General features: G+C 71.6%; 75 protein-coding genes and 1 tRNA gene. 40 read left to right on the top strand and 36 right to left on the bottom strand.

Annotated features, from left to right (window positions below; genetic code table 11):
* Positions 1-50 precede the first annotated feature (50 nt).
* Positions 51-818 (top strand): transposase, encoded by a 768-nt coding sequence (locus GT045_RS19355; RefSeq protein WP_161295462.1) that lies wholly within the window; start codon positions 51-53, stop codon positions 816-818.
* A 429-nt stretch (positions 819-1,247) separates the two neighbouring features.
* On the opposite strand, the gene GT045_RS19350 is transcribed toward GT045_RS19355, so the two are convergent.
* Positions 1,248-1,709, bottom strand: coding sequence for a hypothetical protein (locus tag GT045_RS19350; RefSeq protein WP_161334917.1), 462 nt, complete (start codon positions 1,707-1,709; stop codon positions 1,248-1,250).
* Between the two features lie 181 nt (positions 1,710-1,890).
* Here GT045_RS19350 and GT045_RS19345 point away from each other — a divergent pair, with 181 nt between their 5' ends.
* Positions 1,891-2,349 (top strand): SMI1/KNR4 family protein, encoded by a 459-nt coding sequence (locus GT045_RS19345; protein ID WP_161334916.1) that lies wholly within the window; start codon positions 1,891-1,893, stop codon positions 2,347-2,349.
* Between the two features lie 32 nt (positions 2,350-2,381).
* Here GT045_RS19345 and GT045_RS19340 read toward each other — a convergent pair whose 3' ends face one another.
* From GT045_RS19340 to GT045_RS19325, 4 genes are read right to left on the bottom strand one after another with little or no spacing between them, the layout of a single operon-like run.
* A complete protein-coding gene (locus tag GT045_RS19340; protein ID WP_161334915.1) occupies positions 2,382-3,803 on the bottom strand; it encodes an FAD-dependent monooxygenase in 1,422 nt (473 codons plus the stop codon).
* Positions 3,796-4,986: an MAB_1171c family putative transporter gene (locus tag GT045_RS19335; protein WP_161334914.1), complete on the bottom strand. Its 1,191-nt coding sequence runs from the start codon at positions 4,984-4,986 to the stop codon at positions 3,796-3,798. The genes GT045_RS19340 and GT045_RS19335 overlap by 8 nt, the downstream gene beginning before the upstream one ends.
* 42 nt (positions 4,987-5,028) lie before the next feature.
* Positions 5,029-5,637 (bottom strand): toxin-antitoxin system, toxin component, encoded by a 609-nt coding sequence (locus GT045_RS19330; RefSeq protein ID WP_161296882.1) that lies wholly within the window; start codon positions 5,635-5,637, stop codon positions 5,029-5,031.
* Positions 5,637-6,263 carry a hypothetical protein gene (locus GT045_RS19325; RefSeq protein ID WP_345942695.1) on the bottom strand — a complete coding sequence of 209 codons (627 nt, stop codon included), beginning with the start codon at positions 6,261-6,263 and terminating at the stop codon, positions 5,637-5,639. The genes GT045_RS19330 and GT045_RS19325 overlap by 1 nt, the downstream gene beginning before the upstream one ends.
* A gap of 331 nt (positions 6,264-6,594) precedes the next feature.
* Here GT045_RS19325 and GT045_RS19320 point away from each other — a divergent pair, with 331 nt between their 5' ends.
* Positions 6,595-6,918, top strand: coding sequence for a hypothetical protein (locus GT045_RS19320; RefSeq protein WP_237538712.1), 324 nt, complete (start codon positions 6,595-6,597; stop codon positions 6,916-6,918).
* A gap of 236 nt (positions 6,919-7,154) precedes the next feature.
* Here GT045_RS19320 and GT045_RS19315 read toward each other — a convergent pair whose 3' ends face one another.
* Complete coding sequence (locus GT045_RS19315) at positions 7,155-8,432, bottom strand: M6 family metalloprotease domain-containing protein (RefSeq protein WP_161290435.1); 1,278 nt, start codon at positions 8,430-8,432, stop codon at positions 7,155-7,157.
* A gap of 284 nt (positions 8,433-8,716) precedes the next feature.
* On the opposite strand from GT045_RS19315, the gene GT045_RS19310 reads away from it, so the two are divergent.
* The gene (locus GT045_RS19310; protein ID WP_161290437.1) at positions 8,717-9,364 is read left to right on the top strand and encodes a TetR/AcrR family transcriptional regulator; all 648 of its coding nucleotides are present in this window, start codon (positions 8,717-8,719) and stop codon (positions 9,362-9,364) included.
* 351 nt (positions 9,365-9,715) lie between these two features.
* Positions 9,716-11,251 (top strand): MFS transporter, encoded by a 1,536-nt coding sequence (locus GT045_RS19305; RefSeq protein ID WP_161334913.1) that lies wholly within the window; start codon positions 9,716-9,718, stop codon positions 11,249-11,251.
* A gap of 106 nt (positions 11,252-11,357) precedes the next feature.
* On the opposite strand, the gene GT045_RS19300 is transcribed toward GT045_RS19305, so the two are convergent.
* Entirely contained in the window at positions 11,358-11,867 is a 510-nt protein-coding gene (locus GT045_RS19300) for a MarR family transcriptional regulator (RefSeq protein WP_161334912.1), read from the bottom strand.
* A gap of 107 nt (positions 11,868-11,974) precedes the next feature.
* Between GT045_RS19300 and GT045_RS19295 the strand changes: the two genes are divergently transcribed.
* The gene (locus tag GT045_RS19295; RefSeq protein WP_161334911.1) at positions 11,975-12,766 is read left to right on the top strand and encodes a class III extradiol ring-cleavage dioxygenase; all 792 of its coding nucleotides are present in this window, start codon (positions 11,975-11,977) and stop codon (positions 12,764-12,766) included.
* Between the two features lie 222 nt (positions 12,767-12,988).
* On the opposite strand, the gene GT045_RS19290 is transcribed toward GT045_RS19295, so the two are convergent.
* Complete coding sequence (locus GT045_RS19290) at positions 12,989-13,528, bottom strand: GNAT family N-acetyltransferase (protein WP_161334910.1); 540 nt, start codon at positions 13,526-13,528, stop codon at positions 12,989-12,991.
* Between the two features lie 193 nt (positions 13,529-13,721).
* Between GT045_RS19290 and GT045_RS19285 the strand changes: the two genes are divergently transcribed.
* Positions 13,722-14,720, top strand: coding sequence for a sigma-70 family RNA polymerase sigma factor (locus GT045_RS19285; protein ID WP_161289972.1), 999 nt, complete (start codon positions 13,722-13,724; stop codon positions 14,718-14,720).
* 1,143 nt (positions 14,721-15,863) lie between these two features.
* Positions 15,864-16,577 (top strand): TetR family transcriptional regulator, encoded by a 714-nt coding sequence (locus GT045_RS19280; RefSeq protein ID WP_161334924.1) that lies wholly within the window; start codon positions 15,864-15,866, stop codon positions 16,575-16,577.
* Positions 16,578-16,777: 200 nt separating this feature from the next.
* On the opposite strand, the gene GT045_RS19275 is transcribed toward GT045_RS19280, so the two are convergent.
* The gene (locus tag GT045_RS19275) at positions 16,778-17,791 is read right to left on the bottom strand and encodes a YafY family protein (RefSeq protein ID WP_202528463.1); all 1,014 of its coding nucleotides are present in this window, start codon (positions 17,789-17,791) and stop codon (positions 16,778-16,780) included.
* 209 nt (positions 17,792-18,000) lie between these two features.
* On the opposite strand from GT045_RS19275, the gene GT045_RS19270 reads away from it, so the two are divergent.
* The 5 genes from GT045_RS19270 to GT045_RS19250 all read left to right on the top strand — a co-directional run bounded on the left by GT045_RS19270 (position 18,001) and on the right by GT045_RS19250 (position 24,451).
* Complete coding sequence (locus GT045_RS19270) at positions 18,001-19,437, top strand: MFS transporter (protein ID WP_237538715.1); 1,437 nt, start codon at positions 18,001-18,003, stop codon at positions 19,435-19,437.
* 508 nt (positions 19,438-19,945) lie between these two features.
* Positions 19,946-20,707 carry a DeoR/GlpR family DNA-binding transcription regulator gene (locus tag GT045_RS19265; RefSeq protein WP_161334908.1) on the top strand — a complete coding sequence of 254 codons (762 nt, stop codon included), beginning with the start codon at positions 19,946-19,948 and terminating at the stop codon, positions 20,705-20,707.
* Positions 20,704-21,651, top strand: coding sequence for a 1-phosphofructokinase (pfkB, locus tag GT045_RS19260; protein ID WP_161334907.1), 948 nt, complete (start codon positions 20,704-20,706; stop codon positions 21,649-21,651). Before GT045_RS19265 ends, pfkB begins: the two co-directional genes overlap by 4 nt.
* An 82-nt stretch (positions 21,652-21,733) precedes the next feature.
* Positions 21,734-24,037, top strand: a complete 2,304-nt coding sequence (locus GT045_RS19255) for a fructose-specific PTS transporter subunit EIIC (RefSeq protein WP_161334906.1) — start codon at positions 21,734-21,736, stop codon at positions 24,035-24,037.
* 162 nt (positions 24,038-24,199) lie between these two features.
* Complete coding sequence (locus GT045_RS19250; protein ID WP_161334905.1) at positions 24,200-24,451, top strand: hypothetical protein; 252 nt, start codon at positions 24,200-24,202, stop codon at positions 24,449-24,451.
* A 238-nt stretch (positions 24,452-24,689) separates the two neighbouring features.
* Here the strand turns inward: GT045_RS19250 and GT045_RS19245 are convergent, their stop codons facing one another.
* The 4 genes from GT045_RS19245 to GT045_RS19230 form a co-directional block, all read right to left on the bottom strand.
* Positions 24,690-25,436: a DUF6227 family protein gene (locus tag GT045_RS19245; RefSeq protein WP_161334904.1), complete on the bottom strand. Its 747-nt coding sequence runs from the start codon at positions 25,434-25,436 to the stop codon at positions 24,690-24,692.
* Between the two features lie 157 nt (positions 25,437-25,593).
* Entirely contained in the window at positions 25,594-26,814 is a 1,221-nt protein-coding gene (locus GT045_RS19240) for an Ig-like domain-containing protein (protein WP_345942694.1), read from the bottom strand.
* Between the two features lie 160 nt (positions 26,815-26,974).
* Positions 26,975-27,997 (bottom strand): P1 family peptidase, encoded by a 1,023-nt coding sequence (locus GT045_RS19235; protein ID WP_161334903.1) that lies wholly within the window; start codon positions 27,995-27,997, stop codon positions 26,975-26,977.
* A gap of 40 nt (positions 27,998-28,037) precedes the next feature.
* Complete coding sequence (locus tag GT045_RS19230) at positions 28,038-29,276, bottom strand: low temperature requirement protein A (RefSeq protein ID WP_161334902.1); 1,239 nt, start codon at positions 29,274-29,276, stop codon at positions 28,038-28,040.
* A 106-nt stretch (positions 29,277-29,382) separates the two neighbouring features.
* On the opposite strand from GT045_RS19230, the gene GT045_RS38960 reads away from it, so the two are divergent.
* The gene (locus tag GT045_RS38960) at positions 29,383-29,559 is read left to right on the top strand and encodes a hypothetical protein (RefSeq protein ID WP_202515082.1); all 177 of its coding nucleotides are present in this window, start codon (positions 29,383-29,385) and stop codon (positions 29,557-29,559) included.
* Positions 29,560-29,623: 64 nt separating this feature from the next.
* On the opposite strand, the gene mscL is transcribed toward GT045_RS38960, so the two are convergent.
* The 6 genes from mscL to GT045_RS19200 form a co-directional block, all read right to left on the bottom strand.
* Positions 29,624-30,091: a large conductance mechanosensitive channel protein MscL gene (gene mscL, locus GT045_RS19225; RefSeq protein ID WP_161287577.1), complete on the bottom strand. Its 468-nt coding sequence runs from the start codon at positions 30,089-30,091 to the stop codon at positions 29,624-29,626.
* A 138-nt stretch (positions 30,092-30,229) separates the two neighbouring features.
* The gene (locus GT045_RS19220; RefSeq protein ID WP_237538711.1) at positions 30,230-30,871 is read right to left on the bottom strand and encodes a hypothetical protein; all 642 of its coding nucleotides are present in this window, start codon (positions 30,869-30,871) and stop codon (positions 30,230-30,232) included.
* Between the two features lie 350 nt (positions 30,872-31,221).
* Entirely contained in the window at positions 31,222-32,055 is an 834-nt protein-coding gene (locus GT045_RS19215) for an S-methyl-5'-thioadenosine phosphorylase (RefSeq protein ID WP_161334901.1), read from the bottom strand.
* Positions 32,056-32,195: 140 nt separating this feature from the next.
* Positions 32,196-32,522: an FmdB family zinc ribbon protein gene (locus GT045_RS19210; RefSeq protein WP_161290449.1), complete on the bottom strand. Its 327-nt coding sequence runs from the start codon at positions 32,520-32,522 to the stop codon at positions 32,196-32,198.
* 67 nt (positions 32,523-32,589) lie between these two features.
* On the bottom strand, positions 32,590-33,885 hold the full coding sequence (locus GT045_RS19205) for an MFS transporter (RefSeq protein WP_161334900.1): 1,296 nt from the start codon (positions 33,883-33,885) through the stop codon (positions 32,590-32,592).
* Between the two features lie 426 nt (positions 33,886-34,311).
* A complete protein-coding gene (locus tag GT045_RS19200) occupies positions 34,312-35,850 on the bottom strand; it encodes a potassium/proton antiporter (RefSeq protein ID WP_161334920.1) in 1,539 nt (512 codons plus the stop codon).
* Between the two features lie 192 nt (positions 35,851-36,042).
* Between GT045_RS19200 and GT045_RS19195 the strand changes: the two genes are divergently transcribed.
* Positions 36,043-38,910 (top strand): penicillin acylase family protein, encoded by a 2,868-nt coding sequence (locus tag GT045_RS19195; protein ID WP_161334899.1) that lies wholly within the window; start codon positions 36,043-36,045, stop codon positions 38,908-38,910.
* A gap of 134 nt (positions 38,911-39,044) precedes the next feature.
* Here the strand turns inward: GT045_RS19195 and GT045_RS19190 are convergent, their stop codons facing one another.
* Positions 39,045-39,647 (bottom strand): 5-formyltetrahydrofolate cyclo-ligase, encoded by a 603-nt coding sequence (locus tag GT045_RS19190; RefSeq protein ID WP_161334898.1) that lies wholly within the window; start codon positions 39,645-39,647, stop codon positions 39,045-39,047.
* A gap of 113 nt (positions 39,648-39,760) precedes the next feature.
* Between GT045_RS19190 and galU the strand changes: the two genes are divergently transcribed.
* From galU to GT045_RS19155, 7 genes are all read left to right on the top strand, one after another.
* The gene (galU, locus tag GT045_RS19185) at positions 39,761-40,672 is read left to right on the top strand and encodes a UTP--glucose-1-phosphate uridylyltransferase GalU (protein ID WP_161334897.1); all 912 of its coding nucleotides are present in this window, start codon (positions 39,761-39,763) and stop codon (positions 40,670-40,672) included.
* Positions 40,669-41,991, top strand: a complete 1,323-nt coding sequence (glp, locus tag GT045_RS19180; RefSeq protein WP_161334896.1) for a gephyrin-like molybdotransferase Glp — start codon at positions 40,669-40,671, stop codon at positions 41,989-41,991. Before galU ends, glp begins: the two co-directional genes overlap by 4 nt.
* Before the next feature lie 129 nt (positions 41,992-42,120).
* Positions 42,121-42,633: a cyclic pyranopterin monophosphate synthase MoaC gene (moaC, locus tag GT045_RS19175; RefSeq protein ID WP_161295135.1), complete on the top strand. Its 513-nt coding sequence runs from the start codon at positions 42,121-42,123 to the stop codon at positions 42,631-42,633.
* Positions 42,630-43,166 carry a molybdenum cofactor synthesis domain-containing protein gene (locus tag GT045_RS19170; protein ID WP_161295133.1) on the top strand — a complete coding sequence of 179 codons (537 nt, stop codon included), beginning with the start codon at positions 42,630-42,632 and terminating at the stop codon, positions 43,164-43,166. Before moaC ends, GT045_RS19170 begins: the two co-directional genes overlap by 4 nt.
* A 20-nt stretch (positions 43,167-43,186) precedes the next feature.
* Positions 43,187-43,882 carry a GNAT family protein gene (locus tag GT045_RS19165; protein ID WP_161295131.1) on the top strand — a complete coding sequence of 232 codons (696 nt, stop codon included), beginning with the start codon at positions 43,187-43,189 and terminating at the stop codon, positions 43,880-43,882.
* Positions 43,883-44,059: 177 nt separating this feature from the next.
* The gene (gene glpR / locus GT045_RS19160) at positions 44,060-45,292 is read left to right on the top strand and encodes a gephyrin-like molybdotransferase receptor GlpR (protein ID WP_345942693.1); all 1,233 of its coding nucleotides are present in this window, start codon (positions 44,060-44,062) and stop codon (positions 45,290-45,292) included.
* An 86-nt stretch (positions 45,293-45,378) separates the two neighbouring features.
* Positions 45,379-45,452 (top strand) — tRNA-Ala (locus GT045_RS19155).
* Between the two features lie 168 nt (positions 45,453-45,620).
* Here the strand turns inward: GT045_RS19155 and GT045_RS19150 are convergent.
* Positions 45,621-46,097 carry a GNAT family N-acetyltransferase gene (locus GT045_RS19150; RefSeq protein ID WP_202528462.1) on the bottom strand — a complete coding sequence of 159 codons (477 nt, stop codon included), beginning with the start codon at positions 46,095-46,097 and terminating at the stop codon, positions 45,621-45,623.
* Between the two features lie 95 nt (positions 46,098-46,192).
* On the opposite strand from GT045_RS19150, the gene GT045_RS19145 reads away from it, so the two are divergent.
* Together GT045_RS19145 and GT045_RS19140 are read left to right on the top strand one after the other, a co-directional pair.
* A complete protein-coding gene (locus GT045_RS19145; RefSeq protein WP_161334894.1) occupies positions 46,193-46,996 on the top strand; it encodes an exodeoxyribonuclease III in 804 nt (267 codons plus the stop codon).
* A 179-nt stretch (positions 46,997-47,175) separates the two neighbouring features.
* Positions 47,176-48,852: a hypothetical protein gene (locus tag GT045_RS19140; RefSeq protein ID WP_161334893.1), complete on the top strand. Its 1,677-nt coding sequence runs from the start codon at positions 47,176-47,178 to the stop codon at positions 48,850-48,852.
* Here GT045_RS19140 and GT045_RS19135 read toward each other — a convergent pair.
* Positions 48,849-49,487: a MerR family transcriptional regulator gene (locus tag GT045_RS19135; protein ID WP_161334918.1), complete on the bottom strand. Its 639-nt coding sequence runs from the start codon at positions 49,485-49,487 to the stop codon at positions 48,849-48,851. The genes GT045_RS19140 and GT045_RS19135 overlap by 4 nt on opposite strands.
* A gap of 205 nt (positions 49,488-49,692) precedes the next feature.
* On the opposite strand from GT045_RS19135, the gene GT045_RS19130 reads away from it, so the two are divergent.
* The 4 genes from GT045_RS19130 (at position 49,693) to GT045_RS19115 (ending at position 53,463) form a co-directional block, all read left to right on the top strand.
* Positions 49,693-51,276, top strand: coding sequence for an NAD(P)/FAD-dependent oxidoreductase (locus GT045_RS19130; protein ID WP_161334892.1), 1,584 nt, complete (start codon positions 49,693-49,695; stop codon positions 51,274-51,276).
* Positions 51,273-52,265, top strand: coding sequence for an alpha/beta hydrolase (locus tag GT045_RS19125; RefSeq protein ID WP_161297166.1), 993 nt, complete (start codon positions 51,273-51,275; stop codon positions 52,263-52,265). Before GT045_RS19130 ends, GT045_RS19125 begins: the two co-directional genes overlap by 4 nt.
* On the top strand, positions 52,262-53,146 hold the full coding sequence (locus GT045_RS19120; protein WP_161334891.1) for an SDR family oxidoreductase: 885 nt from the start codon (positions 52,262-52,264) through the stop codon (positions 53,144-53,146). Before GT045_RS19125 ends, GT045_RS19120 begins: the two co-directional genes overlap by 4 nt.
* Positions 53,147-53,235: 89 nt before the next feature.
* The gene (locus GT045_RS19115) at positions 53,236-53,463 is read left to right on the top strand and encodes a hypothetical protein (protein ID WP_161334890.1); all 228 of its coding nucleotides are present in this window, start codon (positions 53,236-53,238) and stop codon (positions 53,461-53,463) included.
* 140 nt (positions 53,464-53,603) lie between these two features.
* Here the strand turns inward: GT045_RS19115 and GT045_RS19110 are convergent, their stop codons facing one another.
* Positions 53,604-56,927 carry a S41 family peptidase gene (locus GT045_RS19110; RefSeq protein ID WP_161334889.1) on the bottom strand — a complete coding sequence of 1,108 codons (3,324 nt, stop codon included), beginning with the start codon at positions 56,925-56,927 and terminating at the stop codon, positions 53,604-53,606.
* Positions 56,928-57,117: 190 nt separating this feature from the next.
* Here GT045_RS19110 and GT045_RS19105 point away from each other — a divergent pair, with 190 nt between their 5' ends.
* Both GT045_RS19105 and GT045_RS19100 read left to right on the top strand, forming a co-directional pair.
* Positions 57,118-57,720 (top strand): TetR/AcrR family transcriptional regulator, encoded by a 603-nt coding sequence (locus GT045_RS19105; RefSeq protein ID WP_161297158.1) that lies wholly within the window; start codon positions 57,118-57,120, stop codon positions 57,718-57,720.
* A gap of 105 nt (positions 57,721-57,825) precedes the next feature.
* Positions 57,826-60,030, top strand: coding sequence for an MMPL family transporter (locus GT045_RS19100; RefSeq protein ID WP_161297156.1), 2,205 nt, complete (start codon positions 57,826-57,828; stop codon positions 60,028-60,030).
* A gap of 85 nt (positions 60,031-60,115) precedes the next feature.
* Here the strand turns inward: GT045_RS19100 and GT045_RS19095 are convergent, their stop codons facing one another.
* Genes GT045_RS19095 through GT045_RS19085 form a run of 3 tightly spaced genes read right to left on the bottom strand, consistent with a single transcriptional unit; the run spans position 60,116 to position 62,305 of the window.
* The gene (locus tag GT045_RS19095; RefSeq protein WP_161333933.1) at positions 60,116-60,616 is read right to left on the bottom strand and encodes a hypothetical protein; all 501 of its coding nucleotides are present in this window, start codon (positions 60,614-60,616) and stop codon (positions 60,116-60,118) included.
* Positions 60,617-60,620: 4 nt separating this feature from the next.
* Positions 60,621-61,760, bottom strand: coding sequence for a hypothetical protein (locus tag GT045_RS19090; RefSeq protein WP_161333934.1), 1,140 nt, complete (start codon positions 61,758-61,760; stop codon positions 60,621-60,623).
* Entirely contained in the window at positions 61,760-62,305 is a 546-nt protein-coding gene (locus GT045_RS19085) for a hypothetical protein (protein WP_161333935.1), read from the bottom strand. The genes GT045_RS19090 and GT045_RS19085 overlap by 1 nt, the downstream gene beginning before the upstream one ends.
* 309 nt (positions 62,306-62,614) lie before the next feature.
* Here GT045_RS19085 and GT045_RS19080 point away from each other — a divergent pair, with 309 nt between their 5' ends.
* Complete coding sequence (locus tag GT045_RS19080) at positions 62,615-63,460, top strand: EamA family transporter (RefSeq protein ID WP_161333936.1); 846 nt, start codon at positions 62,615-62,617, stop codon at positions 63,458-63,460.
* A gap of 106 nt (positions 63,461-63,566) precedes the next feature.
* Positions 63,567-63,842, top strand: coding sequence for a DUF1876 domain-containing protein (locus GT045_RS19075; RefSeq protein ID WP_161297146.1), 276 nt, complete (start codon positions 63,567-63,569; stop codon positions 63,840-63,842).
* 31 nt (positions 63,843-63,873) lie between these two features.
* On the opposite strand, the gene GT045_RS19070 is transcribed toward GT045_RS19075, so the two are convergent.
* The 4 genes from GT045_RS19070 to GT045_RS19055 all read right to left on the bottom strand — a co-directional run bounded on the left by GT045_RS19070 (position 63,874) and on the right by GT045_RS19055 (position 68,000).
* Entirely contained in the window at positions 63,874-65,034 is a 1,161-nt protein-coding gene (locus GT045_RS19070; RefSeq protein ID WP_161333937.1) for a serine hydrolase domain-containing protein, read from the bottom strand.
* Positions 65,035-65,405: 371 nt separating this feature from the next.
* Positions 65,406-66,197 carry an ABC transporter ATP-binding protein gene (locus tag GT045_RS19065; RefSeq protein WP_161333938.1) on the bottom strand — a complete coding sequence of 264 codons (792 nt, stop codon included), beginning with the start codon at positions 66,195-66,197 and terminating at the stop codon, positions 65,406-65,408.
* Positions 66,185-66,946 (bottom strand): cobalt ECF transporter T component CbiQ, encoded by a 762-nt coding sequence (gene cbiQ, locus GT045_RS19060; protein ID WP_161333939.1) that lies wholly within the window; start codon positions 66,944-66,946, stop codon positions 66,185-66,187. Before cbiQ ends, GT045_RS19065 begins: the two co-directional genes overlap by 13 nt.
* Position 66,947: 1 nt before the next feature.
* A complete protein-coding gene (locus GT045_RS19055; RefSeq protein WP_161297137.1) occupies positions 66,948-68,000 on the bottom strand; it encodes an energy-coupling factor ABC transporter permease in 1,053 nt (350 codons plus the stop codon).
* 148 nt (positions 68,001-68,148) lie between these two features.
* Here GT045_RS19055 and GT045_RS19050 point away from each other — a divergent pair, with 148 nt between their 5' ends.
* Entirely contained in the window at positions 68,149-68,487 is a 339-nt protein-coding gene (locus GT045_RS19050) for an SsgA family sporulation/cell division regulator (RefSeq protein WP_161297135.1), read from the top strand.
* Here GT045_RS19050 and GT045_RS19045 read toward each other — a convergent pair whose 3' ends face one another.
* The 6 genes from GT045_RS19045 to GT045_RS19020 form a co-directional block, all read right to left on the bottom strand.
* On the bottom strand, positions 68,488-70,149 hold the full coding sequence (locus GT045_RS19045) for a penicillin-binding transpeptidase domain-containing protein (protein WP_161297133.1): 1,662 nt from the start codon (positions 70,147-70,149) through the stop codon (positions 68,488-68,490).
* 96 nt (positions 70,150-70,245) lie between these two features.
* The gene (locus tag GT045_RS19040) at positions 70,246-71,877 is read right to left on the bottom strand and encodes a penicillin-binding transpeptidase domain-containing protein (protein WP_161333940.1); all 1,632 of its coding nucleotides are present in this window, start codon (positions 71,875-71,877) and stop codon (positions 70,246-70,248) included.
* Positions 71,878-72,059: 182 nt separating this feature from the next.
* Positions 72,060-74,075 carry a SpoIIE family protein phosphatase gene (locus tag GT045_RS19035; protein WP_161333941.1) on the bottom strand — a complete coding sequence of 672 codons (2,016 nt, stop codon included), beginning with the start codon at positions 74,073-74,075 and terminating at the stop codon, positions 72,060-72,062.
* Positions 74,076-74,840: 765 nt separating this feature from the next.
* Positions 74,841-75,212 (bottom strand): hypothetical protein, encoded by a 372-nt coding sequence (locus GT045_RS19030; protein WP_161333942.1) that lies wholly within the window; start codon positions 75,210-75,212, stop codon positions 74,841-74,843.
* A 15-nt stretch (positions 75,213-75,227) separates the two neighbouring features.
* Entirely contained in the window at positions 75,228-75,749 is a 522-nt protein-coding gene (locus tag GT045_RS19025) for a hypothetical protein (protein ID WP_161333943.1), read from the bottom strand.
* An 880-nt stretch (positions 75,750-76,629) separates the two neighbouring features.
* Complete coding sequence (locus tag GT045_RS19020) at positions 76,630-78,387, bottom strand: phospholipid carrier-dependent glycosyltransferase (RefSeq protein WP_161290595.1); 1,758 nt, start codon at positions 78,385-78,387, stop codon at positions 76,630-76,632.
* Positions 78,388-78,513: 126 nt separating this feature from the next.
* On the opposite strand from GT045_RS19020, the gene rsmI reads away from it, so the two are divergent.
* The 7 genes from rsmI (at position 78,514) to GT045_RS18985 (ending at position 87,105) form a co-directional block, all read left to right on the top strand.
* Positions 78,514-79,362 carry a 16S rRNA (cytidine(1402)-2'-O)-methyltransferase gene (rsmI, locus tag GT045_RS19015; RefSeq protein ID WP_161290593.1) on the top strand — a complete coding sequence of 283 codons (849 nt, stop codon included), beginning with the start codon at positions 78,514-78,516 and terminating at the stop codon, positions 79,360-79,362.
* Positions 79,363-79,827: 465 nt separating this feature from the next.
* Positions 79,828-80,259: a hypothetical protein gene (locus tag GT045_RS19010; protein WP_161333944.1), complete on the top strand. Its 432-nt coding sequence runs from the start codon at positions 79,828-79,830 to the stop codon at positions 80,257-80,259.
* A 47-nt stretch (positions 80,260-80,306) separates the two neighbouring features.
* Entirely contained in the window at positions 80,307-81,206 is a 900-nt protein-coding gene (locus GT045_RS19005) for a TatD family hydrolase (RefSeq protein WP_161333945.1), read from the top strand.
* Between the two features lie 163 nt (positions 81,207-81,369).
* Positions 81,370-82,995 (top strand): ubiquitin-like domain-containing protein, encoded by a 1,626-nt coding sequence (locus tag GT045_RS19000; protein ID WP_345942600.1) that lies wholly within the window; start codon positions 81,370-81,372, stop codon positions 82,993-82,995.
* A gap of 256 nt (positions 82,996-83,251) precedes the next feature.
* On the top strand, positions 83,252-84,133 hold the full coding sequence (gene rsmA / locus GT045_RS18995; RefSeq protein ID WP_161333946.1) for a 16S rRNA (adenine(1518)-N(6)/adenine(1519)-N(6))-dimethyltransferase RsmA: 882 nt from the start codon (positions 83,252-83,254) through the stop codon (positions 84,131-84,133).
* Positions 84,130-85,023: a 4-(cytidine 5'-diphospho)-2-C-methyl-D-erythritol kinase gene (locus tag GT045_RS18990; protein ID WP_161333947.1), complete on the top strand. Its 894-nt coding sequence runs from the start codon at positions 84,130-84,132 to the stop codon at positions 85,021-85,023. The genes rsmA and GT045_RS18990 overlap by 4 nt, the downstream gene beginning before the upstream one ends.
* A 273-nt stretch (positions 85,024-85,296) precedes the next feature.
* Positions 85,297-87,105, top strand: a complete 1,809-nt coding sequence (locus tag GT045_RS18985) for an ABC-F family ATP-binding cassette domain-containing protein (protein WP_161288458.1) — start codon at positions 85,297-85,299, stop codon at positions 87,103-87,105.
* The last annotated feature ends 472 nt before the right edge of the window (positions 87,106-87,577 follow it).

Genomic DNA, 87,577 nt, shown 5'->3' with positions numbered 1-87,577 from the left:
GCCTAAAGGTTGTCCCGTAACCGGTGGGGCGGTTGGTGCGTTGGCTGGGTATGGGTGGGGTGATCTCAGCAGATGATCCGAAGTGGATCGAGCCGTTCTCGGGGCTGACCGAGGTGCAGTTCGCCAGGCTGGTGGCACTGGTGCGGCGTCGAGGCGGTGACGTGCAGCGGGGCCGGCCGTGGCGGCTGTCGCTGGAGGACCGGGTGCTGCTGGTGGCGACATACTGGCGCACGAACCTCACGTTGCGGCAGGTGGCGCCGTTGTTCGGCATCTCGAAGTCGGCCGCCGACCGCGTCCTCGATCACCTGGCACCTCTACTGGCCCTCTCGCCGGCACGCCGTCCGCGCAAGGACACCGTCTACATCGTGGACGGCACCCTGGTGCCCACCCGCGACCGCAGCATCGCCGCATCCAGCAAGAACTACCGCTACTCGACCAACCTTCAGGTCGTCATCGACGCCAACAGCCGCCTGGTGGTGGCGATCGGCCTGCCGCTGCCCGGCAGCCGCAACGACTGCCGGGCGTTCACGGAGTCCGGCGTCGACCGGGCCTGCCGCGGCACCCCGACCATCGCCGACGGCGGCTACCAGGGAACCGGCCTGCTCATCCCGCACCGAAGACGACGAGGCCAGAGGCACCTCAGTCCGGAGCAGGAAGCGGAGAATGCTGTCCACCGCCGGGCGCGAGCACGTGTGGAACACGCCCTGTCACGGCTGAAGAACTGGAAGATCCTGCGCGACTGCCGACTCAAGGGCACCGGCGTACACCACGCCATGCTCGGCATCGCCCGACTCCACAACATGGCCCTCACCGGATAACCCAGACCCCATACGGGACAACCTCTAGGTGCACCCGATGTAGATGAGCAGAGCGCCGTCGGCTCCGTACGCGGGGATCCGTCGGCGGCGGTGTGTCCTATCCAGGGTGGAGAATTCGGATTCGCTGTCCTGGCGGCACCCGCTGAGGCGTTCTCCGGCTTCGGTGCCTGGCGGAACGATTCGGAGGTGCTCGGTCCTGTCGAACCTCATGCGCTTCGTCCTTGTATTCCGCGATCTGTCTTCTTGACCGGTGGCTGTCATGTCGCCCAGATCGAACCCGCTGGCCTAGCCCTGGCCGGGCCGTACGGTGGACCGCACGGTGATCACCGGATGCAGATCTCTTGCTCGGGATGAAGATGTCGACGTGGTTCCCGTCTGCCTGGTCGACGATGAACTGATACTTTGTGGTCGGTGATCCCGGTTGACTCCTCAGCCCACGTCTCCCCAAACGGCTCGCAGGTCCTTGCAGCGGACGGTGATCGACGCGTCGGTGAGTGCGATCTCGTGCACGCAACCCCCGTCCTCGCCCGGGAGGATCTCGTCGAGTAGCACGGTGTCGACCAGCATCCAGTCAATGGAGTGCTCATAGTCGATGGAGAAGTGCGTCACGCCTGAGTAGCTGATGCGCAGCCCGGCGTCGTGCTTCCACTGATTCGGGGCGAATTCCAGGGTGAGCCCTCCGCTTTTGTCGATAGCCATTTGGATACCGGACAATTCCAGATCCTTCACGCAGCGGCCATTGCCGTGCCCGAGAGCATAATGCGCCGGATCCGACGCGAATTCCCTTGCCCCGGCCGGCAGCTGATCGCGAAACTTGGGGAGTTCGGCCAGATAGGCCCTCGGATCGACATGGAATCCGCCATCGTCCCAAACGGCCGTCACGTACTTCATTTGCAACCTTCCGCGGCGAGAGGCGGTCGCCTCCACGTGTTTCCCGAAATGTCTTCGGTATCCTTCGGGCCGATGCGGCTGGGCGGGGCTCGTGTCATGATCCGGTCTCATGAGTGACCGTTCACTTTCACTCGCCTGGCTGGCTTCGTGGACAGGCAGAGTCTCCGTGACGCTCAGGGCAATGACGGACGAGTTCGAGTGTCGACACGGCTTTCCCCCCGGCATCAACGAGGTCCGGCCGGCCAACCACGACGATCTAGTCGCGGCTCGCGCGCTTGCCCAAGAGGCTCTCATACCGGCTGATCTGGTCACCTTCTACGACAGCATCGGCGACGTCACGTGGGCGGACGTGGGGAACGGCTACTTCCTCGGTCCGGCAAGTGACGCCCTTCTGCGACTCCAGGAGTACGGCGCTGTCGACGTCGGCGCGAACCAGAAGGGTCCTGGTCTGGTCATCGGCTCGAATGGCGGCGGCCTGTCCTACGTCGCGAGCCCTGATGGGTCGGTTCATCGGACACGGACGGCGTCGCTCGACGAACCAGAACTCGACAAGGTAGGCCAAGACCTGCGGCAGTTTGCAGAACTGCTGGAGCAATCCCTGACGCGGTTCGTCGCCGACGGGGAGCCAGGATCTTTCTGAGCCAGCCCGCGGGCCCATTCTGTTGGCTGTTGTCAGCCCGGAAACTCGTCGGGCCCGGTGGCGCGGTTCAGCAGGTCGCGCTCGGTCTGCGTGAAGGGGGGCCGGTCGAGTGGCGTGCGGAGGGGGCCGAGGAGTGCCGTCAGCAGCACGCCGGGTTTGACGAGTGTCGTGGGCGACGCCTGAAGGGCGAGTACGTCGGTCAGGGCCGTGGCCGCGTGGAAGGAGCCTGTTGCGGTGCGGGACAGGCGGCTGACGTAGCGGTGCAGGAGGCGATCCGCGATGGTCGGGCGCTTGCCCTTCGTGGTGGGGAAGTGGATGTCCTGTCCCGTTGCGAGAGCCCACGCATGGTCGATGGGGCGGGCGATGGCGCGCTGGGCGTTGCGGGCGAACCCCGTGGTGAGGCCCTTGGCGAGCTGGTCGCGGAGGGCGACTGCTCCTTGCGCGGCCACTGATATGCCCTGCGCGTAGACGGGGTTGAAGGTGGCGGCCGCGTCTCCCAGCGCGACAAGGCCCTCGGGCCAGTGGGCGAGCCGTTCGTAGTAGTAGCGCCGGTTGGCGGTGCTGTGGGTGAGAGCGACGTCGGTGAGCGGTTCGGCATGTGCCAGGAGGTCGGCCAGGAGGGGGTGGCGCAGGGTGCGGGCGAAGGGTTCGAACGCGTCCGCGTCCCGGGTGGGGTGCCCGCCGGGGGCGCCCATCAGGCTGACGTGCCAGCGGTCACCCTCGATCGGGAGGATGCCCCCCGCGCTGCCGGGCCCGGGCAGGCGCGGGTCGGCTTGCACACCCACCATGGGCCAGTCGCGGGTGGGGACGGGAGCGCGATAGATCCGGCTGGCATAGACCAGACCGGAGTCGATCTCGTCCTGTGCGAGGCCGGTGATGCCGAGCCGGGCGAGCCAGCGGGGAGTGCGGGTGGACCGCCCGGAGGCGTCGATGACCAGGTCGGCGTGCAGATCGTCTTCCACGCCGTCGGTGGTGCGGACGCGCACCCCCGTCACGGCGCGGTGGTCGCCGAGCAGCCCGACGGCCCTGGTGTGCGTGCGCACGGCGACCCGGGGGTCTTTGAGCACCTGTGCGCGGACGACGTGGTCGGTCAGGTCCCGGCTTGCGGTGATCAGGTAATGGGTGGTGCGCCGCCAGCGGCGGTACCAGCCCTCGGGCGAGCAGATGACCATGTTCGTGGTGACGGGTATGCGGTGAGCACCTGCGGCCAGGAGGAGGCCGGTGCTGCCGGGCAGGAGGGTCTCGATCGCCTCGGCGCCGCCGGTCTGCAGCATGTGGATGTGAACGGCCTGGGGGACACCGGTGCGCGGCTCGGGCCCTTCGGGCAGCTCGTGGGCCTCGATGATTTCGACGGCACCGACGTGGTCCTTGACGGCGGCTGCGGCGAGCATGCCTGCCATGCTGCCTCCGACGACGACAACGCGGACGGGGTTGTGGCGCGAGGCCTCACTCATGATGTGCTGCTTCCTTGGGGACGCCGAGTTGATCCAGGAGATTCGGCAGTACGGGCGAGGTGAGCGCCGAGGACAGGGGGAGCAGATCCTGCACGTGCCGTGCCGGTGCGCGCGTCACGTCGTGCGGCTGTCCGGGGTGGGTGCGCTGCTGGTCGCGTGCGACGAGGATCATGGCCGCGTCAGCGGTGGCCGCGGCGCGGGCCTCGTCGTCACCGCCTCGGAGTGCCGCTCGGTAGGCAAAATCGCGGACGGCGGGGTCGCAGTAGGGTGTCAGCGCCAGGAGGGCGTCGTACAGGGCCGTCTTACGGCCGGTGAGGAGCACGGCCGGCGGCGTACCCCACCATGGCTGCGGCGCACGGATCGCGCCGGGGGTGGGCACATGCCGAAGAGCCCGCCACAAGGGTGTGAGCTGCCGCAATTGCTGCACCGCCCGGGCCGTTCGTGCCATGCGTGGGCCGACGAGGGGAAGCGCGAACCCGATGGCGCCGAGAACAGCGACGGGAGCGGCCAGCAGTACGGAAACCCTGTCCACGAGGAAGTCCAGGTTGTGGTCCGTCCACCGGGCAGCCACGGCCACGAGCCTGATGACGTCGTAACACACGATGGTCAGGTAGGCGGGTGCGAGGATGCGCAGACCTGCCCGGAGCGAACCGTGGACGTCGTTGGACCATCGCCAGCACAGTGCGCTGGCAGCCGTCATGGCCACGCCCTGGGCCACCAGATACGTGAGGATCAACTCGCGAATGTAGGGCGTTTCAGCGTAGTAGACGTCGAAAAGGGTGACCTGCTCCACGGGAGCGTTTCCTGCCCAGAACAGAACGATGATGGCCACGATGACGACGCTGTAGGCGGAAACGCATATTCGTGAGAATCGCCGCGTCTGCTCTGGTGGCCCTGGCCGCCAGTTGATGATCAGCAGGAGACTGGCGCCGGCGAATGCGGTCGTCACCGTGTAGACCGTGGGGGCGGCCACATTGGGCACTCCGGTGAGCCGGTTGAGCGTGGTGATGGAGTCCGGGGCGGCCAGGAGCATCTGGCATCCTCCGGCGAACAGCAACACGCAGGCAGCGCGTAACAGCGTGTCGCCCCTTCTGCGGAGCAGCGCGGGAATCTTCAGGGCGCAGACCAGAAGAAGGATGGTCCCGCAGACGTAGAAGCCGAGATCGCCGGGGCCGGACGTCACCGTGCTGCTTCCCTTCTCGGTGAGTGGGTGGGGCGAGCCGGATCAGAGCCGGCGGAAGGGGTGCGCCATGGAGGCATGGATGCGCCCGGCAAGGTTGTGGGGGTCGACCGGCACGCGCGTCTCCGCCAGGACGGTCTGCACGTCGGTGGCGAACCGGAAACCGAAGTGTTCCGCCTCGACCTCTTCGTCGATGTCGCGGGCGTCGGCGCGGGCGGCGAAGTGGAGCGCGGCATCCATGGGCGCGTCGGGAGAAAGGTCGGTGTCAGTCGCCGCGGAGACACGGGCCACGAGTTCCGCCAGCGCACCTGCGGTCTCGTTCTTTCCCGCGCGTGACGCGGCGACGCCGTGGCCGGCGCCGTTGCCACCATGACCCTGGAACATGTGCCACGCCTCGTGACCGATGATCACAAGCTGGTGCTCAGGATCGGTGTTCTTCTCGTAGACGATCAGGTCGTGGCTGGTGCGGTCCACCCATAACCCGCTGGCTGTCGCCGGTGGGAATTCCGCTACGCGCAACCGGACCGGGCGGCCACGCACCTGGCTGAGCGCCTGTCCTATGGAGAGGACGACATCCTCTTTTCCGACCAGCGGCCTGATGGTCCCGACGAGTCGGGCGCTGAGCTTCCGCATCGCTTTCGGTCCCGTGTTCATCAGTGTCCTTCGTCGTCGAGATCCAGCAGGGCCTTCAGCGTCGCGTTGAGCACCTTCCAGCGCTCCGGAGGGAGATCGCGCGCCTGCCGCAGGGCGATGCCGCGCACGTCGTCGTACTCCCACAGGACTTCGGTCAGTGGATCACCCGCGGCTTGCGGTCTGTCCGGCGTCGGCTGCGCCGCGGCGAGCATGGGCAGCAGCGCCTGGTTCAGAGCCTCGGAGGCCGGGGCCGTGAAGAACGCCTCGCCTCCTTTGACCCCGAAGAAGTCCACCAGGCCGTGCAGGAGTTCCACGCTGGGGACCTTTTCGCCGGAGCACACCTTCCGCGCCCAGAACGCGGAGATGCCCAACTGCTGCGAAATGCTGCCGGCGAGGTCCGACATGCGCTTGCCGGTCCTCGTCAGGTAGGCGTCGGCGAGCGCCTTGATGCGGGTGCGAACCCGGTCGTTGACGGTATCGGCCGTCGGTTCACCGCCCCGCAGCAAGGTGCGAACGGTGTCTTCGGACAGGGCTGTTCTGTCTGCCAGCTCCGCGGGGTCGAGCAGCTCCGCGGGATCCGTCCCTCGCTCTCGGATCAGTGCCTGAAGACGCTCGACCGTCGCTGACAGAGGCGGGGCAGGGTCCACCAGCGGCCTCCAGGGTGCGCGGGCGCTCAGGTCAGTGTGCAGGGCACCCTATCGACGCCTCCCCCGGGTATCAACGATCGTTTATGGCCGAGCTGTCGATCGCTGACGTGCCGTGCCGTGCCGTCGGCCCGTGACGGCTCCCCATGTGCCGGCGCGATGTGCCGGCGAGCGAGCACTCAACGATCGATAGCTAGACGAAAACTATCGTTGACAGCATGTGTTCGGGCGTAGCACGATCCTGTGCCGGAGCCGTCGGTGGCCGCATGGTGCTGGGGTTCCCGCCGCGCGTCGCGAAGCCAGTCATCCGTTTGCAATTCGACTATCAGATTGGATGCTTGGCATGCATGTGCCAGCTCTGCAGCCTGTCCGTCAGTTGACCGACAGTGACTTCACCAAGGAGGACGTGGCGGAATTCCATCGCCTCATGACGGCGCTTCTCGCCACGTGCGAAACGGTCGTCGATCGCTATGCGGTGGAAGGCGTATGGGCTCCGTCCGCCTCCGGACTCCTGGGGCAGTTCGGTGAGACCATGCAGGTGGCCGCGGAGATCTCCCAGCGGCTCAACCAGACGCGCAGTGGCATCCGCAGGATCGCCGGCAGGGCCCGTGAGCGCCTCCACGCCTGCGACGCGCGACTCGACGCCCCTTCCGTGTAGCCCCGAGCGCCGCGCCTCCACGCCTGCGACGCGCGACTGGACGCCTCTTCCGCGTGGCCCCGAGCGCCGTCCGACGACAGCTGACGCAATGGACCGGGCTGCTTAAAGCTCCGCTGCGGCCGCCCCGGTCGGCTCCTCGTTCCCCGGGAACACTCCTCGTTCCCCGGGAACACTCCTCGTTCCCCGGGAGTACTCCTCATTCCCCGGTAATCGAACTTCGCCCCCTTGCCTCAGCCTTAGCCCCGAGTGATCCGGATCCGGTAGTTGCCGTCGTCGTCCGTGCTCACCACCTGTACCGCGATGCCGTGCCGGGGGTCCTTGAAGGTCTCGCCCGGGGTGAAGGGGGCGTCGGAGAGTTCCGTGTGGACGTTGGGGCTGCGGGTGCAGCCGCCGCTGGCGCGGTGGCTGTCGAAGACGGTGATCGGGCCGCGGCCGGTGTCGACCGTGGAGTCGATCCGGTAGATGAGGACACCCGGGCGGCACACGGCCTCGTCGTTGCCGCCCTGTGCGCGGACCTCCAGCGCGTAGGTGGTGCGCGAGGTGACCGGCACCAGGACCAGCTTCCCGCCGCCCGGCCTGTACAGCGGGGACAGGGTGAACTCCACTTTGCCCCGTGCCGACGCGCAGCCGACCTGGCCGCCGTCCAGCCAGCCCAGCTTCCACTTGTGCCAGCCGAGCAGATCGTTGTTGGCGCCCCAGTCCTCGCTCATGATGTCCCAGTGCCCGACCGCGCCCCCGCCGTCCTGCGTGTACAGGTCGGGCAGGCCGAAGGTGTGGCCGTTCTCGTGGGGGAGGACCCGGTAGCCGGTGCGGTCGTAGGAGCCGGAGCCGTCGTCCTGGCGGGAGTAGACGAAGGAGGCGTTGGATATGCGTATGCCGTCGGCGACCGGTGCGTCGTCGTTGCCGGCGAACGTCACGGACAGCACGGTGTCCAGGGCGGAGGGTCCGGCGTTCGGGGTGACGAGCACGTTGAGCAGGTCGTAGCTGCGGAAGTCCACGGTCGGGTCGGCGGCGGCCACTATGTCCTGGACCAGGTTCCGGTAGCCGGGGTCGAAGGGTGCGCCGCGCTCTATGCCGTAGTCCCGGAAACGCTTCGGCATGCGCAGCCAGTCGGTGACGGGGGTCTCGGGGCGGTAGTCGAGACGGCCGTACGACGCGGCGCGGAACCAGTCCTGGGTCTGCGGGAAGAACTCGTGGAAGCGGTCCATGGCGCTGCCCTGGCCGGGCGCGTCGGCGAAGTCGACCATCAGGGTCAGGGCGCGGACCGTGCCCGTGGAGCGGGAGTACCCGGGCGGAGTGGGCAGACCCTCGGTCATCTGCACGTCCATCGCGCTGTGGATCATGCAGGGTACGAGTGCGGAGGAGCGGGCCAGGCCGATGGGGCCGGCGGTGGTGGGCGCCGTCAGATGTCCGGTCCCGGCCGAGGTGCTGACCGCGAGGGTCAGTACGGTCACCAGGGCGAGGGCGGCTATCCGGCGCCGGCGTATGCGGCGGGGCGGCGGCTGCGGCTGCATGCAGGGACCTTTCGCGCCACGGCAGCCGCCGATCTCCGGCTGCACCCATGCGCTCACCCTGTGTCGGCGGCGCGGCGGCCGCGCGCTGGAGGAGACCGAAGGTGGGAATGCGCGCCCGCGTAGGGGTGAAAGCCGGCGGACGGTGATTGTGTCTCAGGTCACATGCATTCTTTCCGCGGCCGGGAAATAACCGGGGACGCCTTCCCCGTTTAGCCCAGTGTCCGAGCGAAACGGGGACCTGCTCCCCGGATCGCCCCAGCAGTCTCGTCCTTCAAGGAGTGCCCGTGCCGACCGCGACCCTCCCCGCCGTGCGCAAGGTGTCCCGGCCTCGCGCCGACGCCCTGCGCAACCGGGAGCGGATCGTCACCGCCGCCCGCGAGATGTTCGTCGAGCACGGCCCGGATGTGCCGCTCGACGAGATCGCCCGACGGGCCGGCGTCGGAAACGCCACGGTGTACCGCAACTTCCCCGACCGTGACGCCCTCGTCCGCGAGGTCGTCTGTTCCGTCATGGACCGTACGGCCGGGGCGGCCGAACTGGCTCTCGCGGAGACCGGGGACGCCTTCGCCGCCCTGGAGCACTTCGTGCACGCCGCCGCCGACGAGCGGATCAGCGCGCTGTGCCCCATGGTGTCCAGCACCTTCGACCAGAACCATCCCGACCTGGTGGCCTCCCGGGAGCGCATCGAGCGGCTCGTGGAGGAGCTCATGGGACGGGCCGAAGAGGCCGGTCAGCTCCGGCCGGACGTCGGCGTGGGCGATCTGCTGATCGTCGTGAGCCAGTTGAGCCGGCCCCCGGCCGGCACGGACTGCCTCCGCGGCGACCGCTTCGTCCACCGCCACCTGCAGCTGTTCCTCGACGGTCTGCGCGCCCCCGCCCGCTCCGCCCTTCCCGGCAGGGCCGTCAGCATCAAGGAGCTGCGCGACTCCTGACCGATCAGTTCAGCGCCCGTCATCAGTCCACCCACCCAGGCAACAGGCCGGTCCCGCCACCCCGGCCTCTCCGTCTCTCCCGGCTCCACGTTCTCTCCCGGCTCCACGTTCTTCCGTCTCTCCGCCTTACTCCGTTTTCTCGCCTTTCTCGCCGTTTTTCGTCACCGCCGTCCGACACGACTTCCTTCACGCCGTACGGCACGTCTTCCGTAGCGCCGTCCGGCACGTCTTCCGTCGCGTCGGCCAACACGTCTTCCGCCACGCCGTAGACGCGTCTTGCGTCCCGCCGTCCGACACGCCTTCCGTACGTCTTCCGTCACGAAGTCACGAAGTCCCGAAGTGGGTACCTCCATGTCCGAAACAGCCCTCAAGGCTCCCCGCGCCGCCGCTCCCAGCGGCGACGCCAACCGCTGGAAAGCGCTCGTCTTCATCGCGCTCGCCCAGCTGATGGTCGTCCTGGACGCCACCATCGTGAACATCGCTCTGCCCTCCGCCCAGACCGATCTCGGCATATCCGACGGCAACCGGCAGTGGGTCGTCACCGCCTACGCCCTCGCCTTCGGCGGTCTGCTGCTCTTCGGCGGCCGGATCGCCGACCTGTGGGGCCGCAAGCGTGCCTTCGTGCTGGGGCTGGGCGGTTTCGCCGCCGCCTCCGCGCTCGGCGGTGCCGCCACCACCGGCGCGATGATGTTCGGTGCCCGCGCCCTCCAGGGCGTCTTCGGCGCACTGCTCGCCCCGGCCGCGCTGTCCCTGCTCGCCGTGATGTTCACCGACGCCAAGGAGCGCGCCAAGGCGTTCGGCATCTACGGCGCCATCGCGGGCGGCGGCGGTGCCGTCGGCCTGATCCTCGGCGGTTTCCTCACCGAGTACCTGGACTGGCGCTGGACCTTCTTCGTGAACATCCCGTTCGCCGTGGTCGCCGCGGCCGGTGCCTACTTCGTCATCCGCGAGCCGGAGGGCGGACGCAACCGCTCCCCGCTCGACATCCCGGGCGTGATCCTGTCCACCCTCGGCCTGGTCGCCCTCGTGTACGGCTTCACCCGCGCCGAGTCCGACGGCTGGGGTGACACGGTGACCGTGTCGATGTTCGTCGCGTCCGTGGTGCTGCTCCTCGCCTTCGTGGTGGTGGAGTCCAAGGTCAAGGCCCCGCTGCTGCCGCTGCGCGTGGTGACCGACCGCAACCGCGGCGGCATCTACCTCTCCCTCGGTCTCGCGATCATCGGCATGTTCGGCCTGTTCCTCTTCCTGACCTACTACCTCCAGGTCGTGAAGGGCTACTCGCCGGTCAAGACCGGGTTCGCGTTCCTGCCGATGGTGGCCGGCATGATCACCGGTTCCACCCAGATCGGTGCCCGCCTGATGACGCGGGTCCCGGCCCGGCTGCTGATGGGCCCCGGCTTCCTCCTCGCCGCGCTCGGCATGCTGCTGCTGACCCAGCTGGAGATCGACTCCTCGTACGCCGCGCTGCTGCTGCCCGCGATGCTGCTGCTCGGTCTCGGCATGGGTACGGCGTTCATGCCGGCGATGTCCCTGGCCACGCAGGGTGTCCAGCCCCGGGATGCCGGTGTCGCCTCCGCGATGGTCAACACCTCGCAGCAGGTGGGCGGCGCGATCGGCACCGCCCTGCTGAACACGATCGCCGCCTCGGCGACCACGTCCTACATCAAGGACCACATCGCCGCTGCCAGCGCCAAGCCGCAGCAGCTGGTCAAGCTGGAGGGCATGGTGCACGGCTACACGGCCGCGATCTGGGTCGCCGTCGGCATCCTGGCGCTCGCCTCGCTGATCGCGTTCACCTTCGTCAACGCCGGCCGTCCCGACACCACGGCCGTGACCTCCGGCGATGGCGTCGAGGACGAACTGCCCGTGCCTGTGGTGGCCCACTGAGCACGCGTACGGTGATCCGCCCCCGTGCCTGTGGTGGCCCACTGAGCACGTACGGTGATCCACCCCCGGTCCGCTCGGTGACCCGGCCGGCGGACCGGCGGGCGGTCTAGCGGAGCCAGGGCAGGTCCGCACCCGCTTCCTCGGGCTGGAGGCCCTCGGCGACGATCTCCATGATCTCGCCGAGGGCCTTCTGCTGTTCGGGGCTGAGCCGCTCGAACAGCGCCTGCCGTACGGCGGTCACATGGCCGGGCGCGGTATGCCGCAGGACCTCGAAGCCCGCCTCGGTGAGGACGGCGAACTGGCCGCGCTTGTCGGAGGAGCAGTCCTCGCGGCGCACCCAGCCGTTCTTCTCCAGCCGGGCGACGGCGTGCGAGAGCCGGGAGCGGGTGATCTTCGCCTTCATGGCCAGCTCGGTCATCCGCAGCCGACGGCGCGGCGCCTCGGCGAGGCTGACGAGAAGGCCGTAGTAGATGTGCGGCATGCCCGCGTCCCGCTGCAGCTGCCGGTCGAGGTGGTCCTCCAGCAGGGTGGTGGCGTGCAGGTAGGAGCGCCAGACGCGCTGTTCCTCGTCGGTGAGCCAGCGGTGCCCCGCGGCGGAGTCCGGTGCCGTGTTCATATGTCCCACTGTACGAGCCATCTCCTTGAAACTTGAACAAGTGAGGGGTAGGGTTTCGCGGTAGAACTTGAGAGTTAAAGCATCTGGGATCGTCAGGAGCCGCCGCGATGACCGTCACCCCCCAGGAGCGCATGCCCGCGCTGTACCTCAGCCATGGCGCACCGCCCCTCGCCGACGACCCGGTGTGGCCCGGCCAGCTCGCCGCCTGGTCTGCCGACCTGCCCCGCCCCACCGCGATCCTCATGGTCTCCGCGCACTGGGAGGAGGCGCCGCTCGCCCTCGGCGCGGTCGAGACCGTCCCGCTCGTCCACGACTTCTGGGGCTTCCCCGAGCGCTACTACCGGGTCCGGTACGCCGCTCCCGGCGCCCCCGCGCTCGCCGACTCCGTCCGCAAGCTGCTGCGCGCCCCCGGCACCCCCGTCCAGGACATTCCCGACCGGGGTCTCGACCACGGCGCCTATGTCCCCCTCGTCGAGATGTACCCGGACGCCGACATCCCCGTCCTTCAGATCTCCCTGCCCACCCTCGACCCGGTCCGCCTCATGGGCATCGGCCGCAGGCTGGCCCCGCTGCGCGACGAGGGCGTACTGATCGTGGGCTCCGGCTTCTTCACCCACAACCTGGCCGCACTGCGGCACACCGGAGGCGGCGTGCCCTCCTGGTCGTCCGAGTTCGACGACTGGGGCCGGCGCGCCCTGGAGTCCCGCGACTGGGACGCCCTGCTCGACTTCCTGGACAAAGCCCCCGCCGGCCGCTACGCCCATCCGCGCACCGAACACTTCGCCCCGCTCTTCGTGACCATGGGCGCGGCGGAGGCGGGCGGCGAGCCGGACGCGCAGAAATCGGTGATCGACGGGTTCTGGATGGGGATGGCGAAGCGGTCGGTGCAGTTCGGGTGAGAGGCCGCCCGCCCCCCGGCTTAGGTGGGCGGCCGAGGGGCCGGGGGAGGGGCCGGTGCGAGGCGGAGTGCCTGCGGGGCCGGTTCCGGCTGTGGCGCATGCGGGGTCTGTTCCCGGTGTGGCGCCTGCGAGGAAGGTTCCGGCTGTGGCGCCTGCGGGGCCGGTTTCGGGTGTGGCGCATGCGGGGCCGTCGTCCTGCGGCGGGGCGCACGGGCGCCCGGCTCAGCCGAGGTCCTTCTCGTACCAGGCCACGTCCCAGTAGCGGCCGAACTTGCGGCCGACCTCGCGGTGCGTGCCCACATGACGGAAGCCGAAGCGGACGTGAAGCCGGGTGGACGCCTCGTTGGGCTGGGCGATCCCGGCGTAGGCGCGGTGCACGTCCTGTCCGGCCAGTGCCTCGAACAGGGCGGCGTAGAGTGCCGTGCCGATCCCGCGCCGGCCGGTGGTGGCTCCTGTGCGTGAGTCCGGGGCGACGTACACGGATGTCTCCACGGATGTCGCGTACGCCGGCTTCGGCCGGTAAGGGCCGGCTGTGGCGTACCCGAGAATCTCCTGTGAGGTCGTGTCCGTGGCAACCATCAGCCGGTGCGGGCCGTCTTCCGGGTGGGAGAGCAGCCAGGGGCGCCGCTCCGCCGGAGTGAAGATCGCGGTGTCGAATGTGATGGCCGTCTCACGAACGTAGTGGTTGTAGATCGCTGTGAGGGCGCTGAGGTCACCCTCGACTCCCGCCCTGACCTGCACCTCAGCACGTTCCGACGGCATCTTGCCTCCCAGGGTGGCCGACAGGGTACTGCATGATCAGAAAAATTGGGGGGTGGGTTGGGAATTCTGTCCGGATTCCAGTCGTTGTTTCCCACGGATGCCGGGCACTCGGAGAGAGTCCCAGAGACGATCCCCAGCAGAGCCGAGCGTTCACCAGGACCACCCGCCAGCCCACCATCGCAAGGGAGCACGCATGGCAACCCGTGCCGTCGCCCGTCGTAAGTCCGCCACCGGCGAGACGGCCGACTCGGCAAGCAGTGTTCGCGCTCATGGCGGCGAGATCGCAGACCGCGACCTGGTCGGCATGTACCTCGACGAGATCGCGCGTACGCCGCTTCTCGACGCCGCGAAGGAGGTCGAGCTGTCCCAGACCATCGAGGCGGGCGTCTTCGCGACGCAGGTCCTCGAGGGTGAGGAGGAGTCCAGGTCGGACGCCTCCCGGGCGGAGCTCGAGGCCCTCGTCGACGCCGGTGAGCGGGCCAAGGACGTCTTCATCCGCTCCAACCTGCGCCTGGTCGTCGCGGTCGCCCGCCGGTACCCGCGCAGCGGTCTGCCCCTGCTGGACCTGATCCAGGAGGGCAACGCGGGCCTGGTGCGCGCCGTCGAGAAGTTCGACTACCGCAAGGGCTTCAAGTTCTCGACGTACGCCACCTGGTGGATCCGGCAGGCCATCACCCGGTCCATCGCCGACCAGTCCCGCACGATCCGGCTGCCCGTCCACCTGGTGGAGGAGCTCGGCCGAATCCGCCGCGTCCAGCGCGAGTTCAACCGCGAGCACGGCCGCGACCCGGAGCCCGCGGAGATCGCCGGTGAGCTGGGCTCCACACCGGAGCGCGTCATCGACGTCCTCGACTGGGCCCGCGATCCGGTCTCCCTGAACATGTCGGTGGACGACGAGGGTGAGACCCAGTTCGGCGACCTGCTGGAGGACACGTCCGCGGTGTCGCCGGAGCAGTCGGTGCTGACGCTGCTGCGCAGCGAGGAACTGGACGACCTGATCGGCCGCCTGGATCAGCGCACGGCCTCCATCATCAAGATGCGGTACGGCATCGAGGACGGACGGGAGCGCACCCTGACCGAGGTCGGCAAGGAGCACGGTCTGACCCGCGAGCGCATCCGCCAGATCGAGAAGCACGCCCTCCTCGAACTGAAGAAGCTGGCCCGCGACACCGGCTTCGACGCGGCGGCGTAGCGCACACGAGGCTCCGTGAGCCGCCCGCCGGAGGACGGCGGGCGGCGGGTGCCGGGGGTGTGTGTGCGGGCGGCGGATGCCCGAGGGATGTCCAGGGCCGCGGGCGCCTGAGGGGTGTTCAGGGCCGCGGGCGCGAGGGGTGTCCGGGCGGCGGGTGTCCGAGAGGCAAGCGGGCGACCGGGATCCTGTCCCTCTCGTGCGGGTACGGTCGGATACGACCCACCCGCGCGGTGCGTACGCCCGGTGGCGAAAGACGGCGCAAACATGGCGCTGTCCCGTCGCTTCAACCACTGGGCCCGAGGGAACAACCCTTCCGAGCCCGGAAAAGGGCCCCGCGAAACGGACCGCACTCCCCAAGTGCACACCCGCACAGCCCCCACATCGCACAGCCCCATACAGCACGGTCCCCCACAGCACAGCCTCATACAGCGCATACCGGCCGACGGCCGGCAGTGGCTGACCCCACGTGAGCCATGTCCCGACGCAATCCCCCCCCGGCGCCGGGACTTCCCGAGCCGGACTTCGGCGCCCACCCCCCCCGGGCGCCGGAGTCCGGCTGTTTTTCTCATGCCGAGAGTGGCGTGGGCCTTGGGGTTCGGATTCCGACGGCTTGGTGTCCGGTGACTCGGCGCTCGGCGCTCGGCAGCTCTGTGCCCGGTGACTCGGCGTTCGGCGCTCGGCAGCTCTGTGTCCGGTGGCTCGGCGTTCGGCGCTCGGCAGCTCTGTGCCCGGTGGCTCGGCGGCTGGGTGTCCGGGGTTCGCCAGCTGGGAGGCGGGCCGTCAGGGAGCCAACCGCCGGGGCTCGGGGGTTCGGGCCGTCGGGGGCTCGGGGCGTCCTGAGAGAGTCGGGCGTAGGAGGCCGGGGCGTAGGAGGCCGGGGCGTCGGAGGGCCGGCCCTCGGGTTCGTACGCGGGGAAGCGGATCGGGTCCCGGTACGGCTGCGCGGCCCCGAGGCGGGAGGCCGGATCCCGCTTGGATCGGCGGCCCACCCCGTACCTGAACCCCGGGGTGGACCACCGGATGGCAGATTCTGTCACACGGGCATAGCCTGCCGAGATGAGCACCACCCCCAACGCCGCCCACCAGCTGTTTTCCGCCCCCGCACCGGTCTCCCTCACCGAGCGCCGGAAGGCCGAGACCCGTATGGAGATCGCCAGGGCGGCGGCAGCCCTCTTCGTCCAGCAGGGCCTGCGGGCGACCCGCGCCGAGGACATCGCCCAGGCCGCGGGCATCGCACCCCGCACGTTCTACCGCTACTTCGCCACCAAGGAGGAGGCGGTGGCCCCCCTCTACGCGGCCGGTGCCCAGCGGTGGATCGAGGCGGTCCGCACGGCCCCTGCCGACCTGTCTGTCCCGCAGGCTCTGGAACACGCCATCCGTCACACGCTCACTCCCGGCCTCGGCGTCTCAGCCGCGTCCTGGGAATGGCTGCGCACCCTGATCCGCCTGGCCGACACCAGCCCGGCCCTGCGCAAGGTGTGGGCCGAGGTGTGCCAGGCGTCGGAGGGTGCGTTGTCGGAGATCCTGTCGGCGAGGGAGGAGGCACCGGCAGAGAACGCTCCTGCGGAGTCCACGCCCGGAGAACCGACTCCTGCCGAGCCGGCCCCCGCAGAGCCGGCCCCCGCAGAGCCGGCTCCCGCTGAACCGACCCCTGCCGAGCTCACCCCGCACCTCCGTTTCGCCGCGGCCGTGGCCGGTGCCGCCGTGCGGGTGGCCGTGGAGTCATGGGCCGCCACGACCACCCGGCCCACCGGCCCCGAGGGCCCGGCGGCCCTGGCCGTACGCAACCTGCGCGCCTTGCGGGACTTCGAGTGGAGCACACCGGAGAACACTCGCGAGCGCGAGCCCCGGGAGTAGCTCTCTCCGGGCAGGTCCCCGACCGTCTGTCCGAGGCCGGTGCCCCCGACCGTGTGTCCGGGGCCGGTGCCCGACCGTCTGGCCTGGCCGGTGCCGTTCGCGCGCCGACTCCCTCGGGGCATGCCCTTAACCCCCTCTCAAGCCATGCCCTTCACCCCCCTCAGGCCACGCCCTCCTCCCTCGGGTCATGCCCTCCTCCCTCAGGCCATGCCCTCCGTCGCCCTCGGGTCATGTCCGCCGTCCCCGGGTTCTCCGCCCGCCGCCCTGCTGAGGCGTCCGCCCAACTCTCCGACGCTCGCGACCAGTTCCGTCGGGGCGTGGACCGTGAACTCGTATCCCGCCATCGCCAGCCGGACCGCCAGCCACTCCATGGGATCTCCAGTGGTGCCCCGTAGGACGCAGCCGCCCGTGCCGTCGTCCTCAGGTGTTCCCAGCACGCTGGGCATGCGCACGGAGACCTGTTCGGCGGACGCGGCGAACCGCACCTCGAACGTGTAGGTCTCCTGCCGCCGGTGGATCGACTGCCGCAGATACTCGGCGGCGCTACCCGTCGGCAACTCCCGCGGCGCGAACCGGACACCGGTGGCGAACGGCTCGCTCACCCGGTCCACCCGGAAGGTGCGCCAGTCGTCCCGGTCGAGGTCGTACGCCACCAGGTACCAGCGCCGTCCCGTCGACACCAGCCGGTGCGGTTCGGTCTGCCGCCGGGACGCGCTGCCGTCCTTGTCGCGGTAGGCGAACCGCAACCGCTCCTGTCCCGCGACCGTCGACGCCATCACGGTCAGCGTCTCCGGGGCGATGCTCGGCCCGTCCCCGCTGGTCAGCGGCGTGGTGGCGGCCTGCAGCGTGGAGACCCGGTGGCGCAGCCGGGAGGGCAGCACCTGCTCCAGCTTGGCCAGGGCCCGGACGGACGCCTCGTCCACCCCTTCCACCGCGTGCCCGGCACCGGCGCGCAGCCCTACCGCGATGGCGACCGCCTCCTCGTCGTCCAGCACCAGCGGTGGCATGGCCTTGCCCGCCACCAGCCGGTACCCACCGTCAGCGCCCTTCGTGGCCTGCACCGGATAGCCCAGCTCCCGCAGCCGGTCGATGTCCCGCCGCACGGTACGGCGGGACACACCGAGCCGTCCGGCCAGCTCGCCGCCGGGCCACTCGCGGGGCGTCTGGAGAAGGGAGAGAAGCTGGAGCAGCCGGGCCGGGGTGTCCGTCGTCATGCGTACGAGGATGCCGCAGATATAGGACACGATCTGACCTAGTGGGGTCCTAGCCTCCTCGCATGACTCCGAACGACCGCACCGACTCCCAGGAACGCCGGGAACCGCACGACCAGCCGAAGGGGACGGACCCCCGGCGTCCCGGCGCCCCCGCGGCGCTCACCGAACCGGTTCCGGACCGAGCCCGCTGGCTGGCTCTGGCCATCGTGATGGCCGCGGCCTTCATGGACCTGGTGGACGTCACGATCGTCAACATCGCCATCCCGTCCATCGAGCGGACCGCCCACGCCTCGGTCAGCCAGATCCAGTGGATAACCGCCGGCTATGCCCTCGCCTTCGCCGCCGGTCTGATCACCGGTGGACGACTCGGTGACATCCACGGCCGCAAGCGGCTGTTCCTCATCGGTGTCGGTGGCTTCACCCTCGCCTCCGCTCTGTGCGGTTTCGCCGCGAACCCGGAGATGCTGGTCGCCTCCCGCCTGCTGCAGGGAGGTATGGCCGCGCTGATGGTGCCGCAGGTGCTGTCGATCGTGCACGCCACCTTCCCCGCCCACGAACGCGGCAAGGTGTTCGGTCTGTTCGGTGCGATCGTGGGTCTCGGCGCGGTCTCCGGTCCGCTGCTGGGCGCACTGCTGACGGAGTGGAACCTGTTCGGCCTCGAATGGCGCCCCATCTTCCTCATCAACCTCCCTGTCGGCGTCCTGGCCCTGATCCTGGGCCGCCGCTTCATCACCGAGTCGAAGGCCCCCAAGGCGCTGAAGCTGGACCTCGTCGGTGTCACCCTGGTCTCGCTGGGCCTGCTGATGCTGCTCTATCCGCTCACCCGTGGACGCGAGCTGGGCTGGCCGCTGTGGGGTCACGTCTGCATGGCCGGTGCGCTCGTCGTCTTCGCGGTTCTGGTGTCGTACGAAAAACGGAAGGCGGCCAGGGACGGTTCCCCGCTCATCGAACTGTCCCTCTTCCGAGTGAAGAGCTTCGCTGCGGGCATCGCCGTGCAGACCGTCTTCGGTGTCGCGCTCGGCATCTTCTTCCTGGTCTGGACGCTGTACATGCAGATCGGTCTGGGCTGGAGCCCGCTGCGGGCCGGGCTGACCGGGGTGCCGTTCTCGATCGCGGTGTCCGTGGCGGCGGGGCTGTCGGTGCAGCAGCTGGTCCCGCGGTTCGGCCGGAAGGTGCTCCAGGCGGGCGCGCTGGTGATGGGCGTGGGTGTGCTGATCTACCTGTGGGAGGCCCACCGCTACGGCCTCGCCATCGCCTCCTGGCAGATGGCCCTGCCGCTGGTCGTGATGGGTCTCGGGATGGGGCTGATCGTCGCGCCGCTGACCGACGCCGTGCTCTCCGAGGTGCCGCGGGAGCACGCCGGTTCCGCGTCCGGGCTGATCAACACGGTGCAGCAGATGGGCAACGCGCTCGGTCTGGGCCTGGTGTCGGTGGTCTTCTTCGGGCAGATCGGTGACCGGCTGGCCCTCGCCGAGGTCGGCCCGGCCTTCGTGCACGCCTTCCAGCACGCGCTGTGGTACGTCGCCGGGGTCATGGGCGTGATCTTCCTGCTGATGTCCGCCCTGCCGAAGCGGCCGGCACAGCACGTGGAGGGCGCCGAACAGGAGACGCCGGAGGCGACGAAGGAGCCCGCGCTGGTCCACTGACCGGGTACCGGCCGGCCCTCGGGCCGGGGCCCGTCCGGTCCACGGAGCAGGCCGCCGTTCGGTTCCGTGGACCGGGTACGACGAGGACGGACGGGTGAGCCCGGCACCGGATGGTGCCGGGCTCACCGGCGTCCGGGAGACCGGCGCGCCGCATGGCCGGGTGCCGCGCCTGATCGGGTGCCCTCGCCATGCCACGCGTGCGGGGAGGTTGCCGCTTGGCCTGCCGATCAGCCGCCGGAAGTCCGTTCGTGCCCGATCTGGATCCGAGTCTGTTTACTTTGGGAGAGGTGCGGCGTAACCTGCCGCTGAAACCACACGTTCGGGCATTCCCGGAAGCGATCGGGCATCCGGCCGACGGAACCCACGGAACCCACGGGACAAAAGGAACCGACGGAACCGACGGAACTCACGGAACTCACGGAACCGAAGGACCGACGGAACCGAAGGACCGACGGAACCGCAGGACCCGACGGAACGACGGAACGACGGCACGCGGAGGCGAGCGGACATGTACGCACCGGAACGGCAGCAGGAGATCCTCCGGCTCGCCCGTGACGGCGGCCGGGTGGACGTGCTGTCCCTGGCCGAGGAGTTCCAGGTCACCGCGGAGACGATCCGCCGCGATCTGAAGGCCCTCGACCGCGCCGGCCTCGTCCGCCGGGTGCACGGCGGTGCCATCCCGGCCGGCCGCCTGGACTTCGAGCCGGACCTCACGGAACGCGAGTCCACCGCCGCCGACGAGAAGGACCGCATCGCCAAGGTGGCCCTCGCCGAACTGCCGTCCGAAGGCACGATGATCCTCGACGCCGGTACGACGGTGGCCCGCCTCGCCGCCGCCATCCCGCTGGAGGCGTCCCTCACCGTCGTCACGCACAGCCTGCCCATCGCCGCCCGCCTCGCCGACCACCCGGGCATCCAGCTCCACCTGGTCGGAGGGCGCGTGCGGCATCGCACGCGCGCCGCCGTGGACGCCTGGGCGCTCCGCGCGTACGGCGAGATCCGCGCCGACGTCCTGTTCGTCGCGGCCAACGGCTTCTCCGGCGAGCACGGTCTGACCACCCCCGACCTCGCCGAGGCCGCGGTCAAGCGGGCCGCGGTCGCCGCCGCCCGCCGGGTGGTGCTGCTGGCCGACTCCGCCAAGCACGGCCAGGAGCACTTCGCCCGCTTCGGCGACCTGAGCGATGTCGACCTGCTGATCACCGACAGCGGGCTGGGCCCGGAAGACGCCGCCGCCATCGAGCGCGGCGGCACGGAAGTGGTACGCGCATGATCCTCACCGTCACCCCCAACCCCTCCCTCGACCGCACCTACGAGGTCCCCGCCCTGGAGCGCGGCGAGGTCGTCCGTGCCACCGGCGAGCGCATGGATCCCGGCGGCAAGGGCGTGAACGTCTCGCGTGCCGTGGCCGCCGCCGGCCGGCGTACCGTCGCCGTCCTCCCCCTGGGCGGGGCACCGGGGGCGCTCGTCGCCGCCCTGCTCGACGCGCAGGGCATCGAGGTCGCGCCCGTGCCGGTCGCCGGAGCCACCCGCTCCAACATCGCTCTCGCGGAGCCCGACGGGGTGCTCACGAAGATCAACGCGCCGGGTCCGGAACTGTCCGCGCAGGAGCAGGAACTCCTGCTGGACACGGTCCGCGCGCAGTCGCGTGAGGCCGACTGGATCGCGTGCTGCGGCAGCCTGCCCCGGGGGCTCGCACCCTCCTGGTACGCCGACCTCGTCACGCGGGCGCATGCCGCAGGCGCGCGCATCGCCCTGGACACCTCGGGGCGCGCGCTGTCGGAGGCGCTGCGCGCGCGGCCCGACGTGGTGAAGCCGAACGCCGAGGAACTGTCGGCGGCCGTCGCCCGCCCCCTGGCGACCGTCGGCGACGCGCTCCAGGCGGCCGAGGAGGTGCGCGCGCTGGGCGCACGTGCCGTCCTCGCCAGCCTGGGCGCCGACGGCCAGTTGCTGGTGTCGGAGGCCGGCGCCTGGTTCGGCAGCGCCCGCGTGTCCGCCGTCCGCAGCAACGTCGGCGCCGGCGACGCGTCCCTGGCCGGCTTCCTCATCGCGGGCGGCACCGGCCCCGAGGCCCTCGCCTCCGCCGTCGCCCACGGTGCCACCGCCGTCACACTGCCCGGCAGCGTGATGCCGGCCCCCGCCGACCTGGACCCCGCGGCCGTGACCGTCACGGCGGACATCCCCCTGGACCGCGTACTGACGGAGCCGACACCATGACGGCCCCCACGACGCCCGGCACCCCCGCCCCCATCTCCGCCCTCCCCACTCCCCGGGCCATACATGCGCAGAGGAGCCCGCGATGAGCGACATGATCACCGCGGACCTGGTCGACCTCGACCTGTCCGCCGACACCAAGGAAGCGGCGGCCCGTGCCCTCGCCGAGCGCATGGTGGCCCAGGGCCGGGTGACCGACCTGGAGGGCTTCCTCGCCGACGTGGCCGCCCGCGAGGCGCAGATGCCGACCGGCCTCGACGGCGGCATCGGCATCCCGCACTGCCGTAGCGCGCACGTCACCGAACCGACTCTCGCCTTCGGCCGCAGCGCCGCCGGTGTCGACTTCGGCGCCGCGGACGGCCCGGCCGACCTGATCTTCCTGATCGCCGCACCCGCCGGCGCCGACGACGCCCACCTCACGATCCTCTCCGCGCTCGCCCGCCGGCTGATGGACACCGGATTCACCACCACGCTGCGGGCACTGGGTGACGCGGACACGGCGGCGGCACTGATCCGGGGGGACGAGGACCCGGCCCGGGGCGTGCCGAGTGCCTCCGCCGACGGGGGTGGGGAACCGCAGGCGGAGAGCGCGACCGGACCCCTGGGCGCCGAGGGTGCCTCGACCGGCGGGGGCGCGAAGGAACGTACCGGCGCCGCAGCGGACACCGAGGCCACCGCCGCCGAGAGCCCCGAGCCGGCCGAGCAGTCCGAAAGTCCCGCGCCCGCCGCGCAGGCTGCCCGGACCGACCGCCCCGCGCAAGCCGAGCAGTCCGGCAGCCCGGTCGCCGAGCAGGCCGAAAGCCCTGTGCAAGCCGCGCAGTCCGGCAGTCCCGCGCCCGCCGAGCAGGCCGAAAACCCCGCGCACGCGACGCAGTCCGGACGGCCCTTCCGTATCGTCGCCGTCACCTCCTGTCCGACCGGTATCGCGCACACCTACATGGCGGCCGAGTCCCTGGAGAACGCCGGCCGCGAGGCGGGCGTGGAGGTGGTCGTCGAGACGCAGGGCTCGGCCGGGTACACCCGGTTGGACCCGGCCGTGATCGCGGCGGCGGACGGCGTGGTCTTCGCGCACGACGTCGCGGTGCGCGACAAGGACCGTTTCGCGGGCAAGCCGACCGTCGACGTGGGCGTGAAGGCGGGCATCGGCCGGCCCGCCGAACTCATCGCGGAGGTCCGCGAGAAGGCGGCGCGAGGTGAGACGAGCGCCCCGGCGCACCCGGTGGCCGGCACGCCGGTGCAGCGCGCGGGCGACTCCGGCGAGGGCTACGGCACCAGGCTGCGCAAGTGGCTGATGTCCGGCGTCAGCTACATGGTTCCGTTCGTCGCCGCGGGCGGACTCCTCATCGCCCTGGGCTTCGCGATCGGTGGCTGGCGGGTGAACAAGGCACCGTCGGTCATGGACCACTTCCTGTGGACCCAAGCCGACAGCTGGGGCGCCCTGCTCTTCCAGATCGGCGGCGTCGCCTTCACGTTCCTCGTGCCGGTCCTGGCCGGTTACATCGCGTACGGCATGGCCGACCGGCCCGGACTCGTCCCCGGTTTCGTGGGCGGCGCCATCGCGCTGGACATCGACGCGGGCTTCCTCGGCGGTCTCGCGGCCGGGCTGATCGCCGGTGGCGTGGTGCTGGGGATCCAACGGGTGCGGATCCCCACGGCGCTGCGCGGCATCATGCCGGTGGTGGTGATCCCCTTGGTCTCCTCGGCGATCGTCGGCTTCCTGATGTTCGTCGTGATCGGCAAGCCCATCGCCTCCGCGCAGAAGGGCCTCACGGACTGGCTGACCGGCCTCACCGGCGCCAACGCCGTCCTGCTGGGCGCCCTGCTCGGCCTGATGATGTGCTTCGACCTGGGCGGCCCGGTCAACAAGGTCGCCTACACCTTCGCCACCGCCGGCATCGCCGTCGCCGATCCCAGCGACTCCGCCATGAAGATCATGGCCGCGGTGATGGCGACCGGCATGGTCCCGCCGCTGGCGATGGCGCTGGCCACCACCGTGCGCGGAAGGCTGTTCACCCCGGCCGAGCGGGAGAACGGCAAGGCCGCCTGGGTGCTGGGCGCGTCCTTCATCTCCGAAGGCGCGATCCCGTTCGCGGCGGCCGACCCCCTGCGCGTCATCCCGTCCTCCATGGTGGGCGGCGCGCTCACCGGAGCCCTGTCGATGGCCTTCGGCGCCACCCTGCGCGCCCCGCACGGCGGCGTCTTCGTGGTCCCGCTGATCGGCAACCCCTTCCTGTACCTGGTGGCCATCGCGGCCGGCGTCTGTACCACCACGGTCCTCGTGGTGCTCCTCAAGGGGATGCGCCGCCGGAACCCCGCACCCACGGCCACCGATCCGGCCACGCCCGCGGCCGGGACACCGAAGGAGTCCGAGGAGCCGGTGGCGGCCTGACCGCCACCGCCCCGCTGCCGCCGCACCAGTGCCGCACCATGGCCCTGGCTGCCGCCACTCCGGCGCCTTGTCCCTTTAGTTCGCTGTGAGTTGTTCACGGCACCTGCGAGATACGTCACGGTCCGGGCCCAAAGTCCCGGGCCGTGGTGTGTACTGGGGTGCATGCCCGAACACGCCCCGACCCTCCAGCTGATCGGCGTGGCCGTACTCGCCGTGACGGCGGTCGCGTGGACCGGCGTCCTGCTGCGTCTGCTGCGCCGGACGAATCTCCGGGCCGCCCCCCGGCGCCGTGCGACGCCGCTCCCGGCCCTGCCGCGGCAGGCCCGCGGCGGTCCCCCGCAGGAGTCCGTCGAGCTGACGCCCGCCGAACGGGACGCCTTCGCGGGCCTCGTACGACGACTCGCGGGCGGCTGACCCCGGGGGCGGCTGAAGCCGGTGCCGTACGGCCCGCACCGGCGGGACCGCCCGGACCGGTGAGGACCGCCGCCAGCCGCTGGGATCCGTCTGCGCCGACCGGAAACGTCTGCACGCGCTGGGGGCAGCCTGCGTACCCGTACACCTGCGCACCTTTACACCTGCGCACCTGTACACAACCGGTGTCTTCGGGAACGGCCGGTACCGCAGAAGTCCAGGAACCGGCAGTCCCCGGCGTTCAGCCCTGCCGCGCCGCGCGTCGCTCCATCGCGTCCCGGGCCGCCTCCTCCGACATGTACACCTCGCACATGTGCCGGCCGTCCGGCGTCGCCGTGTGCTCGACCTCCCACAGGGAGACCTCGGTGTCGTCGGGCAGCAGGAAGGCGTGCTCGTACAGCGCGTAGCTCAGGCCCGTCCGCCCGGCCCGCCCGGGCCGGCCGAACGCCTGCGTGATCTGGTGCGCGGTGGCCGTCGCCAGCAGGGCCGCCGTCTTCGCGTCGGGCCGGTCGGCGTTCTCCGCGCGGCGCAGGAGCCGGCGCGCGTGGTCCGCGGAGTCCTCGGAGGCGAACGCGTGCCGCGGCTCGGGGATCGCCCACAGCCGCATGACCGAGGGCAGTTCGAAATCCTGTGTGTCCGGCGGCAGCCCGAGCCGAGCCGTGGCGGTCTGCAGCTCCTCCTCGTCGACGTACACCTCGTGCTCGGGGGCGCTGCCGGGCGCGTGGTTGCGCACGAGCTCCCACAGGGTGACCGCCGAGCCGTCGGCCAGCAGCCAGGTGTGCCGGTACGTCTCACGGTGCAGCCCCGCGCTGTGGTAGGCGGAGTGCAGTGAACTGTCGTGCGCCAGCGCGCAGTCGAGCTGCCTTATCACCTCGTCCGGCAACTCGAAGGAGTTCAGGGCACGGCCGAGGAGTCGCGCGAGATGCTCCTCCGGAGACTCGGGCGACTCGGCTGGTTCGTACGCTGCGGTCTCGTACGGAACGCTCAAGGCATCTCCCGGCGTTGCTGCATGTCACCTTGTGGGTGCATACCGTAGCCCCTCGGTCGGACATCATGTCCGGGAACCGAGAAAACGTACGCCGGGAAAACGCGGGGGCCGCGCGAAAAGTTCCCGCGCGGCCCCTCGTAGCGTCAGAATCCGCCGGTCAGGCGGCACTTCCGGCGGTCCAGGCGCTCCACGTCATGTTCCATCCGTTGAGGCCGTTGTCGGGAGCGACGGTCTTGTCGGGGGAGTTCTTGACGATCACGACGTCCCCGATGAGCGAGTTGTCGTAGAACCACTTGGCGGACGTGTCGCCCTGCGCCCCCTGCACGTCGGCGAGGCCGACGCAGCCGTGGCTGGTGCCCTCCCGGCCGAACGGCGGGTTGCCCTGGTTGTACCAGTAGTTGCCGTGGATGAAGGTGCCCGACGACGTCAGCCGCATGGCGTGCGGCACGTCCGCGATGTCGTACTCCCCGCCGAAGCCGACCGTCGAGCCGTTCATGCGGGTCTGCACGAACTTCTCCGAGATCACCATCTGCCCGTTGTAGGTGGTGTGCTGCGGGCTGCCCGCCGAGATCGGCACCGTCTTGATGGTCTTGCCGTCCCGCACGACCGTCATGGTCTGCGTGTTGACGTCGACCGTGGAGACCTGCGACCGGCCGATGGTGAAGGAGACGGACTTCTTCTGGACCCCGTAGACGCCCTTGGCGCCCTCGACCCCGTCCAGGTCGATGTTCATGGTGACCTTGGAGCCGGCCTTCCAGTAGTCCTGCGGCCGGAAGTCCAGCCGCTGGTCACCGAACCAGTGCCCGACCACCTGCTGGCCACTGCTGGAGTTGACCGTGATGTGGGACTGCACGGTCTTCTTGTCGGTGATCGCCTTGTCGAAGGTGAACGACACCGGCATGCCCGCACCGACCGTGGAGCCGCTGTCGGGCGTGTAGGTGCCGATGAAGCTGTTGGACGAGCTGACGGTGGTGAAGATGGCGTTGGCCGCCGCCGTGCGCCCCGCGGAGTCCTTCGCGGTCGCGGCTATCTGGTACTTCGTGCCGCGCTCCAGCTGCTCCTTCGGCTTCCAGACGCTGCCGTCCGCGGATATCGCCCCGGGCACGGCCTGGCCCGACCCCGCCACGGTCATCTTCACGTCGGTCAGCTTGCCGTCGCTGACCTTCACCCCGGTGGCGTTGATGGACGCCCCGGTCGAACCGTCCTTGGCCGAGATCGCGATCTTCGCCGTCGACGTCTTCGGGGAGTCCTTGCCGCCCTTCCCGTCGTCGTTGTTCGCGTTGGCGCTGCCGCCGCAGGCGGTCAGGGTGAGGGCGCCGACCATCAGGGCGGCACAGGCCCCGAGTACGCGCCGCGCTGCAATGTCCGGCGTTGTCACGGGCTGCTCCAGGTTCGTGTGAAGGGGTGATCCGTTCGGCGTGGAGAAAGAGGGTGCGGACGGCGGGGAAGGTTCCCGCCGAGTCCGATGAACGCCATCACGTGACAGAACCGCGACAATCCAGGGCCCGCGGCCCCCTGACCACCCCTCCAGGCCGCGGTCAACTCTTGCCGTACAGCTCCTCGTACGACGGCCAGATCCCGGCCGGTCCGTCGACCGACTCCGCGGCGCGTACCGCCCGTACGATCGCCCGCGTCACCAGATCCGCGCCGGCGGCCAGGATGTCGTTGAGCGCCAGGGGGTGCGGGTCGAGCGGGCGGGTCCCGGTGGCCAGCGCGAACACCGTGTCCCCGTCGTGCAGGAGGTGCACCGGCCGCACCGCGCGCGCGATGCCGTCGTGGGCCGTGCCCGCGAGCTTCTGCGCCTGCGCCTTGGAGAGGGCGGCGTCCGTCGCGACCACCGCCAGCGTCGTGTTGAGCGGCGGCGGGGTGTTGCCGGCGGCCGTCTCGGCGAGGCGCCGGCACGCCGCCTCGTGCACACCGTCCTCCGGGTACGCGATCCGTCCCTGGAACAACTCCCCGTACAGCACGCCCGTCCCGGGGTCCAGCGCCGCGCCCGCGGCGTTCGCGACCACCAGCGCGGCCACCGTGATCCCCGAGTCGAGGACCGTACTCGCCGTGCCCACCCCGCCCTTGAGCCGCCCGACGACGGCGCCGGTGCCGGCGCCCACGCACCCTTCGGTCACCCGCGTGCCCGCCGCACCCGCCGCCGCCTCCACCGCGGCACGCCCCGTCGCCGCGTCCGGGCGCGCCCGGAAGTCGCCGCCGCGCCCCAGGTCGAAGACGCACGCGGCAGGCACCACCGGTACGACGTGCGCCGGATCGGTCCCCACCGGTACGCCCCGCCCGTGCTCCTCCAGCCAGGCCATCACCCCGGATGCCGCGTCGAGCCCGTACGCGCTGCCCCCGGTCAGCACGACCGCGTCGATCCTCTGTACGACGTTGCGCGGGTCGAGCGCGTCGGTCTCCTTGGTGCCGGGGCCGCCGCCGCGTACGTCCACGGCGGCCACGGCACCGCCCTCGGGCGCGAGGACGACCGTGGTGCCGGTGAGCCGGCCGTCGCCGGTCAGGGTGGCGTGCCCCACCCGCAGTCCGGCGACATCCGTCAATGCGTCAGCTGTCATGGACGCCAGTGTGCCCCGGCCGGCGCGCCGCTCGAAGGGATCAGCCGGCCACGCCGGCGGGGTTCGCCGCGCGTTCCCGTCCGGCCGTGCGCGCCGTCAGCACCACCCCGGTCACCACCGCGGCCGAGCAGACGAGCCCCGCCGCGAGCACCGCCCAGTCGCCGAGGGCGGTGCAGCAGATCACCAGCAGAGCCGTGACCGGCAGGACCAGCTGCTGGGCGAGACCCACCTTGAAGTGACGCGAGTGCAGGGCCCATACGGTCAGCAGGTACAGGGCCGTCGGCAGGGTGACGGCGGCCGAGGCGGCCAGGGTGGACAGGTGCGCGGCGCCGACCGCCTGTTCCACGGCCACTTCCAGCCCCGCTCCGATCGCGGCCGCCGACGTGAAGACGAGGTAGTGCCCGTAACCCCAGACGAACGCCCGCCCCCGGGAGCGCAGGTGACCGTGGATGGGGACCACGAAGTAGATCCACCACGCGGAGAAGACGATGAGCAGCCCGCCGGCCGCGATGGGCAACAGCTCGGTCAGCGCGTCGTGGTCGTCCACGGCCGACTTCACGGCGACCGTGGCCGCGGCGATCGTCTCGCCGAGCACGATGATCGTGAACAGGCCGTAGCGTTCGGCGATGTGGTGCGGATGCCAGGAGGTCTGGTGGTGCATCTCGGCGAAGACCGGCACGCACAGTTCCACGACCACCATGACGAGGAAGAGCCAGGGCCGGGCCGGCTCGGGCAGCAGCACCAGGCCGAGCCAGCCCACCTGGCACGTCAGCACGCCGCACGCGTACCGCAGTGCGGTGGTCCGCTCCTCGCCCGAGGCCGACGCCGCGGCTCTCAGCCACTGCCCGGCCATCGCCAGCCGCATGATCACGTAGCCGAGCCAGACCAGCAGGAAATCGTGTTCCGTGAAGGCCCGGGCGATGCCGGCTGCCAGGACCAGGACACCGGCGATCTGCACCAGGGTGACGACCCGGTAGAGCGCGTCGTCGTTGTCGTACGCCGACGCGAACCAGGTGAAGTTCATCCAGGCCCACCAGATGGCGAAGAACACCATCGCGTAGTTGAGGACCCCGTCGGCCGCGTGCCCTTCCGCGACGGCGTGCACCAGCTGCACGCCTGCCTGCGCCACCGCGACGACGAAGCACAGGTCGAAGAGGAGCTCCAGCGGAGAGGCGACGCGGTGTGACTCGTCGCGCCCGCGCGCGGTGAGCCGTCGCAGGAGGGCTGGGGGCCGCGGCTTGGCGGAGGGGGCGGGCGTCTGGCCGGAACTCGACGTCATGGTTCCCAGCACAGCAGAAATCCGCCGCGAAATCCTGTGGGCCGGTACATAAGTGAACGAAGGGGACTCCATCGGGCCGCCGGTACGGGAGCCGTACCCTTGAGGCATGAGTACCGCCCCCGAACCCGAGCCGCGCGCCCCGAAGCCCGCGCTGGTCTTCGACGACCCGCTGGACCAGCAGACCTCGGACGACACCGACCGCGGATGGGGCGAGCGCACGGAGGGCGACAGCGCCGCCGACCTGAAGCGCTTCCTCGACGAGAAGCCGCCCCACCACCTCTGAGCCGTCCGCGCCGGTGCCGTCCGCGCCGGTGCCGTCTGCGCCGGTGTCGTCGGCGCCGGTGCCGTCAGCGCTCGGCTTGCCCGGAGCCGCGCTGCGCGACCAGCGCGTCGCGGATCTCCTTGAGCACCTCCAGTTCGCTCACCTCGATGATCTCCTTGGTGCCCTCCCGCGCCGCCTTCCGGGCCGCCTGCCGGGCCAGGTACTTCGACATCGGCAGGACCATGAGGAAGTACACCACCGCCGCGGTGATCAGGAAGGTGAGCGTGGCTCCCAGGACGGAGCCCCACATGATGCGCACGCTGCCGTCCGTGGCCTTCGCGCACGGCCCCTTCAGGCAGGAGCTGTAGCTGTCGAGGTTCTGGGTGCCGATCGCTCCGACCAGCGGGTTGATGATCCCCTTCACCACGGAGTTGACGATGTTCGTGAAGGCCGCGCCGATGACGACCGCGACGGCCAGATCGACGACGTTGCCGCGCATCAGGAAGGCCTTGAAGCCGTGCCAGATGCTGCCCGCTTCCTTCTTCGCGCTCACCTCGGGGACTCTCCTCGCATGCACAGGGTGTGGAACGAAACGCTCCGCAACCTACGGCACGGTGCGGCGGGTCTGTCCAATTCCGCTGCCGGAGCGAGGCACTTGACGGCGAGCCGACGACAGTGTGTACGAGTCGGTTCAGCACAACGTCACCGCCAGGCGGGCGGTGGCCCCGGCGCCGACCAGACGTGCCGCCGTCGCCCGTGGCACCGACAGTACGACCAGGGCGCCGCCGTCGGCCGCGCCGGCCGGCTGCGGCGGCACCTGCGTCACCCGTGCCCCGCGCACGAGCACCCGGGCGCCGACCCCGGCGGACGGTTCCTGCGCCGCGATCACGTCGACGCGGTCACCGGGCCGTAGCAACCGCACCGTGGCTGCGTCGGCGATCCGCACCGGCGCCGTCACCGGGTCCGTCGCGGGGGGCCGCCGCACCGGCTGCGCCGTCCGGTGACCCGGGGGCCGCTCCACGCCGTGCGGTTCCGTCCCGCTCCCGGGCCCCACGGCCACGAGGGCCGCCGCGGTCACCACGAGGCCGACCGCGAGGGTCCGCCTGCGATGTCGTAGGAGTCCCCGCAGTCCGTACCGGCCGCCACGCACCCGGACCGGATCGAACGAGGGCACCTCCCGGGTGGCCGGGGCGTCCGTGCCCAGCGGGCCCGGCAGCCGGAAGGGAGGCGAGGGCGAGGGCGCGGACGAGAGTGAGGGGGAGGCGGAGGGGAAGGGCGAGGGGGAGGCGGAAGGGAAGGGCGAGGGGGAGGCGGAAGGGAAGGGCGTGGGCATGATGGGGATCACCGCCTGCGGCGAGGAAATCGGCTGGCGATGCCACGATGACGGCTCGCGCCGGATCCCGCCGCGGCCGGTGGACGGTGAACGGGCTGTGGACAACTCGCTCACCCGAACGAGAGGTTCAGCTTTCGCCCGCCGGATGCCGTCCGCGGTTACCGTCCGCCGCATGCCGCCCGCCGGATGCCGTCCGCCGCCCGCCGGATGCCGTCTGCCGCCCGCCGTCGACCGGATGCCATCCGCCGGATGCCGTCTGCCGCCCGCCGTCGACCGGATGCCGTCCGCCGGATGCGGTCCGCCGCCCGCCGCATGCCGTCCGCCGGATGCCCGTCCGCCGTCCCGCCGCCCTACGGCAGCCGGAACCCCGGATCCATCCCGCCGAGCGCGTTCGCGCACAGGCAGTCCCGTGCCGCGGTCTCCGGCAGGGACGCCACCGCGTCGAACAGCACACCGCGCAGCCGGTCCACATTGGCCGCGAACACCCGCAGCACCTCTTCGTGGGAGACGCCCTCACCGGTCTCGGCGCCCGCGTCGAGGTCGGTGACCAGGGTCAGCGACGAGTAACACAGCTCCAGCTCCCGGGCCAGCGCCGCCTCCGGGTGGCCCGTCATGCCCACGACCGACCAGCCCTGTGCCTGGTGCCACAGCGATTCGGCGCGCGTCGAGAACCGCGGCCCCTCGACCACGACCAGCGTGCCGCCGTCCACCGGTTCCCAGTCCCGTCCCCGTGCCGCCTTCAGCGCGGCGGCCCGCCCGGTGGGGCAGTAGGGGTCGGCCACGGACACGTGCACGACGTTCGGCACGGTGCCGTCGGGCAGCGGCAGCCCGTCGAAGTACGTCTGCGCCCTGGACTTCGTACGGTCCACGATCTGGTCCGGTACGAGCAGGGTGCCCGGGCCGTACTCGGGGCGCAGGCCGCCCACCGCGCACGGGCCCAGCACCTGCCGGACCCCGACCGAGCGCAGGGCCCACAGGTTGGCGCGGTAGTTGATGCGGTGCGGCGGAAGGTGGTGGCCGCGGCCGTGCCGGGGCAGGAAGGCGACCCGCCGGCCGGCGATCTCACCGAGGAAGAGGGAGTCGCTGGGCGCCCCGTAGGGGGTGTCCACCTGGACCTCGGTCACGTCGTCCAGGAAGGAGTAGAAACCCGAACCGCCGATTACGCCGATCTCTGCGTTCGCCATGACCAGCACATTAGCGGGCCGCCGAACCGCGGGGCACCGGGTGCCGGGAACGCCGAGAACCCCGCCGTCGCTACGACGGCAGGGTCCGGGTGGGAGAGAACCCCGCCGTCGCTACGACGGCAGGGTCCGGGTGAGAGATCTCAGGCGGCGGAGCTGCTGCTGGCGGAACCCGACGAGGACGACGCCGAGGAAGCCGACGACGTCGAAGCCGAGGACGACGCCGCCGAGGACGTCTTCGAGTCGGACGACGAGCCGGCCGGCTTCGACGCCGGGGTGCTGCTCGACGAGGAACCGCGGGAATCGTTGCGGTAGAACCCCGAGCCCTTGAAGACGATGCCGACCGCGGAGAACACCTTCTTCAGGCGGCCTTCGCAGTTGGGGCACTCGGTCAGGGCGTCGTCGGTGAACTTCTGCACCGCCTCGAGGCCCTCGCCGCACTCGGTGCACTGGTACTGGTAGGTCGGCACTGTCTTCCTCCTGGCACTCTCACTCAATGAGTGCTAACGACGATCCATAGTGACGTATTCCCGGGGATCAGTCCACCGTGACCGGGACGCGGTGACCGACGCCACGCGCGACCGTACGGTTCCGGTGCTGCGCGACGAGCCGTGAACGCAGGGCCACCAGGGTCACCAGCGCGAGCACGGTACCGGCCATCGGCACCAGGAATCCGGCACCGTCCCACAGCCGGTCCTCCAGCTGTCCGGAGACCGTGACGGCGGCGGCCTGGCCGAGCGCGACCGCGCCGGTCAGCCAGGTGAAGGCCTCGGTGCGGGCACCGGCCGGGACCAGGCTCTCGACCAGCGTGTAGCCGGTGATCAGCGACGGCGCGATGCACATGCCGACCAGCAGGCCGAGTGCGGCGAGCAGCAGCACGGAGTGCGCCGTCCACAGGGCGGACGCCGCCAGCGCGAGCGCCGCGTAGCCCACGACCAGGCGCCTCTGGGGGGCCACCTTCCAGGCGATCGCGCCGCAGATGACGCCGGACAGCATGTTCCCGGCGGCGAAGACGCCGTACAGGACGCCGTTCAGACCGGGCTCGCCGATCGACTCCGTGAAGGCCGCGAGGGACACCTGCATGCCGCCGAAGACCGAGCCGATGCCCAGGAAGGTCGCCACCAGGACACGCACGCCCGGGACGCTCAGGGCCGAGGCGTGCTTCACGCGCGCGTGCCCGCTCTCCGCGCTCACCGACGGCTGCGTGCTCTTCTGCGCGGCGAACAGCAGGCCGCCGACGAGGGTCAGCGCGGCCTCCGTGACCAGGCCCGCGGCCGGCGTCACGGCGGTGCACAACGCGGTCGCCAGCAGCGGCCCGAAGACGAAGGTCAGCTCGTCGGTGACCGACTCGAACGCCGCCGCGGTGGTCATCAGGGGCGATCCCTGGAGCTTCACGCCCCAGCGCGCGCGCACCATCGGGCCGACCTGCGGCACCGAGGCGCCGGTGGGGACGGCCACGAGGAACAGCACCCACAGGGGCGCGTGCGCCAGCGCGAGAGCCGTCAGGGACAGCCCGGAGACCGTGTGGACGAGCACCCCGGGGATCAGTACGGCGCGCTGGCCGTAGCGGTCGGCGAGACGGCCGCTGTAGGGCGCGAACAGCGCCATGGAGACGCCGGTGGCGGCAGCGGCGGCGCCTGCCGCGCCGTAGGAGCCGGTGGTGTGCTGGACGAGCAGCACGATCGAGATGGTGAGCATCGCGAACGGCTGGCGTGCCGCGAAACCGGGGAGCAGGAACGTCCAGGCGCCGCGGGTGCGCAGCAGCTGTCCGTATCCAGGGCGGGGCGATGCCGACGGGTTCTCCGCCGGCTCGTCGGTGACCGTGGACACCACGGCCCGTGCCTTTCTTCCGCCTGGTAGCGCGCCCGTGCGGGGGCGCCGAGAGCTGTCCTCTTGCGCAGAACTGCGGTAGATACCGGTGCCAAAAGGGAGGTGCTCCGGCCGCCATACGGTCGCGCCAGCTCTGCATCAGGCAGAGTTGGTTCGATCAGGGTGCCTTAATACTACAGGGATCAAGGGCTTGTGCACCTGTGAAACCGCGCACCGTCGGGCGCGTCCGCCTGTGAATGGCGAGGGTGCGAATCGCCGGAAAACCTCCCGTGACGCGCGCTTTCCCAGCTCGCGCGCCTCACGGTGCCCCCGCCCCCCTTGGCCGACGACGGCACCGCCCGCGCCCTGCCCCACTCCGCCCGACGGCCCGGCAGCCGTCCGGCTCGAAGCAGGCCCACCGCCCGGCTGCACTCCGGCCTCCACACCGGCTCACCGCCCGGCCCCCGCCCCGTCGGAGCCCAGCCAGCCCGCCAGTTTGCCGCCGTGGGCGACCGCGCGCAGGCGCCGTTCCGCCGCGTCGCGCACCGGATCGGTGGCGACGACGAGCAGCTCGTCACCACGCCGCAGCACCGTCGTGGGCCCCGGCACAAACGATTCTTCCTCGCGGACCACCAGCGTGACGGCCGCACCGGGCGGCAGCCGCAGCTCCCCGACCTCCACGCCGTGCATCCGGGACCCCTCGGGGACGGAGACCGACAGCAGGTGGCCGCGCAGCCGCTCCAGGGGTGCCGACTCGATGCCCAGGTCGGACGCCTCGCCCTTCTCGCCCAGTCGCAGGGTGCGCGCCAGCCAGGGCAGGGTCGGCCCCTGGACCAGGGTGTAGACGACGACCAGGACGAAGACGATGTTGAAGATGCGACGGCTGCCGGTGACGCCGTTCACCATGGGGATGGTCGCCAGGATGATGGGCACGGCGCCGCGCAGTCCCGCCCACGACATCAGGGCCTGCTCCTGCCAGGGCACCCGGAACGGCGCCAGGCTGAACACCACGCTCAGCGGCCGGGCCACCATGGTCAGCACCAGCCCGATGACCAGCGCGGGCCAGACGTCGTCACCCAGTTCGTGCGGGGTGACCAGCAGACCGAGCACGACGAACATGCCGATCTGCGCGATCCAGCCGAGTCCCTCGGCGAAGCCCCGGGTGGCGGGCCAGTGGGGGAGCCGGGCGTTGCCCAGCACCATCGAGGCCAGGTAGACGGCCAGGAAGCCGCTGCCGTGCGCCAGGGCGCCGGCGGCGTACGCCGTGACGGCGATCGCGAGCACGGCGATGGGGTACAGGCCGGACGCGGGCAGTGCCACGTGCTTGAGTCCCCAGGAGCCGAACCAGCCCACGGCGATGCCCAGGGCCGCGCCGATGGCCAGTTCCAGGGCGATCTCGGCCAGCAGCACGTACCAGTGCTCGACCGGGCCGGCCGTGGAGAAGGCGACGACCAGGATGACCACGGGGGCGTCGTTGAAGCCCGACTCCGCCTCCAGCGTGCCCGTCACGCGCGCGGGCAGGGGGATCCTGCGGAGCACCGAGAAGACCGCCGCCGCGTCCGTCGAGGACACCACCGCGCCGATGATGAGCGCCTGCCGCCACTCCAGCCCGACCAGGAAGTGGGCACCCGCCGCCGTGACCCCCACGCTGATCGCGACCCCCGCGGTCGCCAGCACGGAGGCGGACGCCAGGACGGGCCGGACCTCTTTCCACTTCGTGCCCAGGCCACCCTCGGCGAGGATCACGACCAGGGCCGCGTAGCCCATGACCTGGGTCACCTCGGCGCTGTTGAAGTGGATGTCGCCGATGCCGTCCTGGCCCATGAGGACGCCGATCCCCAGGTACACGAGCAGGCTGGGGAGCCCGCTGCGCGAGGAGATCCGGACGGCCGCGACGGCGACGAGCAGGACGAGGGAGCAGACGAGCAGGAGCTGGTTGAGGTGGTGGACAGTCAGCGGTCGTTCCTCCTCGGATTCCGGGCCGGCGATCTCCGGTTACTTCGTTACCTTACCTAACTCTTGACGCTTTCTTGACGTTCGCCGAGGCAAGATCGAACGCTCGTGCACGCTGGTTCCCGACTCCGCGTCAAGCGGCACAGGGCCCTGCGCCTATGGTTGCTCCAGCGCTCATTCAAAGTCACAGCCCGACCTGCCGCTCGCGTTAGGACAGCAAGGACAGCGATGCCCCCCAACACCACCGCCACAACGGGTGACACCGCCACCACGGGTGCCACGTCCGTCAAGTCCGGCAGGAAGAAGGGGCGCAAAGCCCGACTGGTCGTGCTTGTACTGGTCCTGGCCCTCATCGCGGGCGTCGCCTACGGGGCGTACTGGTCGATCAGCACGGTCCGCGCCTCCTTCCCGCAGACCACCGGTTCGATCAAGCTCGACGGCCTGTCCGGGCCGGTCGACGTCAAGCGGGACGGCTACGGCATTCCGCAGATCTACGCCTCCTCGGACGAGGACCTGTTCATGGCGCAGGGCTACGTCCAGGCGCAGGACCGGTTCTACGAGATGGACGTGCGCCGGCACATGACCTCCGGGCGCCTGTCGGAGATGTTCGGCAAGAGCCAGGTCACGAACGACGAGTTCCTGCGCACCCTCGGCTGGGACCGCATCGCCCAGCAGGAGTACGACCACAAGCTGTCGCCCGCGACGAAGAAGTACCTCCAGGCGTACGCCAAGGGAGTCAACGCCTACCTCCAGGGCAAGGACGGCAAGGACATCTCCCTGGAGTACGCGGCCCTGGGCTTCACCAACGACTACAAGCCGGGCAAGTGGACCCCGGTCGACTCCGTGTCGTGGCTGAAGGCGATGGCCTGGGACCTGCGCGGCAACATGCAGGACGAGATCGACCGCGCCCTGATGGCGAGCCGGCTCGGCCCGCAGCAGATCCAGGACCTGTACCCGTCCTACCCGTACGGCCGCAACAAGCCGATCGTGCAGGAAGGCCAGTACGACGACCTGACCCAGGCCTTCCAGCAGGGCGACGGCACCGGCTCCTCCTCGTCGCAGGGCTCGGGCGACGGGACCGGTTCCTCGCAGGGCACGGCCGGCGGCACGACCGGTTCCTCGCAGGGCACGTCCGGCTCCTCGCAGGGCACGTCGGGTACGACCGGCTCCTCGGCCTCGGCCGGGACGTCCTCGGGCCTCACCGGCCAGCTGGGCGGCCTCTACGACGTCCTGGACGACCTCCCCGCGGCCGTCGGAGTGAACGGCCAGGGCATCGGCTCCAACTCCTGGGTGGTCGCCGGGAAGCACACCATCACCGGCAAGCCGCTGCTCGCCAACGACCCGCACCTGTCGGCGTCCCTGCCGTCCGTCTGGTACCAGATGGGCCTGCACTGCCGGACCGTGTCCGCCAAGTGCCAGTACGACGTCACGGGCTACACGTTTGCCGGTATGCCCGGTGTGATCATCGGGCACAACGCCAAGATCGCCTGGGGTATGACCAACTCCGGCGTCGACGTCACCGACCTCTACCTGGAGAAGGTCAGCGCGAACGGCTACCTGTACGACGGCAAGGTGCGGCCCTTCAGGACCCGCGAGGAGACCATCCGGGTCGCCGGCGGCAAGTCCAAGACGATCGTCGTCCGGCAGACCCAGGACGGGATGCCGCTGCTGTCCGACCGCGACGACGAACTCGTCCAGGTCGGCAGGAAGGCGTCCGTGAACGCCGCCGCACCCGACCGCGGTGACGGCTACGGCATCGCCCTGCGCTGGACGGCGCTCGACCCGGGCACCTCCATGGACGCGGTGTTCGCCCTCGACAAGGCCGGCGACTGGGACGGCTTCCGCGCGGCGGCGGCCGAGTTCGACGTGCCGTCGCAGAACCTGGTCTACGCCAGCACGGACAACCACATCGGCTACACGCTGCCCGGCCGGATCCCCGCGCGCTCCGCCAAGGACGCCGGCGCCCTCCCGGTGCCCGGCTGGGAGCCGAAGTACCGGTGGAAGGGCTTCATCAAGCAGGACGAGCTGCCCCACGAGTACGACCCCGCGCGCGGTTACATCGTCACCGCCAACCAGGCGGTGGTGGACCCGGACAAGTACCCGTACACGCTCACCACGGACTGGGGCTACGGCGCCCGCAGCCAGCGCATCACCGACCTGATCGAGTCCAAGATCAAGGACGGCGGCAAGATCTCCACGGACGACATGCGGCAGATGCAGCTGGACAACAGCAGCGAGATCGCCAAGCTCCTGGTGCCCAAGCTGCTGAAGATCGACATCGACGACCCGGAGGTCCGCAAGGCGCAGGAGCTGCTGGAGGGCTGGGACTACACCCAGGACGCGGACTCCGCGGCCGCCGCGTACTTCAACGCCGTCTGGCGCAACATCCTCAAGCTCGCCTTCGGCAACAAGCTCCCCAAGGAGGTGCGCGTCAAGGGCCAGTGCCTGTGGGTCGACAAGATCGACAGCACCGGCCCGGTGGACGACGACGCCAAGGTGCGCGAGTGCGGTCAGCGCGACGGCGACCAGGCGCAGCCGGACGGCGGCGACCGCTGGTTCGAGGTCGTGCGCACCCTGATGGACAAGCCCGACAGCGACTGGTGGAAGGCCCCGCGGTCGGGCACCCGCCCCGCCGCGAACAACCGCGACCAGCTCTTCGCCCGCGCCCTGATCGACGCCCGCTGGGAGCTGACCGCCAAGCTCGGCAAGGACATCGACACCTGGAGCTGGGGCCGGCTGCACCGGCTGTTCCTGAAGAACCAGACGCTCGGCACCGAGGGCCCCAAGGTCCTGCAGTACATCCTGAACCGGGGCCCCTGGAAGCTCAGCGGCGGCGAGGCCACGGTGAACGCGAGCGGCTGGAACGCGGCCGGCGGCTACAGCGTCGTCTGGGTGCCGTCCATGCGGATGGTCGTCAACCTCGCCGACCTCGACAAGTCCAAGTGGATCAACCTCTCCGGCGCCTCCGGTCACGCGTTCAGCGCGCACTACACGGACCAGACGGGCAAGTGGGCCGACGGTGAGCTGCTGCCCTGGTCGTTCACGACCGCGGCGGTGGACAAGAGCACGAGCGACACCCTCGTCCTGCAGCCGTGACCCTTCCGGCGCCTTCGCCGGTCCGGGGAACGCAGTAGGGCACAGCACGGGAACGGCCCTCCACGCGCGCGTGGAGGGCCGCTTCCCGTGCCTGGGGCGTGCCGTTCCCGGCGGCGGTGCCGAGGGGGCTTCGGTCAGGCGGCCGGGAAGCGGCGCACTCCGGAGGGTGTCACCACCGCGTGCACCGGCCTGTCGTGCGCCTCGGCCGGCACGCGTGCGACGACCTCCGTGTCGTACAGCAGCACCACGAGCAGGGGACGGGCGCCCGCGCGCTCCAGCCGGGCCAGCACGCGGTCGTACGAACCGCCGCCGCGGCCCAGGCGCATCCCGCGCGCGTCCACCGCGAGCCCGGGCAGCAGGACGACGTCCGCGTCCGTCACGGCGTGCGGGCCCAGACGCGCACCGGAGGGCTCGGAGAGCGTCATCCTCCCGTCGTGCGCGACCTGGACCAGGGAGCCCGGGCCGGTGTACTCGCCCCAGTCCAGGTCGTTGTCCGGCAGGAGCGCGGGGAGCAGGACGCGTACGCCCCGCGCGCGCAGCGCGTCCAGCAGCGCGAGCGTGCCGGGCTCGCTGCCCACGGAGACGTACGCCGCCACCGTGTGCCCGTGCGCCAGCTCGGGCAGCTCGAGGGCGTGCCCGGCGAGGGCGCGGGCCGTTCCGTGGACGTCATCCGCCGTCAATCTGTTCCTCACCCCGAGGAGCTCTCGCCGCAACGTGCGTTTGTCAGGCTCGTCCATACGTCCGAGGTGTTTCACTGGCTGTTCTCGCACCCTTCTCAATGCAGGTCATATGAGGGTCAAACAACCGGAGCCACAGAATTCGAGCAAAGGCACCGGATATGGTTGCGGGCATGACTCAGTCCCACCCCAGGATCAGCAAGGCTGTCATTCCCGCAGCCGGCCTCGGCACCCGGTTCCTGCCGGCCACCAAAGCCACTCCCAAGGAGATGCTGCCCGTCGTCGACAAGCCGGCGATCCAGTACGTGGTCGAGGAGGCCGTGTCGGCGGGGCTCGACGACGTCCTGATGGTCACCGGACGCAACAAGCGTCCCCTGGAGGACCATTTCGACCGTAATTACGAGCTGGAATCGGCGCTCGGGAAAAAGGGTGACGCCGCGCGGCTGGCGAAAGTGCAGGAGTCCAGCGATCTGGCCACCATGCACTACGTGCGCCAGGGCGACCCCAGGGGACTCGGGCACGCCGTGCTGTGCGCCGCTCCGCACGTGGGCAGCGAGCCGTTCGCCGTCCTCCTCGGTGACGACCTGATCGACCCGCGCGACCCGCTGCTCCAGCGCATGATCGACGTCCAGGAGCAGCACGGCGGCAGTGTCGTCGCCCTCATGGAGGTCGCGCCCGAGCAGATCCACCTCTACGGCTGCGCGGCCGTGGAGGCCACCGCCGACGGTGACGTCGTGAAGGTGACCGGGCTGGTCGAGAAGCCGGACCCGGCGGACGCCCCGTCGAGCTACGCGATCATCGGCCGCTACGTCCTCGACCCGAGCGTCTTCGGCGTGCTGCGCGAGACCGAGCCGGGCCGCGGCGGCGAGATCCAGCTCACCGACGCCCTCCAGCAGCTCGCCCAGGACGAGAAGGTCGGCGGCCCCGTGCACGGTGTCGTCTTCAAGGGCCGGCGCTATGACACCGGCGACCGTGGCGACTACTTGCGTGCCATTGTCAGACTCGCGTGCGAACGTGAAGACCTGGGCCCGGACTTCCGGACCTGGCTTCGCAGTTACGTAGCCGAGGAGATGCAGCAATCTTGAGCAGCGCCGTGACCCGCCCCGCCGGCCCGGACGACCTGTGGTCGGTGGACGAGCACCTGGAGGACATCCTCTCGACCGTCCGCCCCCTCGAACCCATCGAGCTGCAACTGCTCGACGCCCAGGGCTGCGTCCTGGTCGACGACGTCACGGTGCCGGTGTCCCTGCCACCGTTCGACAACAGCTCCATGGACGGGTACGCGGTACGGGTCGCGGACATCGCGGGCGCCGGGGAGGAGTTCCCGGCCGTCCTGGAGGTCGTCGGTGACGTCGCGGCCGGTGCCGCCGATCCGGTGCGGGTCGGCCCCGGGCAGGCCGCGCGCATCATGACCGGCGCGCCCCTGCCGCCCGGCGCCGAGGCCGTCGTGCCCGTCGAGTGGACCGACGGCGGACTCGGCGAGGGCCCGGTGAGCGGCATGCGGGCGCGCAGCGCGGCCCCCGAGGGCGCCGAGGGGCACGTGCACGTGTACCGCCCGGCGGAGGAGCGCGCGCACGTGCGGGCCAAGGGCAGCGACGTGCGGGCCGGCGACCGCGCCCTGGAGGCCGGGACGATCCTCGGTCCGCCGCAGATCGCGCTGCTCGCCGCGATCGGCCGCGGCACGGTCCGCGTGCGCCCGCGCCCGCGCGTGGTCGTGATGTCCACCGGCAGCGAACTCGTCCAGCCCGGCGAGCAGCTGGCCTCCGGCCAGATCTTCGACTCCAACAGCTTCTCCCTCACCGCCGCCGCGCGGGACGCGGGCGCCATCGCCTACCGGGTCGGCGCCGTCGCCGACGACGCCGAGACCCTGCGCTCCACCATCGAGGACCAGCTCATCCGCGCGGACCTGCTGGTGACCACCGGCGGCGTGAGCGTGGGGGCCTACGACGTGGTGAAGGAGGCGCTGTCGTCCGTCGGTGACGAGGACGTGGCGGGCAGCGGCGTGGAGTTCCGCAAGCTCGCCATGCAGCCCGGCAAGCCGCAGGGCTTCGGCTCGATCGGCCCCGACCACACGCCGCTGCTCGCCCTGCCCGGCAATCCGGTGTCGTCGTACGTCTCCTTCGAGTTGTTCGTCCGGCCCGCCATCCGCGCCCTGATGGGCCTCACCGACCTCCACCGGCCGCGCGTGCGGGCCGCCCTGAAGGCGGACGAGGCACTGCGCTCGCCCAAGGGCCGCCGCCAGTTCCTGCGCGGGGCCTACACCGACGGGGAGGTGGTTCCCGTGGGCGGCTCCGGGTCCCACCTGATCGCCGCGCTGGCGCAGGCCGACGCGCTGATCGTGGTTCCCGAGGACACCGAGTCCGTCGAGCCCGGCAGCGAGGTCGAGGTACTGCTGCTCGGCTGACGCACGCGCGCGGGCCCGTCCACCGGACGGTCCTCGTCCGCTCGGCGCGCCCGCTTGGCGGTAGCGTGTGGCGCACAGCAGGCCCGCGCTCCGCACCGCGCCGGGCCCGGACCGGGAGCGCCACACACCATGACTGTGCCTTCCCGGGGGGAGACCCCCGGACGCCCTGTGCAGGACCGACTGACGCACATCGACGAGGCGGGTGCGGCCCGCATGGTCGACGTGTCCGGGAAGGACGTGACCGCGCGCACCGCCCGCGCCACCGGACGCGTCCTCGTCTCACCGCGTGTGATCGAGCTGCTGCGCGGTGAGGGGGTGCCCAAGGGCGACGCCCTCGCCACCGCGCGCATCGCCGGGATCATGGGCGCCAAGCGCACCCCGGACCTGATCCCGCTGTGCCACCCGTTGTCGGTGTCCGGTGTGAAACTGGACCTGTCGGTCGCGGACGACGCCGTGGAGATCGCGGCCACCGTCAGGACCACGGACCGCACGGGTGTCGAGATGGAGGCCCTCACCGCGGTGACGGTCGCCGCGCTCACCGTGATCGACATGGTCAAGGCGGTCGACAAGGGAGCGGTCATCACGGACGTGCGCGTGGAGGAGAAGACGGGCGGCAAGTCGGGCGACTGGAGCCGGGCATGACGTACTACGACACTTTCGGCGGTGCGCTGTCGGCGCCGTACGCCGCGCTGGTCGTCACCGCCTCCAACCGGGCCGCCGCGGGGGTCTACGAGGACACCGGCGGCCCGCTGGTCGTGAAGGGCCTGCGGGAGATCGGGTTCGCCGTGGACGGGCCGCAGGTGGTGCCCGACGGGGATCCGGTGGAAGCGGTGCTGCGGGCGGCGGTGGAGGCCGGGTACGACGTGGTCGTCACCACCGGCGGCACCGGTGTCTCGCCGACCGACCGCACCCCCGAGGCGACCCGCGCGGTGATCGACCACGAGGTGCCGGGCATCGCGGAGGCCGTGCGCGCGTACGGCCGGGAGAAGGTGCCGACCGCCGCCCTGTCGCGGGGTCTGGCGGGCGTGGCCGGGGGGACGCTGATCGTCAACCTGCCGGGATCGCGGGGCGGGGTGCGGGACGGCCTGGCCGTGCTGGAGCCCCTGCTGATCCACGCCGTCGACCAGCTCCGCGGCGGTGACCACCCCAGACCGGGCAGCGGGGGTGCGAGCTGAACAGCCCTTCCTGGCCTGTCGTGCTGGCGGACGGCGATGTCGTCCTCCGGCCGATAAAGCTGCGCGACCAGCGGGCCTGGCGCGAGGTGAACCGGCGCAACCGCGACTGGCTGCGCCCCTGGGAGGCGACCATCCCGCCGCCCACGCCGAGCGGGCCGATCACCCACCGGCCGACCTTCCGGCAGATGGTCCGGCACCTGCGTTCGGAGGCCGGCGCGGGCCGGATGCTGCCGTTCGTCATCGAGTACCGGGGGCAGCTCGTCGGACAGTTGACGGTGGCCGGGATCACCTGGGGTTCGATGTGCTCGGGGCACGTCGGCTACTGGGTGGACGAGGCGGTGGCGGGGCGCGGAGTGATGCCGACGGCGGTGGCGCTCGTCGTGGACCACTGTTTCCGGGGGGTCGGCCTGCACCGCATCGAGGTTTGCATCCGCCCCGAGAACCGGCCGAGCCGGCGGGTCGTGGAGAAGCTGGGATTCCGCGAGGAGGGGCTCCGGCCGCGCTATCTGCACATCGACGGTGCCTGGCGCGACCATCTCGTGTTCGCGCTCACCGCGGAGGAGGTGCCCGACGGGCTGCTGGCGCGGTGGCGCCGGGCGCGTGCCCAGGAGGCCCGGCGTGCCGAGCGGGCGGCCGGTGCCGGGGACGCCTCGGACGCGCCGGACGCGCCGCGGAATCCCCGGAGCACGCCCGGGAATCCTGCCGAGCGCCCCTGAATTGAATATTTGTTCGAAATTGATCGTGGTCGACCGCCACGGGCCGCTTGAATTCGCGGACGTGGTGGTCCGCTGATCGCATCGGTCGCAAAAAAAGCTGGAAATATCAGCCAGATCGTGCGACACACCGGCCCAATTGGCGGATGGCCTCCCACAAACCCCTCTACCGTGTGAGGCGTGAGCAGCAGCGGCCTCATCTACGCAGTCATTGTCGGGGCCTGGGCCGCCTACTTGGTGCCGATGTGGCTCCGTAGGCAGGACGAGCTGAACGAGGCCCGTCCGACGGAACGCTTCAGCACCGCCATCCGGCTGCTTTCCGGACGGGCGGGCATGGAGCGTCGGTACGCCAGGGACCTGCGGGCGCGCTCCGCCCAGGAGGGGGAGCCGGACGCCGATGTTCCGGACGTGGTCACCGACTCGGTGGACGTCCGGGCCTTCGCCGTGCCTCCGACCCGCCGTCAGGTCACCACGGAAGCCGAGCCCGAGGCGCCCAGCAAGGTGGAACCAGCGCGTGACCAGAGCACCGCGCCGGCACCCAAGCCCCCTACCGTTCCCGCACCCGCACCCGTCCCGCAGCGCGAGACGGCGGCGCGGCGTGCCTCCTCGGCACAGACGGCCGCGGCGCGCGCCCGGCGTTCGAAGGTACTGGCGCGCCGCCGGCGCACCACGGTGATGCTCTTCTTCGCCTTCACGCTCGGCGCGATCGCCGCCGCCGTCGGCGGACTGGCGTTCCTGTGGGTGCCCGGCGTGCCGGCCGTCACGCTCAGCGCCTACATCGCCTACCTGCGCACGCAGGAGCGCCGCCGCTTCGCCTACCAGATGGACCGGCAGCGCGCCGAGGCCGCCGCCCAGCGGCTGCGTGAGCGCCAGCCGCGCCGGCGGGTCTCCGCCGACGAGGGCGCCGGCGGGGACGAGGCGTCCGAGGGCCTGGGCGCCGACACCGGCACCGGGCTGTCCGCGCTCGCCGCGGACCGGCGGGCGCTCGTCGAGCAGACCGACCACGCCGAGTGGGTCGACCAGCAGCGCGAGCGGCAGCGGCGGCCCGGTCGCGGGGACAGCTGGGACCCGGTGCCGGTGCCGCTGCCGACGTACGTCACCGCGCCCGTCGCGCCGCGCGCCACCTCCGACGTGGATCTGGGGGCACCCGACACATGGAGCTCGGCCCGCTCCAGCACGGTCGTGCCGGAGCACGAGGCGGGCCGCGCGCCGCAGGGCGAGGCGGGCGACCCGGAGCAGGCGTCAGGGGACAGGCCGGCGGCCGGCCGCGACGCGCTGCCGCACGCCCGGAGGCGCTCGCGCGGGGGGACGCCCGGCGCGGCCTCGGCCCGCCGTGCGGTCCGTGACCGCGGCCGCACGCCCCTCTTCGACCAGTACGAGGACGGCGACCGCCCGCGCGCGGCCAACGAGTAGCACCGCCTTCGCGGCGCCTCCCTGACCAGTCGGGGAACGGATTTCCAGGCACCCCGATCGGGATGCTAGAGTTTCACTCGTTGCAAGGGCCTGTGGCGCAGTCCGGTAGCGCACCTCGTTCGCATCGAGGGGGCCAGGGGTTCAAATCCCCTCAGGTCCACGCAGCTCAGAGCCCCGGTCGGTGATTACCGACCGGGGCTCTGACACGTTGTACGGCAGGGAAGTACCGCAACCGCTTCCGCGCTTGCGCAGCGTGATCCGCGGGCGCGGGCACGCCCCCGCCGAAGCCGACGACAGGGGCGCGCCGGAGCGCAGGCCGGTGCCGGCCTCAGAGCCGCTTGGCGAAGCAGCGGCTCTCCTCGTACTCGCGGTAGTAACCGAACTTCCCGCAGGGCACGTAGCCGCTGGAGACGTACAGGGCGATGGCCTCCGGCTGCCTGGTGCCCGTCTCCAGGACCATGCGGACCCGGCCGGCCCGGCGGGCGTCCTCCTCCAGGGCGGCGAGCATGCGGCGCGCCAGACCCCGGCCGCGCATCCCCTCGACGACGTACATGCGCTTCAGCTCGGCGTCGCCGTCCTCGTTGCCCTCGCCGTTGTCGTCCTGGCTGCGCCAGCCGCCGGTGGCCACCGGGCGGTCCTGCTCGTCGTACGCGATCAGGTACACGCCGCGGGGCGGGGCGAAGTCGGCGGCGGCCAGGGCCGTGGCGTCACCCCCGTCGCCGTAGCGCAGGTGGTACTCGGCCTGGACCTCGTCGTTGAGCTTGACGGCGTCCGGGTGGTCGAAGGGGACGGGGCGGAAGTTCATGGCGGTCATCGTAGGTACGCGGGTTCCTCGTCGTTCTCGTGCGTTCTCATCGATCGAATTCTGGACCAGGTCCAGTGTGCCGGTATCGTGCCCGCGTGCTCACTGTGACCTCTGTGAATGTGAACGGGCTGCGCGCCGCCGCGAAGAAGGGCTTCGTCGAGTGGCTCGCCGCCACCTCCGCCGACGTGGTGTGCCTGCAGGAGGTGCGGGCGGAGCCGCAGCAGCTGCCCGAGCACGTCCGCGGCCCCGAGGGCTGGCACGTCGTGCACGCGCCCGCCGCGGCCAAGGGCCGCGCGGGCGTCTCCCTGTACACGCGCCGGGAGCCCGACGCGGTGCGCGTCGGCTTCGGGTCGGCCGAGTTCGACGGCAGCGGCCGGTACGTCGAGGCCGACCTGCCGGGTGTGACGGTCGCCTCCCTCTACCTGCCCTCCGGCGAGGTCGGAACCGAGCGCCAGGACGAGAAGGTCCGCTTCATGGGCGAGTTCCTCGCCCACCTGAAGGAGCTTCGCGAGCGGGCGGCCGCCGCGGGCCGGCAGGTGCTGGTCTGCGGCGACTGGAACATCGCCCACCAGCCCGCCGACCTGAAGAACTGGCGCGGCAACACCAGGAACTCCGGCTTCCTGCCGGAGGAGCGCGCCTGGCTCGGCCAGGTGTTGGACGCCCAGGACGGGGGTTACGTCGACGTCGTGCGGGCGCGCCATCCCGAGGTGGAGGGGCCGTACACGTGGTGGTCCTACCGCGGCCGGGCCTTCGACAACGACAGCGGCTGGCGCATCGACCTGCACGTGGCCACGCCGGGGCTGGCGGAGCGCTGCGTGAAGGCGTACGTGGAGCGGGCCGCGAGTCATGCCGAGCGGTGGAGCGACCATGCGCCGGTGACGGCCGTGTACGACCGCTGACGGCCGGAACGGACGGCGTGCCGGGGGCGGGCCGGAGCCCGGCGGGCGCCGCGTGGAGCGCGGTGGCGGCCCTGCCGGAGCCTGTGCGAACGGGCAATTAACCGGTGATGGCCACTCCGTATACTCCGCCGTAGCACGCCCCCCGTGTACGCCCCCGGTCAGAGAGTCCTCACGCGATCATGAACAATCCCGTGCCTGCGCTGTCCCCCAACTACACGGCGCGGATGGCCCGCGCCTACAAGGAAAGCGTGGAGGTGCACGGGAAATGGCCGGTGGAATTCCAGTTCCGTCCGGCCCAGGGCGACCACCGGCATCTGCTGGTGGTCTTTTCGTCCGTGGGCAGCAAGTACGGATTCGGCAACGCGCTGGACAGCGTGAAGTGCAACGTCCTCAGGATACGTGACCACTTCGACGGCGCCGCCTCCTACTACGTGGCGCGCGATATGGACTTCAGTGTCTCGGACTCCATTCAGGCCCTGATACAGGACTTCATGCGCCGCCTGCGGGTGACCCGTGACGAGGTGACCCTGCTGGGCGCCTCGAAGGGCGGCAGCGCGGCGCTCTACTACGGCCTGAAGTACGACTACAAGAACATCGTGGCCTCGACGCCCCAGTACTTCATGGGGAGTTATTCCAAGGGGCACGCCCAGCTCGGGGACGCGGTGCTCGGCGAGGGCCAGTCCGACGAGAACGTGGCCGTCATGGACGCCGTGCTGAAGGACGTCATCGCCGGGGACACGGACCTGAAGCGGAACATATACCTGGTCTCCTCGCCGGGCGACTACCAGTACGAGCAGGAGGTCGTGCACTGCCTCCCCGCGCTGCGGGCGTACGACAACTTCAACTTCCTGTTCGTGGAATCGCCGACGGTACGGCGGCACGACGAAGTGGTGCGCCAGGCGCTGCCGTCGATCCTGAGCATCGTGTACGCCGTGACGGAGGGCGTCGCGCCCCGCTGGGGGGACGTCAGGGTCGGCTCCGAGCCCGAGGACCCGCAGGCCGCCGCCGAGTACCTCGCCGAGCTGCGCCGCCAGGACACGGCCCTGGCCGTGCTGACCCGTGCCGTGTTCACGGACGGCGCGCTGGAGCTCAAGGGGCGCGCCTTCCTGCCGGGCCAGGCGCCCGGGGGGCCGAGCGAGGAGACCAAGCGGCTGGTCGTGGAGAAGGACGGCCGGCACTGGACGTACCCGCTGGAGACGACCGGTGAGATCAGGCTCTACCGGGACTATTTCGACGAGTACTTCTGCGAGTACGCCAGGGGCGGTTTCGCCTCACGGGGCGGGCTGACGTTCGCCGAACTCCCGCAGGGGACGTACGACGTGTCGGTCGCCGTCGCCGCGGAGGCCGAGGGGATCGAGCGGCGGACCCGGCTGGTCTCGCAGGCCGCGGTGGACCGCAGGCAGGTCTGCGGTGATGCGGAACTGCTGTTCCGGGGCGGAAAGGGCGGACTGAAGCTGGTCAAGAGGAGCATTGTCGGGGTGGATTCCCCGGGCGTGTGCTTCTCCGTCGTGAAGGCCGAGGAGAACGGACGGAGGATTCACGCGGAGGGCGTTCTCTTCCTGCCCGGCCGGAACGCGGACCGGGACACGCACGCTTTCTACTACCTCGTCCTGGAGGGGAAGTCCGAGACGTACTCCTTCGCTCTCGGCGCCCGGAAGAATCCCGAGGCGGTCCGGCCGCACAAGCAGCAGGCGGACCTCGGGAACTACGACTTCGGGTACTTCGCCTCGCCGGCCGGTGGAATCGACGTCTCGGACCTTCCGGCCGGAAAGTACAACCTGCTCGTCTCCATGAGCGTCGGCGGCGCGCTGATCACCAAGAAGGCCGGGAAGATCACGCTGAAGCGGGCCCGCTAGTCGCGCTCGCCCCGCCGGCCGCCCTTCTGCAGCCTGCGGTCCAGGGCCAGGGACAGCTCCGCCTCCACCACGCTCCGGGCCAGCGGCCGCAGGCGGTGGAGGTCGTCCTCGGGCGCGTGGCGCAGGATCACGTCGGAGAAGAGCGCGGCCAGGGCTTCGGCGTGCTCGCGGACGCGGGTGGCGGCCGTCAGCACCTCGGCGAGCGGGATGCCCTCGCGGACCAGTGCCGAGGAGACGTCCAGCAGGCTCCGGCTGATGTGGACGATCTCGTCGCCGTCGGTGCCGATGTAGCCCAGTTCCATGGCGGCGGCGAGGTTCTCGGGCGTGACCTCGCCCTCGAAGCGGGCGGCGAGCTCCTCGGGGGTGAGGCGGACCGGCTCCTCCTCGGTGGGGGTGCCGACGCCGAGCAGGTCGGCGACGTCCCGGCCGTGGTCGAACGCCTCCGCCAGCTCCGCGATGCCGTTCAGGGTGTGGCCGCGCTCCAGCAGGGCCGCGATGGTGCGCAGCCGGGCGAGGTGATGGTCGTCGTACCAGGCTATGCGGCCCTCGCGGCGGGGCGGCGGGAGCAGTTTGCGTTCGCGGTAGAAGCGCAGCGTGCGCACGGTGATGCCGGCCAGCCGGGCCAGTTCTTCCATGCGGTACTCGCGCGGGGCGCCGGTGGGTGCCGGCTCCGGGCGGCTCTCCGGGTGTTCTGCGTCCTCTGCCACGCCCGCAGCCTATGGCGTACCGCCGGTAACTTTCTTTCCCGCGCCCCCTACCGATCGGTACGGAGCTGCTCTACAGTCCCATTGCGCCAGTGTTCACTGGCAGGGTTCCTAGGTGATGCGTGGAGGCTTCGGGATGGCCGAGCACGAGCATGTACGGGTGGCGGTGATCGGGTCCGGGTTCGGCGGACTGGGGGCCGCCGTGCGGCTGCGCCGCGAGGGGATCACCGACTTCGTCGTCCTGGAGCGGGCCGACAGCGTCGGGGGCACCTGGCGGGACAACAGTTACCCCGGGTGCGCCTGTGACGTGCCCTCGCACCTCTACTCCTTCTCCTTCGCGCCCAACCCGGACTGGCCGCGCACCTTCTCCGGGCAGCGGCACATCCGCGCCTACCTGGAGCACGTCACCGACCTGTTCGGACTGCGCCCGCACATCCGCCTCGATTCCGAGGTCAAGCTGATGACCTGGGACGACGACAAGCTGCGGTGGAACATCGAGACCACGCGCGGCTCGCTCAGCGCCGACGTCGTCGTCTCCGCCACCGGACCACTGTCCGACCCGAAGATCCCCGACATCCCGGGGCTGGAGTCGTTCCCGGGCAAGGTGTTCCACTCCGCCCGCTGGGACCACGACTACGACCTGCGCGGCAAGCGGGTCGCCATGGTCGGCACCGGCGCCTCCGCGATCCAGATCGTGCCCGCCATCCAGCCGGAGGTCGGCCGGCTCACCCTCTTCCAGCGCACCCCGCCCTGGGTGATGCCCCGCGTCGACCGCGCCATCAGCGGCGCCGAGCGCTGGCTGCACCGGCGGCTGCCCCTCACCGCCCAGGCCCGGCGCGGACTGCTGTGGGGCATCCGCGAGTTGCAGGTGCAGGCGTTCACCAAGCGCCCCGACGAACTCGGCCTGGTGGAGAAGCTCGCCAAGCGCAACATGGCCCGCGCCGTGAAGGACCCCGCCCTGCGCGCCAAGCTCACCCCCGACTACCGCATCGGCTGCAAGCGCATCCTGCTGTCCAGCGCGTACTATCCGGCGCTGGCCAAGCCGAACGTCGACGTCGTCGCCGGCGGGCTCAGCGAGATCCGCGGGTCCACGGCCGTCGCCGCCGACGGCACCGAGGCCGAGGTCGACGCGATCGTCTTCGGGACGGGCTTCCACGTCACCGACATGCCGATCGCCGAGCGCGTGGTCGGCGCGGCGGGCGTCACGCTCGCCGAGTCCTGGAAGAACGGCATGCAGGCGCTGCGCGGTGCCGCGGCCGCCGGGTTCCCGAACTGGATGACCATCATCGGGCCCAACACCGGCCTCGGGAACTCCTCCATGATCCTGATGATCGAGTCCCAGCTGAACTACATGGCCGACTACCTGCGCCAGCTGGACGTCCTCGGCGGCCGTGGCGGCCGTACCGCCCTCGACGCCCGGCCCGCCGCCGTCGAGTCCTGGAACCGCAAGGTCCAGGAACGCATGGAGCGGACCGTGTGGAACACCGGCGGCTGCACCAGCTGGTACCTGGACGCGAGCGGCCGCAACACCACCATCTGGCCCGGTACGACGACCGAGTTCCGCACCGCCACCCGGCGGGTGGACCTCGCGGAGTACGAGGTCGTCCGCAGGCCGGCGGCGGGACAGGACGCCGAGTCCGCGCCGGGTGCCGAGGACGCGCCCGGTACCGAGGACGCGCAGGCTGCTGGGGCGCGCGGGCGGAGCGAGGCCACCGCATGAGCCGCCGCGCCCCGGGCGTCCCGGCTGCCCGCACCGCCTCCGTCACCTCCGGCCCGTACGCCCCGCCCGTCCCCGCCCGCACGCTCACCGTCGTCTCCGCCGACGGCGCCCGGCTGCACGTGGAGGTGCACGGGCGGGCGGACGCGCCGCCCGTCGTCCTCTCCCACGGCTGGACCTGCTCGACCGCGTTCTGGGCGGCGCAGATACGTGACCTGGCGGCGGACCACCGGGTGATCGCCTACGATCAGAGGGGCCACGGACGCAGCCCCGCGAGCCACGCGTGCACGACCGACGCGCTGGCGGACGATCTCGAAGCGGTGCTCGCGCAGACGCTGGCACCCGGGGAGAAGGCGCTGGTCGCCGGCCACTCCATGGGCGGCATGACGGTCATGGCGGCGTCCGGGCGCCCCCGCTTCCGGGAACACGCCGCCGCCGTCCTGCTGTGCAGCACCGGCAGTTCACGGCTGATCGCCCAGTCGCGCGTGCTGCCGTTGCGCGCCGGACGCGTTCGCACCTGGCTGACCGCGCGCGTGCTCGGCTCGCGCGCCCCCCTCGGGCCGGTCACGCCGGTCGCGAAGAGCGTCCTCAAGTACGCCACCATGGGCGCCGGTTCGGCCGCGCACCGGGTGGAGGCGTGCGCGCGGATCGTGCACGCCTGTCCCCGTGCCGTGCGCCACGCGTGGGGGGCCGTACTCGCGGCGCTCGACCTGGACGACGGCGTACGGGAGTTGAACGTGCCCACCGCGGTGCTGCACGGCGCCTCCGACCGGCTCACGCCTCCCGTGCACGCCCGCGCGCTGGTCGCCGCGCTGCCGGCCTGTGTCGGCCTGACCGAGCTGGCCGGTATCGGCCACATGACCCCGATCGAGGCTCCCGAGCTGGTCACCGGCCGGATCCGGGAACTCGTCACGACCTACGTCACGGGGGCCGGCCCCGCGGACGCGCACGAACACGGTTCCATCCCAGCGCAGATCAAGGAGGGCGCATGAGCAGGGTCAGCCTCGAAGGACAGGTGGCGGTCGTCACGGGAGCGGCGCGCGGCGTCGGTGAACTGCTGGCGCGCAAGCTGTCCGCGCGCGGGGCGAAGGTCGCGCTGGTCGGGCTGGAGGAGGAGGCGCTCAAGGAGGTCTCCGGGCGCCTGCACAGCGAGAGCGCCTACTGGTACGCCGACGTCACCGACGACGAGACCATGGGCCGGGTCGCGCGGGAGGTGAAGGAACGCTTCGGGAAGGTCGACATCGTGGTCGCCAACGCCGGTGTGGCGAACGGCGGTCCCTTCGTCGACTCCGACCCGCGGGCCTGGCGCCGGGTGATCGAGGTGAACCTCATCGGGTCGGCGGTGACCGCGCGCGCGTTCCTGCCGGTGCTGGCCGAGAGCCGCGGCTACCTGCTGCAGATCGCCTCGCTCGCCGCGATCACCCCCGCGCCGATGATGACCGCGTACTGCGCCTCCAAGTCGGGCGTGGAGGCGTACGCGCACAGTCTGCGCGCCGAGGTCGGCCACCAGGGCGTGCGCGTCGGCGTCGGGTACCTGTCCTGGACCGACACCGACATGGTGCGCGGCGCCGACAGGGACGACGTCATGCGGGAGCTGCGGCAGCGGCTGCCCTGGCCGTCGAACAAGACGTACCCGCTGGGGCCCGCGGTGGACCGGCTCGTCGCCGGGATCGAGCGGCGCTCGGCGCACGTGTACGGACAGTGGTGGCTGCGCGGCATGCAGGGGGTGCGCGGCTATCTGCCGGCGCTCATCGGGACGGTCGGACAGCGCGAGATGAAGCGGTTCGCGCCCCGGCTGCAAGGGATGAGCTCCGGGCTCGTCGGCGCAGGTGGGGAGGCCGACGAGGCGGCCCGCGCTACGGTGCGTAACTGATCGACATGCAGCCGGTGTTCGCCCGTGTGAATCTGGTCGAGGCCCCAGCGAGGGGCCAACCCCCCACCCTCACACGGGAGTGAACCCACATGGGTATGAAGGACAAGTCGAGCCAGCTGCAGAACCAGGCCAAGGAGAAGATGGACCAGGCCCGCGAGAAGGCCGGCCAGCGCGGCCAGCAGCCGAACCGCCAGGGCCAGGGCCACGGTCAGGGCCAGGGCCGGCCGCAGAGCGAGCGGGGCGGCCAGAACCACCGTGACATCCAGGACACGGAGCAGCAGATGGAAGACCGCTTCGGTCAGGACTACGACGCGTAACCGCTGCGCTCGCCCGGCCTCGGCCGGATGACGTGGGGTGCCCTTCCTCGTGGAGGGCACCCTGCGTCTGTCCCGGCTCCCCCCTCACGGCGCGCTCTGCGTCTGTCCCGGGTATCGCGCCGTCCGTTCCCGGCGCGGCCTCATTCCTGGCGCGTCCTCGGCGGGAGCTTCGGCCGGGCCCGGTTGGGGACGTCGCTGAGGTCGGGGGGGACGGCCGCGGGGTCGGACTCCAGCAGTTCCAGGGCCAGCCGGACCGCGTCGTCCAGGCCGGGGTAGCGGCCCTCCGCCCAGTCCAGGGGGGTGCGCAGGGCCTCCAGGTCGGGGGCGACACCGTGGTTCTCGACGGACCAGCCGTAGGCGTCGAACCAGGCCGCGTTCATCGGGACCGTGATGACCGTGCCGTCGCCGAGGCGGTGCCGCCCGGTCATGCCGACGACCCCGCCCCAGGTGCGCTGGCCGACGACGGGACCGAGGCCGAGCAGTTTGAAGGCGGCGGTGATCATGTCCCCGTCCGAGGACGTCGCCTCGTCGGCGAGGGCCACCACCGGCCCGCGGGGCGCGTTCGAGGTGTACGACACCGGCTGCGCGTCCCGGGTCAGGTCCCAGCCCAGGATGGTGCGGGCCAGCTTCTCGATGACGAGCTCACTGATGTGCCCGCCGGCGTTGCCGCGCACGTCCACGATGAGCGCGGGCCGGGACACCTCCATGCGCAGGTCGCGGTTGAACTGGGCCCAGCCGGAGCCGCCCATGTCGGGGATGTGCAGGTAGCCGCACCGGCCGTCGCTCAACTCCCGTACGACCTGGCGCCGCTTGGCCACCCAGTCCTGGTAGCGCAGGGGGCGTTCGTCGACGAGCGGGACGACGGCGACCCGCCGGGCCCGCCCGGAGTCGCCCTCGGCGGAGGTGAAGGTCAGCTCCACGGTCGTACCGCCCGAGCCGGCGAGCAGCGGATAGGGGCCGGTGACCGGGTCGACCGGGCGGCCGTCCACGTGGGTCAGGACGGCGCCCTCGCGGATGCCGGTGCCAGCCAGCGGCGAGCGGGCCTTGGAGTCGGAGGAGTCTCCGGGCAGGATGCGCCTGACCGCCCAGTGGCCGTCGCGGCGGACGAGGTTGGCGCCGAGGAGCCCCTGCCAGCGCTGGTAGTGGGCCGGCCCCTCGTTGCGGCGGGCGGCGGTGACGTAGGCGTGCGAGGTGCCGAGTTCGCCGAGGACCTCGCGGAGCAGGTCGGCGAACTCGTCCGGCGAGGCGACCCGTTGGAGCAGCGGGCGGTACTGGTCCAGTACCGCGTCCCAGTCGATGCCGCACATGCCCGGGTCCCAGAAGTAGGCGCGGATCAGGCGCCCCGCCTCGTCGTACGCCTGGCGCCACTCGGCGGGCGGGTCCACCTCGTGCAGGATGCGGCGCAGGTCGATCCAGACGGTCGTGTCGCCGTCGCCGGCCTCGCTCGAGGGCACCGCCCGCAGATCGCCCTCGTCCACCACGACCAGCCGGCTGCCGTCGCCGCTCACCGCGAACCAGTCCAGGTGGTCGACGAGTTCGGACTTCTTCGCCTTGGAGATGTTGAAGTACTCCAGGGTCGGCCGGCCGCTGATGTCGGCCGGGTTGACGAAGGTCTCGCCCAGCGCGCCGGAGATCGGCCAGCGCAGCCACACCAGGCCGCCGCCCGCGACCGGGTACAGCGCGGAGTACTTGGAGGCGACGACCGGGAACGGTGTGACCCGGTTCGCCAGCCCCTCCACCTCGACGGTCACCGTGCCGGCCTCGCCGGTCTCCTCGTCCTCCATCGGGTCGAGCCCGCCGGCGGCCGGGCGGCCCTCCGGGTTGAGGGCGAAGGGGGAGGGGGTCGCCGAGGAGAGCGGGACCAGGTACGGGCGGCAGCCGAGCGGGAAGGACAGGTCGCCGGTGTGGACGTCGTAGACGGGGTCGAAGCCGCGCCAGGAGAGGAAGGCCAGGTAGCGGCCGTCCCGGGTGAAGACCGGGTTCTCGTCCTCGAACCGGCCGTTGGTGACGTCCACGATCAGCCGGTCCTTGATGCGGGCCAGCTTGATCTGGCGCAGGGAGCGGCCGATGCCGGGATGCGACCAGGTCAGCCAGGAGCCGTCCGGGGAGAAGGCGAGGTCGCGGACCGGGCCGTTGGCGGACCGGATCAGTTCGGACACCGTCCCGGCACCGCCACCGCTCACCGCCGCCGCCTCCGGCTGCTCCCCCTCCGGCCTCTCCTCCCCTTCGTTCTCCGCTTCCTCCCCCCGGTCCCCTCCGGTCACGTCGATCAGCAGCAGCCGGCCGTCGTGGGAGGCGACGGCCAGCCGTTCGCCCAGCGGGTCGCAGACCATCTCCTGCACGCGCCCGAGGGCGCCGGAGGCCAGCCGGCGGGGTGCGCGGTCGCCGGTGGCGCGGGGGAGCTGGGCGATCTCGACGGCGTCCGCGCCCTCGGCGTCGGTGACGTAGGCGACCTGGCCGGAGCCCAGCATCTCCGGCAGCCGGACCCGGACGCCGGGTGTGTCGGTGATCGTGCGGGCCGGGCCGTCGCGGTGGGTGAGCCAGTACAGGCTGCCGCGGACCACGACCGCGCTGGCCCGGCCGGTCTCGTCCACCGAGATGCCGTCGACGTTCTGCGCCGCCGGCACCTGGTAGGGGCGGCGGCCGGTGCGCGGTCCCGAGAGCCGGATGTCGAGCCGGCGCGGTTCGCCGTCCGGGGAGAAGTCGTCCACCAGCCACAGGTCGCCCGCGCACTGGTAGACGACCCGTTCGCCGTCGCTGGAGGCGTGCCGGGCGTAGAAGGCGTCGTGGTCGCTGTGGCGGCGCAGGTCCGTGCCGTCGTGGGCGCAGGAGTAGAGGTTGCCGACGCCCTCGTGGTCGGAGAGGAAGGCGATCCGGCCGTCGACGAACATGGGGCAGGCCAGATGGCCGCCGATGTCCGGCAGGAGGCGCTCCCCGTGCAGCCACAGCCGGCCCGTCGCGCCGCCGCGGTACCGCTTCCAGGAGGCCGGTTCGTGCGGCGGGGTGCCGGTGAGCAGCAGGGTCTTGTGCCGGCCGTCGAGATCGGCGACCTGGATGTCGGTGACCGGGCCCCAGGGCAGCCGCCCGTCCGGGTCGCCCTCGACGGGGACCTTGTAGGCCCAGGTGAAGTAGGAGAAGGGCTGGCCGTGGGAGGCCACGGCCAGGATGTCGCCCTCCGGGGTCCAGCCGCACACCTGGGTGTCGGGGCTGCCCCAGTAGGTCAGCTGGCGCGAGGGGCCGCCGGCGTCGACGTCGACGAGGTGGATCTCGGGGACGAGGCTGCGCCAGGTCGTGTAGGCGATCCGGCGGCCGTCCGGTGAGAAGCGGGGGTGACCGGACTTGGTGCGGTCGGCGGTGAGCCGCCAGGCGCGGTCCGGGGCGTCGAGGCGGGCCAGCCAGAGGTCGTCCTCGGCCACGAAGCACAGCAGGTCGCCGTTGAGGTGGGGAAGGCGCAGATAGCTCACCTCCCCATGCTTTTCCGGGCCCACGTCCGCAGCAACTCGTGGCCCGGCGGGAGCGGGGGCGCGCCGGGGGCTTACGGGGCCTTCACACTCGTGACCCAGCACACGTACGAAACGGTTTCGTTTCGTTGCCGGACGGGGTATCTTCTTGGACGTACGAAGAAGAAGGCTCCGGAGTGGGAAGGTGACGGGCATGACCGAGGCTGTCGCGGCGACGCGCCGCAGTCGGATCACGCCCGAGCGCGAGGCCGAGCTGTACGAGGCCGTGCTCGACCTGCTCCGGGAGGTCGGCTACGACGCCCTCACCATGGACGCCGTGGCCGCTCGCACCCGGTCCAGCAAGGCCACGCTCTACCGCCAGTGGGGCGGCAAGGCCCAGCTGGTCGTCAAGGCCCTGCGGCACGGCAAACCCGGCCACGGCGAGGACATCGACACCGGTTCCCTCCGCGGCGACCTGCACGCCCTGACGGCACTCGAGGACGACTGCGCCATGGAGCGCAACTCCGCGCTGATGCGGGGCGTCGCGATGGCGATGCACCACAACGACGATCTGCGCGAAGCGTTCCGGGAGCAGCTCATCGACCCCGAGATGGGCGGGTTCCGGCAGGTCCTGCAACGGGCGATCGACCGGGGCGAGGTCCGCCCGGACTGCCCGGCGATCGACTTCCTGCTGCACATGATGGTCGGCGGATTCGCCACCCGGGCACTGCTCGACGACCAGCCGCCCACCCAGGCCTTCCTCATCTCGTACATCGACGCCGTGGTCCTCCCCGCCCTCGGCGTCCCCACCGACTGATCACCTGGCAGTCCCCTCACCCAGCCTCCACCTGACGTCACCGCTCACGTCGTCGGGCTGATCGCCCCTGCCCTGCAACCACGACCTGACCGGGAGTACGCCTCCGTGGCCACGTTCCTCTACAAACTCGGCCGACTCGCCTTCCGGCGACGGCACTTCGTCGCCCTCGTCTGGGTCGCCCTGCTCACCCTCGCGGGGGTGGGCGCCGCCTCCGCGCCGGCGGCCGGCAACACGTCCTTCTCCATACCGGGCACGGAGGCCCAGAAGGCCTTCGACCTGCTGGAACAGCGCTTCCCCGGGATGAGCGCCGACGGCGCCACCGCCCGCGTCGTCTTCAAGGCGCCCGGCGGCGGGAAGGTGACGGACGCCGCCGCCAAGGCGACCGTGAAGAAGACCGTCAAGGAGCTGGGAAGCGGCTCCGAGGTCGCCTCCGTCGCCGACCCCTACACCGGGCACGCCGTCAGCAAGGACGGCACCATCGCCTACGCCTCGGTGAAGTACAAGGTCTCCGGCATGGAGCTGGCGGACTCCACCCGGGACGACCTGAAGGCTGCCGCGCAGGACGCGCGGGACGCCGGGCTGACCGTCGAGGTCGGCGGTGACGCGCTCAGCGCGACACCCGAGACCGGCTCCAGCGAGGTCATCGGCATCGCCATCGCCGCGGTCGTCCTCGTCATCACCTTCGGCTCCCTGCTCGCCGCCGGGCTGCCGCTGCTGACCGCGATCATCGGCGTCGGCATCGGCGTCTCCTCGATCACCGCGCTCGCCAGCGCCCTGGACCTGGGCTCCACCACCTCCACCCTGGCGACGATGATCGGCCTCGCCGTCGGCATCGACTACGCCCTGTTCATCGTCTCCCGCTACCGCGCCGAACTCGCCGAGGGCCGCGAGCGCGAAGAGGCCGCCGGCCGCGCCGTCGGCACCGCCGGCTCGGCCGTGGTCTTCGCCGGCCTGACCGTCGTCATCGCCCTGGTCGGCCTGTCCGTCGTCAACATCCCGATGCTGACGAAGATGGGCGTCGCCGCGGCGGGCACGGTCGCCATCGCCGTGCTCATCGCCCTGACGATGATCCCGGCACTGCTCGGCTACGCGGGCCGCAAGGTCAAGCCGGCCGGGCAGAAGAGCAAGCTGCTCGGCGGCGGCCGTGCGCCGAAGAACCCGGACCGCCCCAACATGGGCACCCGCTGGGCCCGCTTCGTCGTCCGCCGCCCGGTCGCCGTCCTCCTGCTCGGCGTGGTCGGCCTCGGCGCGGCGGCCCTCCCGGCCACCTCCCTGGAACTGGGGCTGCCCGACGACGGCTCCCAGCCCGTCTCCACCACCCAGCGCCGCGCCTACGACCTCCTCTCCGAGGGCTTCGGCCCCGGCTTCAACGGACCGCTGATGGTCGTCGTCGACGCTAAGGGCAGCACCGACCCCAAGGCCGCCTTCGACGAGGTCGGCAAGGAGATCAAGGGCCTGAAGGACGTCGTCACGGTCACCCCGGCCGCGCCCAACAAGGCCGGCGACACCGCGACCATCACGGTGGTCCCCGACTCCAAGCCGTCCTCGGCGACCACCGAGGACCTGGTGCACGCCATCCGCGACAAGGGCGCGGACATCGCCGCGAAGACCGACTCTCAGGTGCTGGTCACCGGTTCCACGGCGATGAACATCGACGTCTCGCAGAAGCTGAACGACGCGCTCCTGCCCTACCTCGCCCTGGTGGTCGGCCTGGCCTTCCTCCTGCTGATCGTGGTCTTCCGCTCGGTCCTGGTCCCGCTGAAGGCGGCCCTCGGCTTCCTGCTGTCGGTGCTCGCCGCGCTCGGCGCCGTCGTCGCGGTCTTCCAGTGGGGCTGGCTGTCCGGCCTGATGAACGTCGAGGAGACCGGCCCGGTCATGTCGATGATGCCGATCTTCATGGTGGGCGTCGTCTTCGGTCTCGCGATGGACTACGAGGTCTTCCTCGTCACCCGCATGCGGGAGGCGTACGTCCACGGCGAGAAGCCCGGCCAGGCGGTGGTGACCGGCTTCCGGCACGGCGCACGGGTCGTCACCGCCGCCGCCGTCATCATGATCGCCGTCTTCTCCGGCTTCATCGGATCCAGCGAGTCGATGGTCAAGATGATCGGCTTCGGCCTCGCGATCGCGGTCTTCTTCGACGCGTTCATCGTCCGCATGGCCATCGTCCCGGCGGTCCTCGCCCTCCTCGGCAAGCGGGCCTGGTGGCTGCCGAAGTGGCTGGACCGCGCCCTGCCCAACGTGGACGTCGAGGGCGAGGGACTGCGCACCCTCGCCGACGTCGGCGAGGAGAAGGAGCTGGTACGCGCCTGACGTACCGCGCCTGGAACAGGACGGCCGGTGAGGGTGCCCGCAGGGACGGGGCCGCACCCTCACCGGCTCTTCTCCGTACCCGCCGTCAGGTGCGCCGCAGGCGGAACGCCGGGCAGACGTCCGGGTCGTCGTCCTCGTAGAGGTACGTCCGCTCGGAGTCCGCGGCGATCGACAGGCTGTCGACGGTGTAGCCGCGCAGGAAGAGTTCCGGGGCGGTGAAGGAGAGACGGACCTGTCCCGGGTCGCCGGCGCCGTAACCGCCCGCCACGTCCCAGGTGCCGGAGCCGTCGAAGGTGTCGCCGAGTTCGCTCCGGTACCAGTCGCCGGTCGGCCAGTCGTGCACGGTGACCGTCCCGCCGGTGCCGCTGTCCGACGCCCTGAGAGTGATCGTCGCGCCCTTGGCCTGCGCCTCTCCCCGGTAGGTGCCGGCGACTTCCCCGGAGGTGGCGGACTCGGCCTGCCTGGCCATGCACGCCTCGACGGCGGTGGACGCGGAGGAGCAGGCGGCCAGCGGAGTCAGCAGGCCCAGCGCGGCGGCGGCCGTCACCAGGCGCGGACGCCCGCCCGTCATGAGAACTCGGGACACCTGTCTACTTCCCCTTCGCCGGAATGCGTTCCGTCCAGACGATCTCCTGGTCCACGGACGAGAAGACACCCTTGTCGCGGTTGAACTTCTCGAGCCAGTCGTAGTAGCCGACGTAGTGCAGGAACGACTCGTTGCTCGTGTTGTTGTGCAGCTGGTACTCGACGACCAGGGAGCCGTCGGGATCCTCGCCCTTGACCGTGTAGTGCAGGTTGTACGAACCCGTGAACGCCTCGCCGAGATGGTCCTCGTCGCCGGTGGCGATCGCGGGGATGTCTGTGGTGACGAGCTTCTTCAGCGCGCCCAGCTTGCCGCCCGACGAGATCGAGTACGACACGTCGCCCTCGGGCCGGCCCTTCTCCCGGAACTGGTCGAGCGTGTCCAGGCGCAGCTGCTTCATGCTTTCGCTGGACCGGATCAGCTCGGTCATCTCGTCACCCTGGTGGTACTCGCGGTGCCGGGACCCGTCGCCGGACACCCAGTCCCAGCCGAGCGAGTACGGGTCGTCCGAACTGTGCGCCGGATAGGGGTCCGCTCCCCGCATGGCCAGGCCGAGCGCGCTGTACTCGTCCTCCCCGATCCTCTTCGTGGAGTCGATGTCCGTGAACTTCGGGTCGTCGTTGAACCACTGCCCGAGGCCGACGTCCGACGCCAGGCTGTAGGCCAGGTTGCGATCGGCCGCGACGCCGCGTTCGAGGATCCGCGCCATCTCCTGCTGCGCCGTCTCGATGGTCTTGCTCTCCTCCTCGGTGAGAGTGGCCTTGCAGGCGCCGCCGACGACGTCGCGGGCGAGGGTGCCGTCCCGGTTGATGTGGAGGCCCTTCTCCGCGGCCCGCCGGACGGCGTCCTTGAGGTCCTTCTGGGCGGACTTCAGATCGCCCGCCGCGTCCTCGACCACGCGTCGCGCGGCGTCCGCCACCTTCGTGGCGTCCTCCAGCTGACGCTGGATGTCGTCGATCATCCTCCAGGCGTACGGGGCCGCGACGCCCTCCCAGTAGCCCTTGTTGCGCAGCGGGCTGAGGACCTCGTCGTGCATGCGCTTGCCCAGACCCTTGATGTCGCGGTGGATGTCCTCCCACCGGTCCGCCAGGTCGTCCAGGGCCGACAGGTCCGCGGCCAGCAGGTCCTCGAAGAAGGTGCCGCTCATCAGTAGTCCTCCAGCGCCGACCTGATCCGCACCTGGTTCGCCGTCAGCCCCACGGCGACGTCGGTCCTGGTGTAGGTGCCGTCACTGGACCGCAGGCTCTCGGCGATATGGGCGAGCCATGCCGTCACCGTGCCGGCCTGCCGCTCCCACTGCCGGTGGGCGAGCTGGACCGCCAGGGCGGACTCCAGCGTCCCCAGGGCCCGCGCGGCCTTCCGGGCCGGTTCCTCCAGCGAGGCGGCCGGCTTGTAGAACGCGTCGCGGATGGCGTCGGCCTGGCCGGCGGCCTTCTTGAGCACGCCCGGGGCGATCTTCAGATCGTCCCCCGCGCCGGCGGGAGGCTGCGGCGGCTTGATGAACCCGGGCGGCGGACGGAACTGCGGCCGGTCCAGCGGATCGGCGGTGCTGTCGGCGGCCGGCGCCGTGTAGTGCCCTTCGAAGCCCGGCAGGACGCCGTGCCGTTCGATCTCGTCCGGAGACAGCGGCAGTTTCGACTGTTCCGGTTCGGGGAGCTTGTCGTCCCCGGGTACTGCTTCTTGTTCGCTCACGAGTGATCCCCCGACTGCCCGGCCGACGGCACGGCAGGGCGTGACTCGGCCGCGTTCCGGCAATGGTCAGGTCGTCATCATCTCAGCGGTGTGATCATCGGCGGGCATCCGGGCCCAGTCGCGGGGCCTCCCGGGGCCGGGGGACGTGCCGAGCGCCGACCCCGTGAGCGCGCGCGGGTGATGCCGTAGCGTGCCCGTCATGACGACGACAGCCGCCACTGACGCCGAGAGGTCCCGGTCCCGTCCCCGGTTCGCCGAAGCGCGGCGGGCGCACGGCCGCGCGGACGGGGTGTCGCGCGAGCGGACCGCGTGACACCGCTCGTCGCGGCGGCCGTACTGCTCGCCGCCGTCACCCACGCCGGCTGGAACGCCCTCGCGCACCGCGTCACCGACAAGCTCGCCGGCTTCGCCCTGATCTCCGGCGGCGGGCTGCTGATCGGGCTCGCCGCGACACCGTTCGTGGCGTTCCCGGCGGGCCCCGCCTGGACGTACCTGTTCGTCTCGGCGGCCGTGCACATCGCCTACTACGCGCTGCTGATGACCTCGTTCCGGCTGGGCGACTTCGGGCAGGCGTACCCCATCGCGCGCGGCAGCGCCCCGCTCCTGGTCACCCTGCTCGCGGCCGTCTTCGCGCACGAGGTGCCCGGCGCCTGGGCGAGCGCCGGCATCGCCGTGTCCTGCCTCGGCCTGACCGGCGTCAGCCTGTGGGGGGTGCGCGGCAGCCGGCCCGACTGGGCGGCCGTCGGCGCGGCCCTCGCGACCGGCCTCACGGTCGCCGCCTACACGGTCATCGACGGTCTGGGCGTACGGGCCGCCCACACGCCCCTCGGGTACACCGCGTGGCTCATGGCCGTCCAGGGGGCCGCCATCCCCGCGTTCCTCTGCGTACGCGCGCGGGGCGACACGGTACGGCTGCTGCGCCCGTACGCGGCCGTCGGCCTGCTCGGCGCCGCCCTGTCCGTCGTCGCGTACGCCCTGGTGCTGTGGGCCCAGACGCGTGCCGCCCTCGCCCCGGTCGCCGCGCTGCGCGAGTCGTCCATCATCGTCGGCGCCGCCATCGGCGCGCTGTTCTTCAAGGAGAGCTTCGGCGCTCCCCGCATCGCGGCGGCCGGCCTGCTGGTCGTGGGGATCGGGCTGATGCTGCGGCCCGGATAGGGCGCGCGCAGCCGTGCGCGGCGCCGCACCGCCGCCCCGGTGCCGACATGACGGGCCGGGGTGCGGTGGCGCACCCTGGAAGCAGCGATTGTCGGAGGTGGTCGTCATGATGCACACCCCTGTCGGATGGCACATCGAGCTGGAGTTCATGGAGGACGATCAGCACACCCGCGCGGTGGCCATGGTGCGCCTGCCCGACGGCGCCGAGGTACGCGGGCACGGGCGGGCCAGCAGGCACCGCGTCGACGCGAACCAGCCCCGGGTCGGCGAGGAGATCGCCGGCGCCCGGGCGCTCAACGAACTCGCCATGCAGCTGCTGACCAAGGCCCACGAGGAGATCGACGCGGACTCCGGGCGGATCTCGCACCCGATCCACGTGTGACGCCGTCCGGCGCGCGGGTGCCGCCGTCGGATCAGGCGAGCGCCGTGCGCACGGCCCGTACGAGCGCCTGCGCCCTCGGGTCGGCCGTCACACTCTGCCGGAACCCGTTGGTGACGTAGCCGAAGGCGATGCCGGTCTCCGGATCGGCGAAGGCGAGGGCACCGCCGCGGCCGGGGTGGCCGAAGGAACCGGGGGAGAGCAGCGGGGACGCGGGGCCGTGCAGCATGTACCCGAGGCCGAAGCGGGTGCCGACGACCAGGACGCGGTCCGCTCCGGCGGACCGCTCGGCGCGGGCCAGCTCCATGGTCTGCGGGGTGAACAGGCGGGTCCCGCCGTCCACGTCGCCTATGAGCGAGGCGTACAGACGGGCCAGTCCGTCGGCCGTGGCGATGCCGTTGGAGGCGGGCAGGGCGGCGGCCCGGTAGGCGGGGGCGTTCTCGTCGGGGAGCGGGGTGATCGCGGCGAACGCGCGCCGGGTGAGGGAGCCGGGGTCGGCGTACGCCTCGGCCACCGCGCGCTTGGGCCGGGTCTTCAGGCCGCCGGCGGTCTCGGGCGTCCGGGCCGGTCCGACGCGGCCCACGTGCGCCTGGCGCGGCTGCGGCAGGCCGAGCCACAGGTCCGCGCCGACGGGTGCGGCGATCTCGTCCGCCAGCCATTCGCCGACCGGGCGGCCGGTGATCCGGCGCAGGAGCTCACCGGTGAGCCAGCTGTAGGTCTGCGCGTGGTAGCCGTGGTCCGTGCCCGGCTCCCAGGCCGGCGCCTGGGAGGCGACCGCCGCGGCACCGGTACCGGGGTCGGCGGCCTCGGCGGGGGTCAGGGGGCGGTCCAGGGCCGGCACGCCCGCTCGGTGGGCGAGCAGGTGCCAGACACGCGTGTGCTCCTTGCCGGCCGCCTTGTACTCCGGCCAGTACGTGCCGACCGGGGCGTCCAGGTCCAGCTCGCCGCGCTGGTGCAGGAGCAGCAGCGCGGCGGCGGCGACGCCCTTGGTGGCGGAGCGCACGATCTGCGCGGTCCCGCGCTGCCAGGGGGTCTCGCCGTCCACGTCCCGGGTTCCGGCCCACAGGTCCACGACCCGGTGGCCGCCGCGGTAGACGGCCACGGCCGCGCCGCGCTCGCCGAGCAGCGCGAAGTTCGCCGCGAACGCCTCCCTGACCGGCTCGAAGCCCTCGGCCACTGTGCCGTGCACGTCCACGCCCGCCGTCCCTTTCCCTCGCCCAAGACAGTGCCTGCAACAGCGGCCTCCCGCCTGCGATTCCTCGGCGGGGGGCGGGACGGGCGTGAGATGTCTCTCAGTAAAGGGGGGCGCCTCGGGGCATCCGGGGCCCCTCGGCACTCACCACGGGGAGACGCCTCGGCATGGGGACGCCTCGGCACGGGGAGACGCCTCGGCACGGGGAGACGCCTCGGCATGGGGACGCCTCGGCACGGGGAGACGCCTCGGCACGGGGAGACGCCTCGGCATGGTGGGACGCCCCGGCACCGTGGGCGTCTCGGCACAGCGGACCCCTCGGCACCGCGGACCCCTCGGCGCCGCGGACCCCCTGGCGGCGTCCGCGGGTGCCGTCAGCGCCCCGGCGTCCGCGCCACCGCGCGCGGATCGAAGCCGAACGGCAGCTCCAGCCGGTGCGCGCCCATCAGCGCGTCGTCGGAGAGCAGGGTCCCGGTCGGGCCGTCCGCCACGATCACTCCGTCGCTGAGGACGAGCGAGCGCGGGCACAGCTCCAGGGCGTAGGGCAGGTCGTGGGTGACCATGAGGACCGTGACGTCCAGGGAGCGCAGGATGTCGGCGAGCTCCCGGCGGGAGGCCGGGTCCAGGTTGGAGGAGGGCTCGTCCAGGACCAGGATCTCCGGCTCCATGGCGAGCACGGTGGCCACCGCGACGCGCCGGCGCTGCCCGAAGGAGAGGTGGTGCGGCGGCCGGTCGGCGAAGTCCTGCATCCCGACCCGTTCCAGGGCGGTGCGCACCCGCTCCTCCAGCGCCGCGCCCCTGATCCCGGCGGCGGCGGGCCCGAACGCCACGTCCTCCCGCACGGTCGGCATGAACAACTGGTCGTCCGGGTCCTGGAAGACGATGCCGACCTTCTGCCGGATCGCGGCCATGTGCTCCTTGCCGACCGGCAGCCCGGCGACGGTCACCGTGCCGGTGCCGCCCCCCAGGATGCCGTTGAGGTGCAGCACCAGGGTCGTCTTGCCGGCGCCGTTGGGGCCGAGCAGGGCGACCCGCTCGCCGCGGGCGAGGGAGAAGTCCACACCGAACAGGGCCTGGTGCCCGTCCGGGTAGGCGAAGGCGAGGCCGGAGACCTCCAGCGAGGGCACGGGCGCGGACGCGGGCGTAGCAGTACTCACAGGACCCATCCCAGCAGACAGACGACGAGGGCGGCGCAGGGGAGGCCCAGCGCGTGCCGCCACTGCGCGCCGGACGCGGTCACCTCGTCGATGACCGGCATCGCGCCCGCGTAGCCGCGGCTCACCATCGCCAGGTGCACGCGCTCCCCGCGCTCGTAGGAGCGGATGAACAGCGCACCGGCGGACTTGGCGAGGACGCCCCAGTGCCGTACGCCCTTCGCCTCGAAGCCGCGCGACTCCCGGGCGATCCTCATCCGCCGCATCTCGTCGGTGATGACGTCACCGTAACGGATCATGAAGGACGCGATCTGCACCAGGAGCGGCGGCAGCTTCAGCCGCTGCAGCCCGAGCAGCAGCTCGCGCAGCTCGGTCGTGGCGGCCAGCAGCACGGAGGCGGCGACGCCGAGGGTGCCCTTGGCGAGCACGTTCCAGGCGCCCCAGAGCCCGTTCACGCTCAGCGACAGCCCCAGCGCGTGCACCCGCTCGCCCTCCGCCACGAACGGCATGAGCACCGCGAACGCGACGAACGGCACCTCGATCAGCAGCCGCTTGAGCAGGAAGCCGGCCGGCACCCGCGCGGTGCGGGCGACGGCCGCGAGCAGTACGGCGTACACCGCGAACGCCCACATCGCCTCGCGCGGCGTCGACACTACGACCACCACGAACAGGAACGCGGCGGCGAGCTTGGTGTGCGGCGGCAGGCCGTGCACGGGCGAGTGCCCGTGCCGGTAGAGCCTGTGCGCGTGCCCGGCACCCATGTCAGACGCCGGTGTTCACGGGGGACGCGTCGGCGTCGCGCCGCCTGCGCAGCGCCCAGAACACCGCACTGCCCGCGACGACGGTGACGCCCACGCCGATCACCCCGGCGAGGCCGCCGGACAGGCGGGCGTCGGAGACGTCCTTGACGCCGTAGTCGGCCAGCGGCGAGCCGGCCGAGGCGTGCTTCTCCTCCTTCTTGTCGATCCCCTTGTCGTGCGCGACCTTCTCCAGGCCGTCGGGGTTCGCGGAGGCGTAGAAGCTGACGAAGCCGGCGAGGACGAGCGAGGTGACCAGGCCGGTCACCCACAGGGTGCGCCGGGAGGTGCGTGGCGCCGCGGGCACCGTGGGCGGTGCGAGCGCCGGGGCGTCCACCAGGTCGCCGTTGACGCGCAACTGGAGCCGCCGGCGCAGACCGCGCGCACCGTGCACCAGGTCCGGGCGGACGGCGATGACGGCGCCGACCGTGAGCGCGGTGATGACCGCCTCGCCGATGCCGATCAGCACATGCACACCGATCATGGCGGTCGCGACCTTGCCGATGGAGACGTCGGTGGTGCCGCCGACCGCGTAGATCAGGGTGAAGACGACCGCGGCGGCCGGCACCGACACCAGCGCGGCGACGAAGGAGGCGACCGTGACCGAACGCCGCTTGCGGGGCAGCACGGCCAGCAGGGCGCGGAACACGGCGTACGACACGACGGTGGTGGTGATCGCCATGTCGGTGATGTTCACGCCGAGCGCGGTGAGGCCGCCGTCGGCGAACAGCACGCCCTGCATGAGCAGCACGACCGACACGCACAGCACGGCCGTGCAGGGGCCGACGAGTATCGCGGCCAGCGCGCCGCCGAGCAGATGGCCGCTGGTCCCGGCGGCGACCGGGAAGTTCAGCATCTGTACGGCGAAGATGAACGCCGCCACCAGGCCGGCCAGTGGCGCGGTGCGTTCGTCGAGTTCGCGGCGGGCGCCGCGCAGGCTCACCGCGAGGGCGCCGGCGGCGACCACTCCGGTGACCGCGGAGGTCGGGGCGTCGATGAATCCGTCAGGTACGTGCACCCGCCGATTTTAGAGCCGTCTTGCGAATGGTTTGCAAGAGAGAGGCGCTCTCGGCTTTCACCGGGCGGGTGCCGCAAAGTGTGCGACGCTTGATGGAAAGCGGATGCACAGCTTTCGCTTAGGTCACGGAGCGTGAGAGGGCGGTCCGATGTCTGTGGTCGAACAGTACGCGCGCGCCCATATCGTCACGGACGAGGAGGACCCGGGGGCCGTACCCGTCGTGCTGCGGTACGACCCCGACAGTGATCCCCGGTCGGTCCGGGTCGGCCTGCCCGGTCCCCACGAGTGGACCTTCTCCCGCGCGCTGCTCGAACGGGGTCTGCTGACGCCGGCGGCGAGCGGCGACGTCCGGGTGTGGCCCTGCGGCCGGGTCCAGGCCGTCGTCGAGTTCCACACCGACCACGGCGTGGAAGTGGTGCAGTTCGAGTCGAAGACCCTGCTCAGGTTCCTGGTGCGGACCTACATCGCCGAGCCGGTGCCGACCTGATCAGCTCCCGAGCTTCAGCAGTGCCGCCACGACGGGGCCGGCCGTGTCGCCGCCGTGCCCGCCCGCCTCGACCACGCCCGCGGCGGCGAGGTCGCCCCGGTAGGCGGTGAACCAGCCGTTCGGCTTCTTCTGGCCGTCGACCTCGGCCGAGCCGGTCTTCGCGCCGTAGTCCGGGCCGAGCCCCGCCATGGCCTCCGCGGCGGTGCCGGACGCGGCCGTGTACCGCAGCAGCTCGCGCAGCTGGGACAGCGTCCTGGCCGACATGGTGCGTGAGGCGGTGGCCAGCGTGCGGTGGTCGAAGGACGGCGCGACCAGGTAGGGCTGGTGGAAGGTGCCCGACCGCACGGTCGCCGCGACCGAGGCCATGTTCAGCGGGTTCATGCGCACCCCGCCCTGGCCGATCAGCGAGGCCGCCATCTGGGCCGCCGACTGCACCGGTACCGAGCCGTCGAAGGTGGGCACGCCGATCGCCCAGTTGTTCATCGACAGCCCGAACACCTGCTGGGCCTGCTTGGTCAGGTCGTCGTCCTTCAGCTTCTTCGCCTGGCTGATGAAGGCGGTGTTGCAGGAGCGGGCGAAGCTCGCCTTGAAGGTGCCGCCCTTGATCTCGAAGTCGTCGTCGTTGTGGAACTTCCAGCCGCCGTAGGTGAACGTCTTCGGGCACGGGTGCGCCTTGTCCGGCGCGGTCAGGCCCTTGTCGAGCAGCAGCGACGACGTGATGACCTTCATGGTGGAGCCGGGGGCGAGGGAGCCCTGGAAGGCGGTGTTGAAGCCGTGCCCGTTGTTGGCGACCGCGAGGATCTCACCGGTCGAGGGGCGCAGGACGACCACGGAGGCACGCGGGCGCTTGGCCACCTGCTTCTCGGCCGCCGCCTGGAGACCCGGGCTGAGGGTGGTCCGCACGGTGCCCGGGGTGCCCTCGCTCAGCTCCACCAGCGTCTTGTCGGACAGCTTGGCCTCCTTGGACGCCTTGCCGCGCACCACGCGCAGCTCCACGCCCGCAGTGCCGCCCGCCCGCTTGCCGTACTTCTCCCGCAGCCCGTCCAGCACCGTCCCCAGGGACGGGTAGTCGGCGGTGTCGAGGACACCCCCGTCGCGGTCCAGCGCCTTCACGGGCGGGGTGCCGGACTCGCCGGTCACGAGGGTGTCGCCGTCGCGCAGGTCGGGGTGGACGACGGCCGCGTGCCAGTCGACCAGCGGCTCGCCGTCACCCGGGCGGCGTACGACGGTGAGCGAACCGGCGTACTTCAAGGGCTTGCTGAAGCCCCGGTAGGACACCGTCGCCTGCACGGCGAACGGCACCTCGGCGCCCTTCGCCGGCCCCGGGGTGAACGTGACGTCCTTCAGGTGGGCGTCCTTGGCGTAGCCGGTGAGGAGCTTGCCGGCGGTGGAGGGCTCGTCGGTGGCGGACGCCGCCTCGGCGACCTTGCCGTGCTGCCAGGCGGTGAGGAAGCGGGTGGAGGCCGTGCGGACCTCGGTCGTGGTGAGCGGGCCGGTCTTCACGGCCTTGTGCCCGGCCGCGGAACCCTCGTCGGCCGCCGCCCCGCCGTCGTACAGCGCGTAGACGCCGAACCCGGCTCCGCCGACCACCACGGCGATCATCCCGCCGAGTACCGCGGGTCCGGTCTTCCGTCTCTCGGCGACGCGCCTTCTCTTGCCCACAGTTTCCGTTCCTCCGCGCCTTTCCCAGGGTCTTCGCAGCCCTCACAATCCCCAACGACGGCAATCACCTTAAAGTCCCCGCCTCCCCGGGTGACGTCAGCCGGCGTTCCGTAGCACGCTTGCGACAATCGGCCCGGCGGCGTCGATGCCGTGCCCGCCGTCCTGGACCATGGCCGCCGCGGCCACGTCGTCGCGGTATCCGGTGAACCAACTGTCCGACCTGGCCTCTCCGTCGACCTCGGCCGAACCGGTCTTCGCGCCGACGTCCCCGCCGAGCCCGGCCATCACGCCGGCCGCGGTGCCGCTGCGGGCGGTGCGGTTCATCATCGCGCGCAACTGCCCGCTCGTGCCGGAGGACAGGCCGCGTGCGCGTGCCGGTTCGCGGCCGTCCAGCTTCAGCGGCACGATCACCGGCTGGTGGAAGGAACCGGTCTTCGCGGTCGCCGTCACGGAGGCCATGTTCAGCGGGCTCATCTGCACCTGGCCCTGGCCGATCAGGCCGGCCGCGGTGTCCGGGCCGCCGGAGGCGGGCACCCGGCCGTCGAAGGACGGCACCCCGATCTGCCAGTTGTTCCGCCCGAGCCCGAACCGGTCCTGGGCCTCCGCGGTGAGGGAGTCCACCTTCACCTCGTCGGCGAACTTCACGAAGGCGGTGTTGCAGGAGCGGGCGAAGCTGTCGGAGAGGGTGGCGTGCTCGTCCGGCTGAAGGCCTTTCAGGTTGTGGAAGGTCTGGCTCTGCCAGACGGCCGACGGCGGGCACGGGGCGGGTCCGTCCGCGGTGGTCCTGCCGGTGTCGATCAGGGTCGCCGCACTGATGATCTTCATGGTGGAGCCGGGGGCGCGTTCGCCGAGGAGGGCCGCGTCGAAGCCGTCCCGGCGGTTGTTGGCGACGGCGAGGATCTCGCCGGTGCTCGGCCTGACGGCCACCACGGACGACTCCGGGTACTTCAGGACGGCCGCCTCGGCCACCGCCTGGGCGCTCGCGCTCAGCGTCGTGGGGAGCTTTCCGGGCCTGCCCTTGGCCAGGGTGAGGAGCGGGGTGTCCGCGGTCCGGCCGCCGTCCGCGGCCACCTGATGGCGTATCACCAGTTCCACCCCGGGCCGGCCGCCGGTCCGGTCGCCGTAACGGCTGCGCAGCTCGTCCAGGATCGGGCCGAGGGAGGGGTACTTCACCCGGGTCAGCACCTTCCCGTCACGGTCGACGGCCTCGATCTCCGGAGCCGCCGACTCACCCGTGGTGAGGGTGTCCCCGGTGCGCAGGCGCGGGTGGACCACGGAGGGCTGCCAGTCGACCAGCGCGCGGTGCGATGTCCTGCCGCGCACGACGGTCAGGGAGCTGCGGTAGGCGAGCGGGTGGGACGTGCCGGCGTACGACACCGTCGCCTTCACCGTGAACGGCACCGTGTCACCGGCGGCCCTGCCGGGTGTGATCCGCACCGCGCCGATGTGGGCCGCGCCGCCGTACGCCGCCAGCAGTTCCTGGGCCGCCTCCGGGTAGTTCGTGTACGACGCCGCGGTCGCCGCGTCGCCCTTCTCCCAGGCGGCGAAGAACGCCCCGGTCGCACCCTTCACCTCGGAGCCGTCCGGGGGACCCGTCCGCACCGCGGCCGCGCCCCCGCCGTCGTCGCCGTTCACCGCGGACGCGAAGTTGTAGAGCCCGTATCCGGCACCGCCCAGCAGGGTGACGCACACCCCGGCTATGACGACCGCCTTGACCCCGTTGCGCATGACGCGGACTCCCCTCCCGTTCACCCTGTTGAACATGTTCAAGCAGGTGCCGGGAGCACTGTAAGCGGTTGCGGTGCCGTCGTGGCAGGCGTTGTCGAACCGTGATCGGGCAGGGTGTCCGGCCGCGTAGGGGGGGCCGGTGGGGCCGAGTCCGTCCCGCCGCCCGCCCTGCGGCCGGGCGCTCACCGGGGGGTGGCGGTGCCGACCCGGGCGATGAGAAGGGCGATGTCGTCCTGCGCGGGGGCCGGGGCGAGGCGGTCGACGAGGGTGTCGGCCAGCTCCTCGAGGGACGGATGGACGCCGGCGAGGAGCCGGGTGAGCTCGTCCAGGCGCTCGTCGAGGTCGTACTCCCGCGCCTCGACCAGCCCGTCGGTGTAGAAGACGAGCACTGTCCCGGGAGCGAGGGGGATCTCGGTGGTCGTGTACGAGATGCCGCCGATGCCGAGGGGCGCGCCGGAGGGCAGGTCGACGAGGCGGGCGGTGCCGTCGGGGGTGATCAGGGCGGGCGGGGGGTGCCCGGCCCGGGCGAACCGGCAGAGGTTGGCCGCGGTGTCGCACACGCCGTACAGGCAGGTGGCCAGGATCGGGCTCTCGAGATCCTGCATCGTCCGGTCGAGCTGGTGCAGCAGCTGGTCGGGGGCCAGGTCAAGGCGGGCCAGAGCGCGCAGTGCGCTGCGCATCTGCCCCATGACGGCGGCGGCGGGGATGCCGTGCCCCATGACGTCGCCGATGGACAGGGCGGCCCTGCCGGAGGTCATGGCGGCCACGTCGTACCAGTCCCCGCCCACCTCACCGGCGTCGGACGCGGGCAGGTAGCGGTGGGCGATCTCGATGCCGTCGGGAGGGCTGAGGCTGTGGGGCAGCATGCTTCGCTGGAGCGTCAGGGCCGTGTCGTGCTCGCGGGCGTAGCTGAGGGCGTTGTCGATCGCCGAGGCGGCCTTGGCCGCGATCTCCCCGGCGTCGGACAGGTCGTGCTCCGCGAACGGGCCGGGGTTGTCCGCCCGCCAGAGGCCCACCGTGCCGAGAAGGGTGCGCCGGGAGTACAGCGGGGCGGTGATCAGCGAGTGCATGCCGTACTCCAGCAGCCTGCCGGCCTGCCGGCCGTGGCGGGCCTGCCATGCCCAGGAGGTGTGGAGGTCCGGCACGACGGCCGCGGTCGCGGTCGCGAGAGCGATCCGCGAGCCCACGGGGTCGAGCGGGGGATCGTCGCGGACGCCGCCCAGGGCGACGCGGCGAGCGCACGCGCCGTGCTCGTCGAGCGGCTCGTCGACGAGCAGGACCGGCAGGGCCAGATCGACGGTGACGAAGTCGGCGAACCGCGGGACCAGCACGCGCACCAGCTCCTGTGCGGTCTGCCGCGCGTCGAGGGTCGTACCGATGGCGATGCTGGCCTCGTACAGCAGCCCGAGGCGGTCATGGGCGCTGCGGGCCTGCTCACGGCTCTCCCCGAGCGAGCGGGCCATGGTGTTGAACGCCGTCCCGAGCTGACCGATCTCACCCCTGCCGGACTCGGACATCCGCACGGTGAGGTCGCCGCCGGCGAGCCGTGACGCCACGCCGGCCGCCTTGCGGACCGGCCAGACGACGGCCCGGATCACGTACCCGGCGAAGCCCGCGATGAGAAGCATCGAGCCGGTGAGGCCGATCGACCCCGCCACGACCGCCTCCCGGGCGTCGGAGTCGGCCGCGCTCTCCCGCGTCGCGACCAGCGCCTCCTGGGCCGATTCGTACCGGTCGAACTGCTTCCTGAGCGCGTCGACGCGCCGCTTGCCGTCCAGCGTCGCCGCCACGCCGCGGGCCCGGGGATCCCCTCGGCTCGCGGCCGCCACCAGCGGGATGGAGTGGGCGTGGATGAGGGATTCGCCGGCCTGCCGGATCTGCTGGGCCAGGATCTTCTGGCCGGGGGTGGTGCTGAGGCGCACGAGCTGCCGCGCCTGGCCGGAGAACGTGGTCCGGGCGGTCTGCCAGGGTTCGAGGAACTGCTTCTCCCCGGTGATGACGAAGCCGCGCTGGCCCGTCTCCAGGTCGACGACGAGCCCCTCGACCGTCCTCGCCTGGGCGAGCGCCGTCTGCGCGTGGCGGCCGGCGGCCGCCGACTCGCCGAGCCCGATGATCGACCGCAGCAGCATCGTGAAGGCGAGCCCGATCAGCAGGGCCAGCAGCCCACCCGCGACGGCGGTAAGGGGCACCAGCCCCATACGCGCGCGTCTCTTCCGTGGAGCTGACATGCACATCCCCAACCCTGTGCACCGAAACCGACGGTCGGGTCACCGGCAGGGCGGTCTCGCGGCGGGATCCGTCCCCTCGAGTCTAGGTGCGGTGCGCCGGACCCGCCGGAAGAGCCAGGCCGCACAGCAGGGCGGCCCGCCACGACACGGAACCGCCCTCGCGCGTCCGCGCGGCCATACCCAGGTGGGGACATCTCGCTATGGGCTCCGAGCATATGAGCCCCGAGCACCCGGTCCGTGCTGGAGACGGGCGGTCGGGGCTGCACTCGACTTCTGATCGTCCTCGGTACGGCAGGGCGTCACGCTGAGCACTCTGGTGACCTGAAAACGTGGACCTGTGTTATCGCGAAACCCGTGAGGAAATGAGCACCAAAAGGGCAGGTAAAGCTGTGGCGCCGAGCGAGAGGAACGTTCCATTGGCTTGCGCTGCATAAAACATGGGATATGCGCCGGCTGACATGACAGAGATGGCCCATACCGCTGCGAACATGCCGCAGATTGCTAGGACCGCCCAGGACGAACGGCGCGCGGAGCTTACGGCACGGCCTCGGTCACTTTTCCAGGCAGCGACTGCTCGTAGCAGCGTTGCCGAACAGACGCCCAGCGCGGCGGCGGCGACGACGGATAGGAAAGCGGGCCCAGTTCCGAGCAGCAGGACACCGAGGAGGAAATACCACAATGCACACAGGGTTAGGACCGGGCGCATGCTTCCCCTTCCGCATCAGTCAGTCGGTGTCAGCCCGCAGCTGGAGCTGTCGGCTCCACTTCGACGTGCTCGATGGTATGCCCCTTGCCGTCGGTCTCCGTCCAGCGCTTGGCGTCGGGATTGTCTGTCGCCGCACGGCCTAATCCAGGCGTGGACGGCTGTTGGCCGCTTGGCACGTAGACCTGCTTACCGTCTCTGTCTTTGAGGGGTTTCCCATCCGATCCCATGACGGGGAGCTTGTCGGGAATCTTGCTGACGTCGGTCGTTCCGTCAGCGTTTACCCACGCCGGCGGTGGCGGCGGCGTGTGCCCCGTATCGGTTGCCATCGCGGATGATGCTGCTGCCCCGCCGGCGATGATGAGTGCTGCTGCGGCGACGGCTCCGGTAAGAATCTTGCTCATGTGGCACCTTCCGCTCTACGGTTCGATGAAGTGGGATCCGGACCAAATCGGGACGTTACGGCCGTACCAAGTGCCGCCGTAGTAGAGGCCGGAGCCCGCCTTGGTGGCGTAGTCGCCGCCTCCACACGGGGGGTATACGCCGAAGTCGTAGCTGGTTGTGAGGATGCTGGTCTTTTTGGTGTTGTAGATGCCGCTCATATACTCACGGCAGACGTACCATGTACTGCCGTTGTACTTCATATATTGGTAGCCCACTTCGAGGTTGCCGGCTGGGCGCTCGTAGGGGAAAATGCAGCCGCCGATTCCGGTTCCATTTTGTCCGGCATGGCCTTGGGTTTTCGTGTAGCCTCCGCGGCCGCCGTGAGAGACTTCGGAATAGGTGTACTCACACTTTGAACTGTCGGAGTTCGACCACACCTCTTCGTCCTGATAGACGACGTGGGCGCTAGCGGAGGTGGATGTGGCAAGGCCTAGCACAGTGGCCGCACCGATGACGCCTGCCGCCTGTACTGCTTTGCGGACTTTGTCGTGTAACAACGAGCCTCCCTCTGGTGACTGTCGCGGCTGACGCTAGCAGGGGCGTGGTCACGTAGGAGCAAGGTTGGTCATGTTTAGGACAAAATAGTATCTAAGGCTTGCCTTAAAGAGGCCCCATCGCCTGCGCTGGACCCCTGAATAGATTCCTCGGCCGACCCTTGTTTCCCCAGGTGTCCCACGACGGTAGGCCATACGCGAAAAGCCGCAGGTCGTAGTGGTGAACTAAGTCCGCTGTACAGCTGCTGCGCTGGCGCCTGCTGCCCGTTAGCCGAGGGCCAAGGGGCATGTGCGGCTACTCGTGGCCCTGCCGCCAAGAGCATGGTGATACCGGAGATGTGCCTTGTTGATCCGGTGAGCGGGGTGCCGACGGGGCCGGCCTTGAAGGTGCCGTCGGCGGTCACACGGACGGTGTCATCGGCGTCCGCGTAGATGGCGAGTGCGTCGAACTGGACTCGGTGGTTAGGGCAGAGAACGAGCAGGCTGGACAGCGGGCGACCGAGGCCGCGGATGTGGGCTGCTTCGCTGTGAGTGCCGAACCGGGCCAGCACTTGCAAATCGCAGAAATCGCAGAACTGGCTTCGATCAGCATGAAGTCTGGTAGATGGCTTCCCACGGAGCCCTCCTGACGCCGTCATCCTGTGGGAGTGATCTTGCCATGTCTGGGTCTCACTCCGTGGGGCAGACGTGGAGGTCGCCGGTGCGTTAGACCGTTAGCGCTGGACAGCAAGGACTACCCGCGCGGTCTGTGAATCTCCCAACTAGGCCAGCGGGACGGGGCCGTCTCCGGGCCGTCTGAGGGCGGCCAGCGACGACCTCCGACGGCCAACAACGACCAAGACGGCCCGGCATCGTGCCGGGCCGTCCTCGCGTGTCCACCCTGCTAGACCCAGGTGTCCAGCCACATCCGCGATCTCCACTGGTCGATGGGGATGGCGGTGCCGGTGTACAGGGGCCAGAAGTAGATGAAGTTCCAGGCGATCAGCAGTACCAGTACGCCCGCCGCCACCGCGCCCACCAGGCGGCGGGTGTCGCCGGAGCCCGGTGGGCCGATGATCGCGCCGATCATCATCGCCACCGCCAGACACAGGAACGGCAGGAAGACGACCGCGTAGAAGAGGAAGATCGTCCGCTCCTGGTACAGGAACCAGGGCAGGTAGCCGGCCGCGATCCCGCACGCGATGGCACCGGCCCGCCAGTCGCGGCGGAACGCCCAGCGCCACAGGACGTAGGCGATCGCGAGGCAGGCCGCCCACCACAGCAGCGGCGTACCGAGCGCCAGCACCTCGCGGGCGCACTTCTCGCCCGCGTCCGCCGGGCAGCCGTCCGCGCCGGGGGAGGGGGACTCGTAGAAGTACGACACCGGGCGGCCCAGCACGATCCAGCTCCACGGGTTGGACTGGTACGTGTGCGGCTGGTCCAGGTGGACGTGGAACTTGTAGACCTCGTGCTCGTAGTGCCACAGGCTGCGCAGCCAGTCCGGCAGGAACGACCAGGTGCCGCCCTTGCCGTCGGTGGCCGCCCAGTTGCGGTAGTAGCCGCCCGTGCCGTCGGCCGGGGAGAGGATCCAGCCGGTCCAGGACACCACGTAGACCACCAGCGCCACCGGGACCGTCGCCACGAAGGCGATGCCGGTGTCGTACTTGAGGGCCGCCAGGTACGGGCGGTGCGCGCCGGCCACCCGGCGGGTGCCGACGTCCCACAGGACCGTCAGCACACAGAACGCGGCCATGACGTACAGGCCGTTCCACTTCGTGCCGGCGGCCAGGCCCAGCATCACGCCGGCCGCCCAGCGCCAGGGGCGCCACCCGAAGCGGAAGGCGTCGGCGACGTCCGCGTCCGGCCGGACCCGGCCGTCCGGCAGCACGGGCAGCGCGGCGGCCAGTCTCTCCCGCGCCCGGTCCCGGTCGACGACCAGACACCCGAACGCGGCCACCACGAAGAACATCAGCACGCCGTCGAGCAGCGAGGTCCGGCTCATCACGAAGTGCAGGCCGTCCACCGCCATCAGCGCGCCCGCGAGACAGCCCAGGAACGTCGAGCGGAAGATGCGGCGCCCGATCCGGCACAGCATCAGCACGCTCAGCGTCCCCAGCAGCGCCGTCATGAACCGCCAGCCGAACGGGTCGAACCCGAAGAGCATCTCGCCGAGCCCGATCACGTACTTGCCGACCGGCGGGTGCACCACGTACGCCGGGTCCACCGGCACCGCCAGCCGGCCGTGCCGCTGGAGCACCAGGTCGTTGGCGTTCTTGCCGTACTGGTCCCAGCTGACCTCGAAACCGCGGTGGACGAGCGCCCAGGCGTCCTTGGCGTAGTACGTCTCGTCGAATATCACCGCGCGCGGGCTGCCCAGGTGCCAGAACCGCAGCACGCCCGCCAGCAGCGTCACCAGCAGCGGCCCGCCCCAGCCCGACCAGCGGGTGATCCGCGAGGCGAGGACCGGCGACGCGCCGAGCGCCCGCCACAGCCGGGGGCTCGGCTCCGCGTACGGCGGCACCAGCCGGTCGCGTACGTCGCCCGAGGGCGCGTCCTTGGCCGGTACGTACCCGAATCGGCGCAGCCGCTGCTGCCACGACGGCCGCCGGTCGTGCGGTGCCTGGTCCTGCCGGAGGTCCATGGAGGACGCGGTACTGGTCACCGCGCCATCGTAGGGAACCGTGCTGTGCGAGTCCCGTGCATGTGCGGTACCGGTCGGGACACGGTCGGATTCCCCCCGTTCGCGGGCGCCCGGAACCGGCCCCCGGACTCCTGGGAGGATGGGGGGGTGACTGGAACCCTTGTCCTCGCAGGTACCCCCATCGGCGACATCGCGGACGCGCCGCCCCGGCTGGCCGAAGAACTGGCCGGCGCCGACGTGGTCGCCGCCGAGGACACCCGGCGGCTGCGCCGGCTCACCCAGGCGCTGGGCGTCACGCCCAAGGGCCGGGTGATCTCGTACTTCGAGGGCAACGAGTCGGCCCGCACCCCCGAGCTGGTCACGGAGCTGCTCGGCGGCGCGCGCGTGCTGCTGGTGACCGACGCCGGCATGCCCTCCGTCTCCGACCCCGGCTACCGGCTGGTCGCAGCCGCCGTGGAACAGGACATCCGGGTCACCGCCGTGCCCGGGCCGTCCGCCGTGCTCACCGCGCTCGCCCTGTCCGGGCTGCCCGTCGACCGGTTCTGCTTCGAGGGGTTCCTGCCCCGCAAGGCGGGCGAGCGGCTGTCCCGGCTGCGCGAGGTCGCGGCCGAGCGGCGCACCCTCGTCTACTTCGAGGCCCCGCACCGGCTGGACGACACCCTCGCCGCCATGGCCGAGGTCTTCGGCGCGGACCGGCGGGCCGCCGTCTGCCGCGAACTGACCAAGACCTACGAGGAGGTACGGCGCGGTCCGCTGGCCGAGCTGGCGCGGTGGGCCGCGGAGGGCGTGCGCGGGGAGATCACGGTCGTGGTCGAGGGCGCGCCGGAGACCGGGCCCGAGGAGCTGGACGCCGCGGAGCTGGTCCGGCGGGTGCGGGTGCGTGAGGAGGCCGGCGAGCGCCGCAAGGAGGCCATCGCGGCGGTGGCCGCGGACGCGGGACTGCCCAAGCGAGTGGTGTTCGACGCGGTGGTCGCGGCCAAGAACGCGGCCGGCTGAACGCCTTTCGTGACGGCCGGCCGAACGCCTTCCGCGACGGCCGGCCGAACGCCTTTTGCGCTCTGTGCCGCGGCCGGCTGAACGCCTTTTGCGCTCTGTGCTGCGGTCGGCTGAACGCCTTTCGCATGATGTGCCGCGGCTGGTTGGACGCCTTTCGCGTCATGTGCCGCGGTCGGCTGAACGCCTCTCGGAACACACGCGGAACACGTCCGCGCACACGCCACCGACCTGCCGGAACACCCTTTTGAGCGCGGCGCGCGTCGGCTGAGCGCGCGTCCCATGGCCGGGCAAAAGGCTGACGAGGAAGGCAAAGCCCACGCTTCCCATCCGGGGTGATTGGGCAAGCAGAGTCCAAATCGCCTCCAACAGTCGACAGGGCTGATGCATTCACGCCGGTGGAGGCGTCCACTGGTCGAAGGGACGCACCCGTCCATCAGGGACGCACCCGCGCAACAGGGAGCTGGCATGAGTGACATAGCAGGACGCACCGGCCTCCGCGGTACGGCCACAGCCGTCGTTCACGAGTCGTATTCGTTCGCCTGCATGCGCTGCGGGCACGGCTGGGAGCAGTCGTACGAGATAGAGCACCACACGGACGCCGAGGGAGCGGAGTTCGTGCTCTACGTGGCCGACGGCCGCGTCGTGCCGTCGCCGCTGAGCCGGCCCAGCTGCCAGAACTGCGACGGCCATGTCGTCCGCATCATGCGTGCGGGCCAGGTCTCCTCCGTGCGCAGCGTCGCGGAACGGCGGCACCACCCGGTACCGCAGGCCGGGCCGGCCGAGGCGCCGCAGGTGCCCGCGCCGGCCAGGGACGCGCGCGAGGCCGCGCCGGCCGGGGAACCGCACCACTGGCACCTTTCCGACATCCTGCACCCCTTCCAGCGCAAGGCCGGCTGAACCCGGCGCCGGTCCGCGAAGGCATGCCCCTTTCGTAGGATCGGGGCATGCCTTCGAACGCCGGCCCGCACCCCAAGGGCGACGACAAGAACGCGGCACCGCCGCTCCCGGCACCCCTGCGGGTGCCCGTCGCCGACTCCCACACCCACCTGGACATGCAGTCCGGCACGGTCGAGGAGGGCCTGGCCAAGGCCGCTTCGGTGGGCGTCACGACGGTCGTCCAGGTCGGCTGCGACATCAAGGGCTCGCGGTGGGCCGCCGAGACCGCCGCCGCCCACGAGAACGTCCACGCCACCGTCGCCCTCCATCCCAACGAGGCGCCGCGCATCGTGCACGGCGACCCCGACGGCTGGTCCCGGCAGGGCGCCCGGGGGCCGGGCGGCGACGCGGCGCTGGACGAGGCACTCGCCGAGATCGACCGGCTCGCCGGGCTGCCCCAGGTCAAAGGCGTCGGCGAGACCGGCCTCGACCACTTCCGCACCGGCCCCGGGGGCAAGGCCGCCCAGGAGCGCTCCTTCCGCGCCCACATCGAGATCGCCAAGCGGCACGGCAAGGCGCTCGTCATCCACGACCGCGACGCCCACGCCGACGTGCTGCGGATCCTGAAGGAGGAGGGCGCCCCCGAGCGCACCGTCTTCCACTGCTACTCGGGTGACGCCGAGATGGCCGAGATCTGCGCCCGCGAGGGGTACTTCATGTCCTTCGCCGGCAACGTCACCTTCAAGAACGCCCAGAACCTGCGGGACGCCCTCGCCGTCGCCCCGGCGGAACTGGTCCTCGTGGAGACCGACGCGCCCTTCCTGACCCCGGCGCCGTACCGCGGACGGCCCAACGCCCCGTATCTCGTTCCGGTCACGGTCCGCGCGATGGCGGCCGTGCGCGGTGTCGACGAGGACGTGCTGGCGACGGCGCTGGGCGCGAACACGGCCCGCGCTTTCGGTTACTGAGAGTGTATCGATCGTAACCGGCCGATAACGCCCGGCGGGATGCGGCCGGCATCCCGCCGTGACGATGCGTGGTCGCGCCGCTTTGGAGAGTGACCGGCGCTCCGCTAGGTTCTGGGCCCGATCCGGACCCCTCTGGCCTTCGGGCCCTCTGGAGCGTGTCGGCGTGAGCAACACTCAGTACGAGACCTTCGCGGCGTACGGCCCCTATGCCGCGCCACCGGGCGCACCGGGCGGCGCGTGGCCCGGCCTGCACGACGCGGAGACGGTGGGGTACGGGACGCCGGTGTACGACACGGCACCGCACGGGGCGGCCGGGCGCGACGGCACGCCGTGCGAGACCGGGTACGCAGCCGGGTGCGGGACCGGACGCGGCGCGGAGTACGGCACGCGGTACGGGACGGAGCGCACGGAGTACGAGGACACGTACCGGCCCGCCTACGAGACGGGGGCGTTCGCGCAGGCGGCGGTCCACCCGGGCGGGACAGAGCAGCGCGTGCTGCCCCGGCAGGGCGGGGCCGGGTCGCCGACGGAAGGGGCGGGCTGGGACGGCCCGCACGCCGTGGACGCGGGGGTGGACGTCGAGCGCGACGAGTCCGACGAGTCCGACGAGTGCGACGAGAGCGACGAGTACGCCGCGCAGGCCGGGCCGGCGGGACGGGCCGCGCGGCGGCGCCGGGCGCGCTACACCGAGCGCCCGGACTCCGCCGTGCGCCGCCTGCTGCCGCAGGCGCTGGTCGTCGCCTTCCTCGCCGGTGGCACCACCGCCTTCGTCGCCGAGGACAAGGCGGTCGAGCTGAACGTCGACGGCAGACCGCGCACCCTGCACACCTTCGCCGACGACGTCGGCGAACTCCTCTCCGAGCAGGGCGTGGCCACCGGGGCGCACGACGTGATCACACCCGCCCCCGGCGCGGCACTCGCCAGCGGTGACGCCGTCGCCGTGCGGTACGGGCGCCCCGTACGGCTCACGCTGGACGGCCGCCGGCACGAGGTCTGGACGACGGCGCACACGGTGGAGGGCGCGCTGGACGAGCTGGGCGTGCGGGCCGAGGGCGCCTACCTGTCCACCTCGCGCTCCCAGCGCATCGGCCGCGCCGGCCTCGCGCTCGACGTGCGCACCGAGCGCGCGGTCACGGTCATGGCGGACGGCCGGGCCCGCACCGTCCGCACCAACGCGGCCACCGTCCGCGAGGCCATCGAGGAGGCCGGGATCACCCTGCACGGCCAGGACACCACCTCCGTCGCGCCCGACAGCTTCCCGCGGGACGGGCAGACGGTCACCGTGCTGCGGGTGAGCGGCCGGCGCGAGATCCGCGAGGAGCAGATCCCGTTCGAGGTCGAGCGGTCCGAGGACCCGTCGCTGTTCAAGGGCACCGAGGTCGTGGCCCGCCCCGGCCGGCCCGGACTGCGCCGCATCACCTATCTCGTGCGTACCGTCAACGGGGTCGGGGAGAAGCCGCGCCGCGAGAGGTCCGAGGTGGTGCGCATGCCACGCAAGCAGATGGTGAAGGTGGGCACCAAGCCGCGGCCGGCCTCCGTGCACGGCGCCGACGACCTGAACTGGCACGGGCTCGCCGTCTGCGAGTCCGGCGGCCGGCCGGACGCGGTCGACCCCTCGGGGACGTACGGCGGGCTGTACCAGTTCGACACGCGCACATGGCACAGTCTCGGCGGCAGCGGGCGCCCCCAGGACGCTCCCGCGGAGGAGCAGACGTACCGCGCGAAGAAGCTGTACATGAGCCGCGGCACGACCCCCTGGCCCCACTGCGGCGCCCGCCTGCACAAGTGACCACGCCCCCCGGGCGGTCCGCCGCCGTACAGCCCCGCGCCCGGGGACCCCACCGCGGGCCCCCGCCACGGCCCACCCGGACCGTCCGCCGCCGCATGTCCCGCCCGGACCGCCCGCCGCCGCACGTTCCACTCGGGCCGCCCGCCCGGCCCTGCACCCCGGCGCCCCGCCGTCCGCCCGGCATTCCGCCGTCCGCCCGGTGGCCGGTCACCCGGCGGGGGCGGGAGGGGTACGGGCGGGCCCGTACCCTTGTCCCGTGAGCAGCCCCCTCCCCGACGCCCTCCTCGGCCCCGCCGACATCCGTGAGCTCGCGGCAGCGCTCGGTGTCCGTCCCACCAAGCAGCGCGGCCAGAACTTCGTGATCGACGCCAACACGGTCCGCCGTATCGTCCGCACCGCCGACGTCCGCTCCGATGACGTGGTCGTCGAGGTCGGACCGGGGCTCGGCTCGCTCACCCTCGCCCTGCTGGAGGTCGCCGACCGGGTCACCGCGGTGGAGATCGACGACGTCCTGGCCGCCGCGCTGCCCGCCACCATCGCCGCGCGCATGCCGGAGCGGGCCGACCGGTTCGCGCTGGTCCACTCCGACGCGATGCACGTCGCCGAGCTGCCCGGCCCCGCGCCGACCGCCCTGGTGGCGAACCTGCCGTACAACGTCGCCGTCCCCGTGCTGCTGCACATGCTCGACACCTTCCCCACCATCGAGCGGACGCTGGTGATGGTGCAGGCCGAGGTCGCCGACCGGCTCGCCGCCGCGCCCGGCTCGAAGGTGTACGGAGTGCCGTCCGTGAAGGCCAACTGGTACGCGGAGGTGAAGCGGGCCGGTGCCATCGGCCGCAACGTCTTCTGGCCCGCGCCGAACGTCGACAGCGGGCTCGTCTCCCTCGTCCGGCGGACGGAACCGATCAAGACCACCGCGTCCCGGCACGAGGTCTTCGCCGCCGTCGACGCGGCCTTCGCCCAGCGCCGAAAGACGCTGCGGGCGGCGCTCGCCGGCTGGGCCGGGTCCGCGGCGGCGGCCGAGGCGGCCCTGGTCGCGGCCGGGGTGTCCCCGCAGGCGCGCGGGGAGTCGCTGACGGTCGAGGAGTTCGCGCGCATCGCCGAAAACCGGCACGCGTACGAGGGGACGGGCGAGTGAGCGTCACGGTCAGGGTCCCGGCCAAGGTCAACGTCCAGCTCGCCGTGGGCGCCGCCCGCCCGGACGGGTTCCACGACCTGGCCAACGTCTTCCTCGCCGTCGGCCTGTACGACGAGGTCACCGTGACCCCGGCCGACGAACTGCGGGTCACCTGCGCGGGACCGGACGCCGGCCAGGTCCCGCTGGACCGCACCAACCTCGCCGCGCGCGCGGCCCTCGCCCTCGCCGGGCGCCGGGGCGTCGAGCCGGCCGTGCACATCCACATCGCCAAGGACATCCCGGTCGCCGGCGGCATGGCGGGCGGCAGCGCGGACGGCGCGGGCGCGCTGCTGGCCTGCGACACGCTCTGGGGTACCGGCGCCTCCCGCGCGGAACTCCTCGCGATCTGCGCCGAGCTGGGCAGTGACGTGCCGTTCAGCCTGGTCGGCGGCGCGGCGCTGGGCGTCGGACGCGGCGAGCTGCTGACGCCCCTGGAGGTCGGCGGCACCTTCCACTGGGTGTTCGCGATGGCCGCGCGCGGGCTGTCCACGCCGGCGGTCTTCCGCGAGTTCGACCGGCTCGCCGAGGGCCGGGAGATCCCCGAGCCGGTGGCCTCGGCCGAGCTGCTGGAGGCGCTGGCGAAGGGAGACGCGGACGCGCTGGCGGCGGCCACGGCCAACGATCTCCAGCCGGCCGCGCTGTCCCTGTTCCCCGAGCTGGCCCGCACGCTGGAGGCCGGGCGCGAGGCCGGCGCCCTCGCCACGCTGGTCTCGGGATCCGGGCCCACGACCGCCTTCCTCACGCGCGACGCCGGGTCGGCGGAGAAGGTGGCCGAGGCCCTCCGGTCCTCCGGCACCTGCCGCACGGTACGCACGGCGGCGGCGCCGGTGCCGGGCGCGACGGTCCTGTAGGGGGCGGAGCGCGGACGGTCCTCCAGGGGCGGAGCGCAAGTCCTGTAGGGGGCGGAGTGCGGACGGTCCTCCAGGGGGGGCCAAGCGCGTCGGACGCGATCAGCCCGTCCGCGGTCCGGCCGCGCGCACGGGACGTCCCGCCGGCCGGCGCCGGCTGCACCGCCGTACCCGATGCCCCCTCGCTCCCCGCCCCCACCCCCCGAGGCCCTACGCTAGAAGGCTGACCCCCGCGGCTGAGCCGCATGCCGACACAGCCCCGCGCACAGGAGTGAAATGGCCGTCAACCTGGTCAATGTCGAGAACGTCAGCAAGGTGTACGGCACCCGTGCCCTGCTGGACGGCGTCTCGCTCGGTGTGTCGGAAGGGGACCGGATCGGGGTCGTCGGGCGCAACGGCGACGGCAAGACCACCCTCATCCGGATGCTCGCCAAGCTGGAGGAGACCGACACCGGACGGGTCACCCACTCCGGCGGGCTCCGCCTCGGCGTGCTCACGCAGCACGACTCCCTCGACCCCGCCGCGACCGTCCGCCACGAGGTCATCGGCGACATGGCCGACCACGAGTGGGCCGGCAACGCCAAGGTCAGGGACGTGCTGACCGGACTGTTCGGCGGGCTGGACCTGCCGGGCTTCCCCAAGGGGCTCGACACCGTCATCGGGCCGCTCTCCGGTGGCGAGCGGCGCCGGATCGCGCTCGCCAAGCTGCTCATCGAGGAACAGGACCTGATCGTCCTGGACGAGCCCACCAACCACCTCGACGTCGAGGGCATCGCCTGGCTCGCCCGGCACCTGCAGAACCGGCGCTCGGCCCTGGTGTGCGTGACCCACGACCGGTGGTTCCTCGACCAGGTCTGCACGCGCATGTGGGACGTGCAGCGCGGCGACGTGTACGAGTACGAGGGCGGCTACTCGGACTACGTCTTCGCCCGCGCGGAGCGCGAGCGGATCGCCGCCACGGAGGAGGCCAAGCGGCAGAACCTGGTCCGCAAGGAGCTGGCCTGGCTGCGCCGCGGCGCCCCCGCGCGCACGTCCAAGCCGCGCTTCCGGGTCGAGGCCGCCAACGAGCTGATCGCGGACGTGCCGCCGCCCCGGGACAGCAGCGAGCTGATGAAGTTCGCCTCCTCGCGGCTCGGCAAGACCGTCTTCGACCTGGAAGACATCACCGTGCAGGCCGGCCCCAAGGTGCTGCTGAAGCACGTCACCTGGCAGCTCGGGCCGGGCGACCGGATCGGCCTCGTCGGCGTGAACGGCGCCGGCAAGACCTCGCTGCTGCGCGCCATGGCGCAGGCGGCCCGCACCGAGGGCGAGGAGCAGCCCGCGGCCGGCCGTATCGCCGTCGGCAGGACCGTCAAGCTCGCCTACCTCTCCCAGGAGGTCGCCGAACTCGACCCCGCCCTGCGGGTCCTGGAGGCCGTGCAGCAGGTCCGCGAGCGCGTCGACCTCGGCAAGGGGCGCGAGATGACGGCCGGGCAGCTGTGCGAGACGTTCGGCTTCAACAAGGAGAAGCAGTGGACCCCGGTCGGGGACCTCTCCGGCGGTGAGCGGCGACGGCTCCAGCTGCTGCGGCTGCTCATGGACGAGCCCAACGTGCTCTTCCTGGACGAGCCCACCAACGACCTCGACATCGAGACCCTCACCCAGCTGGAGGACGTTCTCGACGGGTGGCCCGGCTCGATGATCGTCATCTCCCACGACCGGTTCTTCGTGGAGCGTACGACGGACCGGGTGTTCGCCCTCCTCGGTGACGGCGCCCTGCGGATGCTGCCCCGAGGTATCGACGAGTACCTGGAGCGGCGTCAGCGCATGGAGGAGGCCGTCGCGGAGAAGACCGCCGCCGCGGCGCCCAAGCCGGCCGGCGCCGAGAAGAGCGCCGCCGACCAGCGCGCCGCGAAGAAGGAACTCCAGAAGATCGAGCGCCAGTTGGACAAGGTCTCCGAGAAGGAGGCCAAGCTGCACGCCCGGATCGCCGACAACGCCACCGACTTCGCGAAGGTGGCCGAACTGGACGCCCAGCTGCGGGACCTCGCCGGGGAGCGCGAGGAACTGGAGCTGCGCTGGCTGGAGCTGGCCGAGGACGCGTGACAGGGGGAGCGCGCGCCGTCGTGGGGTGAGGGCGCGCGCCCCGGTCGTGCGGGGGAGGCGTGGGCGACGCGATCCGGCCGCGTGCAAGGCCGGTGCGCGCGCCGCGTGAAGGGGGCGTGAAGGCGCGTAACGGCGGCATCACGGGCCGGTTCTCCCTTGGGAACAGCGGCGGACGAGGGCCCGTGGACTGTCGGTGCCGGGTGATAGAAAGAGCCGTCTGAAAACTGTCTGAGAACGACCTTGGGTCTGTCACGAACCTCAGGGCGTGGCTAAAAATCAGTGAACGAGGGGGAACAGCGCTGATGACTCAGCCGCCCGACCAGCCGCCGCAGGGCGAGTTCGGAGCACCGCAGGACCAGCCGCCGCAGGGCGGGTTCGGAGCACCGCAGGAGCAGCCGCCGCAGCCCGGCGGCTTCGGTGCCCCGCCGCCGCCGGCGCAGCCACCGGCCCAGGGCGGGTTCGGCGCCCCCCA

Source organism: Streptomyces sp. SID486 (assembly GCF_009865385.1).
Lineage (GTDB): Bacteria > Actinomycetota > Actinomycetes > Streptomycetales > Streptomycetaceae > Streptomyces.
This window is presented reverse-complemented; position numbering and strand designations above follow the sequence as displayed.

Coding starts and splice junctions, on each gene's coding strand:
- GT045_RS19235 (WP_161334903.1), bottom strand. CDS start 27,997: ATGACAGCTGACGCATTGACGGATGTCGCCGGACTGCGGGTGGGGCAC.
- GT045_RS19350 (WP_161334917.1), bottom strand. CDS start 1,709: ATGAAGTACGTGACGGCCGTTTGGGACGATGGCGGATTCCATGTCGAT.
- GT045_RS19075 (WP_161297146.1), top strand. CDS start 63,567: ATGATGCACACCCCTGTCGGATGGCACATCGAGCTGGAGTTCATGGAG.
- GT045_RS19150 (WP_202528462.1), bottom strand. CDS start 46,097: ATGAACTTCCGCCCCGTCCCCTTCGACCACCCGGACGCCGTCAAGCTC.
- GT045_RS19190 (WP_161334898.1), bottom strand. CDS start 39,647: ATGGACGAGCCTGACAAACGCACGTTGCGGCGAGAGCTCCTCGGGGTG.
- GT045_RS19050 (WP_161297135.1), top strand. CDS start 68,149: ATGTCTGTGGTCGAACAGTACGCGCGCGCCCATATCGTCACGGACGAG.
- GT045_RS19285 (WP_161289972.1), top strand. CDS start 13,722: ATGGCAACCCGTGCCGTCGCCCGTCGTAAGTCCGCCACCGGCGAGACG.
- GT045_RS19265 (WP_161334908.1), top strand. CDS start 19,946: ATGTACGCACCGGAACGGCAGCAGGAGATCCTCCGGCTCGCCCGTGAC.
- GT045_RS19315 (WP_161290435.1), bottom strand. CDS start 8,432: ATGCAGCCGCAGCCGCCGCCCCGCCGCATACGCCGGCGCCGGATAGCC.
- GT045_RS19140 (WP_161334893.1), top strand. CDS start 47,176: ATGAACAATCCCGTGCCTGCGCTGTCCCCCAACTACACGGCGCGGATG.
- GT045_RS19040 (WP_161333940.1), bottom strand. CDS start 71,877: ATGCGCAACGGGGTCAAGGCGGTCGTCATAGCCGGGGTGTGCGTCACC.
- GT045_RS19290 (WP_161334910.1), bottom strand. CDS start 13,528: ATGCCGTCGGAACGTGCTGAGGTGCAGGTCAGGGCGGGAGTCGAGGGT.
- GT045_RS19330 (WP_161296882.1), bottom strand. CDS start 5,637: ATGAACACGGGACCGAAAGCGATGCGGAAGCTCAGCGCCCGACTCGTC.
- GT045_RS19035 (WP_161333941.1), bottom strand. CDS start 74,075: ATGGGGCTGGTGCCCCTTACCGCCGTCGCGGGTGGGCTGCTGGCCCTG.
- GT045_RS19215 (WP_161334901.1), bottom strand. CDS start 32,055: ATGGCGAACGCAGAGATCGGCGTAATCGGCGGTTCGGGTTTCTACTCC.
- GT045_RS19030 (WP_161333942.1), bottom strand. CDS start 75,212: ATGAGCAAGATTCTTACCGGAGCCGTCGCCGCAGCAGCACTCATCATC.
- GT045_RS19220 (WP_237538711.1), bottom strand. CDS start 30,871: ATGCCCACGCCCTTCCCTTCCGCCTCCCCCTCGCCCTTCCCTTCCGCC.
- GT045_RS19320 (WP_237538712.1), top strand. CDS start 6,595: ATGCTTGGCATGCATGTGCCAGCTCTGCAGCCTGTCCGTCAGTTGACC.
- GT045_RS19255 (WP_161334906.1), top strand. CDS start 21,734: ATGAGCGACATGATCACCGCGGACCTGGTCGACCTCGACCTGTCCGCC.
- GT045_RS19065 (WP_161333938.1), bottom strand. CDS start 66,197: ATGGGTCCTGTGAGTACTGCTACGCCCGCGTCCGCGCCCGTGCCCTCG.
- GT045_RS38960 (WP_202515082.1), top strand. CDS start 29,383: ATGAGTACCGCCCCCGAACCCGAGCCGCGCGCCCCGAAGCCCGCGCTG.
- GT045_RS19230 (WP_161334902.1), bottom strand. CDS start 29,276: ATGACGTCGAGTTCCGGCCAGACGCCCGCCCCCTCCGCCAAGCCGCGG.
- GT045_RS19120 (WP_161334891.1), top strand. CDS start 52,262: ATGAGCAGGGTCAGCCTCGAAGGACAGGTGGCGGTCGTCACGGGAGCG.
- GT045_RS19270 (WP_237538715.1), top strand. CDS start 18,001: ATGGCCGCGGCCTTCATGGACCTGGTGGACGTCACGATCGTCAACATC.
- GT045_RS19275 (WP_202528463.1), bottom strand. CDS start 17,791: ATGACGACGGACACCCCGGCCCGGCTGCTCCAGCTTCTCTCCCTTCTC.
- GT045_RS19105 (WP_161297158.1), top strand. CDS start 57,118: ATGACCGAGGCTGTCGCGGCGACGCGCCGCAGTCGGATCACGCCCGAG.
- GT045_RS19090 (WP_161333934.1), bottom strand. CDS start 61,760: ATGAGCGGCACCTTCTTCGAGGACCTGCTGGCCGCGGACCTGTCGGCC.
- GT045_RS19135 (WP_161334918.1), bottom strand. CDS start 49,487: ATGGAAGAACTGGCCCGGCTGGCCGGCATCACCGTGCGCACGCTGCGC.
- GT045_RS19010 (WP_161333944.1), top strand. CDS start 79,828: ATGAGTGACATAGCAGGACGCACCGGCCTCCGCGGTACGGCCACAGCC.
- GT045_RS19295 (WP_161334911.1), top strand. CDS start 11,975: ATGACCGTCACCCCCCAGGAGCGCATGCCCGCGCTGTACCTCAGCCAT.
- GT045_RS18985 (WP_161288458.1), top strand. CDS start 85,297: ATGGCCGTCAACCTGGTCAATGTCGAGAACGTCAGCAAGGTGTACGGC.
- GT045_RS19345 (WP_161334916.1), top strand. CDS start 1,891: ATGACGGACGAGTTCGAGTGTCGACACGGCTTTCCCCCCGGCATCAAC.
- GT045_RS19170 (WP_161295133.1), top strand. CDS start 42,630: ATGACGTACTACGACACTTTCGGCGGTGCGCTGTCGGCGCCGTACGCC.
- GT045_RS19340 (WP_161334915.1), bottom strand. CDS start 3,803: ATGAGTGAGGCCTCGCGCCACAACCCCGTCCGCGTTGTCGTCGTCGGA.
- GT045_RS19130 (WP_161334892.1), top strand. CDS start 49,693: ATGGCCGAGCACGAGCATGTACGGGTGGCGGTGATCGGGTCCGGGTTC.
- GT045_RS19115 (WP_161334890.1), top strand. CDS start 53,236: ATGGGTATGAAGGACAAGTCGAGCCAGCTGCAGAACCAGGCCAAGGAG.
- GT045_RS19195 (WP_161334899.1), top strand. CDS start 36,043: ATGCCCCCCAACACCACCGCCACAACGGGTGACACCGCCACCACGGGT.
- cbiQ (WP_161333939.1), bottom strand. CDS start 66,946: ATGGGTGCCGGGCACGCGCACAGGCTCTACCGGCACGGGCACTCGCCC.
- GT045_RS19125 (WP_161297166.1), top strand. CDS start 51,273: ATGAGCCGCCGCGCCCCGGGCGTCCCGGCTGCCCGCACCGCCTCCGTC.
- moaC (WP_161295135.1), top strand. CDS start 42,121: ATGACTGTGCCTTCCCGGGGGGAGACCCCCGGACGCCCTGTGCAGGAC.
- GT045_RS19280 (WP_161334924.1), top strand. CDS start 15,864: ATGGAGATCGCCAGGGCGGCGGCAGCCCTCTTCGTCCAGCAGGGCCTG.
- GT045_RS19305 (WP_161334913.1), top strand. CDS start 9,716: ATGTCCGAAACAGCCCTCAAGGCTCCCCGCGCCGCCGCTCCCAGCGGC.
- GT045_RS19005 (WP_161333945.1), top strand. CDS start 80,307: ATGCCTTCGAACGCCGGCCCGCACCCCAAGGGCGACGACAAGAACGCG.
- GT045_RS19355 (WP_161295462.1), top strand. CDS start 51: ATGGGTGGGGTGATCTCAGCAGATGATCCGAAGTGGATCGAGCCGTTC.
- pfkB (WP_161334907.1), top strand. CDS start 20,704: ATGATCCTCACCGTCACCCCCAACCCCTCCCTCGACCGCACCTACGAG.
- GT045_RS19250 (WP_161334905.1), top strand. CDS start 24,200: ATGCCCGAACACGCCCCGACCCTCCAGCTGATCGGCGTGGCCGTACTC.
- galU (WP_161334897.1), top strand. CDS start 39,761: ATGACTCAGTCCCACCCCAGGATCAGCAAGGCTGTCATTCCCGCAGCC.
- GT045_RS19300 (WP_161334912.1), bottom strand. CDS start 11,867: ATGAACACGGCACCGGACTCCGCCGCGGGGCACCGCTGGCTCACCGAC.